An 85,748-nucleotide genomic window follows, 5' to 3' on the forward strand; every position below is an offset into this window, starting at 1 on the left:
CGCGGTGTTGCCACCCGCTACGACAAGTTAGCCGTCCGCTTCCAGGCCGTCCTGACCATCACCGTCATCGGCGAGTGGTTATGAAACACGCCCTAGCGGCGGATTGATCGCGGCGACCACGTCACGTTGCGCCTGCTCGTCCGGAATCGTCTCGCTGGACACCATGCCTTCCAGCAGCAGAGCGAACCGTCGGTCCGAGGCGTCGATTGCGCCGAGTTCGTCGAAGAGCTTCTCGGCGGTCCAGTCGTCGTTGTTGAAGACGTGCTGGTCGATGCGGCCGCCGAGGCTGCGGTCACGGCCAACGAGCGCCGCCAGAGGGGTGTCGTCGAGGACGAACAGGTGGTCGAGCAAGCCCCGGAAACGCGCGGAGTGATCAACCAGGTGGGCCAGCGGGAGCCTGCGGGCGATGTCCCGGCGGATCCGTTTGGGCACCGGGTACCCGGTGCCTGCCCAGAGCAGGTCCTGGATCCGGTTGCGGGTCGACGGGCCAAGGAACTCGTAGCCGTCGAGCAGGCGCTGCGCGATGCCGGGGAGCTGCTCGACGGTCATCATGGCGATGCTGCTCTCGGCCCGTTCGGCTTTCGACTCGCCGGCCGAAGAGGCAGGCAGGCCGAACCGGATCAGCTCGCCGTCCAGTCGTTGATGGCTGACGTTCTGGCAGATGTCGTGGAGGACGTTGCTCACAACCTCGCGCAGCTGCACCATGTTCGTCCGATCGGCCATCATCCGATGATGGCAGCCGACTTGGTCGCGCCCGCGCGCTCCCCGGCAAGCCCAGCGAAGCGCCACCATGTCATCGGTCGGGGAGCCTGCGGGTGCTGCGACCGACGTCGTCGGCAGCGGCGCGCAGTTGAGCTGCCTTTTCGCTGAGCTTCAGCGCTCTGAGGGCCGCTGCGGCGTCGGACAGTTCCGAAGCGGCGGCTTTCAAGTGCAGCGATGCATGGGTATCTGCGGCCGCGTTCAGTGCACGGGCGGAGGCGGCGAGGCGGTAGGCGTCGGTCTCGGACAGCATGGAAACGACCAGCCGCAGCTCTTGGACGGCGTTCTTGCTGATGCGCCCGGTGCTGTCGGCCTCATCGACGACCGTTTCGAGACGGTCGATCAGGGACGCGAGGCGTTCGCTGGGGTCCTCGAAGTACTTGGCCAGCGAACGTTCCATGGATTCCTGCGTGACCGTTCCCGTCAGGATGCCGAAGATGGCTACTTCTTTGTCGTTCTTCCACGTCAGCAGCGTTTCAGCGGGGTAGAGCCGCGCACCGTTGGTGGGGTCGTCGACGGCGTTATGGTGGGCCTTGCAGAGCAGGAGAAGGTGGCGCCAGTCGTCGCGTTCGCGGTCGGTGAGGTCTTCGCGGAATCGCGGGGCGTTACGTTTGACGCCGTAGATGTGGGCGACCTCGACGTTCATCCGTGGGCCGCCGGCTCCCGTGTCGAGGAACGCGGGTTGGATGCAGTCGGGCGCGTAGCAGGTGCCGTTGCTCATCGCGTACAGCGCGCGTTTGACGGTTTCGGAGATTTCGCCGCGTTTCCCGGTTCCGCGTGGCTCTTCGGCAGCCGGCTCCGCGGGACTCATGCCTGCCACTGTCTCACGCACTGCGCGATCTGCGGCGCCGTGATGCTTTCCTGTCGAGCCTCGTCTCGGGAGAGGGGCTGACGGCGACGGTCGGGACCCGAGTTGGGTGGCTGCGGACGAACATTCACTCACTTCCACGAAGAGCACTTGTCTGGCTACTGTGAGCTACGTGCCGCATCGACGTTCGAGAATCATCCCCACCACACCTGGCGTGGACATCGAGCGGGTACTGCAGCGGCTACGCACCACTTCCAAGCTGCCAGTGGAGTCGCGGGAGGATCTGGCCTCTGAGGTGCAGGTCATTGCTGAGAAGAAGCCGAGGACGAGGGGCAGCATCAGCTATCTCAAGGCCCCAAGCCCGGTGGTCGTAAGCTCTCCGCTGACGACAAGCCCCGCCGATATCCTGCGGGAGCTGGGCGTGGCGACCACGTTCGTCAGCCGGTCGCGGCTTCTTCCTGTGGCTCAGCTTTGGGCGCATGTCCGCTACTGCGCGACCATGCGCGCCCGTGGTGGCATGTTGGCGCTGACCCCGGATGCGGCGCAGTCGGTCGTGCATCACCACAAGGTGGCGCAGTCGGAGCAGTTGGGTATCGGCCTGGCGCTGGTGGTCGCACGAGCCGTGCTCCGACAGCTGCACCCACTATTGGATTACCACGTCGTTGACGCCGACGTCGCGTTGAGAGCTGGGTACATCAAGGGGATGCCGGGTGAGGTCCGCAACCGGCCTGCGACGAAGAAGCGGCCGGATTACTTCCTGGTCGGCTACGAGCGTGGCGCGCCCGGTGTAGCGGTGCATGTGACGGTGCTGGAGTGCAAGGGGACTCACCTGCGGATGCGGGAGGTCAAGAAGCAGCTCGCGGATGCGACGTTGCAGGTTCGTACGGTGGTTGTCGGCACTGAGCCGCTGTACGGGTTGATGGTTGCGTCACGGCTCAAGGAGACCGGTATTCAGTCGTACGTCTTCGATCCCCCCGGGGATGACGAGTTGTGGTCCGGGGACGTGGAAGATCTCCAGGCCATGTTGTCTCAGATGCCGGAGGAGAAGCAGTGGCTGCCGGGCCGGTGGCTCGATCCCCCCGTCCCGTCACCGGGTGACGGCTCCACGGAATCCGATGAAACGCCGACCCCCGATGGTGGCGGCCAACAGCTACTGGGAACGCCACCTCCCTACCAGATTCCGGCATCGGAGCGGCGCTGGTTCACTCAGGTGCTTAGCTCGACGACAGCCGCGGGGATGCTGGCGTATGCCGGGAACAACGCCTCTGCCTCTGGCTACGCGACCGCCCGCCAGTTGGGCATGCAGCAGGAACCGTTGGATGACTTCGACTCGTGGCCGATGTCGACCAACGATCGAATCCGTTTCGCTCAGGGCGGCCCGACGCTGCTGGGGCACACCCAGCGGATGCAGATGGGTGATGGCCGTACCCTGGCGGTGTTCCGCGGGCTGGAAAGCCATCTTTATCGGCAGCTGGCCGACGGGAACCTCAATCGATACTTGCGTAACGCCGGTTGGCTGCACCGGTGGTGGACGCAGCGGCGCCGCCGGCCACCGGGGGATGCGTTCTCGGTCGGTGAGGACGGCAGCGCTCTGGTGATCAGGATCGAGAACGACTGATCATGCAGCGTGTTGTGATGTCGTACGGCGTCGTGCGGAGTCGTCGGTGAACGCGGCCAGCGCCCGGCCGGAACCACCGGCTGTGTTCTTCGACCGTCGAGCCGCCCGGCAAATCGTTGCCGCCGGCGAGGGCCTGTACCGCGATGCGCAGCGCCTCGATGACGTCCCGGGCGACTTGGTCGTGGAGTTGCGGCGCGAGTACGCGAAGCTGTGGGAGGCGCTGGTGCGACAACGCCTCGAGGCCATGCCGGTGGCCGAGTTACGGGGGTTCGTCGATGGGCGCTTGCCTGGGCAGAAGGCGCTGACAACGAACGGCTATCAGTCGGTCTGGGCGGTGTGGACTGCGGGCGAGCATCGCCTCCGGGCCGTTCCCGGGCTGGGAGGACCGTCGGTTGCGACGATCATGCAGGCAGCGAGCTCGGCGCGGGCTTCGGTTGCCGAGGAGACGGTGGTCCGGCTGGACGCGAGCCGTCCGACGCCGGCGCATACCGCGCTGCTGCGGGGTCTGCGGGAATTGGTGACCGCGGCGCGGATCGTTACCGCAGCTGACGAGTCCCGGCAGCGGCTGGTCCGCGGGTTACCGGCAGCGGTCGCGGACGCGAGCCGAGGACGCGGTTGGCTGCGCCGCACCTTCGCAGCGCCGGCCACCAAGGACCGCGACCAGCAGGCAATCGGCGTGCTCGCCGCGCTGGTCGACGGCCCGGACGCCGCGGCGGTGGATGCCGCTTTCGCTGATCTGCGCGCTGTCCACGACGAGGCGCGGCGGGCGCCGGAGGCGGTGGTGTGGCGCGACTTCAGCCAGGCGGCCGCCGTGTATCAGAGCTTCCTGGCGATAGTGCGTGGTGAGACAGGCACAGCAGCGGCGGAGACCGGTCACGTGCCGCAGGCGGTGGCGGACGCCGCCGAGCAAATCGACCTGGATGTCACACTGCTGACCGTCCGGTTACGCGCCTACCAGGTGTTCGGTGCCCGGTACGTGTTGTCGCGTCCCGGCGCGATCCTGGGTGACGAGATGGGCTTGGGGAAGACGATCGAGGCGATCGCGGTGATGGCGCATCTGGCTCGCCGCGGCCCTTTGACCACTCTGGTCGTCGCGCCTGCAAGCGTGCTGGTGAACTGGCTCGTCGAGATCGACACCCACAGCCGGCTGCCGGCCGTGCGGATTCACGGTCCGGGCCGGCAGGCAACGTTGCAGACGTGGGCCGCCCGCGGGGGTGTCGCCGTGACGACGTACCGGATGCTCAGCACCCTGGTCCTGCCGGCCGGGTTCCGTTTCGATCTGCTGGTCGTAGACGAGGCGCACAAGATCAAAAACCCTTCGACGGAACAATCCCGGCAGGTCGGTGCGCTCGCCCGGCGCGCGGGGCGGGTGTTGCTGCTGACCGGGACACCGATGGAGAACCGGGTGAGCGAGTTCCGCAACCTGGTCCGGTATCTCGACCCGGTGCTAGCGGACCGGCTGATTCCGAACGAGAAGCTGTTCGTCGATCCGGTGCGGTTCCGGCAACGGGTCGCGGCGGTGTATCTGCGCCGCAACCAGGAAGACGTGCTGCAAGAGCTGCCCGAGTTGGCGGAAAGCGACGACTGGGTCGAGATGGAGCCCGCGGAAGCTCGCGTGTATGCCGATGCGGTCGCCCGGCGGCATTTCCCGGACATGCGGCGGGCCGCATACGCCATGGCCGGACGAGGCGTGCCCGCGAAGATCGTCCGGCTGCGGGAGATCGTCGCCGAATCCGCCGACGACGGCTGGAAAGTCATCATCTTCTCCCAGTTCCGGCACGTGATCGACGCGATCTCGGCGGCGCTCGCCGGTTCACCGCAGATTGTGCTGACCGGCGAGGTTCCAGCGGCACGCCGGCACGTGGAGATCGAGCGGTTCACCGCTCATGACGGGCACCTCGTGCTGATCGGGCAGATCGAGGCGATCGGCCAGGGCGTCAACATTCAGGCCGCTTCGGTGGTCGTGATCGCCGAGCCGCAGCTCAAACCGTCGACGGAGGAACAGGCGATCCGGCGGGCCTACCGGATGGGGCAAGCGCGGATGGTGCGAGTCCACCGGCTGTTGGCCAAGAACTCGGTCGACGAGCGGCTCGAAGAGCTGCTGTACGACAAACGCAAGCTGTTCCGGGCGTACGCGCACGACAGCGACGCCAAACGAGCTTCCGGCGCCGCAACCGACCCGCGGCTGGTCGATTACGAGGTGGGTGCTGTCGACCAGCAACGCATCATCGACGATGAGACCGACCGTTTGCACCGCGGGTGATCTGCCATAGACCGCTTGGCGAGCAGCCTCGCCCGCGATTCCACGGGCCGGACAGTGCGTCCTATGGAATTCAGGAGACGAACACAGAGTGGATGCGGATCTTGACCGTGAACTGCGGCAGCTACGCGAGCAGGCGACGACGCACGTCGTCCGATGGTCTTTGCGGACGCCGATCAAGACGATGCTGTACCACCTGACACGCGGCCGTATTGACCGCAGGCCCCGGCCCACCCTTGGGGACCTGCCCAGGTTGAACAGCCCGTGGCAGGACACTGACTCCGGCCGGTACTTCGGGTGGCGGTGCCGGCAGGCGAACCTGCGCGGCGACGAAGCGTTCGTCGTGGAGTACATCGTGTGCCGGCGCTGCGCGATCGGCTGGGTCGACCGGCCCTATACCGATGAGCGATATCAGCGCAGCGGATTGGCTACGGCCGGCTTTCAAGCTCTTCGCGTCGATCATCCCGAGGTGACGGCCTGGTACGCCGCAAGCTCGCTCATGCCCGACTCGAAAGCTTTCTGGGCAGCCGTCGGTACCGGCGTTCCCGGCGGCTACAGCTCACAGGAACTGTGCCGGCATGTCGCTCATCAAGGTGGCGTGTTGCCGGGTTGGGCGCTGAAACGGCTAGCTCGGGCTGCAGGAGGCCGGGCAGCGTGAAGGTCGATCTTGAGCGTGAACTGCGGCGACTGCGGGAGCAAGCGGCCACCCATGTCGTTCGCTGGCCTCGCCGGGAGCCGGTCTGGACCGCGGTGTACAACCTCACCCGCGGGCGCATCGACCGGCGGCCGAGATACACCACCGGACAACTGCCGATGTTGAACAGTCCCTGGCTGGACACCGACTCCGGTCGGTACTTCGGCTGGCGATGCCGGCAAGCCAACCTCAACGGCGGTATGGCGTTCGTCGTGGAGTACGTCGTTTGCCCTCATTGCCGGATCGGATGGGTCGACAAGCCGCACACCATAGAGCGATACCAGCGCAGCGGCATCGCTGCTGCCGCTCTTCGTGCCCTGCGCATGGAGCACCCCGGGGTGCTCTGGCACACCGGCAGCGGACATGCGAATTCGTCCAAGGCGTTCTGGGCGGCGATTGGTAACGGGGTTGAAGGCGGGTACAGCAAGCGCAGGCTGTGTACGCACGTCGCTCGGCATGGCGGACTATTGCCGGTCTGGCTGTTGAAGCGGCAAGGTCGTCTCTGATGTGACTTTTCGCTGGAGTCCGCTCGGATTTCAGTTAGGTCGAGCGTCCTCCTCCTCCGAGGTTGTCGTTCGCGGAATCTCCCACAAGCAAGGTGATACAGGTTCACGCCTGAAGCTGGCATTTCTCGGTGGTCAGCTGCTGGCACGGGCAGCTTCAAGTTGGGACCGAGAGAGACGGGTTCCCGGGGGCAGGTCGGTGGAAAGGAGCCGTTCGAGGCCCTCCGGCGCCCCGCGCGTGTCGTCGGCGGCTCGTGCCGTGATGTCGTCCAGCAGCCGATGGATCAGTAACGCGAGTGCGCCGGGCCCGTTGCCGGCATACCCCCATCCGAGGCCCCACCTCGGATCTTGTGGTGCCGGGTAGACGGTGCCGTCGGCGGTCCGGATCCAGATCGGATCGCCGAGCACCAGTTCGGCCAGCGGCGATGTCGTGGGAAGCCACTGGCTGACCGCGATCCGGATGCGCTGGCCGTCCTTGCCGGCTACGCGAATGGCCGGGGCGTCGGTGGCCGGATCTACCAGGGTTTCAGCGTCCGGTGGCGCGTCGAGGAATCGGAACGCGGCCGTGCGGGCAGTGGGTTCGAGACGGTCGATGACCTCGTCGCTGATCGGGTCACCGGGAGCGAGGTCGACCGGCGCGCCGAAGGGGCAGTCTCGGCCGCCGTCCCAGCGCACCAGCTGCTCCACGCAGGCATCGGCGAGCACGTCGGCGCGTGCGAGGATTTCCAGCCATCCTGCTCTGCGTACCGTCTCCGGCAGCTCATCGGGGTGGACGCGTGGCACCGGTATCGGTAGGGCTGCGATCACTATCGTGCCGTCGAAAGTCATGCTCTCGGCCATGGCGATCATCTGGGTGGCGGCCTGGGACTCACGCCATGTCACCGTACGGAACAGCCTGGAGAGCACCTGCGCGGCCGGGTGATCGCTGTCGTAGAGCGCGGCGAGGCGCAGCAGCACGTCCAAGTCCATCTCCGGGTCGACGGCCAGTGCCTGCACGGTTGGTCGGCCGGGCTGCCAGGCGTCGATCAGCTGGCGTTGCTGCAGCGGGATCGGCCAGTACGGCAGTGGCTGACCCAATGCCTCGGCCAGTTGGTCCCAGGCCACCTCCGGCGCGTCGGCGACACCCGGGACGGACACCTGGTGCAGGGCGGGCCCGCCGACGCCGAAGTGCGGCATGGCCCGCAGGGCAGCGCTAACCCCGACCGCACCCAGCTTCTCCCCCAGCTCGGCGTCGGAGGTCGGCGGGCCGTCGTGGGTGTTCCATACCAGCGCGATGATCCCGGCTCGCGTCTTCCAGTGCTGCACGGCCAGGCCGTTGACTCGCGTCGTGCCCAGGTATTCGGCCGGCTCGTTGGTCCGTGCCCGGCCGGATCCTCGATCTGCGGGGACGTCGAAGTCAGCACTCATAGCCGTCACGCTGCCAACGTTGCCGGCAACGGTGGAGGCTGCCGGGTGACTTTGGGAACGGGCGAGAGAAACGGAACGACCTGTTGCTTGCCCGAGACCTTCGAGGCAGGGCGCACGCGGAGAGGATCGACACCAGTCCACATGTCCATCGTCGTGTGCGACCTCATGCTGCAGCTCGCATCGCCTAAACCATCCTAGGATAATGGGTGTCGAAGTCATGCCACTCGTGAGGAGGAGCCTCCCCGTTCGGCTTACACCGCCCCTGCCTGGTGCGCGTCAAGGTCGACTAATGGCTTCTATCCATGCACGAGGAAATTCGTTCTGCGTCCGATGGCGGGCAGCGGGACGACGGCAGCAATGCTGCACGTTTTCCGGCCCCTCCACCGTCAAAGCCGTCGCCGCCAAGCAGTACGTCGAGGCGCACGGCGCCCACGTGAGCAGAGCTCAGGTGTATGCGGCGATCGACCCGAGTTCGTCGCGAACGCTGGCGCGACCGCCCACAGTGCTACTGCGCGAGTGGATCGACCGGTGGCTGGCCCTGAAGGTCGACGTCGCCGCCACCACCCACGCCGAGTACGCGCGGATCCTGCGCGGACGCGTCGCCACGCACCTCGGCGATCTGCCGGTCGGCGAGATCACCCGGCACGAGCATCTGGACCCGTGGAAGGCCGCCTTGTCGCGGGAGCTGATGCCAGCCGGGGTGCGTAAGCACTGGGTGGTGCTGAGCCAGGTGATGGGTGACGCGGTGCCGTACCTGCGCCTCGACAACCCGATGCGCTGTCCGCCCGGTCGGCGCAGTAACGGCCTGCCCCGCGTCACCCCGCGTCCCGCTTGCGTCCTCGACGCCGATCAGGCCGGCATTCTCCTGCGGCACTGTCCCGGGGCAATCCATCACTTGGTGATCGCGTTGCTGGGAACAGGGTTGCGGCTGGGCGAACTGCTCGCCCTTCGCGCGCAAGACGTCCGCCTCGGTCACACTCCGATGCTGCATGTCGTGCGGACGCTGCGTCGCGACGGCGCCTTCACGGAGCCGAAGTCGCAGCGTTCGCGGCGCACGGTGACGCTGACGCCGACCGTGGCAGCGATGTTCGGCCGTTTGATCGCGGGCAAGCTGCCGGACGGCCTGGTGTTCACTGCGCCCGGTGGCGGAGCGTGGCGGGCCGGCACCTTGCGGCAGCGGTACTGGCAGCCTGCTGTCACCGCCGCTCAACGCTGTCCGCAACACCCACCAGCCGCCGCGGCGTCCGGGTGGGGCGGTCCGCGAGCCGTGTCGACCTGCCATTGTCCGAGTCGGCTCCGGGGGCGGCCGCGGTTGCAGGATCTACGGCACACCCATGTCGCCTATTTGATCGCTGCCGGCTGGGACTTCCTCGCCATCCAGCTTCGGCTCGGCCACGCCTCGATCAGGACCACCTTCGATGTATACGGCCACCTCCTGCCTCACGGCGAACGAGCACGGCTCGTCGGCCTGGATGTCCGTATGCCGTTTCTGGGAGCCGGCGTCGGACCGCGGGTTACCGGCCGTCCTACCCGTCGGCTGGTTCGTCGGCTTGCTGGTCGTCGTCGGCCGCCCGGCCACTGCGAAGGCTCTGACGGCGCGACCCGTCGCGGTCGTGCGGACTTCGGGGTCACCACGGCTCCGCCGCGGTAAGGCAAGGGTTCGCCGATGGTGAGACGAAGCTCGGTCGCGTCGGCGGCAGGGCACACCAGTCACAGCCATTGCCCTTCGGTACGCCGCGGGCATCGCTCGAGCCGGCCAACGCCGCTACCGTTCTGGAATGCCTTCCGACGCGTCAGCCAAGCGGGCCGCGATGCTGGCCGACCTGAGCTCGCCCCGGCAGCGCATCAGCGACGAGCACATGTTCCGGCTTCCGCCTGGCACCGGCCGGCGGGCGACGTTCCGGTTGCAGCTGTTCACCGCATCGCGTGCCCGTCCCGTCGCCGTCGCGACGCAGATGACCGGCGCCGGTGACGGGGCGTCCCTGACGAATGTGGCGGAGCACTGCGCTGCCGAGGTATGGCGCCGTCACTTCCCCGACGACTCCCGGCCGCCCATCTGGGTCCAGCACATGATCATGGGTGAGCGGCGCCACCTGAGATTGGTGAATTTCACCCCGGGAGCGGCCGAGTACGCCCTGCACAACCCCCGATGGACGCCCGTCACCCCGGCCGACGTCGACATGCTGGTGGGCCGGCCGGTCGACTTAAGCGAGGCGAAGGCTTCGTCCCGGCCCTGCCGGAAACCGAGGCGGAGCCGGTGTACGCGTCGGCGCTGGTGGTCCTGCTCCCCTGGCCTCAGCCGTTCCGGGAGCAGGGTTGCATGGCGAGCGGGGTGCCGTGGTGGCGTCGCCTCGGCCGGCAGCTCGTGCCGCGGCGCGGCGGCCGTGGCTGCTGCTGGTATCACGGCGGAGACTGGCACTCGGTGTCGCGCCTCGCGGTGCGCCTGGCCAGACAAGCCCGCGCGGCCGGTGTGACTTTCGACGACACCGCCACCTGGGTCACGAGTCATCCGGACGTGCAGGCCCTCAGCATGTGGGAACGCGACGCCTTGCTGTCGCTGTTTGTCGACACGATCCGCCCGGACGCCCGGTGGCCGTCATCCGAGGGCTACAACAATGGCCAGCACCGCGCGCAGGCGCTGCTCGAGGCTGGCGTGCGGCGGACAGTCATTGAGCTGACTCCCGGGTAGTCCGCAGGATCGGCGACCCACCCAGATGGCGTTTCTGATTGCCGCCGGTCGATCAAGCTGCGAATGGATGATGCGTCGATCAACGAGAACGAGGTGATCGGCGCTGCATACGGCGGGCCTGAGTCAGTCGGAGCCGCCATGCGACGCGTTCGATGAGCCCGGCAAGGCGGTTGAGTCGCCGCCCGGCCGGGCTGGTGGCGGGTGTCAAGGAGGTGAGCAACGCCATCAGCTCATCGCGGTCGCGGCGCAGGCTGGTGTCCTGCCGGATGGTAGTTACCGGGCCGGCGACGATGGCCAGCACAGACACGGCACGCAGGACCAGGGCGGCGTGGGCAGCAGTCATCGGCGCGGGCAGACCGTGGGAGACGTCGTTGCGCAAGTTCGCACCCCACGGCCCGGCAAGCAGCCAGTTGAAGAAGAACGCCCAGGACTCGTCGAGGGCGAGGGCTTCAAGATTGGTCAGCAGAGCGTAAAGGCCGGGATAGCCACCGACGCTCTTGGCGGATTCGGCGCGGTAGATGCCTTCGTCGAGTTCGATGAGTAGAGCGCGGGCCGCGGTCTCCACCTTGGGCACGGCGAGGTGGATCGCCGACTCGAAGTCCTGGTGCCAGAAGTGGCGCAGGGCCTTGGCCAGGCTGCGCACCAGGGCGGCGTCGCGGGCGCCGCGGGTCAGCAGGTAATCGACCAGGTCGTCCTCGGCGGGGATGCCGTAGCGGTCGGCCAGGCGCCGCAGTCCGGTGGCGAGCAGACGTCCGTGGTTCTCGGCCAGGACATCGGCGTAGAAGCTCATCTCCTGCTTCTCGAGGTCGGCGTCGGTGTCGGCGGCGGCGCGAGGCAGGCCGCCGGTGAAGCGGACGGGTCGCAGGATCCGGCTCAAGGGGCTGTGGTTGGCTGCGGCTTCGGCGCGCAGGTTGGCGATGTCGCCGGTCGGGCAGTCGCTGTGCAGGAAGACATCCATCGCTTGCTGCCAGCGGTCGGGGCGGGTGAAACCGTGCAGCAGCGGCTCGACCACGTACGCGGGCACGGTGCTGGAGGCGGTGAAAGTGCGCATGCCCAGCGACGCCGGGTCGATGTTCTGCATCTGCCGGGCAGCGTCGCGTTCGAGGTCGCCGAGGCCGCGCTCGTGGGCGATCTGTGCGGCGGCCGTCAGCCGGGCCATCCGTACGGCCGGGTGCGGGGCGTCGTCGGCGTCGCGGAAGTAGGCGGCAGCCTCCTCACGGGCAATTGCCTCCAGCACCGCGGAGTCCTGCACACCAGTACGGCGGTAGCGGGCGACGGCAGTAGCGTCGCGGCCGCGCCGGCATGTGTCGGCGGCTCGCGACAGAAGGTCGTCGACGTCGATCGGGTCAGCCGGTGGCGGGCCCTTCTTCGGCCGCAGCGGGCCACGGGCCAGCGCCGCCAAGGCGGGCAGCAGGATGCCCGGGCGTTCACCGGGCCGGTCGGTGAGGGTGTCGCGGGCGATCTGCGCGAGCCGGTCGCGGGTCTGCCCATCGAGGTCGGTGTCGCTGATGCGGCGCGCGAGGGTCCAGGCGCGCAGCAGGTTCTCCATGGTGTCCATGTCGATGTCGGCGGTGTCGGCGAGCTGGAGGTAGGCACGTGCGGCGCGGCCGGCGTGCAGGCCGGCTCGTTGGTCACGGCGGCACCAGAGCAGATCCGCGAAGCGGGCGATCGCCGCCGGTTGCGTGACGCCGTCAGCGACGGCGCGCCACAGCAGGATGACCGGGTCGGGCAGGTCCCGGACCGCGGGGAGCAGGTCGTTGCCGTCGGTGTTAAGTTCGCAGCCGGGTTCCTCGTCGCCGAGCCCGAGGTGCAGCGAGTACGTCAAGGCGCGGCACAGTTCGCGCCGTAGCGCAGTGAGATCACCGAGCTCGTCGCCGGCGGGTGCCGCACTGACCGCCGCAGCGGCAGTCCAGCTGTCGGCGCTGGCGCTGAGAGCCCGGTCGATGATGTCGACCGCGAAGCTCGCGTGGGTGGGCGAGAACTCGTACGGCATGAAGCCTTCGGCCGCGTCGCCGTGCTGCTGCATTAGTGTGGTGTCCCGTCCCTGATCGTCGGTCTGCCCGCTGACGATCGACATTCACATGGGCAGGGGCGGTCTGTCACCTCGGTTACCCGGCGCGCTGCGTTCGTCGCGGGCCTGGGCCGAGGACTGTTGATCAGCGCATTCGGGTGCCGGCCGTTCGCCTGCTCAACCGTTGTCGACCGGCCTCGGTCGCCCGATCGGGGGACCTGGGCGCAGCGAAGTCGTCGATCCTGGCTGCCCTCTGGCCGCCTGAGATTTCGCAAGGTGCCTGGTATGAGCTCCAAAGGCAGCACGGGAGCGGCGGAGACCATGCCGCAATCGCTGCTGCATCGTGAGTTGCTCGTGATGGGTACGGGAGCCTCGAAAGCCGAGGTGACGTAGTTTCCGGCGAGTCGCGAGCACGGCCGGGTTGGGGCCGACGATGAGGCCGTGAGCGAACTCGCCCGGGGTCACCTCCGGTGCCAGCTGTCAGCGGTTAAAACGGCCGCCAAGGATGGTGCTGTTCAGTCGGCCGGGGCTGCGCCGGTGATAGAGGACGTCACTCCACCAGGTCGTGGTCGGACAAGCGCAGATCCTCGATGTCGAGCCGGGCCTGTACACGCCGCAGGACCGTGTCGTCGATCTCGCCCTCGTCGCGCAGTCGCAGGACCGTCGGCTCCCCCGGCGCCAGCGAAACCGTCGTGTTCCGTGGCCGCGACGCAACCGGGGCATGGCGATGGGTGGAGAACGTGGTCACCAACTGCCTCGACGACCCGGACATCGCCGGCATCGCCTGCACCGGCCGCGACGTCACCGCCCGGGTCGAGGCGCAGGAGGAACTGCGCCGGCAGGCGCTGCGCGACGAGCTCACCGGTCTGGCCAACCGGACCCTGCTCAGCGACCGGATCGACCAGGCGCTCACTCGCGCAGCCCGCACCGGCAACAGCCCGGTCGCGGTCATCTTCGCTGACCTCGATCAGTTCAAGCTCATCAACGACTCTTGGGGACACGCGGCCGGCGACCGGCTCCTCATGCAGGTCGCCAGACGGTTGACCGAGGCGGCGCGGGATGCGGATACAGTCGCCCGATTCGGTGGCGACGAGTTCGTCGTCGTCTGCGAGGACACCGACCAGCCCTCCGCGCAGGGCGTCGCAGAACAGCTGCAGAAGGCACTCGCCGACCCGTTCGACCTCGACGGCCGGCGAGCCTACGTCCGGGCCAGCATGGGCATCGCAGTCTCACCGCCACACTCCGCACCGGACCTGCTCCGCTTCGCCGACGCTGCCATGTACGCGGCCAAGGCCGGTGGCCCCGGCCGGCTGCAGCTCTTCGACATGACGCTCGCAGAGGACGCTGCCGACCGGCTGACGCTGGGTAACGATCTGCGCGACGCGCTTGCCCGCGACGAGTTGGCACTGCATTTCCAACCGGTGGTGGAGCTTGCGACCGGGGTGCCGGTCGGCCTGGAGGCCATTGCACGGTGGTCACACCCCATTCGCGGACAGATGTCCCCGCAGCGGTTCGTCGAGGTTGCCGAGACCGGCGGATTAGCCTCCGCCCTCAACCGGTGGGCGCTGCACCGTGCCCGCCGCGATGCCGGCCTGCTGCGCAGTCTCATGCCCGCCCTGCCCCGGATCGCCGTGAACATCTCCGTCCGGCACCTCGTGGACGCCGATCTCGAAGCCGACGTCCTGTCCGCGGTTTCCGGCGATGAACTCGCGCCCCACGAACTGGTACTCGAGATCACCGAGAGCGCCCTGATGGAAAACGCCGACCAGACCCGCGAACTACTCGAACGGCTGCGAACACGCGGCATCAAAACCGCGATCGACGACTTCGGCACCGGATACAGCTCACTCGCACACCTCAATCGTCTACCGGTTGCGACGTTGAAAATCGACCGCAGCTTCATTCGCCACATCACCGTCGACGCCGACTCGCTGGCGATCACCGCCTCGATCATCGAACTGGCCCGCTCGATGGGGCTGTCCACGGTCGCCGAAGGTGTGGAAACCATCGAACAACTCACGCTGCTGCAGACCCTCGGTTGCTGGGCGGCCCAGGGCTTCCTGTGGAGCCCAGCACTCGCACCCGAAGCGCTCGCCCAATTGATCAACCGCCTGCCGGACCGGCGCTTCGACGTCAGGTTGGCCGAAACCAGCGGTTGATGTCGGACAACGCCTGGATGACCACCCGTGCTACCGCCGTGACCCCAGACTTCGACCAGGGGTCTCGCTGCTACTCACCGGTCCTCGTGAGGAGGCGCAGGTCGTGACGGAATTGCTTGCGGCCGCGTTGGATCTCGCGGAGGAGATCAACCGGGTGACGCCGGGCAGTCGCGAGCGGTCGGCAGCGAGCCAGGCCGCCAGGCCCGTCCGTGCAGCGTCGCAGCCATGTCACGCGCCCGCCATCGCCGGGTGCAGGACGACCTTCGTCCACCCGTCGTCGCGCTTGTCGAAATGCTCGTAGGCCTCCGGCGCCCGGTCCAAGGGCAGCTCGTGGCTGACGATGAACGACGGCTCGGCCTTGCCGCCGGCGATCAGGTCGCGCAGCTGCCGGTTGTACCTCTTGACCGGCGCCTGGCCGCTGCCGATGTGCTGGCCCTTGAACCAGAACATCCCGTAGTCGAAGGCGAGCTTGCCCTGCTTCGCCAGCTCGTCGCTCGCCCCGGGGTCCTGGGGCACGAAGACGCCGACGTTGCCGATCTTCCCGGTGAAGCGGACCGAGGCGACCAGCCGGTTCATCGTCAGGTTGGCCTTCTCCTGACCGTCGGGCTCGTGCGCCTGATAGCCGACGCACTCGCAGCCGTTGTCCGCGCCCAGCCCCATCGTCTCGTCCAGCACCGCCTGCACCGGGTCGACCTTCGAGTCGTCGATGGCGATCGCGCCGATGGACTCGGCCAACCGCAGCCGGTCGGGATGCCGGTCGACGACCATCACCTTGCTCGCCCCTCGGATGGTCGCCGAGAGGGCGGCCATCAGCCCGACCGGGCCGGCGCCGTAGATGACCGTCTGGTCCCCGGGTTGCACGCCGGCCATCTCGGTGGCGTGGTAGCCGGTCGGGAAGATGTCGGCGAGCATCACGTAGTCGGTCTGGCGTTGCTCGGCGTCCTCCCCCAGCCGCAGGCAGTTGAAGTCACCCCACGGCACGCGCAGCAGCTCGGCCTGTCCCCCGCCGTACGGGCCCATGTCGGCGAAGCCGTACGCGGCGCCCGCCATCTTCGGGTCCGGCTGGGCGGTCAGGCAGTAGTTCGTCAGCTGACGCTCGCAGTTCTTGCAATGCCCGCACGCGATGTTGAACGGCAGGACGACGTACTCCCCCACCTTGACCTTGTCGACCCCATCGCCCACCTCGACCACCTGGCCCAGGTTCTCGTGCCCGAACCAGCGACCCGGCTCGAAATCGGTCCGGCCCTCGTACATGTGCAGGTCCGAGCCGCAGATGTTCGCCGACGTGATCCGCACGAGCACATCGGTCGGCCGCTCGATCCGCGCGTCCGGCACCTCCTTGACGCTGACCTGTCGCGGACCCTCATAAACCACAGCCTTCATTACTCCCCCTCATCGTGGACTCCTGCGCTCCCCGCCCCCATTACACGCGGCGGTTCCCCCGGGTCGGTATTGGCAGAAATGCCCACCCGGACCCGAGGGCTCCGGACCCGCGCGGCGAAGCTGACACGGCGTCTCAGCGGCCTGATCGGTAGTCCTGCCAATCGACACCCCATCGGCCGAGTTGGTGAGATCAGGAGGGACGTACCGCCGCGACGTGGGTGAGGGCCGCTCGGATGCCGATGATCGAGGAAGCACCGATCGACGAGTGGAGCCCATGCCCACTGACGGACTCCCCGGCACTCGACGCCGGTCCGGCCGGCGCCCCCGCACTCGGCCGGCAGCTGCACCACGTCGCCCGGCCGCGCCTGCTGTCCCGTCTCGACGCCCGGCACGCCCGCCTCACCGTCGTGTCCGCGCCGGCCGGCTGGGGAAAGACAACTCTGCTGGCGTCGTGGGCACAGCGGCAACGAGGCCGTGCTGTGTGGGTGGCCGGTGGCGGCACCGCCGGATTCTGGCACCGGGTGACGACCGCAGTCGGCACCAGTGCCACAACCCTGGCCGGGACGGCGAACGCAGCGAAACCCTCGGACGGCCCGGCCGCGCTCGCCAGAATACTCGGATCCACGTCGTCACCGCTGGCGATCGTGGTTGACGACTGCAACGACGGTGCCGGCCCGGGCGCGCTGGCGGACCTGGCGCAGGTCGTGCGGACCAGCCCCAGGCCGGTGCGGCTGGTGCTGGCATGCCGCGGCACTCCGGCGCTGCCCCTGCACCGGTGGCGGATGGACCGGGAGCTCCTCACGCTCGAGGAGGACGAACTCGCCTTCTCCATCGACGAGGCGGCCGACCTGTTCGCGGGCCACCAGGTGGCGCTGCCTCGCCTGGCCCTCGCGGACCTGCACGCCCGGCTGGAAGGCTGGGCCACCGGTCTCCGGCTCGCCGCCGGCGCTCTGACACACCATGCCGACCGGGCGCAAGCGCCGTTGGACACCCCGGCGATCGACCTCATCGCCGACTATCTCGGCGCCGAGGTGCTGGCCCGGCTTGATCCCCAGGTGCGTCGCATGCTTGTGGAGGCCTCGGTCGCCGAGCGGCTCACCGCCGGTCTGCTCGACATGCTCTCCGACGGCGTCAACGGCGCCGCCGTCCTGGCCGACCTGCAGCGGCAGGGCGCGTTCATTCGCCGGATTCCCAGCCCGAGCGATTCGTATCGGCTGCATCCGATGCTCAGCCGGGTTCTGTACCGGGAACTCACCCGGCACGACCGCGACCGAGCCGGCCGGGCGCACCGCCGGGCGGCCGCCTGGCATCTGATTCAGGGACCCCCGGTGGAGGCGTTGCGGCATCTGCTCGCGGCCGGCGAATGGGAGCCGGCCGCCGACATGCTGCGTAGCCACTGGCCCGACATCGCGGTCGGCAGCCGCCGGCTCGACGTGGACCCCATCGTCACCTCCGTGCCCGGGCCCGACGCGCCGGCACACGTGGTCCTCGCGATGGCGGCGGAACGGCTCGACGCCCGCGACACCACCTCTGCCCGGCATCTGCTGCACCTGGCCGAGACCGGCGCGCACGAGGGCGAGCCCGCAGCGTCCATCATGACGGCCTTCCGGCTGGCCACCGCGAGACTCGACGGTCACCTGCACCGCGTGTGCGCGACGGCCGCCGAGGTCTTGGCCGAACCGGTTCCGCAGTCCTCCGCGGCGCATCGGCTGCGGCCGCTCGCCCTGCTGGCTCTGGGCACTGCCAGGCTGCACCTCGGCCAGCTGACCGAGGCGGGCCGGTGTCTCGGCGAGGCACTGATCCTTGCCCGCCGGCGCGACCTCGATCACGTCCAGGTCAGCGCCACCAGTCATCTCGCGGCCTGGTACGCGGAGCTCGGCCACCTGCACGACGCGGTCCGGACCGCCCGGGAGGCGCTCGAACTGGGCGGACGGCTGGGTCTCGAGCAGCTGACCGACCTGAGCTGGAGCAGGCTGGCGCTGGCCGAGGCGTACTTCCAGTGGGACCGGCTCGACGACGCCTGGTGCTGCGCCGCCGCGGCCCTGGACGGCGCCTGCGGCGACCGGCTGATCCACCTCGCCGGGACCATCCTGCAGACCCGCATCCAGGTGGCTACCGGCCGGCTGTCCGAGGCACACGACGCGCTGCGGGCCGCCTACCAGGAGTCCGCCGTCGCGGACCTACCGGCGCCGGCCCGGCGCGCCCTCGCCCTCGCGGAGGCGGAACTGCGGCTCGCGTGCGGCGACCCCGCCGCCGCCCATCGGCGCCTGACGTCCTGGCCGGACGCGGAGCCGTTACCGGCCCAGGCCGCGGTCGTCGAGGGATCCGTCCTGCTGGCCGAGGGCCGGGCGGCCGCGGCGGGCACCGTCGTCGCGCCGTACCTGACCCGCGCCGATCCCGGCACGTCTCTGACCAGCCGGGCCCGCGCGGGTCTCGTCGCCGCGCTGGCCGGGAAGGCGACCGGACACCGGGACCAGGTCATGCACGGTCTCGGGGTCGCGCTGAAGGTGGCCGACGAGGAAGGGCACCGGCGCTGCTTCATCGCCGGCGGGCACGCGGTGCAGGCGCTGATCGAGTCGGTGGGGCCCGCGATGTCAGCGTATCCGCCGGTGGTCGCTGCGCTCGCGGCCACCATGGACCCGCTGGTCGCGGACGCCTCCGGAACGCACCTGCGGTTGCATCAGGGCGCTGGCGCCGCCATTGCCGGCCCTCCGGTGGAACCGTTGACCAGCCGGGAACGGACCGTGCTGCGGTATCTGCAGGGCACACTGTCGCATGTCGAGATCGCGGCGGTGCTGTCCATCTCGGTCAACACGGTCAAGACCCACGTGAAGAACATCTACCGCAAGCTGGGCGCCGGCCGGCGCAAAGAGGCGGTCCGGCTGGCCCGTGAACTGGGTCTGTTATGAGACGTTCTCGCAATGGGATTGGGGATCACCGAACCTTCCTTCGCGCGGTGCAGGCCCGCACAGGCCCGTTCGGCTTCCCGCCTACGCCGTCGCCACGAGCCGGCCGAATTCCCTCGGCAGTTGGGCCATCGCGTCGGTGAACTCCTTGTGCCCGACCGTCTCGTGCAGAGCCGAGAGCACTGCCGCCACGCCCCGCTCAGCGGTCGCCCGGTCCACCCCGGCGTGTTCGGCGACCCGGCGCATGAACTCGTCGTACGAGAACGGCTCGGCCGGCTCGGTCGGCTTGATCAGATAGGGCCGGAGCTGGTCCGGTACGTGTTCGACCAGATCGTCGGCCTCGCCGCCGCTGATCCGGGCCGCGAGGGTGAGCAGAGTGCCCTCGGTGAGCAGCCGGGCAGTGTCCTCGGGCACACCGGCCCGCTCGGCCACCTTGTCGATGAATGCCAGTTCCGCCATCGCGGTTACCTCTCTCTTCTGCATCACCGCGGACGCTACGAAGTCCCGAGGTGATGTCAGCTCACCTGGCGGAGGTGAATCCGCCGACGACGAGTGACCGCCGCGGCGGCCCGAGCCCTGGTGCGTCAGGACTGCGTGTGCGGCAGGAGGAACCGCTGGGGGGTCGTCACCTCCTGAAAGGTGGTGGCGAGCCGATGGCGTCCCTCAGCAGCCACGGGGAAGCGTCCCTCATCGGCCGGAACCACCCACTCCAGGTGACCCGTTCTCGCCCGCACCGACGCGACGATGTCGGCGGCAGACCCACCGGAAGCGGCACGGGTCCGGCTACATCCGCGACGCGGAGGAGATCTCGTGTTTGATCCGCTGGACCACCCCGGAATCCCGGTCGACCACCATGGCCGGCATTGGCACGAATTCGACGTCGAACCGGTCGACGCGCGCGCGACCGACCCGTTCACCCTTCGCCGGATCAGCGTGATGGCGGCGGTCGAAGCGAATGCCGAGCATTTCGACCGGCGGTTCGCGAACCACGTCCAGGACGCCGACGCACGCCGGTCGGTGAACAGCCTGGGCGACGCGACCGCCGCACGGCGACGGCACATAGCGGCGGTACGGGCACCCGTCCACGGCGCGGCGGAGCACGCGATCGACCGTGAACGGGCGGCTTTCGACATGACTGGCTGGGCGGCCCGCAACGAGCTCGAGCCGGACCGGTCGTCGGCGTACCAGCAGCACGCGTGGCAGCACCTGGCACGGCTGCGCCGCTACGCCGAGTCCGGCGACCGCGCACAGGTCCCCTGGGTCGCTCAGATGGCTGACGAGATGTACGGCTCAAGGCCGCCCGAGGCCACCGCGCCGGTCGGCGGCCGGACACCCGCCGTCCCGGTGACGCGGCCGCTGTCGCTGCTGCACGACTGGATGGTGCACGCGGCCGACCGATGGGCAGGCGCGCAACAGCTCGACATCCGCGGGGATGGCTGGGAAGCATTGGTCGTGCACGAGTCGGCGAGCTGTTACCTCTACTACGCGTTCGCGGCCGAAGAGGACGACCGGCGGCTACGGCCGATGTGGGAACTGCATCTGCAGATGCAGCTGGCGCATCTGCACGTGGCGTCGGATCTGCTACGGCGCCATCGCGGTCGTGACCCCCAGGAGGTGATCGGCGAGGGCCTGCCCGAGCCCGTGACCCTGCGAACCGACCGGCCGCTGGTCTGGGCTCACGCGCCGGACCGGCCGGGAGACAGCCGCCCCGCGCGCCGTCGCGACCGGGACCGGATGCGCCCGGACCCTGCACAGGACGTGCTGGACCTGCTGACCGCGCACCATACTCGGATGAACCGGCTGTTCGGCCGTGCGGCCGGGTCCGCCGGAGAAGAGGCCCGCATGGCGCTCGGTGAGCTGGCGCAGTTGATCGCGGCGCACGAGATCGCCGAGGAGCAGATGATCCACCCGCTCGTCCGGCGACTGCACCCGGACGACCATGTGGCCGACCGTCTCCTCGAGGAGGAGAGCGAGATCAGCGACGCGCTGTCCTACGTTGTGCGCGCCGCCACCCACGGCCACCTCGACGACACGATCGGCGGCCTGCGCGACATGGTGACCGCCCACTCCCGCCGCGAGGAACATGACGAGTTCCCGCACATCCGCAGGAGCCTGCCGGTGCAGGAGCGCAGGGAGATGGGCCGGGCGGTCCGCGCGGCCGAGGCGGCGGCCGCCGCCGACGCCGGCCCGCGGCACGCCGCGGCGGCCGAGCCGCGGGCCGTGGCACAGACCGCGGACCGCGTCCGCGACGCGCTCGCCGGCTTCTCCTGAGGCTCGGCGCGCATCTCTCCGGACGGCAGGCGCCGTGCCAGATCGGCGTTGCCGTCGGGAACGGGTGACGGCGCTGACCGGCTGGGTGGAGGTCAGCAAGCGCTCTGCGGAACGGGCGGCCTTCCGTCGTTCACGTCACACCATCGCCTCGTCCACGAAGCACCAGCGCCAGTCCTCCCCCGGCTCGAAGGACTGGACGATCGGATGACCCACGGTATGCGCGTGCGCCCGCGCGTGCCGCATCGGTGACGAGTCGCAGCAGCCGACATGCCCGCAGGTCAGACACAGCCGCAGGTGCACCCACGGACTACCCAGCCGCAGGCATTCGGCGCAGCCTTCCGGGGTCTGCGGGACGACCGGCCGGATCATGACGACGTGCGGGTCGGAGGAGACGGTCACGGCTCAGCCGTCGGCTTTCGTCAGCATGTCCTTGTCGGTGACCGTCAGGTGGACGGCACCGTCCTGCACACGGTCGATCTCATCCGCGGCGACGTACCCGTCGGGTTTGAGGAAGCCCTTGCGGTCGACCTTGATGAAGCCGAGACGGAGAAGCCGCGCCCGTATCTCGCCCGCCACCCGCGGCTCACCGTTGTCCGTCTCCTCGCCCGCCGTGGTGATCGCCTCCGGATCGCCGAGCTTGACGAGCTCCACCTTGCCGACCTCCGTGCCGGCGGCGTCGAGAACGCGCATCCCCTCCACGACCTGGGAGATCGGCGCGCTCGCGCTGCCGGGATTCAGGGTATCCGTCATGATCCGCCTCGAGCTCTTGTCGTTTCCTCTGTTGCGGTACTGGCAACCCGACACCGGCATCGCGTCTCTTCAGAGTTACCGTCTCCAGCGGTCGCCGTCGATTGGCAGCATTGCCCATGCCACCGCCGCTGCGACCGGGCAGATCATCGATCCGGCGACAGTCGCAGCGCGTACGCCCAGATCAGGTGCCGGACCACCGGCTCGGCGCCGTCCATGGTCAGCGACCGGGCCGCCGCCTCCAGTTCCCAGTCCCATGCCGTGCCGCGTTCCAGGTGCTGGCGCACATGCTCGTGCCACGTCGCCACGGTGAACGTCTCCACGTACACGGAGGGGTCGGCCACGTCCCGGAACAGGCCCCACAGCGTGGCCCCGGTCCTTTTCCGGGAGCGGCTCACGTGGTGCATGGCCTCGACGAAGGCCTCCGCGTCCGGCTCCGCGACCCGCCACCGCACCTCGACCAGCACCGGACCGACGCTGGAGTCCGACTCCGGACCGACAGCCGGCTCCGGCCAGAACGGCTTACGGCTCAGGTCCAGCGACTTCCGGGGCAGGCGAAGCCTGCGGACGGTCACCGCGGACACCGCCAGCAGTGCAACGCCTGGCACGACGAAGGCGGCGCGCAACCCGGCCAAGCTCGCCAGCACGCCCCAGCCGAGCGCCCCGAATGCCTGCCCGCCCATGAAGACGAGCTGGAAGTAGGCCAGGGCGCGAGCGCGGGTCCAGGCCGGCAGCAATGTCTGGGCGGTGGCGTTGAGAGTGGACTGCGCCCCGATCCAGGACGCACCGGCGATCGTCAGCGCCGGCAGCACCGGCCCCGGCCGCTGCTGGGTGCCGATCACCACCATGGACATCCCGTAGACCGCCGTGGACACGGTCACCAGCGTGTTCGCGCCGAACATCTCGCGAAGGCGGCCGACCACGAAGGCCCCGGCCACCGCCCCGATGCCGATGCCGGCCAGCAGGACGCCGTACCCATCGGGGCCGAGCCCCAGCGGCCCCCGGGCGACGGCCGGCAACAACGCCCACAGACCGCTGGCGAAAATCATGAACAGCGCCGACCGCACGAGAACGGTGGCGAATCGGGGAGCGTTCAGGATGTAGCGCACGCCGGCCCGGGTCGCCGCGAGGACGTGTTCGGCGCCCAGTGGGCGGTGGTCCGGCGGCCGCTTCCACCGGTACAGCACCACCAGGACGCCGACGAAGGACATCGTGTTGAAGGCGAAGGTGGCAGCCGGGCCGGCGGCGGCAATCAGCAGGCCACCCACCGCGGGACCGACCGCCCGCGCCACGTTGAAGTTGGCGCCGTTCAGCACCGCGGCCTGCGGCACCTCGGGGCGGCTGACCAGTTCCGGCTGGATGGCCTGGAACGACGGCACCGACAACGCCTGACCCACGCCCATGACGGCGATCAGCCCGAGCAGCAGCGGCGGGGTGGTCCGGCCGAAGGCGGTGGCAGCGGTGAGCCCGGCGGCTCCCCCGCACATCAGCGCCTGTCCGGTCAGCAACAGCCGCCGCCGGTCCAGGATGTCGCCCAGCGCGCCGAAGGGCACGACGAGCACGAACACCGGCAGCGTGGAGGCGGCCTGGACGAGCGCCGTCGCCAGCGCACCGCCACCGAGGTCGCCCATCAGCCACTGCGCACCGATGGTCTGCATCCAGGTGCCCGTGTTGGCCACGAACTGCGCAAGCCACAGGGCACGAAAGACCGGCCGCCGCAGCGGCGCCCACCCTGAGACCGGCACCGCCGCTTCGGTCACGGCTCGAGACATGTGCGCGCCGAACCGGCCCACGGTACGGCCACGACGGGACGCAGAGAAGGTCCGTTCGAGGTGTCGCTCACGGTTCACCGTCTCGAAGAAGGCGCTGGCACGCTTGCCCGCAACGGCGGCACGCCTCGCCGCAGATCTGACAGGCCTCCATGTCCAAGGCGTGCTTCCGGCACTCCTCGTAGCACGCCCGGCATGCCTCGTCGAGAGCCCGCAGAGCCGCTGCGGCCACGGACGGTTCGTACGGAGTGGATCTGGACAACACCCGCGCCACCGCCGTCGCCATGTCGGCGCAATTGAGTGCGGCGCCGCCGCACCGGGCCAGGTGCGCCGCGGACGGGTCCGCCGAACAGGCGTCGGCGCAGGAGGTACACGCCTGGGCGCAGTTGAGAGCCTCCTGGATGCAGATGACCAGCATGTTCTCGTCCACTTGCGGCCGCTTCGCCGGGTAGGCGCTGAGCATGGCTGCCACGTCGGTCATCGGCTCGCCTTCCGTCAGATCAACATGTCGAAGATGTGGAAGACCCGCTCCCAGTGCTGGGACTGCGGGTTCTTCACGCCGGGATCGATCTCCCGGAAGGTCCGGGCGAGTGCGATGCTGAGCCCGCCGACAACAGCCGGCAGGCGCGCCTCGGTCTCCTGGCTCAGCGCACGGTCGAGCGGCGGGTACGCCGTCAACCGGCCGAGGATCGGCTCCAGCTCGATCTCCTCGTCGAGCTTGCGGAATGCGTGCATGCTCTCCTGCAGCCCCTTGGTGACGGGCAGATCCGAGGGCTCGACGATGTCCCTGGCGTTCGCCCCCGCCGTGGCCTGCGCGATCAGCAACAGCCCGTACAGCTTGCGTTCGACGAATTCGCTGTATCGTTTGAGATCGTCCTTGTCGACGTCGAGTTCCGCTGCGGCCCGGAAGAAGCGCTCGAACTTCGCGACACCGAATACCGGCATGGTCGTCCCCTCTCATGAACCCACGGCTGGTACGACCGGCGGCCGGGCGGTCGCCCACGCCAGGCGAACCGGTCGCGGCGTCCTGCGCCACAGGACCAGCAGCCAGGCGACCCCGATGATCGAGACGAGGGCGAGGCCGCCCCACTCCATGGCGGTGAAGATGTTGACCTGGTCGGTGCTCGGCTCGACGAGCCACCCGTGCGGCGTGGCAACGAACTGCTCTCCCTCGGTCAGCACCAGGGTCAGGTAGAGGGCGATGCTGTGCATCGAATCCCACAGACCGTGCAGAATCGACACGCCGAGGTACGCGACAAGCACCTTCGCGGTGATCCTGAAGCGCTCGCGCTCGGACGCAGCGAACAGCACACCGCCCAGGATCGCGGTCCACAGGCCATGCCCGACCGGCGCCAGCAGCCCGCGCAACAACTCGGTCTGCACCAGTTGGACCAGCGACAGTCCGTCGACCGAGAAGAGCGCGGTGAAGGCGTAACCTGCGGACTCGAAGGCGGCGAACCCGAAGCCGACGGTGGCGCCGAGGATCATCCCGTCCCGGAGTGACCTGGTGCGCAGGTGGCGGGTCAGCATCATCAGCGCGCCGAGCTTGACCGCCTCCTCGATCAACCCGACGCCGAAGAACAACCACGGCGACGGGTGCAACAGGAAGGACTCGAGCACGGAGGCGCCCAGGACGCCGAGAACGCCGCCGGTGACGAACGTCGAGAAGATCAGTCCGGCGGTCATCTCTCCGGTCTCGCGGCGTTCGAAGGCCCACGCGACGAAGGTCACCGGCACCAGGAAACTGCCGAGCAGCACCACGGTCGGGATCAGGTTGGGATTGCCGGTCACGAAAATGATCACAACGGCGGCCACCCAGAAGGCGAGCCCGGTCAGGAAGATGCGGAGCCACACGCGGCGTACCCGCGTCACGCCGTGGTGGGTGAACCCGGCCTCGACCACGATCGGCCTCCTTTCGTCGGACGGGGGCCGACGACATGCGGCGTGCCGCCGTCCGGCTCCACCGTCGCCGGCCCTGTACGGACCCGGTACTTCAGAAGTACCGCCACCGGCCGCCGCCGTCGATTGGCATCGTTGCCAATCCGCAAGGCCGCCGCGGGTCATCCCGACTCATGGCGGTCCTCAGAGGGTTTCCAAGGGCCGGGCCGTGATCGGCGGCGGGAACGCGGCGTCCAATTCGGCCAGGTCCGGAGGGCTGAGCCTGATCGCGGCCGCTGCCGCGTTGTCCTGCACGCGGGCGATCGACCCCGACTTGGGGATCGCGCAGACCAGCGGCTGCCGGAGCACCCAGGCCAGCGCGAGCTGAGCCGCAGTGATCTCGTTGCGCTCCGCCACGGCGCGTACCACCGGATGCGACAGCAGATCACCCTGATCGATCGGTGAATACGCCATCACCGGCAGGCCCTGCTCACGACACCACGGCAGGAGGTTGAACTCGGGGCCACGGCGCGCGAGGTTGTAGAGCACCTGGTCGGTCTGGACGTCTATCCCACGCGGAATCTGCATCAGGTCGTCGAGGTCCATCGCGTCGAAGTTGCTGACCCCCCAGTAGCGGATCCAACCCCGCTTCTGCAGTTCCACAAAGGCCTCGATCGTCTCCCAGAGCGGCACGGAACCCCGCCAGTGCAGCAGGTACATGTCCAGGCGATCGGTCTTGAGCCGGCGCAGGCTCGCCGCGCAGGCGTCGATGGCGCCCCGGTGGGTCGCGTGCGACGGCAGCACCTTGCTGATCAGGAAGACCTCGTCACGGCGACCGCTGATCGCGTCGCCGACAAGCCGCTCGGTCTCACCCTCGGCGTACATCTCGGCGGTGTCGATCAGGGTCATACCGAGGTCGAGACCGAGCCGGAGCGCGCCGATCTCGGCATTCCGCTGCTCGCGGATCTCGGCCATATGCCAGGTGCCCTGTCCCAGCACGGGAATCGTCTCCCCGGCCGGGAGGGCGATGCGCCGGATCACGGGTCCGTACATCCTTCCTCCTTGCTCTCTGACCATCGATCTCGAAGCTGTGGCCGTACGGCTCCGGCGGCTGCCTTGCGCAAGCGCACGGCCAGTACGCCGTCGTGCAGGAACGCCTCCACCTGCTCCTGATCGATGTCCTCGGGAAGGGCGACCACGTACTGGAACCGCCCGGCCTGTCGCAGCATCCCCATGCGCTCCTCCTGCTTGATCTCTCCGGCGACCCGGACCTCGTTGTCCCGCACCTCGATGATGAGGTCGTCCCGGTGGACACCCGGCGCCTCCAGCTCCAGGACGTAGGTGTCGTCCGTTTCCTCGAGGTCCGCCGCCGGCACCCAGAACGGCGCTCGGGAGGCGCCACCGAAGCTCCGCTCCCCCCGCAGGAAGCTGTTGATGATCTCGCCGATCCGCTCCGGGAGGTGCTCGAGATCGGCACGCGGGTCACCGCGGCGGGCAGGCACGGTGAACAATCGGCGATAACGGACAGGAGTAGTGATGGTCACGCTGTTCAGCTCCTTCCGGAGCGGCGACCGGATACGGACCCACGTCCGCACCAGGACGCAGCGCGGTGCTGCGCTGCCGTGATCGTCGTCAGCGCCGGGGTGAGCGCGGCTCACCTTCGGCGGGGCGATGTCGCGAGCCGCTTCCGGACGGCCGATGCTGCCGGGCTCGGGTCAGGCCTGGATGACGATCCGGTTCTCGACCTCGGTCACACCCGGGGCCGACCACGCCACCCGTTCGGCCTCCCGCCGCTCCGCCCAGGACCGCACGGCTCCGGTAAGAATCACCTTGTTGCCCTCAGTGGTCACGGTGATCCGCTCGGCATCCGTCTCCGCGGTACGGACCAGGGCTTGTTCGATGTTCTTCTTGAGCTCTTCGGGCGAAGGACCGGTCCGCGGCCGTACGCTGACGAAGTTCGTGACGCCCTTGACCCCGACGAGGTTCCGGACCACCCGTTCCGCCTCGGTCCGCTCGTACTCCCACTCGACCTCGCCGCGCAGCGTGAGCCAGCCGCCGGACACCGAGACCTTGACCGCCTCTGCCGGTACGAGGGAATCCAGTTCGAGGGCGCGGGCGGCGGCCTCGGCGATGGCGACATCGCTCAGCTCGTTGTCGCCCTCCAGGCGTACCTCGATGTCGTTCACGACGGCCTTGACCCCACGCACGCGCAGCGCCGCGCGTTCGGCGGCCCATCTCTTGCTGTAGCTGTCCACCCACCCGCTGAGGGTCACCACACCGTTCGTGACGGCGACACCGACCTCGCTCGGCGCCACCTTGGCGTCCCACTTCAGCTCGAGCAGCACCTCGCGCTGAATGTCCTCGTCGGTGGGGGTGGTAATTGTGCTCGCCATACCGAATCCTCCTTCTGCCTCTGGACCTCGAGCCGTGCCGCCGGAGCTCGACTACCGCAGAGGCCGTCGCGCAGCGGCGCTCGAGGTGTCCGGTGCGCGCGCCGCCGCGTCGGCCGCGTCGACCGCCGCTACCAACTCCGGCATGGAATCCCCACCCTTGTAGCGCATCCCGTTGATGAAGAACGTGGGGGTGCCGCTGACGCCGCTGCGGACGCCACTGACGAAGTCCCACCGGACCTTGTCCAGGAACCTGTGGTCCCGGAGCTCTCCCGCGATCGCCTCGCCGTCGAGACCCATGTCAGTCAGCGCGGCGATGAGGGTCACCGGACTGAGCCGGCCCTGATGGGCGAACAGCCAGTCGTGGACCGTCCAGAACCGGCCCCTGGCCCCCGCCGCCTCGGCCGCCTCGGCGGCCGTCTCCGCGTACGGGTGAACGTTGATCAGCGGGAAATGACGGTACGCGAACCGCACCAGCTTCGTCCGTCTGTGCAGCAGTTGCCGCACGACGGTGTGCGCGCGGGCACAATACGGGCACTGGTAGTCGCCGTACTCGACGACGGTGACCGGCGCGTCCTCGGGACCGAGTACATGGTCCCGATCGTCGACGGGAACGGCGAGCCGGTCACCGGTTGGTGCCAACGGGGAAGTCACCTCCTCATCCTCACGCGCGCCAGGGTGAGAGCAGGTCACCCGCCCTGGGTGGCTTGTGCGCCCGGGCGACATACTCTCCACCGACCGCCCCCCTCGCTGCGGCGTCAGGCGCCATCCAGGTCACCTCGCTGATGCAGGAGGAAAAGCCATCCCAGGGCGGGCAGCACGAGCATGAGGGCCGCTGCGGCGACGATCGTGAGTGCCCACAACGTGGGGTCGGGAGCAGCCGCTTCCGCGATACGCAGGCGGGTGCCCAGCAGGTACGGGTATTGCGCCACGCCCCACCCCAGCACCACGGTCCCGGCGGCAGTCACCGCGAGGGCCTGCACCGTACGCGGCGCTGCCCAGCGAAGCAGCCCGAGGCACGCCAGGCCGCATGCCCCCGACACCAGCACCAGCGGCAGACCACGGGTGAGCAGCCCGTGGAAGAGGTGGCCGGCGTCCGCCCGCAGGATCCACACCCCGGCCAGCGCTACCGTGCCGGTCACGACGGCGCACCCTCGGGCCCGGCGGCGGAACCACGACTCCAGGTCCGGCCGGGCGTGCCGGCGCGCTTCCGCGGTGAGGAACACCGCGGCGACGAAGGCGCACACCCCCACGGCGAGAACCCCGCCCAGCAGCGAGGTCGGGTTGACCCAGCTCGTCAGGGGATCGCCGTTCCCGCCCGGAGGAACGCGGCCCGAGGCGATCCCCCCGGCGACCGTACCCAGGAAGAACGGCGTGATGACCGACGACGAGGCGAAAGCCGCACCGGTCGCCCGCTGCTGATCCGTCCGGACGAGAGCCTTGCGGAACGCGAAACCGCTCCCCCGAGCGACGATTCCCAGCGCGGCCAGCCCCAGCGGGATGTACAGGGTGGTCATGATGGCGGCGAACGCCGCGGGGAAAGCGGTCCACAGCATGACGAGGCAGAAGATCAGCCACACGTGGTTGGCTTCCCACACCGGCGCCAGCGTCTGGTCCAGCAGGTGCCGCGGCGCGCGGCCGCGGTCGGCGCCGCCCGCGGTCAGATCCCAGAAGCCCGCGCCGTAGTCGGCGCCACCCAGGACCGCGTACGCGACGACGCCGGTGAACAGCACGACGGCTGCGAAGGTGCTCACGCCTGCCCCCTTCCGGTCGCCGTTGCGCGGGCCGGGGACGGGCCGTACGGGACGTCGGAGCCGGTAGCGCCGCCCCCGGCCTGCCATCGGCGTCGTAAGGTTCGCAGGACGTACAGGGTCGCGGCGCCGACCGCCGCGTACAGGGCGACGGTCGCGCCGAAGAACAGCCACAGGTTGCCGGATGTCGTGACGGCATCGCGGGTGAGCAGATGACCGACGACCGTCCACGGCTGCCGGCCCACCTCGGTGACCACCCAGCCCGCTTCCAGGGCGACGACGGACAGAGCGCCGCTCACCGTGGTGGCCCTCAGGAACCATCGGCTGCGCGGGAGATCCCGTCGCCGCCACCAGGCGAGGGCGTACCACAGCGACAACGCCAGCAGCGCGAAGCCGATCCCCACCATGGCGTCGAACCCCAGGTGCACGATCGTCACCAGCCGGTCGTCCGGCCGTAGAGGCGCGGGGACCTCGGACAGGCCCTGGATCCGGGTGGAGGGCGAGGAGCCGGAGAGGATGGACGCCCCTGACGGGATGCTGAGTCCCCCGTGCACCTGGCCGTCGGCGTAGGAGCCGCCGAGCACCTCAGGAACGTGCGTACCCGTGGTGCCCAGCGCTTCGATCGCGGCGAACTTCACCGGCTCGTTGTGGTACACCTCCCGCGCCGCGACGTCACCGACGACGATCTGCAACGGCGTGGCCAGTGCCGCCACGGTCAACGGGATGACCAGGCCCAGTCGGTGGTAACGGTCCTTGCGCCCCCGCAGCATCCCGGCCGCGTACACGCCGGCGACGACGAACCCCGCCACCATGTACGCGGCAAGCACCATGTGAACCGCCTCGTACCAGAAAGCGCCGTTGAAGATGACCTGCAGGGGCCGGACGTGGACGATCTCGCCGTCGCGCAGGGCGAACCCGGCGGGCTGGTTCATCCAGGCGTTCGCCGCCACCACGGACGAGGCGCCGCCGATCCCGGACAGCACGACCGGCACCCCGGACCAGAAGTGCGGCCACGGGCGCATCCGCCGCCACCCGTAGATGTAGATCGAGACGAAGATCGCCTCGAGGAAGAAGAACAGGCCCTCCACGGCGAACGGGATCCCGAACGCGGCGCCGTAGGCGCCCATGAGCCGCGGCCAGAGAAGCCCCAGCTCGAACGACAGCACGGTGCCCGACACGGCGCCGACGGCGAAGAGCACGGCTGCCACCTGGGACCAGCGGCGCGCCAGAAGCATCGCCTCGGCATCACCGCGCCGGATGCCGCGGGCGTTGGCGATCAGCATCAGGAAGGTGAAGGCCACGCCGAAGGGCACGAGGATGATGTGGAAACCGAGCGTGAAAGCCATCTGCTCACGAGCCGGCAACAGCTGCGCCGGATCCTGCGCGAGCACGGTCGTCGTTGACACGGAGGACAGAAACGCGCCACCCATGGGGCGCGCCTACCCCACCCGTTGGGGCGGGAAACACCCGTGCGCGGGTCAGTCCGGCTGCGGACGTGCGCCGCCGATTTCCGGCTGCCGCCACACTTCCCATGCCACGAACGCGACGCTGACCGCGGTGACGGCGACCAGGATGGTCAGGGCGGGCACGGTCGGCGCCATCGGGATGAGCCCGATCAGAACGACCGAGGTGACCAGCCGGTCGGTCGCGAGCTGATGATGGTCACGCCACCGGTACAGCACCTCGCCGGCGTAGAACAGCGCGGCGCCGCCGCACAGCGCCAACCCGGACAGCGGTTGCAGCGGCTCGCCGGGGTGGGCGATCGCCTCGCCCACCCCGAGGCTGTACCAGATGATGCCGGCGACCAGCGGCAGGTGCAGGTAGCTGTACGCGTCCCGGGCGAGCCGGGCCCGCTCGGGTGCCGGGGCCCGGCGCAGCCGCGCCGCCGCACCGTGCTTCAGCCCGAAGTACGCCCACCACATCGCCGCCGAGGCGAGAACACCGAGCACCACGGCCACCAGGACGTCGGCCCTGGACAGGTCGCCGGTGGCCGCCCGGCCCATCTGGAAGATGGATTCGCCGAGCGCGATGATGACGATCGATCCGTGGCGTTCGACGAAGTGGCCGGGCCGCACGTGGAAGCCACCCATGCCGAACAGGGCCGGACCGCCGAAGTCCACAAGCACCGCACAGAGCCACAGCACCTCGCGACGCGGCGATTCCTGCGTCGCGGCCAGCACCACGAGTCCTGGGCCGATGAGCAGGATCGGCAGCAAACGCACGAAGGTGCGACGCCGCCCCGTGTTCCTGCGCGCCGAGTAGATCAGCAACACGACGTGCAGCAGGCGCACCGTGAGGAGCGCCAGCGCGAACATCATCGCCTCGCCGCCGAACGCCCCCGCCAGGGAACTCGACGTGACCAGCATCGCGGACATGGCGAGGAAGATCAGCGTCCGTGCCGGATGGCTCGCCTCCGCCGAGGTGTTGGTCAGCCAGGTGTAGCAGACCCACGCCCACCAGATCGCCACCAGCGCCAAGATTCCGTGACCGAACCCGGCCCAGGAGGGCTGTTCCTCGATCAGGTGCGTCACCTGCGACATCGAGTAGACGAAGACCAGATCGAAGAACAGCTCCAGGGCGCCGACGGCGCGGTCGTCCGGCGGACGCTGCGGTGGGTCCATGGCGCGTCCGGCGGCGTCCGACCGCCCGTCCGGACCCTCGGCCGTACGCAATCAAGCGGTGGCGGGTCGATGGTAGTGCCCGGCTGCTGCCGGATCGTGCCGCCGCTCCCGGCGCAGACGCAGGCCCAGCATCAGCAGCGTGATGCCGAACGCGATGGCAGCGACACCGATCAGCACGATGAGGGTCAGGACTCCGGCGGCCGGCCAGACCACCAGCAGAATGCCGAACAGCACGGACAACGCGCCGCTCAGGGCAAGCAGCCATTCGCGCCGCATCTCCTTGCGGAGGTGGACCGCGGCGACGATCTCCAGCACACCGGTCACCATGGCCCAGACGGCGATCACCCAGAGCAGGGCCAGCGCGGTGATACCGGGCCAGACGGCCGCGATGATGCCGGTCAGGATGCCCGCGGCGCCGCGGGCGAAGAGCCAGCCGCGACTCCCGCGCGTGTGGGCGCCGTCCCGGTTGCCGAACGCCGCGGCCAGGGTGAACGCGCCGTCCACCAGCGCGTAGGCGCCGAAGGTGATGACCAGCGCGAAGACGGTGATCCCGGGCCAGACGAGGGCGAGCACGCCGAACAGGATGGCGGCGACGCCGCGGAGAGCCACCGCCCACCAGTGACGGCTGAGGGTCTCCAACATGATGGTTTCCTTTCCGAACGTCACGTACCGGACCGCTGATCGGCAGCGTGTCCGAATCTGGCCAGGTGGTCATGGATCAGGCGGACGGCCATGGAGCCCTCACCGACCGCGGACGCGACCCGTTTGATCGAGCCGCTGCGGACGTCTCCCACGGCGAGCACGCCGGGGCGGCTGGTCTCGAGCATCGCCGGCTGCGGTGCGCCGGTGCGCACCTGCGCTCCGGTCAGGACGTAGCCGCGCTCGTCCAGGGCGACGCTGGACGCGAGCCAGCCGGTGCAGGGCTGCGCCCCGATGAAGGTGAACAACACCGTCGTCGGGATCTGCTGCCGCTCACCGGTCCTGGTGTCGCGCACACCGAGCGCCTGCAGCCGGCCGTCGTCGCCGATCAGCTCGGTGACCTCCGTGTGGCGCAGCACCTCGACGTTGGGCAGTCGCTCGATCTGGTCGACCAGGTACCGCGACATGTCGCGGTTGAGGTCGTCGTGCAGGATGATCAGCCGTACCTGCGCGGCGTGCCGGGCGAGGAAGACGGTGGCCTGGCCGGCCGAGTTGCCGCCGCCGACGACCGACACCGGTTGCCGCTCGCAGAAGACCGCCTCCATGAAGGTGGCGGCGTAGTACACGCTGGTGCCCTCGAACTCCGCGAGGCGCGGCACGTCGAGTTTCCGGTACCGCGCGCCGGTGGCGATCACCACCGTCCGGGTCCGCAACTGTGTCCCGTCGTCGAGGTGCACGATCTTGTCGCTGTCGTGCCATGCAAGCCGTACCGCCTCGGCCGGGACGTTGAGGTCGGCGCCGAACTTCTTCGCCTGCACCACGGCGCGGTCGGCCAGTTCGGCGCCCGAGATGCCGGCCGGGAAACCCAGGTAGTTCTCGATCCGGGAGGACGTACCGGCCTGCCCGCCGGTGGCCACCGCGTCGAGGACGACCGTCGCGAGCCCCTCGGAAGCGCCGTACACGGCCGCGGCCAGGCCGGCCGGCCCCGCGCCGACCACGACGACGTCGCACATCACCTCGTCCTGGCGGGAGCGCCGCAGGCCGGCGACCCGGGCCAGTTCCGCGTTCGAGGGGTTGCGCAGCACCTGGTCGCGCCAGATGACCACCGGTGTGTCCTTCGCGCTGATGGACAGCCGCCGCAACAGCTCCTCGGCGTCCGGGTCCTCCTCCAGGTCGATCCAGGTGTGCGGCACCCGGTTGCGGGCGGCGAGTTCGCGCAGCCGACGGGTGTCCGGGCTGAACCGCGAACCGATGATCTTGATGCCGGTGATGCTGCCGACCAGCAGTTCCCGGCGGGCCAGGAAGCTGCGCAGGATCAGGTTCCCGAGGTCGGGGTCCTCGCGGACCAGTTCGTGCAGCGCGGGCAGGGGCACCGCGAGAACCTCGCCCGGTTCCTGCGCGACCATCGAGACGAAGGAGGGCTGCCCGGTGAGCAGGCCGAGCTCGTCGAGGAACCGGCGCGGGCCGTGTACCCGGACCGTCCGGGCTTTCGGCGTGCCGTATCCCTCGATCACCGCAACCGTGCCGGACAGCACGACGAGGAAGTCGCGCTCCCGTTGACCCTCGGCGACAAGCACATCACCCTGCCGGATCGGCCGCTTCTCGCCGCGCCGGCGCAGCACGTCGATCTGCTCGTCGGACAGGCGGGGGTAGGCCCCGGCCACATCCGGCGTCTCGGAGAGCCGCTCCTCGTGCGGGTTCACGGTGCGCTCCCCAGGACCTCGTCCACCCAGCTGCGCAGGGCCGAAGCGGGTGCGGCGCCGGCCCGGCGCGCCACCACCTTGCCGTCGCGCATCAGGATCAGCGTGGGTACCGCCTGGATCGTGAACCGCTCGGACACCTTGGGCGCCTTGTCCACGTCGATCTTGACCAGCTTGATCTTGCCGGCCAGGTCACGGGCCACCTGTTCCAGGGCGGGGCTGACCTGCCGGCACGGGCCGCACCAGGTCGCCCACATGTCGACCAGGACCAGGATGTTCGCCCGCTCGACCACGTCGCCGAAGTCGTCGTCGCCGGCCTCCGCGATCCAGGGCAGCGGCTTGTGGCAGTTGCCGCAATGCGGGCTGCCCTCGGCGACCGCGGGGATCCGGTTCTTGCGCCCGCAGTTCGGGCACTGGATCACCTTGCTGTCCACGTCACTCCTCCGGCGGGTTCTCGTAGGCGACGGTCAGCTCACCGTCGAGCACATCCACCCGGATCACCGCGCCGTCCCGGGCGTCCCCGGACAGCAGCGCCCGGCCGATGCGGGTCTCCACCTCGCGGGCGATGAAACGGCGCAGCGGACGGGCGCCGTACACCGGATCGAAGCCCTGCCGGGCGATGAACCGCTGCGCCTCGTCGGTGACCGCCAGCGTCATCCGCCGCTCGGCCAGCCGCTCGCGCAGCTCGCCGAACATCAGGTCGACGATGCGCTCGATCTCCGGCTGGGTGAGCGGCTTGAACAGCACGATGTCGTCGACCCGGTTGAGGAACTCGGGCCGGAAGTGCCGACGCAGCTCGCCCATGACCAGCTCCCGGCCCTCGGGCTTGATCTCCCCGGCGTCGGAGATGCCCTCGAGCAGGTACTGGGAGCCGATGTTCGAGGTCATGATGATCACGGTGTTGCGGAAGTCGACGGTGCGGCCCTGCGCGTCGGTGAGCCGCCCGTCGTCGAGCACCTGCAGCAGGGTGTTGAACACGTCCGCGTGTGCCTTCTCGATCTCGTCGAAGAGCACCACCGAGTACGGCTTGCGCCGGACCGCCTCGGTGAGCTGACCGCCCTCCTCGTATCCGACGTACCCGGGCGGCGCGCCGACCAGCCGGCTCACGGTGTGCCGCTCCTGATATTCGCTCATGTCGATGCGGACCATGTTGTCCTCGGTGTCGAACAACGCCGCGGCCAGTGTGCGCGCCAGCTCGGTCTTTCCCACCCCGGTGGGACCGAGGAAGATGAACGACCCGATCGGACGGCGCGGGTTCTTGATGCCGGACCGGGCGCGGATGATCGCGTCGCTGACCAGCCGCACCGCCTCGTCCTGACCGATCACCCGCTCATGCAGGATCTCGTCCAGGCGCAGCAGCTTCTGCCGCTCGCCCTCGGTCAGCCGGCTGACCGGGATGCCGGTCCACCGGGAGACGATGCCGGCGATCTCGGCCTCGGTGACGACCTCGCGCAGCAGCCGCTGGCCGCCCTGCTTCGCGGCCAGCCGCTGCTCCTCGGAATCCAACCGGCGTTCCAGCTCCGGTAGCCTGCCGTGCCGCAGCTCGGCGGCCCGGTTCAGGTCGTAGTCGCGTTCCGCCTGTTCGGCCTCGTGCCGGATCTGCTCGATCTCCCGGCGCAGGTCCTGAACCCGTCTCAGGGCCTGCCGTTCGGCGTCCCACTGGGCGCGGAGCGCGTCGACTTCCGCGCGCAGATCGGCGAGTTCCTTGCGGAGCTGGTCGAGCCGGGCCAGGCTCGCGGAGTCCTGCTCCTGGGACAGCGCCGCTTCCTCGATCTCCAGCCGGGTCAGGCGCCGGGTCAGCTCGTCGAGTTCGGCCGGCATCGAGTCGATCTCCGTACGCAGCATCGCGCACGCTTCGTCCACCAGGTCGATGGCCTTGTCGGGCAGGAACCGGTCGGAGATGTACCGGCGGCTGAGGACCACGGCGGCGACCAGCGCCGCATCCTGAATCTTCACGCCGTGGAAGACCTCCAGCCGTTCCCGCAACCCGCGCAGGATCGAGATCGCGTCCTCCTCGGACGGCTCCTCCACGAGCACCGGCTGGAACCGGCGCTCCAGCGCGGCGTCCTTCTCGATGTGCTTGCGGTACTCGTCCAGCGTCGTCGCACCGATCATGTGCAGCTCGCCCCGGGCCAGCATCGGCTTGAGCATGTTGCCGGCGTCCATGGCGCCCTCGGAGCCACCCCCGGCGCCGACGATCGTGTGCAGCTCGTCGATGAACAACAGGATGCGTCCCTCGGCGGCCTTCACCTCGGACAGCACCGCCTTGAGCCGTTCCTCGAACTCACCGCGATACTTCGCACCCGCCACCAGGGAACTCATGTCCAGGGCGAACACCACCTTGTCCCGCAGCCCCTCGGGCACGTCGCCATTGGTGATCCGCTGGGCCAGACCCTCCACGATGGCGGTCTTGCCGACGCCCGGTTCACCGATGAGCACGGGGTTGTTCTTCGACTTGCGGGACAGGATCTGGACCACCCGGCGGATCTCGGAGTCTCGTCCGATCACCGGGTCCATGGTGCCGGCGGCGGCGTCGGCGACCAGGTCACGGCCGTACTTGGCCAGCGCCTCGTAGGCGACCTCCGGCATCGCCGAGGTCACCCGCTGGTTGCCCCGGACCTTCGTCAGCTCCTGGAGGAAGCCGTCCCGGGTGAGCCCCGCGTCGCTGAGCAGCCGGCCGGCCGTGGAGCCGCGCCCCTCCTGGAGCATGGCGATCACGAGGTGCTCCACGGAGACGTACTCGTCCTTGAGCCGTTTGGCCTCACGCTCGGCGACATCGAACAGCCGGGACAGGCGCTGGGTGACGAAGACCTGGCCGGGTGCGGCGCCAGGACCACTGACCCGGGGCCGGCGGCTCAGTTCCGCCTCCACCTGTTCCCGCAGTTTGTCCGGGTCCACTCCGGTCGCTGAGAGCAGCCTGGGCACCAGTCCTTCGGGCTGCTCGATGAGGGCAAGCAGCAGGTGCTCGACGTCGATCTCTACGTGGCCGAACCGCAACGCCTTGGTCTGGGCGTCGTGCAGCGCCTCCTGCGATTTCTGGGTCAGACGGTTCAGGTCCACGATGTGCCTCCGGTGCGCCGAGAGCTGGTGTCACGAAGTTCACGCTCGAGGGCGGTCACGCGGTCGAGGAGGTCGATCACGAGGCCCAGGGCGGCGTAGTTGACGCCCAAGCCGGCGCGCAAACGCCGGATGCGGGCAAGAGCGAGCAGCTGGTCGCGCCCGAACCACAGGTCTCCGGCGGCGTCGCGTTCGGGGTCGAGGATGCCCAGCGCGACGAGCCGCCGGACCATCTCCGGGTGCACGCCGCCGGCATGACAGAACGTGGTCAGGCTGAGCCGGCCGCGCGCAGGCCCTGGCGTCCGGATGAGGGGGTAGGTCATGACTGCCTCCGCGGGTCGAAGGTGGAGACCGCGGCGAGTTGCTCGAACAACCGCCGTTCCTCGCCCGACGGCTTGGGCGGGACCATGATGCGGGCCTCGGCGTACAGGTCACCCGGCCGGCCGCGTGGGTTGGGCAGTCCCCGGCCCTTGAGCCGCAGCCGCCGGCCGCTGGACGTACCCGGGGGGACCCGGACCTTCGCCTCGCCGCCTGGGGTGTCGACCGCGACCGACGCGCCGAGCGCGGCCTCCCACGGCGCCAGCGGCAGGGTGACGGTGATGTCCCGTCCGTTGACCCGGTACCGCGGGTGCGGCGCCAGCCGCACCACGAGATAGAGGTCGCCGTCCGCGGCGCCGTCGCCGCCGCGGCCGCCCTGGCCGCTCAGCCGGATCCGCTGGCCGTCGGTCACCCCGGGCGGAATCGTCACGTCCAGCGTGCGGCTGCCGTCTGCGCCGGACAGCGCGACGGTCCGGTGCCCGCCGGTGTACGCCTCCTCCACCGACAGTTCGATCTCGGCCTCTTGGTCCGCGCCCGGGATCGGGCCGAAGCCACCGCCGCCCCGGCGGCCGAACATCCCGCCGAACATGGTCTCCAGGTCGATGTCCTGGAAGCCTCCGGACCCGGTGAAGACGCCCTCCGCCGGGCCGCCGCCACGACGCGTGCTTCCACCGCCGCCGCCTCGGGCGCGACCGCCGCCCACCCCCGCGCCGGCCCGCGCGCGTGCCCAGGTCTGTGGATCCACGTCCGGCGGCACCTGACGGAAGTCCGGCCCGAACGCATCGTATCGGCGCCGCTGCTCCGGATCGGAGAGCACGTCGTACGCCTCCGAGATGTCCTTGAACCGTTCCTCCGCACCCGGATCCTTGTTGACGTCGGGGTGATAGGTGCGGGCGAGCTTGCGGTACGCCCGTTGCATGTCCTCCGCGCTGACGTCCCTGGAGACGCCCAGCGTGTCGTAGAAATCGCGGGACGGCGCCATCAGACATCCTTCGCCATGACCACCGCGGCGGACCGCAGCGGGCGCTCGGCAGTGCCGTGACCGGGTCGGACGTCCTGCAGGATCGCCTCCGCGGCCGGTTCCGGCGAGCCGACCGGTACGGCCGCACCGGTCGCCGCCGGCTCCCTCTCTTGATCGGTCATGGTGTCTATCCGATCGCCAGTCGCTCGCCCTGCTCGGTGAGGGCCTCCCACGACGGCGTGGTCCGGGAACGCTCCGCTTGGGCGACGACCGTCGGCCGCCCGCCTTCCACGGTCGCGATCACCGGGGTCGTGGCGCCCGGATCGATGCCGGCTGCCTCGGGCATGGCGTTGTCCTCTCCCATCGCGGGTGGGGTTGAGGTATCCGCGGGTTGCGCCGCCCGAAATACACGCGGCATCGCGGGCTGCGTTGCTCTGCCTCCAGAGCACCAGCAGCCGCCGACGTTGTCGATTGGCAGATATGCCCATCCGGCGGCCCGGATCCGCCGGACACCCGGCACCCTGCACATCAACCAGGGCTGCTCAACTGATCGGCCGGACCGGACGTCGCCTTGCAGGTGGTCCGCGGTGCGGCATCGGTCGCGGCCGGCGGATGGGTGCCATCGCCTGCCCGCGGCGGCTACCAGGTCCGCGCTTCCCGGATGAGCGTTTCCCGGACCAACGTGAGGTGGGGGTGCCGGCGGGCCCCGGCGCGCTGGGCGAGGAAGCCGGTGTTGATCGGTGGATCCGCGGGGTCGAGCAGGAGCGCCAGCCGCCCCGAGGCGAGTTCGGACTCGCAGAGGTATCGGGGCAGGACGGTGATACCGGCCCCGGCGGTCACGGCGGCGAGCACGCCACGAAGGTCCGGGATCACCACCGCTGCGCTGGCGTTCAGACGCCGGTGAAACACATGCCGCCAATACCGTCGGGCGATCGGCAGGTCCTCGGCGTAGGTGACCAGAGGAGCATCCTCGAGCGATCGTGGGTCCTGAGGGTCGACAGGCCCGACTCGCTCGGCCCAGACCGGAGCGGCGACCAGCACGAATTCCTCGTCCATCAGGGGAACGGCAACGAGCGTGCGCCCGCGTGGGCGGACGGCCGAAAGCACCAGGTCGAACCGGCCGACGCGCAAGCCGTCGAGCAGGTCGTCGGCCAACCCCGTGGCGACTCGCAGCCGAACCCCTCGGGCGACCAGCGGCGCCAGAGCGGGCAACACCCGCGCTGACAGGATCTCGGCCGGGCCTGCGACGTGCACCGGTTCGGCCAGGGCTTCCGGTCTGGAGGCCGGCGAATGTGCGGTGACAGCGGCAAGCTCGTCCAGTGGTCCAGCGACCCGGCCGGCGAGCTCGTCGGCGACGCTGGTCGCCACCACGCCACGCGGCACTCTGTCGAACAGGCGCCGCCCCAACTGGTGCTCCAGTGCGCGCACCTGGCCGGTCACCGTGGGCTGGGAGAGGCCGAGCAGTCGCGCTCCGGCAGTCACCGAACCGGCCCGGTAGACGGCGAGGAAGGTACGCAACAACATCAGATCGAGTCGGGAATCCCCGGCAGCTTCATCGGATTTCTGATCGCTCATATCGCTCATCCTATTGGCATGTCGATGGCTTCTGCCCATAGCGTCCTTCTGTCGACGCCGCCATGAGGCGGCGCCGAAGAGCCTCGCCATCAGGCGAGAAAGTGAAGGGAAGCTGAGAAGTGGCACGAATTCTGTTCGTCATGACCGGAGCGGACCACTGGACGCTGGCGGACGGCACGAAGCACCCCACCGGCTACTGGGCCGAAGAATTTCTGGCGCCCTATCGAGCACTGAAGGAGGCGGGCCACGAGGTCGTCGTGGCCACCCCCGGCGGCGTCGTCCCGACCGTCGACCGCTACAGCCTGCGGCCGGAATTCAACGGCGGCGTCGAGGGCGCGGCGATTGCCACCGCTGCGGTGGAGAAGGCCGCGGAACTGCGCTCGCCGATCCGGCTGGAGGACGTCGCGGTCAGTGACTTCGCAGCAGTTTTCTATCCCGGCGGCCACGGTCCGATGCAGGACCTCTCCGACGACGCCCGTTCCGCCGAGATCCTGACCGAGGCGCTGCGCTCGGAGAAGCCGCTGGCCGCCGTCTGCCACGGGGTGGCCGCCCTCGTGGCCACCGAGCGGTCCCCGGGTGGAAGCCCGTTCGCTCGCTACCGCGTCACCGGATTCACCAAGGCCGAAGAGGTGCAGACCGGTCTGGCGGACAAAGCCTCATGGCTGCTCCAGGATCGCTTGGTGGCCATGGGGGTCGACTTCTCGGAAGGAGAGCCGTGGGCTCCGCACGTGGTCGTCGATCGTAACCTCATCACCGGGCAGAACCCGGCATCCTCCAGCCAGGTGGCCGTCGAGCTGACCAAGGCCCTGGGCTGACGATGTCGGCGCTCGGGGGTCAGAGAATGACCGGCACCGACGCGAGAGTGCCCGCCCGCCGGACCGGCGGGCGGGCACTCGTCCTGACCCTGGGCCTGGGGGCGGTGCTTGTCTCGTTCATGCAGACCGTGCTGGTGCCGGTGCTCGGCGTCGTCCAGCACGAGCTGAACATCAGCGCCGGGCACGCGAGCTGGCTCAGCACAGCGACACTGCTGGCGGCGGCGGCCACGACGCCGGCGATGAGCCGGCTGGGCGATCAATACGGAGCTCGGCCCGCCCTGGTCGCGGTGCTGGGACTGACCTTGGCCGGTTCGGTGATCGGCGCCTGCGCCGGCTCGTTCCCGGCTCTGGTGGTGGCCCGGGCATTGCAGGGCACCTCCACCGCCGTTTTCCCGCTGGCGCAGTCGGTGCTGCGGGAAGAGGCCCCCGCCGAACGGCTCCCGGCGGCGATGGGACTGGTGAGTGGCATGCTGGCCTTCGGCAACGGGATCGCCCTGGTGGGCGCCGGCCTGCTGACTCGGGGCAGCAACCCCGGTCACCAGGCGGTCTTCTGGCTCGCGACGGCCTTGACGGCGCTCACGCTGGTCGCGGTGCTCGTCACCGTTCCGCGACCACGCAGCGTCCCCGGTGGACGAGCAGACTGGCTCGGATCGCTCACCTTGGCCGCTGGGCTCGTGTTGCTGCTGCTCCCGCTGTCTCGTGGTCCCGTCTGGGGCTGGGGCTCGTCGACCACACTCGGCTGCCTGGCGGGTGCGCTCGTTCTGGGCGCGCTCTGGACGGGGGTGGAGCGCCGCGTCCCCCAGCCGATGGTGGATCTCGGAATGCTGCTGCGCCGGCCGGTACTGCTCGCCAACATTGCCGGGCTGCTTCTGGGGTACGCGATGTTCTCCCAGTTCATCGGTGTCTCGGCGCTGGCACAGGTGGCACCGCGGGTCGCCGGATACGGCTTCGGCGCCTCGGTGCTGCAGACCTGCATCCTGTTCCTGCTGCCGGCCGCGATGGTTTCCCTCTTCGCCGGCCAGCTGACCGGCCTCGTCGTCCGGGCGCTCGGGGCTGGGGGCACCCTGGCCGTCGGCGGGGCTTCGGGTCTGGCCGGGTTCACGGTGCTGGCCCTCGCACACGAACGAATGTGGTCGGTCATCGCGGGGACCTTGTTCGTCGGTGTGGCGATCGGCTTCGGATTCGCCGGGCTGCCGGCCGCCTTGCTCCGGGCCGTCGCACCCGAACGCACGGGCATCGCCAACGGGATGAACTCGATCGCCCGATCCATCGGCAGCTCGATCGCCAGCGCCTCGGTCGTCGTCCTGCTGACGTCCGAGCCGGCGTCGGCCGGTACCACCGGCGCACCAGCCGAGAGCCGCTTCGTTCTGGCCTTCGTCCTGGCCGCGGTGGCATTCGGGCTGATCTCGATGATCGGGCTGACCGGGCTGCGCGCCGGGCAGGACCGTCGCGCACGGATCAGCCCCCGGAACGGGGCTTCCCGGCGGTCGCAACGTCCTGCGCCGGGATCCGATCAACGTCCCGCCGGACACCAGTCCTGCCCCCTCCTGCCTTGCGCGAAGGAGCTTCCGTGCGTGCCATCGAGATGATTGCTTACGGCGGGCCTGAGGTTCTCCGGCCGGCCACCCGTCGCACCCCCACCCCCACCGACGGCGTCCGGGTCCTGGTCGAGGCCCGCCCGGTCAACCCCATCGACCTCCACATCCGCCGGGGATCCCTGGCCGCAGTGCTGCCGGAGCTGCCCTTCCCGGTGGTGCCGGGCTGGGACTTCGCCGGTGTGCTCCTCGACGACGCCGGGACGCTGCCCGCCGGACAGCGCGTCGCGGGCTATGTGCCCTGGCTGACCCAGGGTGGCGATCGCGGCACCTATGCCGACATCGTCGTAGCCGATCCGGCATGGTTCGCGGCCGTGCCCGACGGGGTGGGCATCCAGGAGGCCTCCACCCTGCCGATGAACGGCCTCACCGCCGCGCAGTGCCTGGACATTCTCCAGCTCGGCCCGGGGGACAGCGTGCTGGTGACCGGGGCCAGCGGCGCGGTCGGCGGGTTCACCGCACAGCTCGCCGTCCGCCGCGGCGCCCGGGTCGCCGCGCTGGCCTCCCACGGCGACGAGGAGCACGTCGCCGCGCTCGGAGTCCACGAGGTGATCCCGCGAAGCGAGCCGGCTCAGGTCGTCGCCGCGGCGCGCCGCCTGGCGCCGGGCGGAATCGACGCGCTGCTGGACGCCGCCCTGCTCGGTACCGAGGTCCTTCCGGCGGTACGCGACCACGGCCGCTACCTCGGGCTTGTCGAGTCCGCCGCGCCACCCACCGAACGCGGCATAGAGGTGCTCACCATGTGGACGCGTCCGGACGCCGGAACACTCGGCACGCTGCTGGCGGCGATGGGCCATGGCGAACTCACCACCCGGATCGCCCGCCGGATGCCGCTCACACGCGCAGCGACTGCCCACCGTCTCGCAGAAGCCGGGGGCACCCGGGGCGCGATCGTGCTGACCAGCTGAGCACCCGGCGCCGTATCCGGCCTCCGCCGCGGCAGCGGCCGGACACGGTCGGCCGTCAGGGTTTGAGGACGATCTTCTCGCAGTTGTCCTCTTTGTTCTTGAAGATGTCGTAGCCGTGCGGGGCCTCGTCGAGCGGCAGCCGATGGGTGATGATGCGGGTGGGGTCGATCTCGCCGCGTTCGATGCGCTCCAGCAGCGGCTTCATGTACCGCTGGACGTGGCACTGGCCGGTGCGCAGGGTCAGCGCCCGGTTCATCCAGGCGCCGGCCGGGAACTTGTCGAGGAAACCGCCGTACACGCCGATGACCGAGACCACGCCGCCGCTGCGGCACGACATGATCGCTTGGCGCAGCGCGTGCGGGCGTTCGGTCTCCGACCGCACGGCTTGCTTGACCCGGTCGTACGCGTGGATGTGCGCGGCACCGTGGGTGGCCTCCATGCCGACCGCGTCGATGCACTTGTCCGGGCCGCGGCCACCGGTGAGCTCCAGCAGCTGCGAGCGCACGTCGACCTCATCGAAGTTGATCGTCGTGTGGCCGGCCTGCTCGGCCATGGCAAGCCGGTACGGCTCCTTGTCGATGGCGATCACCTTCGCGGCGCCGAGCACCCGGGCGCTGTCCATGGCGAACTGGCCGACCGGGCCGGCACCCCAGACCGCCACCACGTCGCTGGGCTGGATGTCGCACATCTCCGCGCCCATGTAGCCGGTGGGCAGGATGTCGGACAGGAACAGCACCTGCTCGTCGGTCAGCTCCGACTCGATCTTCAGCGGGCCGACGTCGGCGAACGGCACCCGCGCATACTGCGCCTGACCACCCGCGAAACCACCGGTCAGATGCGAGTAGCCGAAGATCCCGGCGACCGGGTGACCGAACATCTTCTCCGCGATCCCGGCGTTGGGGTTGGTGTTCTCGCAGCACGAGTACAGCTCGGCGGCGCAGGCGGCGCACGCACCGCAGGCGATCGGGAACGGCACGACGACCCGGTCACCGACCTGGAGCTTGTCCGCGGGCACCCCCGAGCCGACCTCGATCACCTCGCCCATGAACTCGTGGCCCATGACGTCGCCGTCCTGCATCGTGGGAACGTACCCGTCGAGCAGGTGCAGGTCCGAGCCGCAGATCGCGGTGGAGGTGATCCGTACGATGGCGTCGCGGCTGTTCAGGATCTTCGGGTCCGGCACGTCACGGACCTCGACCTTGTTGCGGCCCGCCCAGGTGGTCGCCCTCATGCGTCCGCTCCCTTCTCGAGCTCGGCGTCCGACAGCGGTTGCGCCGGTCGCTGCGGGAACTCCTTGCGAGCCCGCTTGCCCCACGGGGCGCCGTCGGAACGGACCACCTCGCCGGTCTCCAGCACCTGCTTGAGCCGGCGCAGGTCGTCGTCGAGCTGCTGATGCGGCTCCTCACCGAAGTACTTCGCGACCGCCTTGCCGATCACGCCGCCCGGAACCTCGTACACCAGGACGACGTGCACCTCGGTGCTCACCCCGTCCGGAGCCGGCACGAACCGGACAGTGCCGGCGTTCGGCACGTCGGCGTTCGCCGTCGAACGCCACGCGATCTTCTCCCCCGGAGCCTCCTCAGTGATCTCCGCGTCCCACTCGACGTCCTTGCCGAACGGCGCGGCAGCGGACCAGTGGCTCGTCCGGTCACCGGTGGCGCGGACCTGTTCCAGATGCGCCATGAACGTCGGCAGGTTCTCCAGATCGCGCCAGAAGGCGTACACCTCGGACGCGGGCTTGCGGATGGTTGTCGTGGCCGTCAGATCCATCGATCCTCCTTTGCGTGCGCCCCGCACCGCCGGCACGGAGCCATTCCGTGCCGCCCGGGTGGCTCGCATGGCGGTCAGCAGGTCGAGCGCGGTGATTCCGGCGATGGCACCGGTGACAGCGATCAGCCGCCGGCGGCGGCGACCGCCACGATGGGCGATGGCCACGCCGAGCGACGTCAGATCCATCGCGTCGCCCGCGACGCGCGTCCACGCCCAGACGCCTTTCCGCCGACTGGTGAGAAGCCCGGCCGCGTGGACCAGTTCCCGCACCCCGACCAGCGGCACCACCGTCCGGGATGTCGCGGAGTCGTCCACGCCGCTGATCCGGCGCACCGTGTCGGGTGCCGCCAGCTGCGCCACCCCCAGACCGAGACTCATCCACCCGAGCTCACGGCCTCGCCGCTGCACTTCGTCCTGCCGTGCTTGCCCTGCCTCTCGAGATGCCAGTTGCGTCATGGGGACCTCCGCATGCGATCGCACTGCGACGTCCCGATGAACCGGCCCGGGGCGCGCCTGAAGGCGGCCGACTACCCGCCGGAATATCGCCTAAACCCGGCAGTCGACCGGGATAGTGCTCGGCCTCCCGCCGTGGCATGGTCACCCGTCGGCCGGAACCGCTCGGCGGCCGGTGCCCGGTTGCCAGCGGGACCGCCCGGCTGTCCGTCAAGCTGTCTTCATGCTGTTCCTGACGGAAAGTACGGGTGACCTCGACGAGGCGCGGTCCATCATCGCCCGGCACTTCTACACCAACGTCGTCGACACCCTCTCCGGCAGGCGTGGCTGGCGAGCACGGTTCGGCATCGCACCGGCAGGCCCGGTCACACTGGGAGATCTGAGCTTCGGCACCGACATCCGCATGCAATTCGGCGAGCTGGGCGCGTATCACGTCGATGTGCCGATGGCCGGTGCCATGATCTGGCACCAGGGCGACGGCGGGCCGTCCCACACCGCCACCACCAGCAGCGCGGCCGTGTTCCAACCAGTCGGTGACACGTCCCTGGAACGGTGGAGCGGGGACTGCCGGCTGCTGGCGGTCAAGATCGACCGGCAGGCGCTGGAGAGCCACCTGGCTGACCTGCTGGACGCTCCGGTCCCCGGTCCGGTCCGGTTCGCGCCGACCCTGGACCTGTCCGGCGCGGCCGGTGCGAGCTGGCTGAACCTGCTGCGGCTGGTCGCCGCCGAGTCGGCGCGCAGCGGCGGCCTGCTCCATCACCCCGTGCTGGGCGCCCGGCTCCGCGAGGACCTGATCACCGGGCTGCTGCTGGCCGCTGATCATCCGTACCGGGACGCGTTGCACCGGCCCCGGCCGGTTCTCGCGGCGCCCCGCGCGGTCCGCAGGGTGGTCGAACTCATGCGCGCCGAGCCGTCGCGGCCCTACCCGATCGCCGAACTGGCCCGTATCGCCGGCGTCAGCCCTCGGTCGCTACAGCTCAGCTTCCGCCGCTACATCGGCATGCCGCCGCTCTCGTATCTCCGGGAACTACGCCTGGCCCTCGTACATGAGCAGCTCGTCCAGGCCGACCCGGCGAACTCCACCGTGGCCGAGATCGCCTATCAGGCCGGGTTCACCCATCCGAGCCGGTTCGCCGCCGCCTATCGCCAACGGTACGGCGTCCTTCCCAGCGAGACGTTGCGACGCTGAACTCTTCGTCCCCGCCGCACCCGCATGCTAAGGGATCGCAGGTGAAGAGACGTCGGTCGCGTCGGTCACCGCGCGGGCCGCGGCCGGTTGGTAGCGGCGTACCACGCCTTTGCCGGCTGCCTTGGCCGCGTACAACGCGACGTCGGCTTCGTACAGGAGACGGCCGAGATCATGGCCCGGCCCGGCGGCGTAGGTGACGCCCACGCTGCCGCGCGCCCGTACCCGGCGGCCGGCGATGCTGATCGGCTCGGTCAGCCGATCGAGGATGCGGTTGCCGGCGGCCACGGCATCCTCGGGTCCGCGAATGCCGGGCACGACGATGGCGAATTCGTCGCCGCCGAGCCGGGCCGCGGTGTCGCCCTCGCGCACGGCGGCGGTGAGCCGTTCGGCGACGCCGATGAGCAGCGCGTCGCCGGCCGCATGGCCCAGCGTGTCGTTGACCTGCTTGAACCCGTCCAGGTCGAGCAGGAGCACCGCGGTGTTGCTGCTCGGCTGCGCACGATGGAGCGCTTCGCGCGCACGGTCGTAGAAGGCCCCGCGGTTGGGCAGGCCGGTCAGCGTGTCGTGGTGGGCCAGCCGGTCCAGTCGGCGCCGCTGTTCATGCAGGTCGGCCAGCAGGCCACGGACCACGAGGAGGTTGAGGAACTGCCGGAACATGGCCAGCGCGACCGTTGCCAGCAGGGTCCAGACGAGGACGGGGCTCAGCGTGCCGCTGTGTGCGTACGCGACGCCCACCGAGGCCACGGCGACGGCGACCGGGAGATAGGGCAGCGTGCTCCAGGAACCAGCGGGCGACTCGTCGGCGACGGTCTCGCCGGGCAGAACGGCGGTCCGGCTGCCCAGCGCGATGGTGAGGCCGGCGATCAGGTAGACCGCCCCCAGGCCGCCGGTGTACCAGGGAACGTCCTCGATGTGGTTGCGGACGCTGATGAGCGCGGCGAGCGCGAACGCGCCCATCCCGGCGGCCAGCACCCGCATGGACCGGTACTGGTGGGCGCCCGGGCGCGACATGAGCATGAGGGCGAGGGCGGCCGCGACGATCTCGGGCAGCATGGTGACCAGGAATCTCGCGCGGTCGTCGGGCGCGAGGTGGACGAGTGTGGGAGCCAGCACGAACTGCCAGGCGGTGGCGAAGATGGCGCCCGCGACGGTGAGGACGTCGATGGCGTAGGTGGCACGGGCCAGCCGGTGGCCGAACGGGGGCACAGCCACCAGGATCGCCGGCACCGTCACCGCGGCGGCCAGGAGGCCGAGGCCGTCGGCCGCACCGTTGAGCAGAGTGCCGGCGCGGACGACAGCGCCGACGGTGTAGAGCACGTACGCTGCGCCGAGCAGGGCGGCCGCCAACGCGCCGAACAGCAACCCCACCCGCTGCCGGCTTCGCTGACTCCGCGCCTGCTGCCGAAACCCGGCACAGGCCCACAGCCCGGCGACCGCGATGGGGGCGCTGGAGACGACCAGGCCGACGCGCACCGGCAAGTGCGGCAGCGCGAGTTGGAGCACGAGACCGGCAACCCCCACCAGCGCGTAGCGCGATGCCGTCCCCATTCTCACGCCAATTCCATCGGCAGCGTGCCCGGCGACTGAAGCCCGTGATGCGGGCGGGTCGCGGTTTGTTACGTCAATTCTTGACCAGGCATCCCGGTATCCGGATACCGAAAACCGATCCCGAATGCGAAGAGATCCTCTTCCCACACCCCGGACATTCGTGTTGGGACTCACGTGTCGTCGCGGCTGAGCCGATGGCTGATTTGTGGGGCCCGATCCAAAGGGTGCCAAGCGCATGAGCAGCCGGAGGCGACAGTGAGGAACTGGTCAGTACGGTGGAAGATCAGCAGCCTGGTGCTGCTGAGCGTTCTCCTGGCCGGTGTGTTGGGCGCGACGGCGCTCATCAGCATGCGGAAACTCACGGACAGCGCCACCACGCAGGACGGCTATCGGCAGATCAACGTTCTGCTGGAGAAACTGAACACCAACGCCGCGAACGTCGACAGCTTCGTCAACGCGAACCTCGCCTTCCCCAGCCAGACCAAGACCTTCATCGACGGCGCAGCCGGATACATGTCGGCCGGCGACGGCATCGTGGCCGAGCTGCGCACGCATTCCCTCGACCAGGCGGACGCCGCTACGGTGGACGCGCTGGCCGGTTTGTGGTCGTCATTCACGAGTACGGCCAGATCGATGCAGCAGAAGCTGCTCCAGCCCGTCCCGGCCGCCGAGATCTACAAGATCGGTAACGACCTCTACACCACGTACGCGACGTTCTCGGAGGATCTCACCAAGGCGGCCAGGACCATGGAGGCCAAAGCCGCGGCGGCCGTGAAGTATCGCGCAAGCCTGACGAAGCGGGTCCAGTGGATCTTCGGGAGCACCGTCGCCGGGGGCGTGCTGCTCATCGCGATGTTCGGTTTCGCGGTCGGCCGCAGCATCCTCCGGCCGCTGACGGGAGCGGTCGAGGCGCTCCGCCGAGTCGCCCAGCGTGACTACACGGTCAACGTCGAGGTGCGGGGCCGCGATGAGATCGGGCAGATGTCGGAAGCGCTGCACGCTGCCGTCAGCGACATCCGATCGGCGATCCGCACCATTGCCGACGGCGCCCGGTCGCTGAGCTCCGCGTCCGAGCGGCTCACGGCGATCAGCTCGGACGTGGGCTCGTCCTCCGAGCAGACCTCCGGCCAGGCCTACACCGTCAGCGATTCCAGCAACCTGGTCACCGCGCGAGTCCGGGAGGCCGCTGAGGGAGCCGAGCAGATGACCGCCGCGATCCGCGAGATCTCGGGCAACACGACGATGGTCGCCCAGATCGCGCAGAGCGCGGTGTCCACCGCTCAGGAGACCACGACAGCCATGTCGAAGCTGTCCACCTCCACGGACGAGATCGGCAATGTCATCAAGCTGATCACATCGATCGCCGAGCAGACCAACCTGCTGGCACTGAACGCGACGATCGAGGCGGCCCGGGCCGGCGAGTCCGGCAAGGGCTTCGCGGTCGTGGCCAGCGAGGTCAAGGACCTGGCGCAGAGCACGGCCCGCGCCACCGAGGACATCGGCAACCGTATCCAGGCCATTCAGTCGGACACCGGCAGCGCCATCGAGGCCATCGGCAAGATCGCCGGTGTGATCGACGACATCAACCAGTACCAGGCAACCATCGCCGGCGCGGTCGAGGAACAGACCGCCACGACGAACCAGCTGAGCCGCCTCTTCGGCGATGCCTCGGAGGCCGCCGAGGCGATCAACCAGTCCATCGAGCGAGTGGCAGCGACCGCGGCCCGGACCGCGGGCGGCGCGACCGCGACCCGCGAGGCGGCGGTGGAGCTGCGCCAGCTCGCCATGGACCTCGACGATGTGGTGGGGCGCTTCCGCGTCGACGCCACCGCTGCGACGGCGGCCGGCGGGTAGGGCCGACGCCGGCCGGTCAGCGGTCCTCCTCCTGATAGCCGTCTGGTTCGGGATGGTACCCGTAAGCCGCGGCCCGCACGGTTTCCTCGTCTTCCAGACCGGAGCCGATCGCTCCGCCCACGGTGGCCATCGAGCTGATGATCCAGCCGAGCATCAGGTAGTCGGTGACATGGGCCGGCCGCTTCAACGCCTGTTCCAGCAAGGACGTGTCGATCAGCAGCGCCGCGCCGAGCACCGTTCCTGCGAACAGCACCAGGTAGGACACCGCCGTGGCCAGGCCGAGGGTGAGGATGGTACCCACATTGAACAGCCGGGCCAGCTCGGGCGGCGTCTGCCCGTCCGGCTTCTCCCACAGGTCGTGCGCGACGATCAGCCAGGCCACCAGCGCGATCAGGCTGAGAACCATGATGACTGTGAGACGGAGTCCGCCGAGCGTGTCGCCCATCTGCCATATGGTCTGCGTGGTGAGCGCGAGCGCGGCCGTGCCGAACGCACCGACCAGAAGCTTGGACAGGCCCAGCAGAGCGCGCCCCGGACGGTTGGCACGCACCATTCCGGTCAGCAGCCGCACCCGGCCGTGCAGCCGCGAGGCGATGTAGCGTAGCTCTCCGCCGTCACCGACCACTCGATGAATGGCTGCGACCCGCTCCACCGGCTCGACCGGCCGGTCGGAGGTGTCGGCGAGCAGACGGCCCACCAGCTCCGGCACGACCGCACGGGCGGCTTGCAGCTGGCGCAGACCCAGCGCGGGAAGGGACACCATCGCGACTCGGCGCCGAGCCGACGCCTGCGCGACCAAAGGCACATTGTCACTGTGCAGGGGCAGGTCGGTCAGGCAGATCGCGACGTCCCACCCGTCGTCAGTACGCCGACGGGCGAGATCGTCCAGCAGTCCCTCCGCGCCCCCGTCACGCCGCGGCGCCACCTCCCCCAGCCGTCCCGGACAGTCCATCGCACGCCGGCGTCCACCCGCTCGGCGAGCCGGTCGCCCAGCTCGGCGGCGAGCCGCGCGACGACCTGGGCCGGGTGGTCGGGCGGGGTGGCGACCAGTCCGACGACGATCTCCGGGGACTGCCGGTGGCTGAGAGTCATGAGCCGCTCCTTGACGAGGTTGTCGGGTTCGGGCGGCTTTCCCGGCTCGGGGAGACCTACGCTTCCGTTTCCCGGGCCGCGGGTCGGTTGTGCCGGCGAGCGGGCCGCGCAGGTTTCCACCATCAGAGGCGAACACGGCAGTTTGCCGCTGTTGGCCGAGGGTATGCACTGCTACTTGCCCCGTCCCTCGCAAGGAGGTGTAACCGGTGACGGAGTTGCTAGCGGTCGCTTTGGATCTCGCGGCGGAGGTCGACAGGGTCCCGCCGGGCGGCGACCCGGCGGAAGATCTGGCTTTCCTGTGGGATCCGATGAGGCAGCTGGTTCCGTTCGCCGCGATGTGGATCGGCACGCTCGACGCGGATCACCGCCACTACACCACAGTCGCATCCGCGGGTCACGATGCGGACAGCCGGGCATACATGGGATCCGAGGAGCTGACAGAGCTCAGAAAGGCCACCGGTCTGCTGCAGCGACGCCGGCCCCTGCGCTTGTGCGACGCGCCGGCGGGCATAGCCGAGCTGTCGTGCTGGTCCGCGCACTGGTTGCCGGCCGGTTTCCGGGGAGGCCTCGGAGCTCCGCTCATCACTCCGGACGGCCGTCACCTGGGCTTGCTCACCCTGCACACAGAAGCGGCCGACCAGCCGACCGCGGACGCCCGGGACGCGATGCAGGTGATCGCGCAAGCCATCACCGCTGTTCTCGACCCGATGAACTCCTTGGCCGGGCTGGCGCGGCTGGTCCGTGGCGCCACGGCCGCCGTCACCGTGGACCGCCGAGGCGCGGTAACACCACTGCCGGGGATGACCGCCGATCCCGCACTCACCGAATGTCCCGACCTGGTGACGACAACGGTCGACAGTCTGACCGACCAGGTCCGGCACACGGCATTCCTCTGCCCGGTTCCGGCGGCCGCGGGCCGGCAGCGCTACGTCCGGGTCACCGGACTCGCCTGCCCGCAGGGCACGCCCGACGACCTCGTCGGGCTCGTCGTGATCTCACCTCCGGGAGACCTCTACGGTCTGACGCTGCGGGAACTGGTCGTTCTCGGCTTGGTGATCGAGGGGTACGCCAACCAAGGCATCGCGGCCCGGCTGTCCATCACCGCGCGGACCGCCGCGGCTCACCTCGAGCACATCCGGACGAAGCTGTGCGCGCCGACCCGTACGGCCGCCGCCGTGCTCGCGATGCGCGGTGGCCTGTTCATCCCGTATCGCCTCGTCCAGGAATCATGAAGCCGCAGGAGGCATCGCCTTCATTGCCCCCTCGTCGTGGATTCCTGTGCTCCGGCGACTCCATTACACATGGCAGTTCCTTCGGGTCGATAGTGGCAGAAATGCCGACTCCACCCCCTTTCTTCAAACGTTCGTCGGCGCTATCGGCAGTGCTGCCAATGGACCTCGCCCGCAGAAACGGCAATCCTGAGTGAGTGTTTGACAGGAGTTCCATCCCGGCACGTTCAGTCGGCGGTCGGGGCCGGCATTCGACGGACCACCGACCGACACCGAGCCTGGCGCGCACGTGGGACGGGGCCGGACGGCTGGAGAATGTCGAGGGGTGAGGGTGGCCGAGCGCTGGTACCGCAACGGTGTCATCTACAACCTGGATGTGCGGGCTTTCCAGGACTCCAACGGCGACGGCATCGGCGACCTGCGCGGCCTGATCAGCCGGATCGACTACCTCGGCCGACTCGGGGTGACGACGCTGTGGTTGAGTCCCATCCACCCCAGCCCATGGCGCGACGGCGGGTACGACGTCATCGACCACTACAACATCGACCCGACCCTCGGCAGTCTGGGTGACTTCGCCGAGCTGATGAACGTCGCCGACGAGCGTGGCCTGCGCATCATGCTGGATCTGGTGCTGAACCACACCAGCGCCGGGCATCCATGGTTCACGTCAGCCTGCTCCGACCCCCGCTCGGCACACCGCGACTGGTACGTCTGGTCCGAGCAGGAACCGCCCGACCGCCGCGAGGGCATGATCTTCCCCGGTGTTCAGGAGACGACGTGGACCTACAGCGACCAGGCCGGTGCCTGGTACCACCACCGCTTCCACGACTTCCAGCCCGATCTCAACATCACCAACCCGGACGTACGCGAGGAGCTCGCCAAGATCGTGTCGTTCTGGGAGCGGCTCGGGGTGAGCGGGTTTCGCATCGACGCCGCCCCCTTCATGATCGAATGCACTGAACCGGGCGGAGACCCGGAGAACCGCGACTACTCGGTACTCACCGAGCTGCGCGAGCGGACGTCCTGGCGCCGCGGCGACGCGGTTTTTCTCGCCGAGGCCAACGTGCCCGATGACGACCTGATCCGGTTCTTCGGCAGTGCGGACGGAGCGGCGAACCGGCTGCAGATGCTCTTCGCTTTCCGGCTCAACGAGGCACTCATGTTGTCTCTGGCGCGGCAGGATTCCACAGCGGTCGCAGATGCGCTCGCCGCGCTGCCCCGGTTGCCGCGCCACGGGCAATGGGCCACGTTTCTGCGCAACCACGACGAAGTCGACCTGTCGAATCTGCGGGAATCCGAGCGGGAGACGGTCTTCGCCGCGTTCGGCCCGGAACGCCGCCATCAACTCTACGGCCGCGGCATTCGCCGCCGGCTGGCCACGATGCTCGACGGCGGCCAGCGCCGGCTGCGGATGGCGCACAGCCTTCAGTTCACCATGCCTGGCACCCCGGTGCTGCGCTACGGCGATGAGATCGGCATGGGCGAGGACCTGCGGCTGCCGGAGCGTGACGCGATCCGTACGCCCATGCAGTGGTCGGCCACCACCAACGCCGGCTTCAGCACCGCGGGGGCGCAGGACCTGGTCCGTCCCATGATCAGCGAGGGCCCGTACTCCTACGAACAGGTCAACGTGACCGACCAGCGCCGGGACCCGGACTCGCTGTTGGTGTGGTTCGAACGGATGCTGCACACCAGGCTCGAGTGCGGCGAGATCGGCGTCGGCGACCACCGCGTGATACGGGTGGAGCCGGCACACGTGTTCGCGCACCGCGCCGATGTCCCCAGCGGGTCGATCGTGTTCCTGCACAACCTGAGCGACCGTCCGGCCCGGATCAGCCTGCCGGTGCACATCGAGGACGGCAGCCAGCCGGTGGAGGTGTTCAGCGACCGCGAGTACCCGGATCTCGACCTGGGCGATCTCGAGCTCGATGGTCTCGGCTACCGCTGGATCCGGCTACGACGCTCGCACCTGCGCCACTGACCCTGGCGGGTGCCGGGATGCCATCGGTGAGGGCAGCTCGCTGCGGCCGGTAGCAGTCGTGCACCTTGAGGCTGCACCCCTCGCTGGAGCCGCCGCGGACGATCAGGTGGTTGCACTCGGCCACAGCCGCGGCGCCACGTCGCCGAGTCGACCCTCACCGAGCACCTGCTCCCCACATTCGGCGGCGCTCAAGGGCTTGGCGAAGTAGTAACCTTGCGCGAATTCGCATCCACTGCTCAGCAGGGGACCGCACTGGTCGGCGCTTTCGACGCCCTCGGCGACCGTGGCCAGGCCCATGCTGTGGGCCAGATGAACGATACCTTCGGCGAGGGCCGCGCTGACGGCGGAGGTGGCCACGTCGTCCACGAACGACTTGTCGATTTTGAGAATGTCGATCGGAAATCGGCGCAGGTAAGCCAGCGACGAGTAGCCGGTGCCGAAGTCGTCCACGGCCAGGCGCACGCCCAGATCCGTCAGCCTGCGCAGCTGCTCCGAAGTGGCGGGAGAGTCCTCCACCAATACGGACTCGGTCAGTTCGAGAACCAGCCGGTCGCTTTCGAGGCCGCTGTCGCGTAATACCCGGGCGACATCGCCGGACAGCGAGGGTTGCTCAAGCTGTCGTCCGGACAGGTTCACCGCCACGTACAGGGGCGCGTGCGGACGTCCGCGGTTCCACAGCGCGGTCTGTCGGCACGCCTGCTGCAGCACCCATCTGCCGATGGACCCGATGGCGCCGTTTTGTTCGGCGAGTGAGATGAAGTCGGCCGGGGATACCAGCCCTCGTTTCGGGTGGCGCCACCGCACCAGCGCCTCACAGCCGGCGACAGTCGCGTCGCGGAGGTTGACGATCGGCTGGTAGAGGACCTCCATCTCGCCCCGTTCGACCGCGTACCGCAGGTCGGCATCCATCTCGGTTCGTACGCGAAGGGCCGCCTGCATCGCCGGCCGGAAGACCTCGTAGTTGTTCACACTTCGCTGCTTGGCGGCGATCAATGCCAAGTCCGCACCCTGCAGCAATGTTTCGGCCGTGTCTGCGCCGGGTCCGCTGAACGCAATTCCGACGTGACAGCCGATTGTCACCTCGCCGTCGTGGCCGTGGGTGAACGGCTTGGCGAGGCCGGCAATCACTCGGCGGGCGAATGCGGTGACGTGCTCAGCCTGCTCCGCTCCCTGCAGCAGCACCGCGAATTCGTCGCCACCGAAGCGCGCGACAGTATCGGTCTCCCGGGCGAGGTTGCGCAGACGTGCACCGGCCCCGAGCAAGATCGCGTCTCCCGCAGAGTGACCTGCCGCGTCATTGACGGCCCGGAACCGATGCAGGTCGACCAGCAGCACCGCAACACATTCGCCGTCACGGTGGGCGTGGGCGAGGCTGTGGGCCAGCCGGTTGAGGAGCAGCGCCCGGCTCGCCAAACCGGTCAATGGGTCGCGGAAGGCATGGTGAAGGCCGTCCACGGCTCGCGCCGACTGGATGGCCACGCCGATGTGGCCGGCGAAAGCGGCCAAGATGTCCCGGTCGGCGGCGCCGTATACCCGCTCCGGGCGCAGGGACGCCACGAACAGACTGCCCAGTACTCGTCCCTCGTGCACCACGGGCGCCGCCATCGCGGTCTGCACGCCGGCATCGACGCCGTCTCGAAGCGCGTGCGAGGACTCGGCGTACCGGTCGAACACCACGAGCTCCCGGCGCTGCACCGCCTGCCCTGAGACACCGCCCGCTGCCACAGGGGTGGACCACAGTCGATGCAGCACATCATCCGGGAAACCCTGGGCAGCGACCAACTGAAGCAGATCGGGGTCGTCGCCGTCGCGCAACGCGAGTGCAACGATGTCATCGCCCAGCAGTGCCTGCGTCTGTGCCGTCACCGTGCGGAAGATCTCGTCCAAGGGTGCCTGGCGGGCGATGGCCCGCTGCACCACGGACACCCGCTCCAGCAACCGGACCGCATCCGACCCGGTAACGCAGGCAGAAGCCGTTCCTGCGGGCGTGGAACGCGCATGCGATCTGCGCAGATCGGACAAGCGCATGCCCAAAGCCGCAGCGACGGCCTCGACGGACGCCATGACAGCCGGACCGAGATGGAGGCTGATCAGCACGAGTTCCATCTCGCGATCCCCGGGCGAGGCATGTGGCATGAACGTCGGCACCGGTACCACCGCCCGATGGCTGTGATCCTGGCGGCCGGAGGCGGTCGACAGCACCTGATCGGGCGCTGCCGGCCCACGCATAGCGACAATCGCGCCATGCTCGATCACCGCTACCGCGTCGGCCTCCATCGCCTCCGCGAGCCGCTCCACGACGAGGCGTACCACCTCCGCGGGGTTCGCGGCCGCCGCCATGGTCGAGATCGTCTGCGCCAGCCACCGCGCCGTCATGGCAGTGTCGTCGAGGCGCGCCGCGTCCTCGGGCAACCGCTCGACCGGCGCAGGACCCGGCCGCGAAAAGGTTGCGCCCTCCATGCCAACCCAGTCGGCACTTCGGAGGAAATGCTGAGGATTATCGAGAAATGATCGGCTCCGGGGCGCGGGCAAAGACGCGGAGATCCTGCCCCGACAACAGATATCGTCTTCCCGCCGACCGCGCGTTACTCCCCCGCGCCGCTGCCCTCATCTACTGCACGACGCGGTCCGTAGCGTCCCGCTGCGGGCCCGTCCGGGGACCGTGCTGCGCCGGCACCACGACCTGATCAGCTACCGGCACGCGGTGCTTTCTCAACCGAACGAGCTCGGCGGCCACCCACAGCCGTCGGCGATATCCAAATAACGAGGCACCAGCCGATCTGCGAGCCGCCCGAGAAGCAGTCGGCACGGGGTTCGCCTTGCGCACAATCGGCGAAGTGCATCTTCGCCGATTGTGCGGCGTTGATGCGTATCCGGCCCCGGCTCCGGCCGAGACTCAGGCCCGCGGACTGCGCTTCGTGATCCCGAGCGAATCGCGGATGTCTGGGTTCAGTTCCGCACGATGCGAAGGATGCGACTTCCTTGCCGGACGGTCAGCCACCAGCGACTTCCAGAACAGCTGCTGTCCCCATGGCCCCGAAAAGCCAACGGATGTGTTCTCGTGGGTTCACGATCGAGCATGTAACGCCACAGGCGGCAGCATGACGATGCGCGGCGACCAGCACCCGCACCCCTGCGACGTCGCAGAAGTCGACACCTGCCACGTCGAGGACGATCCGCTCGGCAGCATGGTCCGCCAGGGCTCCGAGAAACGTCTCGCTGACAATCGCGCATGATTGCCGGTCGATACTCCCGCACAGCTTGATGGTCACCTCACCACCGTCTGGTGCGGCCACGACAATAGCGGTCAAGCCGTCATCCATACCTTGGGAGACCGTTGACCAGAAGACGCTCACTGGTCCTCTCCTGACCTGACGCGCCCACGCATCCGAGCCCCTCTTCCGCCGACTGCCACTCGTCGAGCACAGCGCCGACACAACCACTGACGTCGTCCCTGTCGCTGCAAAGCCCACGGTGGCACGGCGCAGTCGACCTCCCACCGATGCGTTGCAGGTGTGAACGATAGGCCGCTGCGCACGGACGCGCGCGCTGGTAAGCGAATCGATTATCCGGATTCCGCCAAAGATTCGGTTCGTGAGGACGGATCCGGCTTAATCCTGACTCGCCGGACGGCATTCACGGATGGCGAGCAGTCAGGCATGCTGAAGCGCCCGGTGAACGGCCGCTCGGACCTCGACGCTCTCGGCGTCATGCTCTTCGAGAGCCTGACCGGCCGCCGTTCGATGCCTCGGACGTCGGCTGGCTGCCGCCTCCCCACACCACCGCGCCCGGGCCGGGCCTCCGGGCGCTGCTGCCGGACATCGACCGGCTGCCGGCCGAGGCGGTCACGCGGCTGCTCGCCAAGGACCGGGCCGGCCGCTACCGGAGCCCGGCCGATCTCGCGCCGACGACTGCGACGGCTGTGCGGCTACAGCGGCAGCATGACCGGCAAGCTGCGGGGACCGGCCGGGTATGCCGGCGACTCTGCCCACCGCGACCGCCTGCCTTCAACGCCCCGGCGCCGAGTGGCCGTCCGCTATCCGTTCGGCGACTCGCCAGGCGTTGGCCATGATGGTCAGGGTCGGGTTGGCCCCGGTCGCGGTGGGAAACGGCCCGCCGTCGACCACGAACAGGTTGTCCACCTCGTGTGCCCGGCAGTCGCGGTCCAGCACGGACGTCTCCGGATCGTCACCCATCCGGGTGGTGCCGTGCTGGTGGGAGCAGTTGCCCGTGATGCGGTCGATGTAGACGCGGTAGGTCTTGTGGGCGCCGGCGGCGTCGAGGATCTCCGCGTTGCGGTCGATGAGCCACCGTCCCATCGCCAGGTCGTTGGGGTGCGGTGTGAGGGTGATCCGGGCGGCCGGCAGGCCCCAGGCGTCGGTGACCTTCTCGTCGAGGTCGACCCGGTTGTCGTGCTGCGGCATGTCGTGCACGACCATGGCCACGGCCATGCTGTGGTTGAAGTACTCCCGGTCCATGCGCTTGGCCTCGGGGCCCCACAGCGGACGGTCCGGCAGGCTCCAGTTGATCGGCAGGGGGATGCCGACGCCGGCGCAGGCGATGTGGCCGCCGCTGGCGAAGCCACGGGAGTCGTCATGCTCGTAGAACTGGAAGCTGCTGGCGCTGACGTACCCGCCGCCGGCCCAGGCGTAGATCGGATCGTCGAACAGGCCGACCGCGGCGCTGTACTCGTGGAAGGTGACATTGCGCCCGACCAGGTCGCTGCCGTTGGCCAGGCCGTTCGGATACCGGCCGGAGCGCGACAGCAACAGCAGCCGAGCCGACTCGACGGCGCCACAGGCGAGGACGAACACGTCCGCCTCCTGCTCGACGAGGTCACCGTCGGCGTCGGCGTACACGGCCGATGCGACCCGGCCGAGCGCGTCGACAGTCAGCTCGCGGACGTACGAGTCGGGGCGCAGGTCGTAGCGGCCGGTCGCCACGGCATCGGGGATGAACACGTTGAGCGCGCTGGACCGGGTGCCGGTGGGGTCGCCGTGCTGCTGGGCGAAGGCGCTGACCACCGTTGCCGGGCGCCCGTTGAACGGGCGGGACAGTGCCGCCTGCGGCGTGGGGAACGAGTTGTACCCGAGGGCGGCGCAGCCGGCGTGGAACTTCTTCGCGTACCGCGACATGGGCATCGGGGGGCACGGGTAGCCGCGGGTGCGCGGCGACTCGTACACGTTGGCCCCTGCGGCACCCGAGACCCCGAATGCCCACTCCACCTTGTCGTAGTACGGCTCCAGGTCGGCGTACGTGATGGACCAGTCGGCGAGCGTCGCGCCCGGCAGGTCACCGATGACGGTCCGGGGCCGGAAGTCGTTCTCGGTGAACCGGGGCAGCCAGCCCTGCCAGTGCACCGTGCCGCCGCCCACCATCTGCGGCACCGGGCAGAACAGCTCGATGCGCGCCTCCTCGTCGGCCGAGGTGCGTACCGTGCGCGGGTTCAGCAGCGGGTCCGGCCACAGGTTGTAGCGGTTGACGTTGGCGAGTTCGTCCCCGCCGAAGGTCTCCTTGGTGCGCCACGGGCCGCGTTCCAGTCCGACGACGCCCAGCCCGCGCTCGGTGAGCACCTTGGCGGCGGCAGCGCCGGAGGCCCCGGCCCCGATGATGCACACGTCGGCCCGCTCGGGCTTCGCCTTACGCGCCATGGTGTTCCTCCGTACCGGGCTCCGCGAAATAGGACAGGACGGTGTACCGCCCGGTGTGCACCTCGGCGAGCGACGCGGGCCCGGGGAAGCCGATGACCTCCCAGCCGATCCGGTCGCGGTTGCCGCCGTAGATCGGGTCGGCGTAGAAGCCCTGCCGGGTGTGCAGGGCGAGCAGCGGCAGGAAGTCGAGGTCGATCTCGACGCTGGTCTGTTGCAGCGGGGTCTCCACGGGCGACCACGCGGCGACCGTCTCGGCGGTCTCCAGCTCGCCGCCACCCGTTTCCATTCCGGCCAGGAGGTCGTCCTGCTGGGACCCGGTGAGGTCGGCGAAGGCGGCGCCGAAGCCGGCCCGGCCGCGCCGGTCCAGCTCGTCGATCCCGTGCCGATACTTGTCCCGGACGATGTCCAGCCGCTGCTGCCAGGCGTCGGCGCGGCGGCCCTGGAGGGTTTCGAAGCCGCTGCCGTCCGGCTTGGCGTAGATGTGATCGAGCCCCGACAGGTACCGGTCAAGGAAGTCGATGGTGCCCGCCTCACGGGCGCCGGGGGTTTCGTCGGTGGGGATGATGCGTGCCATCGCCGCCTCGACGGTGGCACGCTGGTGTGGATCGAAGAACACGGGCTTCATCGGGGTACCTCCACCCACCTCGACTGTGCGGCGGATTCGACGACGGCGGCGGTGAGCACCGCGGCCCGCAGGCCGTCGGTGAAGGTGGGCAGCCCGTCGGGCTTCTGGCCGCCGATGGCGCCGTACACGTCGGCCACGAACGCGGTGAAGCAGTCCTGGTAACCCTGCGGGTGCCCCGCCGGCAGCCCGGAGTAGGCCGCCGCGGACTCCGAAAGGGTGTCCGGACCGCGCGGAACCACCTGGCTGGTGCGCTGCCCGCCGACCCAGAGGGCATCGGGAAGCTCCTGGTCGAAGGCGTACGACGCGTCGGGTCCGTCGAAGGAGAACCAGAGCCGGTTCTTGCGGCCGGGCGTGGCCTGGCTGACCACGACGGAACCGGAGGCGCCGCGGTCGGTGTCGAACAGCACGGCGGCGCCGTCCTCGGTGGGGCGGTCCGGGTACGCGGCGGCCAGGCGGGCGACGAGCCGGCTGATGCGATGCCCGGTGGCGAACTCCATCAGGTCGCACCAGTGCACGCCGATGTCGCCGAACGTCCGGGACGCCCCGCCGAGGGCCGGGTCGACCCGCCAGTTCGTCGCGTCCCCGCCGGCCAGCCAGTCCTGTAGGTAGGAGCCGTGCAGCAGCCACAGCCGGCCGGCCTCTCCGGCGCCGATGCGGGCGCGTGCCTCCCGTACGGTCGCATAGAAGCGGTAGACGAAAGGCACAGCCGTGACCACCCGGGCCTCGGCCGCGGCGTCGACCAGACGCCGGGCGTCGGCGACGCCGGTGGCCAGCGGCTTCTCACAGATCACGTGCTTGCCCGCCTGGAGTGCGGCCAGCGCCAGCGGCACGTGCAGCGCGTTCGGGGTGCAGATGTGGACGACGTCCACATCGGCGGCGGAGATCAGCTCCTCGGCCGAGGCGGCAGCAGACAGCGCGTGCAGTCGCTCGGCCGCCACCGCCGCCTCCCGCGGGCTGCCGGCGGCGACCCGGCTGAGCACACCGCCCGCGGCGTGCACGGCCCGGGCGTGCACTCCGCCGATGAACCCGGTGCCGATGATGCCGGAACGCATGGCGGTCACTTCTTCCGGGCCAGCGCGACGGCCAGGATGATGATGGCGCCGCGGACGACCTGCTGCTGGCTGCTCTCCAGACCGGCCAGGATGAGACCGTTGTTGATCAGACCGATCAGCAGCGCGCCGAACAGCGTGCCGATCACCGACCCGGAGCCGCCGAAGAGGCTGGTGCCGCCGAGGATGACGGCGGCTATCGCGGACAGTTCGTCGCCGGTGCCCCACTGGAAGCGGCCGGACTGCAGGCGGCCCGCGTACAGCATGCCGACGATGCCGGCGACCACCCCCGAGAGCAGAAGCACCTGGAACTTGATCCGCTTGGTGTTGACGCCGGTGAACTCGGCCGCCATCCGGTTGCCGCCGGTGGCCAGGACCTGTCGCCCGAAGCGGGTCTTGTTGAGCACGATCGCGCCGACGATGACGAACACGGCCGTCCAGATCAGCAGTCCCGGGATCGGGCCGAGGTTCCCCGATCCGAAGAACAGGTTGAACGCGTCGTTGAGGATCGGCTGCGGTGCGGAGTCGGTGATCCACTGCGCCACGCCCACCGCGATGCCCAGCATGCCCAGGGTGACCAGGAAGGAGGGGATGCCCAGCATGCTCACGAGGCCGCCGTTGACGGCGCCGACCACTGCGCCGACGAGCAGGCCGGCGATGATCCCGGCGATCATGCCGTAGTGCGAGACCGCCATCGCGGCGCAGACGCTGGACAGGCCGGCGACGGACCCGACGCTGAGGTCGATCTCGGCGGAGGCGATGACGAAGGTCATCGCCACAGCGAGGATGGTCACGGTGGCGGTCTGCCGGAAGATGTTGAGCAGGTTGTTCGGGCTGAGGAAGCCTTGATCCCCGAGCAGGATCGCGAAGAACAGGAACACCACGGCGAAGCCGATGTAGATGATGTATCGGTGCCAGTCGATGCGGCGCAGGGTGTCGCGCAGTGACCCGCGGCCCGGCTCCGTCTGCTGGCCCGACGGCGTGGTGGTGGTCGTGGCCATGGCTCACACTCCCTGTACCGCGAGCTGAAGGGCTTCTTCGTCCGGGATGTCGCGCCGGGCGAGTTCCTGTCGGACGCTGCCGTCGCGCAGGACGAGCACGCGGTCGCTGACGGCGAGCAGCTCCGGCAGCTCCGACGAGATGACGATGACGCCCTTGCCGGCGTCGGCCAGGCCGCGGATCATGTCGAGGATCTCGCTCTTCGTGCCGATGTCGACGCCGGCGGTGGGCTCGTCCATGATCAGGACATCGGGTTCGGTGCCGAGCCACTTGGCGATGACGACCTTTTGCTGGTTGCCGCCGGACAGCAGCCGCACCGGACGCTCCGGATGGGCCACCTTGACCGCGAACCGGTCGATGAGGTGGCGCGCCAGCGTGCGACCGCCGCGGTCGTCGAGCAGCGGCCCTCGCCGTACCCGGTCGAGCAGCGGCAGCAGCAGATTGTCGATGACCGAGTGGTCGAGTACGAGGCCCTGCTCCCGGCGGTCCTCCGGAATGAGGGCGAGTTTGGCGGCCATCGCCGCGCGCGGGTTCGACACGTCGACGGGCCGGCCGTGCACGAGCAGCTCGCCGCCGTCCAGCTTGTCGATGCCGAACAGGCACCGGGCCAGCTCGGTGCGGCCGCTGCCCATCAGCCCGGCGAGGCCGATGATCTCGCCGGCGTACAGCTCGAAGGTCACCCCGCGGACCCGGCGCCCGGAGCACAGGCCGCGGGCCTGCAGCAGCGGGCGGGCGTCCGCCCGGCCCTGGCGTTCCTGGTACTCGAGTTCGCCCTCCATCTTCTTGCCGACGATGCCCTCGACGATCTCCGCGGGCGTGATCTCGGCCAGCTTCCTGGTGAACAGGCGGCGCCCGTCGCGCAGGATCGTGATCCGGTCCGCGATCCGGTACACCTCGTCCATCCGGTGCGAGATGTAGATGACCGCGATGTCGCGCGCCTTCAGCCGCTCCACCAGTTCGAAGAGAGCCTCGGTCTCGTGCTTGGCCAGGCTCGCCGTGGGCTCGTCCATGATCAGCACCCGGGCGTCCTGGGCGAGCGCCTTGGCGATCTCGGTGAGCTGCCAGTACGCCGTGCTCAGGCTGCCCACCCGCGCGCCGGGGTCGACATCGACGGCCATGTCCCGGAAGACCGACCTGGCGCGGCGACCGGCTTCCCGGTCGTCGATCAAGCCGGCTGCGCCCCGCGGCTCGGTGGTCAGGTAGATGTTCTGCGCCACCGTCAAGGTAGGGACCAGGCTGAACTCCTGGAAGACCATGCCGATACCGGCCGCCCGGGCGTCGTGGATGGAGGAGAAATGCACGGGCCTGCCGTCGACGACGATCTCCCCCTGGTCCAGCGGGTAGACGCCCTGGAGCATCTTCATCAGGGTCGACTTGCCCGCCCCGTTGCCGCCGGCGAGCGCGTGCACCTCCCCGCGCCGCACCTCGAAGTCGACGTCGGTCAGCACCGGCACGCCGTAGAAGCCCTTGTGGATACCGCGCATCTGCACGGCGAGTGGCCGGTCGTCCATGTCGCGTCACCTCTGGTACGAGTCGCGCAGGTACTCGGGCGGATCGGAGTGGTAGACCTGCTTCCACGCCTCCAGCACGTTCGTGTGGTCGACCGGCAGGGCACTCAGCGCCACGTACGGGGGTTCGCTCTTGCCGAGCAGTGCGCCGGCCCCCAGCCGGGCCTCCGTGACGCCCTGGTCGAACGGCATCTGCGCGCCGAGACCCACCACGATCTGGTTCTTGGCGAGGGCGATGGCGACGTTCCTGCCGAGGTCCTCGGTGGCGACAGCCAGGTCGTAGCGGCCGTATGACCGGGCCGCGGCCATCACCCCTTCGGCGGGTACGTCCCACACCGCCCAGATCCCGTCGAGTTTCGGGTGCCGGCTGAGGTACGCGTTCGCGACGTTCTGCGCGTCGCCGGCGAAGTCCGGCCCGGCGATGCCTTTCTCCTCGACGATCCGGATGCCGGGGTAGTCCTGCTTGATCGTGGCGGTGAAGCCCTGCCAGCGCTGCTTGGTGACGAAGAAGTCGGCCTCGTGGTAGATCACGCCGATCTCCCCCTCGCCGCCCAGCGACTTCGCCAGCAGATGGGCCGAGACGACGCCGTTGCCGTAGTTGTCGGCGGAGACCATCGAGACGTAATCCCTGCCGGGGGCCATGCCGTTCGGCACGTTGTCCATGAACACCAGACGGGCGCCGGTGGCCGCCGCCCTCTTGTAGGCGTCGGCGGTGGCGACGGGGTCGGTGGGGATCGAGACGATGATGTCCGGCTTCTGGCTGAGCACCGTCTCGAGATTGGAGACCTGCTGGTCCGGCTTGAAGTTGGCGTCGGTCACGGCGAGCACCCGGATACCGAGATTGGTGAACTCGTGCTTGAGGCCGGCGATCTGGGCGATGGCCCAGTCGTTGCCGGCGTAGTGCATGACGATCGCGGCGGTGGCGTGTTTCGCCTTCACCTGCGCGATCTCGTTCGGCGTCAGGTCGGCCGCGGACGCCGGCGCCGGCTTCTCGCCGTGCGGGCCGTCGCTGAGCACCTGACCCTTCAGCTGGAGCAGGCGAGTCTCGGCGACCCGGGACACGCCTGGGGCCTCCTTCTTGGCGCCGGCGCCGGGATACGTGCACCCCGCGGTGACCAGAACGAGCGCGGTGGCGGCCGCGACGCATCGCTTCATGCCTGCCCCTCGGTGTCGAGCAGTTTGTCGAGGTAGGCCTTGCTGGTCTCGGCGGCCTCGCGCGGATCACCCGCGTACGCGTCCAGCTCGACGATCAGCCAGCTGTCGTACCGCGCTTCCCGCACCGCGCGCAGGATGTCGGCGAAGTCGAGGACACCCGCGCCGAGCGGCAGGAACTCCACCGGATCCGGCCGCAGGTCCTTGAGGTGGACATGGGTGATGCGGTCCGGGTAGCGACGGATCAGCGCGGCGGGGTCGCCACCGCCCGCGGCCAGGTGCGCGGTGTCGGGACAGAAGCCGATCCGGGTACGCGACATCAGCCGGTCCAGCTCGTCGGGGCTCTCCACGATCGTGGTCAGGTGGGGGTGGTAGCCGGCGCTCAGGCCGTTGCTCTCCGCGATCGCAGTGACCCGGTCCAGCGCCTCGCCGAGCCGGTTGTAGTCCTCAGGTTCGACCCCCGCCGCCCGCCGTGCTCCCCCACCGACCACGAGGCGCTGCGCGCCGAACGTGGCGGCCAGCTCCGCCGCCCGCTCGATGCGGTACAGCTCGTCGCGCAGCGCGTCGGCGTAGATGAAGTTCGCGCCGGTGTACACGCTGACCAGCTCGATTCCGGCCGTGCCGAGCAGCTCCCGCAGGTCGTCCGGCCGGTCGGCGTACGAGGCCACGTTGCCGTCGAACATCTCGATGCCCGCGTAGCCGCAGCCGGCGATGTCCCGCACGGCCTGGTCCATGGCGCCGTTGGCGCGGTAGTACAGGTCCTTGACGCTGGTCACGCCGGTGGCGTCCCCGACGACTCCGCCCCAGGTGATCGAGTGGTATCCCAGTCGCATGCGCGCGGCCACCTCCTGACGCGCCACCGCTCAGCGGGTCGGCGCTCCGGCTGAGATCGACATTCGTCTCTGGATGCCGCCGGTTTCCACCCCGATCCTCACTGAGTGGAAGATTGACTTGGGCGCAGCGTCACGGACGTCACAGACCAGGCACCGCGGCGTCGGCCGATGTCCCCAGTTCGCGGGAGATGCGGGCCGCCGCCCGGCGGACCATTCGGATCAGCACGAGCGAGTCGCCGGTGGTGCGCACCGCCACGGACACGGCCGCCATCACCGCGCCGTGCGGGCCGACGAGCGGAGCGGCCACCGAGAACGACCGGCTCCCGACGCCGGTCACCGCCACTCCGCTCCGGCGGATCTCGACCAGCTCCTGCCTGATCCGGTACGTCGACCGGCCGCCGCCCTCCAGCACCTCGGCAAGCACGTCGGGCGAGGCATAGGCCAGCAGGACGCGTCCGATACCCGGCGACTCCAACGGCACGCGGGCACCCGCCGGGAGCACCGGCTGGACAGTTTGCAGCCCGCTGATCGCTACGACGCACAGCGCCTCGGCGCCCAGGGGCACGGCGAGATGCGACGCTCCGTGTGTTGCCTCGTAGAGGGCTGCCAGGTATGGGACGGCCACCTCGTCGAGGCGGGACACCGCGGGGGCCAGCCTGCCGATCTCCCACAGCCGCAGGCCGACGGCGTACCGGCCGGTGGAGGTGCGCTGGATCGCTCCGTGGTCGGTCAGCTCACGCAGCAAACGGTACAGAGTGGCCGACGGCAGGCCCGTGGTCCGGCTGATGTCGGCGAGGCTGAGTTCGGGGCGGGCGGCGCTGAACGCGTCGAGCACCCGCAGCAGCCGACTCGCCACAGACTGACCCCGCTCCCGGCTGTTGCCCGCCACAGGGCCTCCTTCTGCTCGAAGGGTGACCAAGTGCAGGCCGCGGAGCAACCGAACGGTCGCGCCCTGCCGCGCAGGACGACGTGGACACCCGGGCGACCGTGCCCCACCTGATACGGACGGCGGATACCCCTCCCGCCGGGAGTTAGGCATGGGATCACCCCAACTCGCACGGTCTTCATGCCGGCCCCCGCGGCATTGCCGCCCACCCCGGCGGAACCGCTTTGGCTTCGGTAGCAGACGGGGTCTTTCAGGTGTCATGCTGAGGTGGTGCCAGTCGTGACCCATGCCTCTGGTGACGTGGACGAGGCCCGCGCATTCCTAGGCAGATATTACTATTCGAGCTTTGTCGATGTGCTGTCATGGCGGCGGAACTGGCAGAGCCGTTTCGATGTTTCTCCGTCGGACGCCCTCACCGTCGGCGATCTTCAATTCGGCACGGACGTGAAGATCCGATTCGGAGAGCTCGGCGCATACCACGTCAATCTGCCGATGGCGGGTTCGCTGACCTGGCGGCAAGGTCGGAACGTGCCCCTGCAGGCCACGACGAGGACCGCGGCGGTCTTCCAGCCGATCGGTGACACGCACCTCGAGAAGTGGGACGGCGACTGCCGGCTGCTGGCCGTGAAGATCGACCGTGCAGCGCTGGAGGACGAACTCGCCCGCCTGCTCGACGCTCCAGTCCGCTCGCCGGTGACGCTCGCACCGACCATCGACATCACCGGTGGACCGGGCGCCAGTTGGCTGCGCCTCCTCCGGCTGACGGCCGCCGACGCCGATCAGCCTCAAGGCCTCATCAACCACCCGATCATCGGGGCTCGCCTGCGGGAAGCCGTGGTCGCGGGGCTGCTGGGCGCCGCGGACCACCCGTACCGCGACCGGCTGGAGGGTCCGAGGCCGGCGGTGGCTCCGAGCGCGATCCGCCGTGTCGTCGAGGCCGTACAGGCGGAGCCGGGCAAGCCGTTCACTGTCGCCGACCTCGCCGCCATCGCCGGCGTCAGCATCCGAAGCCTGCAGCAGGGTTTCCAGCGGCATGTCGGGATGTCGCCGATGACCCACCTGCGGCGCGTACGCCTCGCCCGGGTGCATGAGCACCTGCGTCAATCCGATCCCTCGGTGCACACCGTCACCGACATCGCCTACCGCTACGGCTTCACCCACATGGGTCGTTTCGCCGCGGAATACCGAGCCCGGTACGGAGTCGTCCCCCGCGAAACCCTGCGGGGATAGCCCGCGTGCTCGAGTATGTGGATCGAACCGGGGTAGCCGGCCGCCCGCCACGTGTCGCGAACCGGTGAGGAGCTCCGATGAGGCCCAGCGAGCAACCCCGGCCGGAGATCGTCGTCGGTCTGGTGGCAACCCCGCCGGATTACCCGGCACGGGTCGCCGCGCGGCTCGCGCCCGAGCTGGCCGGCCGGCTCGCCGAGCGGGTGGACGCGGAGGCGCGGTGGGTCGTCCGGGAAGGCTGGGGCGAGGTGGCGCCGCGACGCGACGGCGGCGTTGAGGCGCTGCTCGACGACCTTGCCCGCCGGCGCGCCGACGCCGGGTGGGACGTGGCGATCTGTCTGACCGATCTGCCGCTACACAGCGAACGGGTGCCACTGGTCGCGCAGAGCTCGGCCCGGCGCCGAGTCGCCGTGGTGTCCCTGCCCGCGCTGGGGTTGCGCCAGCTGCGAGGAGTGCACGCGGCCGTTCCGGATCTCGTGGGCCGGCTGCTCACCGACGCCTCCGACGAGCGGGTGCCGCCGGCCGACTGGGCTCCGGCCCAGCTGGCAAGGCGGGTCGCCGCCATCCGCCGGGTGATCGGCGAGGCCGACGCCGGGGATCTGCGCTACGTGGCCTCCCGGCTTGTCGGCGGGGTGCGGCTGCTGACCGGGATGGTCCGCGCCAATCGCCCAGGACGGGCCCTGCTGGGCCTGTCCAAGTTGCTGGTCGGCGCGTTCGGCACAGCGGCGTTCGCGCTCACCACGGACACCATCTGGCAGATGGGCGATGCGCTCGGCGGCCTCCGGCTCACCGTGATCATGCTGCTCGGGCTGACCGCGCTGGTGGTGTGGCTGATCGCCGCACACGACCTCTGGGAGAAAGCAGACGCGGAGACACCGGTTGAGCTGGCCCGGCTGTTCAACCTGGGCACGATCCTCACCCTCACCCTGGCCACGGCGGTGTCCTACCTGGTGCTTTTCACCGGGACGGCGCTCGCCGCGGCGCTGCTGATCGACACGTCCGTGCTGGAACAGAGCCTGCAGCGACCCGTCGGCCTGCCGGACTACCTGACACTCGCCTGGATCATCAGCTCGCTGGCCACCGTCGGCGGCGCGATCGGCTCCGGTCTGGAGGACGAGGACACGGTTCGCGCCGCCGCCTACGGCTACCATCCCGAACCCGGCGGCTGGCTGGACGAGAAGGAGGCGCAGCAGAACAGGTGAACCGGCACGGCTGCGCGTGCCGGCTCCCCGGTGCGCTGCCGCAGTTCGCGCCCCGCGCCGGCATCTGGCCGGAGATCACGGCCGATGCAGCGGTTGCCACATAGTCAGATCATCTCTATATTCGTCCGGCATGGCGACTGCGATGCGAGAACCAACATTCTGGATACTCACTGCGTTGGTGGACCACCCTCGACACGGGTACGGCGTCATGCGGCAGGCTGAGACGCTGTCCGCCGGCCAGATCCGGCTCCAGGCCGGCACCCTGTACGCCGCCCTCGACCGCCTCACCGCCGAGGGCCTCATCGACATCGACCGGCAGGAGGTTGTCGACGGCCGCCCGCGGCGGTACTACCGGCTCACCGACGACGGTGCTGCCGCCCTGGCCGCGGAGAGCAAGCGCCTGGCCCGCAACGCGAGCACAGCCTCACGACGGCTTCGGGCACACCGGCCTGCAACCGGCCTCGGCACCGTGGCGGTGGCTGTCGGATGAGGACCCGTCTGATCCTGGCCGCGTACCCGAAAGGCGCGCGCCGCGCGGAGATCGAAGACCTCCTGCTGATGGCCGCGGCCGACGGCCACGCCGAACCCGGCGCCCGGGGTGTGACCAACCTGCTGCGGCATGGCCTGCGGGCCCGCCTCGGGCGCGCCGGCAGCAACGGCGTTGTGGCCCTGGCCATGATCGTCTCCGTCATCGCCGGCTTCCTGCTCGCCTCGGCGACCAGCCGGCTCGCCTGGGAGGCGGCCCCCGACCTGCCGGACGGCGCCCGCCGTGCCGCACTCGGCGAGGTGCTGGCTCCCGGCCGGCCGGTGCAATGGAGCCAGGACAGCTCGGGCGACCCCTTTCCTGTCGTCGACGGGCAGGTCCGTCCCCGGCGGCTCAGCGGTGTCGTCGCCGACACCGCTGAAACCGGCGACGGGAGCGGATATCTGACGGGCGTGGCACAACGGCTGCAGGCACAGGGCTGGCGCGTCTCGGACACCTCCTTGACCGGTCCCACCGCCGGCAAGACCGGGGCCGGACCGAACGATGCACAAGTCCTGCTCGCCCGGAACGCTCATCTGGTGCTGTGGATCGAGGACGTCCGCGACCTGACCGAGCGGCAGGGCCGCCTGAACATTCACGTCCACCGCGCCGAGCCGCCGTGGATCTCCGTCCTGACGTTCGTTGCCGGCCTGTTCGGCGCGCTGCTCGGCTGGCTGCTCTTCGGCTGGGGAAGCCGCCGCACCGAGCACCACCGGGCGGCCACGACCGCCGCCGGCTTCGCCGTCGTCCTGGCGATGGTCCTCCTGGCCCCGGCTCTGTCCCTGGGCTTGATCTTCCTGAACGTGTTCACCGGCGATTACCTGTCGAAGGTGCCGTTCTGGGCCGCCTTGGTGCCCACCAGCACGTTCGGGGGCCTGGCCGTCGCGGCCGGCGTCGCGGCCGGCACCGCGCTGGTGATCGCCGCGCTTCGCCGGCCCGGCCGAAGCCGGCAGCGCCCGGCCTCGGCCTGACCGGGTAGGTATTTCTCGCTCGAGGGCGGTACGACTCGCGACCACGGGCACGTGACCGGCAGATTCTCCGGGCATCGTGCATGGACACGAAAAGCCTGGGAAGGCCGTGGCATGGCTAAGGAAATGGAAGGCGACAACCGCAAGCGGCGTGCTCTGGCCAGAGCGGCCCGGGAGGAAGGGCACCGTGCCAGCGAGGCCGGCGTCAGCTTGGGCTCGTCGAAACAGCGGCACCATGCCGAGCATGCGGAACGGACGGATCAGGACGGGCAGCCCCCGGAGGGCGCGAACAAGCCAGGACCCCGAGCGCCTCGGCCACACAAACCACCGGAGCCTGCTCCGGCCTGGCCGCGCCGCCCTCCGCCGACAGGCGACACCGCACCGGACACGGGAGCGCTACGGCTGCGCTATCGCGAACTGGTGACGTCCGCGGCGGCGCAGATCAGGGTGGACTTCGACACCGCACGGCAGGCGGGCCGGGCCACGGTGTCGGTTCTGGCCCGCATGGTGGACGAGGCGGATCGCGAGCGGCTGCTCGACGCGGTGCCGGCCGAGCTGACCGAAGGCCAGGACCTCAGCGCCCCGGTCGGGCGAAGGGACGCGATCGGTTTCATCACGGAGGTGGCCGGACTGCTGCATTGCCCGCCGGAACAGGGTCGCATGCGGGCGCAGGCCTTCCTCGGCGCCATCGCCGCGCAGGATCGAGATGTCCTCGACACATTGCACCTGCCGGACGAAGTGGCGGAGCTGGTCCAGCGGCCACAGCCGGGCGGTGGCCTGGTCGGGCCGGATGGACACACCGCCGGGCTCGACGAGGAGGAACTGCGGACCGCGCTGCAGCGGCTGCCGGACTGGACCGGCGACCCCCGGGCGCTGACACGCACCCTGGTGTTGCCACCGGATCAGCTCGAACGGGTGCTGCTCCGGCTGGACCGGCTCAAGCAGGAGCTGGGCCGGGGGCCGCGGATCAGTCGTACCGACGAACAGACCGCGGAGTTCGTCGTCAGAACCACCAACGCGGGCGCGGTCACCGCGCTCGATGTGGATCTCGCATTTCGGGTTGACGAAGCGATCACGCAGGCAGACGCCGGTATGGCGTGACCGCATCTCGTGGCGAGGCGGCCCAGGTCGGGTGAACGGCGCTTCCGACGTGAGGACGGACTGATGGCGGGCGACCCGGCCGACCGGGCGCCCGCCCGGTCCGGCTGTCCATCACTGCCAGGACCGCCGCGGCGCACCTCGAACACATCCGGGCTGAGCTGCGCGCGCCGACCCGTGCGGCCGCCGCCGTGCCCGCGGCGCGCGGTGGCCTGCACATCCCGTACCGGCTCGCCGACATACGATCGGGTTCCCCCGCGGGACGCCGCGGTCGAGCACGCCGGCACGAAACGGATGCCGGCGACACCGTCACCGGTGCTCCCCGACGATCGGCTCGAGGATGCCGAGCAGGTGCATGGTGCGTAAACTCGTCATAAAACGAGCCGCCGCGAATGGGACTGAGATGCTCGACCTTCCGCCACACGCCGCCAAGATCGTCAAGGAGGTGGCTGCGCTGGCGGACCAGCCGGCGAGCCCCGCGGAGCGTGCGGCGGCGATCCTGGAGCCGCTGCGCCGGGTGATTCCGTTCCGGGCTGCCCGCATAGCCTTGCTGGATCCTGAACTGCGTCAGCACGACCTGTTGAGCTGCCACGGGTACAACGACCGCATCCGCGCCTACATGACCACCCGGCAGGACTACGACGAGATCGAGTCGCTGGGCCTGCACGGGACGACGCCGCTTCGTGTCCGGGATTTTCCGGTGGCCGCCGAGGACCTCCGCAGCTGGACGGAACTGTTCCGACCGGCCGGATTCCTGGAAGGGCTCGGTGTCGGCCTGGTCACCCGTGACGGCCGCCAGGTCGGCTTGCTGGGACTCAACACCGACAGTCCCGCACACCCCGACCCAGCCGCATGCAACCTCGTGCAACTGCTGGCCCCCACCATCGCGTACGCGCTCGATCCGCTCCGCTCACTCGCGGTGCTCGCCCGGATCGTCCAAGGGATGACCGCGGCGGCGGTGTTCACCACGTTCGGCGCGACGCAGCCCCTTCCCGGGCTGGCGACGCATCCGTTGCTGGAGGCGGACTCGGCGCTCCTCCCGGCGGCGGTCGCTCACCTCAGCGGCACACCGGACTTCACCACGTTCCTGGCACCGTACGACGGAACGCCGGCTCAAGCCGGACATGTCCGGATCACTGTGTTCGGGTGCGGCCGCCTGCCACCGCGTCATCTGCAGGCGGTGGTCGCCGTGAGCGCACCGGGCGACCTGTTCGGGCTGACCGGAACCGAACTGGAGATCCTGGGCGCGCTCACCGCCGGTGCGACAGCGGCGTCCATAGCCGTCGCCCGTGGCATCCCGTTGCGGGCCGTCGAGGGTCACATGGAACACATTCAAATCAAGCTTGCCGTTCCGGACCGGATGACGGCTGCCCTGCGTGCCGCCCGCGAGGGACTCTACGTCCCGACCGAAGTGGCCGCCCTCACTCGTCCATAGCTGCCATTGCGGTAGTCAAACGGCAGCGAGGGGAAGCGGGACATAAAGGCCGAGGCGCAATGCCCGGACGGCGGCCAGCGTTCGAGTCGATACGTCGAGTTTCGGAAGAATGTGCTCGACGTGGGCGGCGACGGTGCGTGGGGCGATGAAAAGGACGGCCGCGATCCGCCGGTTGGGCCAGCCCTCGACCATCAGGCCGAGAATCTCCAGTTCCCGTCCGGTCAGACCGTGCAGGTCGCCGGCCCGGGACAGCAGCACGACCGCATTGACATGCTGCGGCGTATCGGGAGGGCAGGGCAGCACAGTGATCCGAACGTGGCTGTCCACGGTGTCGTCCGCCGCGTCCGGGCACAGGAAGGATCCGTAGCCGCCGCTGACGGGCACTTGCCGGGCCACCACGGCCAGGACGCTCGAACCGACGCCGAGCAGCCGGTGGCCCGGCAGGCCGATCAGCGGCAGCGTGTTTCCGCCCCGGGTCAACAGGATTCCGGCCCGGGCGGCATTGACGATGCGCGCCATCCCGGCAAGCGACCGCGTGGGATCGACCGCCTTCGCAATCGTCGGGGCGAGTGCGCCGATCAGCTCGCGGGCGGACTCGGTCGGATGCCGCTCGGTGTCGGTGTTCAGACCTAGGATTCCCAGATGGCGGCCCTCGGGAGTGAACAGCCCGACCGCCAAACCCTCCCGGAAACCGGCCGGCCGCAGGTACTCCACCCAGCCCCGGACACGTTCGGCGGGCACGGGCAGGTCGCGCACCCGCATGGCAGCGCGATGCCGGGTAAGTCCGAGCAGCTCGATCTCCGCGATGTTGGCCGAACTGCTCATGTACTCGGATACCGCTCTGTCATAGCCTCGGCTCGATATCGGCATCGCTTCACGACGGTCCGGATCGAGGAGAAAGATCACGGCGGCCCGGAACGGAACCAGGCGGTGCAACGTATCCAGTATCGCCCCGGCCCGCTGCTCGACGCCGCCTTGTCCGGAGGCGATCTGACCGACCTCCGACGCCGTCTCGAGGTCGCGATCCGGGAATTCACGCATCCGCGGTGTCCCCTGCCCCGCCGATACGGCGATAGTTGATCACCATTTGGTGCCCCAGGGGAAGACCGTGAGGATCGGGCACCCCGGGGCCTGTCGGCCGGCCGCCTCGGATGAGTGGCTCCCCGGCGATCAGAAAAACGTCCGGATCCTCGAGTCGACCCGCGAATTCGGACCACGCTGCAGGCAGCGAGCGCTCAGGAACGGGCGCCAACAAAACCCGGCAGCGGCATATCCACCGGTCGATTCACCGTCCCGGTACCGCTATAGGGTCACCCTACAGTCATGGCCCACCGGCTGGGAACATCCGGTTCACTCCGCTGATGGGTGACGCCCCGGATGTGGCGACCGCATGACGGCGCATCGTCGGCAGATCTGCCAATCGACAGTGACGCAAAGGGACTGTAGGTCTGAAGTAACGACCGCACCCGCGTCCCGAATGAGGCTGAAGATGATCCGTGCTGCCGCCCCGATGAAGACATTTTCCGAGGCCGACGACTTGGACGGCGCGGCATCCGAGTACGCCTTTTCATCGATGGCCGCGGATTTCAAGCGGCGACAACTGTTACGGGAGGACCTGATTCGCCGCCTGATTCCGTTCGCCGATCGGCTGGCGTCGCGATACCGGGGATGCAGCGAGCCGCTCGAGGACATCCGTCAGGCGGCCCGGCTGGGTCTGGTCAATGCGGTCGACCGGTACGACCCCGAGCGCGGCTCTTTCACCGCCTTCGCGGTCGTAACCATCATCGGTGAAGTGAAGCGCCACTTCCGGGACCGTACCTGGGCGGTGCACGTGAACCGGCGGCTGCACGACCTCTCCATGGAGATGGGGCACGCCATCGCAGACCTGACCCAGACCCTGTCCCGGACACCCACGGCCTCCGAGATCGCCCAGCATCTTCAGGTGGACGAGCACGACGTACGCATGGCGCAGTTGTGCCGGGCGGTGCGCACCCCGATGTCGCTGAACATGGAGGTGCGCGACAATGGCAGCCAAGAGGTCGGCGACCTGCTCGGGAGCCGGGACGGCGCCCTGGAGGGCATTGCGGACCGGCTCGCCCTGGACGAGCTGGTCCGCCAACTGCCGCCGCAGATCCAAGGCCTGCTCATCATGCGGTTCTACGGCAACCTGACCCAGTCGCAGATCGCCGCCGAGTGCGGCATCTCGCAGATGCACGTCTCGCGCCTGCTCCACCGCGGACTAGCGTGGCTGCGGGCCGCCCTACTCAGCGACGCACCGCCGCCGTGGGACCGCGTGCACGAGTACGTCTGAACGGCAATCGTGCAGGTGCAGAGCCGGGAGACCGACACATTGATCGACGTCCAGGTGGACGAAGAGATCCACGCGCACATCCGGGACCAGCTGTCCCGGCAGCTGCGCCCGGCCGTCCTGCTCACTGTCGGAGATGGCGGCTCACCGTCGGCCTGACCCGGATTCCGGTCATCGACGCCACCGCGATTGTCTCCGGGCTCCCCGACGTGTCATCGCCGGCGACGGCCGGGCGGCCGGGCGGCCCAGTCCTCGTCCCAGGCCGGCGACGCGATTTCAGGCCGCAATCCGGTCCGGTAGATCCCGCGACAACAGCCGGCCGCGGTACGCCCGGCATCGGCGTCATGTACGTTCCGCGACGACCACAGAGGCCGGGCGTAGCGGCCGTTCCACACCGCCGTACCCCGGCCGTACCACGTGGATGACCGTGCCCGGCACGGCATCCGCGTCCGGCTGGGTGGCGACCGCCTCGTGCAGAGCCGGGTCGAACGGCACGTTGAGGTCCGCCCGCCGGGGGAACCCCAGGTCAGCCAGCACAGACAGGGCCTGCTCATGAACCGCCTGCACACCGGGCACGATCCGTCCCGGATCCGCGGCGGCGTGCTGCAGGGCCAGTTCCAGGTTGTCCAGGACGGGCAGCCACCGCGCCGCCACCGCCGCACGCTCGTCGGACCGCTGGCGGGCGGACTCCCCCGCCACCCGCTTGCGCAGGTTGTCGAAGTCCGCCACCGCCCGCCGCCAGCGGTTCTCCAGATCGGCCACCTGGCGTCGCAACGCCTCGATCTGTTCGTCGTGCCCGGTGCCGCCGCCCTGTGGCGTGTCCGCTCCGGTGCCGTTGCCCTGCTGCTCGGTCATCGCCGGTCACCCCGTCGTGAACTCGGCGTCGATCACGTCGTCGTCCTGCCCGCCCCGGCCCTCATGGTCACTGTGACCGGTCGGGCCCTGACCGCCCTGGGCATCCGACGAGGCGGCCGCCGCCAGGCTCTGGTACACCTGTTGCAGTTCCGAGGTCAGTGAGCGCAGCCGATCGAGCGGCGCGTCGTCCTTGATCGCCTGGCGCGCTTCGCTGACGAGCATTTCGGCGCGGCCCTTCTCGTGTACGGCGACTGCGTCGCCCAGTTCTTCCAGCCGACGTTCGACCTGGTACGCCGCCGAGTCGAGCTCGTTACGGGCGTCGACCATCTCGCGCAGCCGGGCGTCCTCACCACGATGGCGTTCAGCGTCCTGCACCATCCGGTCGATCTCCGAGGTATCCAGGTTGGAGCTTTCGCTGATCGTGATCTTCTGCTCGGCGCCGGTGTCCTTGTCCCGGGCCGACACGTTCAGAATCCCGTTCGCGTCGATGTCGTAGGTGACCTCGATCTGCGGCTCTCCACGGCGGGCCGGCCGGATGTTCTCCAGCCGGAACCGGCCGAGCACCCGGTTGTCCTCGGCCCGCTCCCGCTCGCCCTGCAGCACCACCACGTCGACGGCAGGCTGGTTGTCGGCTGCGGTGCTGAAGGTTTCCGAGCGCCGGGCCGGGATGGTGGTGTTGCGCTCGATCACCTTGGTCATCACCCCGCCCTGGGTTTCGATGCCCAGCGACAGCGGTGTGACGTCGAGCAGCAGGACGTCCTTCACCTCACCCTTGATGATCGCCGCCTGCAATGCGGCACCGAGCGCCACGACCTCGTCGGGGTTGACCGTCATGTTCGGGTCCTTGCCGCCCGTGAGCCGGCGGACCAGCTTCTGCACGGCCGGTATCCGGGTGGAGCCGCCGACGAGGATGACCTCGTCGATATCGTTCGCGGTCACCTTCGCGTCGGCCATGGCCCGCTCCACCGGCCCCAGGCACCGATTCACGAGATCGCTGGTGAGGTCCTCGAACTTCGCACGGGTGATCGTCATGTTGAGGTGCTTGGGACCGTTCGCGTCCGCCGTGATGAACGGCAGGTTGACTGTCGTCTGAGTGACCGACGACAGTTCCACCTTGGCGCGCTCGGCGGCCTCGAAGAGTCGCTGCAGAGCCTGCGGGTCGCGGCGAAGGTCGATGCCGTCGGTCTTCTGGAACTCGTCGGCCAGGTGGTCGACGAGCCGGCGGTCGAAGTCGTCGCCGCCCAGATGGGTGTCGCCGGCGGTGGAGCGGACCTCCACCACGCCGTCGCCGACGTCCAGAAGGCTGACGTCGAACGTGCCACCACCGAGGTCGAAGACCAGGACGGTCTCGTGCTCCTTCTTGTCGAGGCCGTACGCCAGCGCCGCCGCCGTGGGCTCGTTGATGATCCGCAGTACCTCGATCCCCGCGATGCGGCCCGCGTCTTTCGTCGCCTGGCGCTGGGCGTCGTTGAAGTAGGCGGGCACGGTGATGACGGCCTCTGTGACACGCTCACCCAGGAACTTCGACGCGTCCTCGACCAGCTTGCGCAGCACCAGGGCGGAGATCTCCTCAGGCGCGTAGAGCTTGTCCCGGACCTTGAACCGAACCGCACCATCGGGGCCGGGAACCACGTCGAACGTCACCGTGTTCAGCTCGCTGGACACCTCGTCGAAGCGGCGTCCGATGAATCGCTTGGCCGAATAGATGGTCCCCTTGGGGTTGAGAATCGCCTGACGGCGGGCCAATTGACCGACCAGTCGCTCGCCCTGCTCGGTGAAGGCCACCACCGACGGGGTGGTCCGGGAGCCCTCCGTATTGGGGATGACCGTCGGCTGCCCGCCCTCCACGGTCGCGATCACCGAGTTGGTGGTGCCGAGATCGATACCGACTGCCTTGGGCATGGCGTTTCCTCTCCCGTCGCCGAATGGATGGATGTCTGTGGGCGCCCCCGGCTCGGTGGAACGCGCACGCGCCTGAGTCAATCGGATCAGCCGCCGCACGCGGGTGTCGATTGGCACTTCTGCCAATCCGTTCGCCGGCACCGGCCCGTCCCCGCCTGACTACCCAGCCGTAGCCGAGCCTCCTCGTGCCGTGAGTGGCGATGGCCAACCTGTCTCGGTGTCTCGCGCGCTGCCGTGGGCAGAACCGGTCGGCCGGTCCCAGCCGAGGCTTCTCGGCCTGCTCGGAAGACCGATCCGCATGACCGCACAGGGATCTACGCACGACTTGGCTTGGAGATGACATTCGGTCCAGGCACCAGCCCGGTGCTCCCGGAATCACGGGCAGCGTCGCCGCGGTCTGGACTAGCGCCACGGCGAGCCCGTCGCCCCCGAGGTCGCCCATCAGCCACTGCGCGCCACGGGCTGCGCCCACGTACCGATGTTGGCCCCGAACTGTTCGAGCCACAGCGCGCGGAAGGTGCGCCTGCGCAACGGGGCCCAGCTGCGCACCGTGACGGCCGGCTGCATCAGGACATGGCGCGCCAGCCGCGCTGCACACCCGTCTCGCCGGCCGTCAGCAAACCCTGCGGTTCCGGGAGGAGGCGGCCGCCCTCGCCGAGCATGTCCCGCCAGCTCCGCCGGGGCTTCCAGCCGAAGAGCCGGGCCGCCTTGGCGGTCGAGATTCCCGAGGCGTCCGGACGGTCCACCGGCCGCAGCTCCACGCCGTCGCCGAAGTGCCGGCGCACCATGTCGTGCAGCGGGAGGCCGGCGGCGTTGTCGGCCGCCGCACAGTAGACGACCTCGTGGCCGGGCACGTCAGCGGTCAGGGCGGCCACGATGAGGTCGGCGAGGTCGTACACCGAGACGTACGATCAGAACGACGCGCTCTTGTCCGTGCCCCGGGCGCGCGCGATCGGGCCGACGTTGCGCTCGACATTGCCCTCCCACTGCAGCCACGTCGGGCGGACGGACACGCCCGTGAGGTCGCTGCGCCGCTCGCCGAAGCCGTTAAGAAGCTGCTCAAGGCCACAGTCGTCCAACCCGCCGAGCTGGCCAACAAGTTCGTCGCCACGCTGGGCGACAGCCGGGACCTGCTGGCACGGCGCAACGACCACGGAGCCTTCGAGAACGGGAAGTGGCCGCAAGCCGTCTACCGCTGACCCGCCCCGCGACCGCTCACCGCAGGGCGGCCACGACCTGGTCGGCGAGCACGCCGGCGTCCGGCGCCACGCGATCGAGCAGATAACGCGACAGGCCGTCAAGATCGTCGGCCGCGCCGGTGGGCGGGCGCACGACGACCGTCACGACCGCATTGTCGGCCAGCACCGTGCGCGACAGCGAGCCGGTCGGCGCGTACGCGGTGGCGAAACCCTGGCTCTGATCGGCGACCGCGACGTGCGCGGATGGCCGCGCGGCGTCCCGGTCTACCTCGGCTCGCAGCCCGTCATAGAAATGACGCGCGTTGCCGATCCCGGTTCCGGCTGGGGCGAAACCGTTGGGATAGAGCGACCCGCTGACGCTGACCGACGGACGCGCATCCGCAGACGCCCACGGGCAATCGATCGTCGTCACGCCCGGCACCGGAGCCTCCGCTGAAGCGGATACGTCGGGCTTGCCTTTCCCTGCGGCGTTGTACCGGCTCGCCTCGGCACCCTCGAAGGTGGGACAGCCACCGTCCACAGCGTTGTACCGCGCCGCAGGGGTTTCTCGCGACGTGGAGGGTGTTGGCTCCGGGGCCGGATGGGCGCTGTCACAGCTTGACGCGCCCAAGACTGCGCCGAAGAGGACGGCGCCGTACAGCGTCCACCGGGCTCGCCACATAAGCCGAGATTAACTCAGGCTGCGGTCGTACGCGGCGAATGTCATCGGTGTCTCGTACGTGCGGTCGGCGCTGCGGATCGACCCGGCGACCGCGCCACGGGAGTTGATAAACGCTTGCAGCCGGCGGCGACCCGGTTGGCGCTGGCGGTTCCGAAGTCGTTGACTGTCATATAGATCTCGCCGGTCCACGCGGTGCCCACCCGGGCCGGTCGGCCGCCGACGCCTCGCAGCACCCGGGCGGTGACTTCTGGACAGGACGCATTGTGGTTAGCGCAAAAACCGACGACGAGCCAACTTGCGCTGACTCGCGCCGACCGTTCGGCATGGCACTACACCTAAAGCGTCCTAGGACAAAGGGCAACCATTGCGGCCTCGCTCCGAGCGGTCAGAATTCCCGGCCTACCAGCCTTTGGCCCCTCTTAGAATTTACCAAGCAAGAGAACGCGACTTGAACGACAGAACCCTTGACTCAACCAAGATATGTTCAACGGATGCCGGCACCAAAACGTGCAACGAGGACTAGCTCGGCATTCCTCGGGCGGGATGCACCACTCCCTCTGACCCCCACACTGCCAGTGTGTCGGCGAGGTTGCGGTGGCAGCACCTGGAGGCGCCATATCCCTCGCTTAAGGATACGCGAACGAGATGCATGACGCTCCGCCGAGCTCCGCGATCACATCAGACGGATGTAGTGCTTCCTGGCTTGCTCCCGCACCGCCTCACAGAATTGCGTATCGGTGGCTACGGTATTACCCGCGTGGGCGTACTCCTCGTACACCAGGCGGCAGCCGTGGATGCCAGTGAGCAGATCCCGCAGTAGATCGAGAGCAGGCCGCTGCGGATTCAGCAGGGTAAGCCGCACGGGCGTTGGCTCCGCATCCGGATCGTCGTTGTCGTCTCCGGTGTCGTACTCGGCCAGCAAGGCTCCGAGATCCGCAACGGCGCCTTCACCGACCTGTATCGCCCCGCGAACCATCTCCACCACGACGCCGTACGCGGTGTCGCTGAAGTTGAACAGCCGCAGCACCTCACTCGGTGTCTCCGCCGGCAACGCCTCGATGTCGTCGGCGGCCTGCACCACCTCGTCCGCCGGCATGCCGGACACTTCGGCGACGACGTCCGCAGCAGCCTTGAGCCAGTGCGCGGCCGCCACCGACGCGGCCGTCGGGTCGACGTCCGCGAACAGCTGCTCACCGTTCAGCGGATCCCGCGCCAGGAGGCCGTCGGCGGCGGCGACCTGGACCGGGTTCACGTCGGTGCGGCTCAACACCACCGCCTGCTGGGCTCGGCCGCTCAGATCACCGCGTTCGGCGGACTCGACCGCTTCGATCTCCGCGGCGACGTCCGCGCTGACCGCCTCGAGCAGCTTTGCGTCGTCGAGAGCGCGCAGCGCTCGGCCGACACGATGAGCCCATTCTTCGACCGGGTCGTAGCTCTCGATGATGGCGCCTCCCTCGCTCGGCAGGTTCGGCTCCTTGATGAGGCTGACCAGCTGCGAGAAGACCTCGCGGCTCTGCTCGCGCCGCCAGCCCTCACCGTTGCCGTCCCGGTCGTCGGTCGCGAGGCCGGGATGGGTGTAGCAGCGCCACAGCGCTTCGGACAATGACGTCAGAGCCGCGGCGAGCCGTAACCGGTCCTCCGCAACGGCCGTGGCGGGCAGTGCCCCTACCACCGCCGCTCGTTGCCCTCGCCCGGTCGGCCAGATCCTCAGCACCGTTCCGGTGTCCTCGTCGACGGCGTAGTTGGTCACGATGGTCTCCTTCTCAAGTAGACGCCAGTCATGTCGCCTTGCCGATCTCGAACCACGGTGCCGCTTCGATCGTCGCGCGCCGCGCGTACCGCAGCCGAGTTGGGACCTCGAACGGGGACATCAGCCGTCACCACCCGCCGCCCGGGCTCGCGCCTTCGCCGAACGCTCCGCCAGTTGCAGCATGTAAGCCCGTCGGGCATGCAGCGCCATCGTCTTCCGGACCTCCGGCTCCAGCACACCGAACGGATCGACCTGCTTCTCGAACCGGGCCAGGAACGACGCCGTCGCCGATGCTGTTCGGCCTTGCCGATCTGCCGTGTTCGCCCACGAGGCGTGCGCGGCGATCCGCGCCCGCCTCGACCGCTGCTTCGCCGTCAACGCCATGAGTTGTTCCCCCCGTTCAGACTCGTTCGCCTATGCGTAGCCGCGCGTGAGTCGCTTGGGCCCGCTCGGCTGCCGCTGACGCGCCGTAGCGGCGGGGCATGTCGTCCGACGACCAGCCCAACACCAGCATCAGATCGCCGGTGTCACCGCCAGCGAGCTTCCACTCATGGGCGAAGTTGTGCCGCCACCGATGCGCATGCACGTTGCCCACCCCGGCCAGGACTCCGCGCCGTCGGAGCATGAGCTTGATGCCGTTGCTCGACAGCGGCACCGCGCCTCGAGCCGGCAACCACATCGCCGTCGCCGAGGCCGCCTTGCGCCGGCTGCGCGCTCGAAGGAACTTGGTCAGCGCGTGGCCGGTCTTCGGGCCGAACCGCACCCGTCGGTCCTTCATGCCCTTGCCGTGGAACAGCAGCGAGTCGCTGTTGAGGTCCACGTCGTCCAGCTGCAGCCCGGCGACTTCCGACAGCCGGGCGCCGGTGTTGTAGAACAGCCGGATAATGGCCTCGTCACGCAGCGACAGATAGTCCTTGCCCTTACAAGTGGCCAGGATCTTCGCGGTGTCGTCGTCGCCCAGGATCGGGATCAGCGTCTGGGCGGTCTTCGGCTGCCGAACCCGGTCCAGCGGCGAACGCTCCAGGTCTTCCTCCTCGGTCAGCCACCGGAAGAACTGCTGCAACCCCTTGTGCTTGTTCAACGCCGTCGACGCCGAACGAGTCCGGACCATCCACGCCTGGAACTCCTCGATGTGGCCCCGCTCGACCTCGGTCGGATCCTCCGCCGCGTCCTCGGCACCCAGCGGCTCGGCGTTGTCGACGAGGAACCGGCTCAGCTGGGCACCAGCGAGAAGGTAGCTGTAGCGGGTGGTCTCGGGATAGTTCCCGGAGCGCAGCATCCGATCCCAGTCCCGGAGGTAGTCGAACCAGGCGGGCGGCAGATCGCGGCAGACCTTCTGCAGATCGAGCACATCCACCTCGCAGACATTCGCCGGGCCGGCGCCGTGCATCCCTTGACTACGTACAAGGGCACGTATCGCACCACGAGCCCGTACGCGCGGCGCTCGTTCGATCATCCGAGCTGCGGCGCGTCAGGCGAAAGCTGTCTGCGGCTGTATCCCCCTATCTCCTTCCCCACCCACTCCACCGGGCTGATCCCGGCTGCGACGGCGACCCTACGCGCCGCCGCAGCCGGTGAGCCGGTCAGACCCGCTCGCCGATGCCCATCTGCACCTGGAGCTCCTGCGCACGCTCGGCGGCTGCGCTCGCGCCGTAGCGGCGCGGCATGTCCTCCGACGCCCACCCCAGCAACAGCATCAGGTCGCCGGTGTTGCCGCCGGCCCGGTGCCATTCGTGGGCGAAGTTGTGGCGCCACCGGTGCGCGTGCGTGTTCGTTACGCCGGCGGCGGCGCCGCGGCGTTTGAGCATCAGCTTGATGCCGTTGGGTGACAGCGGCTTGCCGCCCTTCTCGGCCATCCACAGATGCGGAACGTCCTCGGCGCCTTTGCGCTTCGCGCGGGCGCGTAGATACCGTGCGATCGCCCGGGATGTCTTCGGGCCGAACCGCACCCGCCGATCTTTGGCGCCTTTGCCGTGCAGGTGGACCGACTCGGTGTTCATGTCCAGATCGCTCAACAGCAGGTTGCCAATCTCGGACAGCCGGGCGCCGGTGTTGTAGTACAGCCGGATCAGCGCCTCGTCTCGCAACGACATGAACGTCTTGCCCTTGGTGCCGTCGAGGAGTTTCTTGGTGTCGTCGTCGCCCATGATCGGTACGAGTTTCTGAGGGGTCTGCGGCTGCTTGACCCGTTCCATCGGTGAACGGTCGATTTCCTCCTCTTCGACGAGGTACTTGAAGAACTGCTGCAGACTCTTGTGCTTGTTCAGCGCAGTCGACGGCGACCGGGTTTCGATCATCCACGCCTGGAACGACTCGACATGCGCCTTCGTCACCAGGGTCGGATCCTGCGCGGCGTCATCCGCGTCCGGATCCGGCGACTGGTCAGCCAGATACTTGGCCATTTGCGCGGCGGCCAGGAGGTAGTTGTAGCGTGTCGTCTCCGGGTGATTCCCGGCTCGCAAGGCGCGGTCCCAGTCGCGCAGGAAGCCGGCCCAGTCGCCCTTCTCCAGGCCTTCGCACAGTCGGTCGAGCTTCAGTAGGGGCATCTCTCGTCACCTGCCGAGTCAAGGGGTCTACAAGCGGCGTGCTCGACCCGGCTGACGTCGCCA

78 protein-coding genes are annotated in these 85,748 nt (G+C 69.4%); 24 read left to right on the forward strand and 54 right to left on the reverse strand.

Annotated features, from left to right (window positions below; translation table 11 throughout):
- Positions 1–78: 78 nt before the first annotated feature.
- Together AB0K03_RS35940 and AB0K03_RS35945 are read right to left on the reverse strand one after the other, a co-directional pair.
- Positions 79–723 carry a hypothetical protein gene (locus AB0K03_RS35940; protein WP_364694810.1) on the reverse strand — a complete coding sequence of 215 codons (645 nt, stop codon included), beginning with the start codon at positions 721–723 and terminating at the stop codon, positions 79–81.
- Between the two features lie 70 nt (positions 724–793).
- The gene (locus AB0K03_RS35945) at positions 794–1,570 is read right to left on the reverse strand and encodes a hypothetical protein (RefSeq protein WP_364694813.1); all 777 of its coding nucleotides are present in this window, start codon (positions 1,568–1,570) and stop codon (positions 794–796) included.
- A 211-nt stretch (positions 1,571–1,781) separates the two neighbouring features.
- On the opposite strand from AB0K03_RS35945, the gene AB0K03_RS35950 reads away from it, so the two are divergent.
- From AB0K03_RS35950 to AB0K03_RS35965, 4 genes are all read left to right on the forward strand, one after another.
- Complete coding sequence (locus tag AB0K03_RS35950; RefSeq protein WP_364694816.1) at positions 1,782–3,185, forward strand: hypothetical protein; 1,404 nt, start codon at positions 1,782–1,784, stop codon at positions 3,183–3,185.
- 46 nt (positions 3,186–3,231) lie between these two features.
- Positions 3,232–5,448 (forward strand): DEAD/DEAH box helicase, encoded by a 2,217-nt coding sequence (locus AB0K03_RS35955; protein ID WP_364694819.1) that lies wholly within the window; start codon positions 3,232–3,234, stop codon positions 5,446–5,448.
- A gap of 88 nt (positions 5,449–5,536) precedes the next feature.
- Entirely contained in the window at positions 5,537–6,103 is a 567-nt protein-coding gene (locus AB0K03_RS35960; protein ID WP_364694821.1) for a hypothetical protein, read from the forward strand.
- Positions 6,100–6,645 carry a hypothetical protein gene (locus AB0K03_RS35965; protein ID WP_364694824.1) on the forward strand — a complete coding sequence of 182 codons (546 nt, stop codon included), beginning with the start codon at positions 6,100–6,102 and terminating at the stop codon, positions 6,643–6,645. The genes AB0K03_RS35960 and AB0K03_RS35965 overlap by 4 nt, the downstream gene beginning before the upstream one ends.
- A 132-nt stretch (positions 6,646–6,777) precedes the next feature.
- Here the strand turns inward: AB0K03_RS35965 and AB0K03_RS35970 are convergent, their stop codons facing one another.
- A complete protein-coding gene (locus AB0K03_RS35970; protein WP_364694827.1) occupies positions 6,778–8,190 on the reverse strand; it encodes a hypothetical protein in 1,413 nt (470 codons plus the stop codon).
- Between the two features lie 148 nt (positions 8,191–8,338).
- Between AB0K03_RS35970 and AB0K03_RS35975 the strand changes: the two genes are divergently transcribed.
- Positions 8,339–9,700, forward strand: a complete 1,362-nt coding sequence (locus tag AB0K03_RS35975) for a site-specific integrase (RefSeq protein WP_364694830.1) — start codon at positions 8,339–8,341, stop codon at positions 9,698–9,700.
- 669 nt (positions 9,701–10,369) lie between these two features.
- Entirely contained in the window at positions 10,370–10,738 is a 369-nt protein-coding gene (locus AB0K03_RS35980) for a hypothetical protein (RefSeq protein ID WP_364694833.1), read from the forward strand.
- A 79-nt stretch (positions 10,739–10,817) separates the two neighbouring features.
- Here AB0K03_RS35980 and AB0K03_RS35985 read toward each other — a convergent pair whose 3' ends face one another.
- Together AB0K03_RS35985 and AB0K03_RS35990 are read right to left on the reverse strand one after the other, a co-directional pair.
- Complete coding sequence (locus AB0K03_RS35985; protein WP_364694836.1) at positions 10,818–12,815, reverse strand: DUF7380 domain-containing protein; 1,998 nt, start codon at positions 12,813–12,815, stop codon at positions 10,818–10,820.
- Between the two features lie 484 nt (positions 12,816–13,299).
- Positions 13,300–13,497, reverse strand: coding sequence for a hypothetical protein (locus tag AB0K03_RS35990; RefSeq protein WP_364694839.1), 198 nt, complete (start codon positions 13,495–13,497; stop codon positions 13,300–13,302).
- Here AB0K03_RS35990 and AB0K03_RS35995 point away from each other — a divergent pair.
- Positions 13,481–14,908, forward strand: coding sequence for an EAL domain-containing protein (locus AB0K03_RS35995; protein ID WP_364694841.1), 1,428 nt, complete (start codon positions 13,481–13,483; stop codon positions 14,906–14,908). The two genes, AB0K03_RS35990 and AB0K03_RS35995, sit on opposite strands and share 17 nt — an antisense overlap.
- Positions 14,909–15,136: 228 nt before the next feature.
- On the opposite strand, the gene AB0K03_RS36000 is transcribed toward AB0K03_RS35995, so the two are convergent.
- A complete protein-coding gene (locus tag AB0K03_RS36000) occupies positions 15,137–16,291 on the reverse strand; it encodes a glutathione-independent formaldehyde dehydrogenase (RefSeq protein WP_364694844.1) in 1,155 nt (384 codons plus the stop codon).
- Between the two features lie 239 nt (positions 16,292–16,530).
- Here AB0K03_RS36000 and AB0K03_RS36005 point away from each other — a divergent pair, with 239 nt between their 5' ends.
- Entirely contained in the window at positions 16,531–19,200 is a 2,670-nt protein-coding gene (locus tag AB0K03_RS36005) for a LuxR C-terminal-related transcriptional regulator (protein ID WP_364694847.1), read from the forward strand.
- Between the two features lie 81 nt (positions 19,201–19,281).
- Here the strand turns inward: AB0K03_RS36005 and AB0K03_RS36010 are convergent, their stop codons facing one another.
- Positions 19,282–19,656, reverse strand: a complete 375-nt coding sequence (locus tag AB0K03_RS36010; protein WP_364694850.1) for a DUF2267 domain-containing protein — start codon at positions 19,654–19,656, stop codon at positions 19,282–19,284.
- 351 nt (positions 19,657–20,007) lie between these two features.
- On the opposite strand from AB0K03_RS36010, the gene AB0K03_RS36015 reads away from it, so the two are divergent.
- Positions 20,008–21,468, forward strand: a complete 1,461-nt coding sequence (locus tag AB0K03_RS36015) for a hemerythrin domain-containing protein (RefSeq protein ID WP_364694853.1) — start codon at positions 20,008–20,010, stop codon at positions 21,466–21,468.
- A gap of 135 nt (positions 21,469–21,603) precedes the next feature.
- On the opposite strand, the gene AB0K03_RS36020 is transcribed toward AB0K03_RS36015, so the two are convergent.
- From AB0K03_RS36020 to AB0K03_RS36125, 22 genes are all read right to left on the reverse strand, one after another.
- Positions 21,604–21,867 carry a UBP-type zinc finger domain-containing protein gene (locus tag AB0K03_RS36020; RefSeq protein ID WP_364694856.1) on the reverse strand — a complete coding sequence of 88 codons (264 nt, stop codon included), beginning with the start codon at positions 21,865–21,867 and terminating at the stop codon, positions 21,604–21,606.
- A 3-nt stretch (positions 21,868–21,870) separates the two neighbouring features.
- Positions 21,871–22,278 carry a hypothetical protein gene (locus AB0K03_RS36025; protein ID WP_364694859.1) on the reverse strand — a complete coding sequence of 136 codons (408 nt, stop codon included), beginning with the start codon at positions 22,276–22,278 and terminating at the stop codon, positions 21,871–21,873.
- Between the two features lie 83 nt (positions 22,279–22,361).
- On the reverse strand, positions 22,362–23,987 hold the full coding sequence (locus AB0K03_RS36030) for an MFS transporter (protein WP_364694862.1): 1,626 nt from the start codon (positions 23,985–23,987) through the stop codon (positions 22,362–22,364).
- A 67-nt stretch (positions 23,988–24,054) separates the two neighbouring features.
- Positions 24,055–24,465: a four-helix bundle copper-binding protein gene (locus AB0K03_RS36035; protein ID WP_364694865.1), complete on the reverse strand. Its 411-nt coding sequence runs from the start codon at positions 24,463–24,465 to the stop codon at positions 24,055–24,057.
- Between the two features lie 14 nt (positions 24,466–24,479).
- Positions 24,480–24,929 (reverse strand): DUF1931 family protein, encoded by a 450-nt coding sequence (locus AB0K03_RS36040; RefSeq protein ID WP_364694868.1) that lies wholly within the window; start codon positions 24,927–24,929, stop codon positions 24,480–24,482.
- Between the two features lie 12 nt (positions 24,930–24,941).
- Positions 24,942–25,886: a PrsW family glutamic-type intramembrane protease gene (locus AB0K03_RS36045; protein WP_364694871.1), complete on the reverse strand. Its 945-nt coding sequence runs from the start codon at positions 25,884–25,886 to the stop codon at positions 24,942–24,944.
- 180 nt (positions 25,887–26,066) lie between these two features.
- Positions 26,067–26,903 (reverse strand): aldo/keto reductase, encoded by an 837-nt coding sequence (locus AB0K03_RS36050; RefSeq protein WP_364694874.1) that lies wholly within the window; start codon positions 26,901–26,903, stop codon positions 26,067–26,069.
- Positions 26,900–27,406, reverse strand: a complete 507-nt coding sequence (locus tag AB0K03_RS36055; protein ID WP_364694876.1) for an Hsp20/alpha crystallin family protein — start codon at positions 27,404–27,406, stop codon at positions 26,900–26,902. Before AB0K03_RS36055 ends, AB0K03_RS36050 begins: the two co-directional genes overlap by 4 nt.
- Positions 27,407–27,577: 171 nt before the next feature.
- Positions 27,578–28,255 (reverse strand): BON domain-containing protein, encoded by a 678-nt coding sequence (locus AB0K03_RS36060; protein ID WP_364694879.1) that lies wholly within the window; start codon positions 28,253–28,255, stop codon positions 27,578–27,580.
- Between the two features lie 51 nt (positions 28,256–28,306).
- Entirely contained in the window at positions 28,307–28,906 is a 600-nt protein-coding gene (locus tag AB0K03_RS36065; RefSeq protein ID WP_364694882.1) for a DsbA family protein, read from the reverse strand.
- 104 nt (positions 28,907–29,010) lie between these two features.
- The gene (locus tag AB0K03_RS36070; RefSeq protein WP_364694885.1) at positions 29,011–30,006 is read right to left on the reverse strand and encodes a cytochrome d ubiquinol oxidase subunit II; all 996 of its coding nucleotides are present in this window, start codon (positions 30,004–30,006) and stop codon (positions 29,011–29,013) included.
- Positions 30,003–31,409 (reverse strand): cytochrome ubiquinol oxidase subunit I, encoded by a 1,407-nt coding sequence (locus AB0K03_RS36075; protein WP_364694887.1) that lies wholly within the window; start codon positions 31,407–31,409, stop codon positions 30,003–30,005. The genes AB0K03_RS36070 and AB0K03_RS36075 overlap by 4 nt, the downstream gene beginning before the upstream one ends.
- Before the next feature lie 72 nt (positions 31,410–31,481).
- Positions 31,482–32,624, reverse strand: coding sequence for a low temperature requirement protein A (locus AB0K03_RS36080; protein ID WP_364694890.1), 1,143 nt, complete (start codon positions 32,622–32,624; stop codon positions 31,482–31,484).
- A 51-nt stretch (positions 32,625–32,675) separates the two neighbouring features.
- Positions 32,676–33,266: an HdeD family acid-resistance protein gene (locus AB0K03_RS36085; RefSeq protein WP_364694893.1), complete on the reverse strand. Its 591-nt coding sequence runs from the start codon at positions 33,264–33,266 to the stop codon at positions 32,676–32,678.
- Positions 33,267–33,286: 20 nt separating this feature from the next.
- Positions 33,287–34,966, reverse strand: coding sequence for an FAD-dependent oxidoreductase (locus AB0K03_RS36090; RefSeq protein WP_364694895.1), 1,680 nt, complete (start codon positions 34,964–34,966; stop codon positions 33,287–33,289).
- A complete protein-coding gene (gene trxA / locus AB0K03_RS36095) occupies positions 34,963–35,397 on the reverse strand; it encodes a thioredoxin (protein WP_364694898.1) in 435 nt (144 codons plus the stop codon). The genes AB0K03_RS36090 and trxA overlap by 4 nt, the downstream gene beginning before the upstream one ends.
- 1 nt (position 35,398) lies before the next feature.
- On the reverse strand, positions 35,399–38,023 hold the full coding sequence (gene clpB, locus AB0K03_RS36100; protein WP_364694901.1) for an ATP-dependent chaperone ClpB: 2,625 nt from the start codon (positions 38,021–38,023) through the stop codon (positions 35,399–35,401).
- Positions 38,014–38,343, reverse strand: coding sequence for a chaperone modulator CbpM (locus AB0K03_RS36105; protein ID WP_364694904.1), 330 nt, complete (start codon positions 38,341–38,343; stop codon positions 38,014–38,016). The genes clpB and AB0K03_RS36105 overlap by 10 nt, the downstream gene beginning before the upstream one ends.
- Entirely contained in the window at positions 38,340–39,320 is a 981-nt protein-coding gene (locus AB0K03_RS36110) for a DnaJ C-terminal domain-containing protein (RefSeq protein WP_364694907.1), read from the reverse strand. The genes AB0K03_RS36105 and AB0K03_RS36110 overlap by 4 nt, the downstream gene beginning before the upstream one ends.
- Positions 39,320–39,481 carry a hypothetical protein gene (locus tag AB0K03_RS36115; protein WP_364694910.1) on the reverse strand — a complete coding sequence of 54 codons (162 nt, stop codon included), beginning with the start codon at positions 39,479–39,481 and terminating at the stop codon, positions 39,320–39,322. The genes AB0K03_RS36110 and AB0K03_RS36115 overlap by 1 nt, the downstream gene beginning before the upstream one ends.
- Positions 39,482–39,486: 5 nt before the next feature.
- The gene (locus tag AB0K03_RS36120; protein ID WP_364694912.1) at positions 39,487–39,645 is read right to left on the reverse strand and encodes an Hsp70 family protein; all 159 of its coding nucleotides are present in this window, start codon (positions 39,643–39,645) and stop codon (positions 39,487–39,489) included.
- A 293-nt stretch (positions 39,646–39,938) separates the two neighbouring features.
- Entirely contained in the window at positions 39,939–40,874 is a 936-nt protein-coding gene (locus AB0K03_RS36125) for a LysR family transcriptional regulator (RefSeq protein ID WP_364694915.1), read from the reverse strand.
- Between the two features lie 119 nt (positions 40,875–40,993).
- Between AB0K03_RS36125 and AB0K03_RS36130 the strand changes: the two genes are divergently transcribed.
- Genes AB0K03_RS36130 through AB0K03_RS36140 form a run of 3 tightly spaced genes read left to right on the forward strand, consistent with a single transcriptional unit; the run spans position 40,994 to position 44,192 of the window.
- Entirely contained in the window at positions 40,994–41,689 is a 696-nt protein-coding gene (locus tag AB0K03_RS36130) for a type 1 glutamine amidotransferase domain-containing protein (RefSeq protein ID WP_364694918.1), read from the forward strand.
- A gap of 26 nt (positions 41,690–41,715) precedes the next feature.
- The gene (locus AB0K03_RS36135) at positions 41,716–43,278 is read left to right on the forward strand and encodes an MFS transporter (protein ID WP_364694921.1); all 1,563 of its coding nucleotides are present in this window, start codon (positions 41,716–41,718) and stop codon (positions 43,276–43,278) included.
- Entirely contained in the window at positions 43,260–44,192 is a 933-nt protein-coding gene (locus tag AB0K03_RS36140; RefSeq protein ID WP_364694924.1) for an NADP-dependent oxidoreductase, read from the forward strand. The genes AB0K03_RS36135 and AB0K03_RS36140 overlap by 19 nt, the downstream gene beginning before the upstream one ends.
- A gap of 55 nt (positions 44,193–44,247) precedes the next feature.
- On the opposite strand, the gene AB0K03_RS36145 is transcribed toward AB0K03_RS36140, so the two are convergent.
- Both AB0K03_RS36145 and AB0K03_RS36150 read right to left on the reverse strand, forming a co-directional pair.
- Positions 44,248–45,423 (reverse strand): zinc-dependent alcohol dehydrogenase, encoded by a 1,176-nt coding sequence (locus AB0K03_RS36145; protein ID WP_364694927.1) that lies wholly within the window; start codon positions 45,421–45,423, stop codon positions 44,248–44,250.
- Complete coding sequence (locus AB0K03_RS36150; RefSeq protein ID WP_364694930.1) at positions 45,420–46,340, reverse strand: SRPBCC family protein; 921 nt, start codon at positions 46,338–46,340, stop codon at positions 45,420–45,422. Before AB0K03_RS36150 ends, AB0K03_RS36145 begins: the two co-directional genes overlap by 4 nt.
- Before the next feature lie 298 nt (positions 46,341–46,638).
- Here AB0K03_RS36150 and AB0K03_RS36155 point away from each other — a divergent pair, with 298 nt between their 5' ends.
- Entirely contained in the window at positions 46,639–47,604 is a 966-nt protein-coding gene (locus AB0K03_RS36155; protein WP_364694933.1) for an AraC family transcriptional regulator, read from the forward strand.
- A 27-nt stretch (positions 47,605–47,631) separates the two neighbouring features.
- On the opposite strand, the gene AB0K03_RS36160 is transcribed toward AB0K03_RS36155, so the two are convergent.
- Entirely contained in the window at positions 47,632–49,152 is a 1,521-nt protein-coding gene (locus AB0K03_RS36160; protein WP_364695025.1) for a GGDEF domain-containing protein, read from the reverse strand.
- A gap of 255 nt (positions 49,153–49,407) precedes the next feature.
- Between AB0K03_RS36160 and AB0K03_RS36165 the strand changes: the two genes are divergently transcribed.
- Positions 49,408–51,006: a methyl-accepting chemotaxis protein gene (locus AB0K03_RS36165; RefSeq protein WP_364694936.1), complete on the forward strand. Its 1,599-nt coding sequence runs from the start codon at positions 49,408–49,410 to the stop codon at positions 51,004–51,006.
- Between the two features lie 16 nt (positions 51,007–51,022).
- On the opposite strand, the gene AB0K03_RS36170 is transcribed toward AB0K03_RS36165, so the two are convergent.
- Both AB0K03_RS36170 and AB0K03_RS36175 read right to left on the reverse strand, forming a co-directional pair.
- A complete protein-coding gene (locus AB0K03_RS36170; RefSeq protein WP_364694939.1) occupies positions 51,023–51,811 on the reverse strand; it encodes a hypothetical protein in 789 nt (262 codons plus the stop codon).
- A 26-nt stretch (positions 51,812–51,837) separates the two neighbouring features.
- Positions 51,838–52,098 carry a hypothetical protein gene (locus AB0K03_RS36175; RefSeq protein WP_364694942.1) on the reverse strand — a complete coding sequence of 87 codons (261 nt, stop codon included), beginning with the start codon at positions 52,096–52,098 and terminating at the stop codon, positions 51,838–51,840.
- A 206-nt stretch (positions 52,099–52,304) separates the two neighbouring features.
- Here AB0K03_RS36175 and AB0K03_RS36180 point away from each other — a divergent pair, with 206 nt between their 5' ends.
- Both AB0K03_RS36180 and AB0K03_RS36185 read left to right on the forward strand, forming a co-directional pair.
- The gene (locus AB0K03_RS36180) at positions 52,305–53,330 is read left to right on the forward strand and encodes a helix-turn-helix transcriptional regulator (RefSeq protein ID WP_364694945.1); all 1,026 of its coding nucleotides are present in this window, start codon (positions 52,305–52,307) and stop codon (positions 53,328–53,330) included.
- A 328-nt stretch (positions 53,331–53,658) separates the two neighbouring features.
- Positions 53,659–55,308, forward strand: coding sequence for an alpha-amylase family protein (locus tag AB0K03_RS36185; protein WP_364694948.1), 1,650 nt, complete (start codon positions 53,659–53,661; stop codon positions 55,306–55,308).
- A 102-nt stretch (positions 55,309–55,410) separates the two neighbouring features.
- Here the strand turns inward: AB0K03_RS36185 and AB0K03_RS36190 are convergent, their stop codons facing one another.
- The 10 genes from AB0K03_RS36190 to AB0K03_RS36235 all read right to left on the reverse strand — a co-directional run bounded on the left by AB0K03_RS36190 (position 55,411) and on the right by AB0K03_RS36235 (position 67,981).
- Positions 55,411–57,768 (reverse strand): bifunctional diguanylate cyclase/phosphodiesterase, encoded by a 2,358-nt coding sequence (locus tag AB0K03_RS36190; RefSeq protein ID WP_364694951.1) that lies wholly within the window; start codon positions 57,766–57,768, stop codon positions 55,411–55,413.
- A gap of 533 nt (positions 57,769–58,301) precedes the next feature.
- Positions 58,302–58,664 carry an STAS domain-containing protein gene (locus tag AB0K03_RS36195; RefSeq protein ID WP_364694954.1) on the reverse strand — a complete coding sequence of 121 codons (363 nt, stop codon included), beginning with the start codon at positions 58,662–58,664 and terminating at the stop codon, positions 58,302–58,304.
- Between the two features lie 651 nt (positions 58,665–59,315).
- Complete coding sequence (locus AB0K03_RS36200) at positions 59,316–60,959, reverse strand: GMC family oxidoreductase (protein ID WP_364694957.1); 1,644 nt, start codon at positions 60,957–60,959, stop codon at positions 59,316–59,318.
- Entirely contained in the window at positions 60,949–61,584 is a 636-nt protein-coding gene (locus AB0K03_RS36205; protein WP_364694960.1) for a gluconate 2-dehydrogenase subunit 3 family protein, read from the reverse strand. Before AB0K03_RS36205 ends, AB0K03_RS36200 begins: the two co-directional genes overlap by 11 nt.
- Positions 61,581–62,636 (reverse strand): Gfo/Idh/MocA family oxidoreductase, encoded by a 1,056-nt coding sequence (locus AB0K03_RS36210; RefSeq protein ID WP_364694963.1) that lies wholly within the window; start codon positions 62,634–62,636, stop codon positions 61,581–61,583. Before AB0K03_RS36210 ends, AB0K03_RS36205 begins: the two co-directional genes overlap by 4 nt.
- 5 nt (positions 62,637–62,641) lie before the next feature.
- A complete protein-coding gene (locus tag AB0K03_RS36215; RefSeq protein WP_364694966.1) occupies positions 62,642–63,634 on the reverse strand; it encodes an ABC transporter permease in 993 nt (330 codons plus the stop codon).
- Positions 63,635–63,637: 3 nt separating this feature from the next.
- On the reverse strand, positions 63,638–65,143 hold the full coding sequence (locus AB0K03_RS36220) for a sugar ABC transporter ATP-binding protein (RefSeq protein WP_364694969.1): 1,506 nt from the start codon (positions 65,141–65,143) through the stop codon (positions 63,638–63,640).
- 6 nt (positions 65,144–65,149) lie between these two features.
- Positions 65,150–66,295, reverse strand: a complete 1,146-nt coding sequence (locus AB0K03_RS36225; protein ID WP_364694972.1) for a substrate-binding domain-containing protein — start codon at positions 66,293–66,295, stop codon at positions 65,150–65,152.
- Complete coding sequence (locus AB0K03_RS36230) at positions 66,292–67,125, reverse strand: sugar phosphate isomerase/epimerase (protein ID WP_364694974.1); 834 nt, start codon at positions 67,123–67,125, stop codon at positions 66,292–66,294. The genes AB0K03_RS36225 and AB0K03_RS36230 overlap by 4 nt, the downstream gene beginning before the upstream one ends.
- Before the next feature lie 139 nt (positions 67,126–67,264).
- A complete protein-coding gene (locus AB0K03_RS36235; RefSeq protein ID WP_364694976.1) occupies positions 67,265–67,981 on the reverse strand; it encodes a helix-turn-helix domain-containing protein in 717 nt (238 codons plus the stop codon).
- 330 nt (positions 67,982–68,311) lie between these two features.
- Here AB0K03_RS36235 and AB0K03_RS36240 point away from each other — a divergent pair, with 330 nt between their 5' ends.
- From AB0K03_RS36240 to AB0K03_RS36265, 6 genes are all read left to right on the forward strand, one after another.
- Entirely contained in the window at positions 68,312–69,241 is a 930-nt protein-coding gene (locus AB0K03_RS36240; RefSeq protein ID WP_364694978.1) for an AraC family transcriptional regulator, read from the forward strand.
- A gap of 77 nt (positions 69,242–69,318) precedes the next feature.
- The gene (locus AB0K03_RS36245) at positions 69,319–70,440 is read left to right on the forward strand and encodes a hypothetical protein (RefSeq protein WP_364694981.1); all 1,122 of its coding nucleotides are present in this window, start codon (positions 69,319–69,321) and stop codon (positions 70,438–70,440) included.
- A 142-nt stretch (positions 70,441–70,582) separates the two neighbouring features.
- Entirely contained in the window at positions 70,583–70,930 is a 348-nt protein-coding gene (locus tag AB0K03_RS36250) for a PadR family transcriptional regulator (protein WP_364695028.1), read from the forward strand.
- Entirely contained in the window at positions 70,927–71,934 is a 1,008-nt protein-coding gene (locus tag AB0K03_RS36255; RefSeq protein WP_364694983.1) for a hypothetical protein, read from the forward strand. The genes AB0K03_RS36250 and AB0K03_RS36255 overlap by 4 nt, the downstream gene beginning before the upstream one ends.
- 417 nt (positions 71,935–72,351) lie before the next feature.
- On the forward strand, positions 72,352–73,032 hold the full coding sequence (locus AB0K03_RS36260) for a 4a-hydroxytetrahydrobiopterin dehydratase (RefSeq protein ID WP_364694986.1): 681 nt from the start codon (positions 72,352–72,354) through the stop codon (positions 73,030–73,032).
- Positions 73,033–73,384: 352 nt separating this feature from the next.
- Entirely contained in the window at positions 73,385–74,464 is a 1,080-nt protein-coding gene (locus tag AB0K03_RS36265) for a LuxR C-terminal-related transcriptional regulator (protein WP_364694989.1), read from the forward strand.
- A 15-nt stretch (positions 74,465–74,479) separates the two neighbouring features.
- On the opposite strand, the gene AB0K03_RS36270 is transcribed toward AB0K03_RS36265, so the two are convergent.
- A complete protein-coding gene (locus AB0K03_RS36270) occupies positions 74,480–75,505 on the reverse strand; it encodes a LuxR C-terminal-related transcriptional regulator (protein WP_364694992.1) in 1,026 nt (341 codons plus the stop codon).
- A gap of 448 nt (positions 75,506–75,953) precedes the next feature.
- Here AB0K03_RS36270 and AB0K03_RS36275 point away from each other — a divergent pair, with 448 nt between their 5' ends.
- Together AB0K03_RS36275 and AB0K03_RS36280 are read left to right on the forward strand one after the other, a co-directional pair.
- A complete protein-coding gene (locus AB0K03_RS36275) occupies positions 75,954–76,775 on the forward strand; it encodes a sigma-70 family RNA polymerase sigma factor (protein ID WP_364694995.1) in 822 nt (273 codons plus the stop codon).
- A gap of 9 nt (positions 76,776–76,784) precedes the next feature.
- The gene (locus tag AB0K03_RS36280) at positions 76,785–76,931 is read left to right on the forward strand and encodes a hypothetical protein (RefSeq protein WP_364694997.1); all 147 of its coding nucleotides are present in this window, start codon (positions 76,785–76,787) and stop codon (positions 76,929–76,931) included.
- 183 nt (positions 76,932–77,114) lie between these two features.
- Here AB0K03_RS36280 and AB0K03_RS36285 read toward each other — a convergent pair whose 3' ends face one another.
- The 9 genes from AB0K03_RS36285 to AB0K03_RS36325 form a co-directional block, all read right to left on the reverse strand.
- Complete coding sequence (locus AB0K03_RS36285) at positions 77,115–77,627, reverse strand: nucleotide exchange factor GrpE (protein ID WP_364695000.1); 513 nt, start codon at positions 77,625–77,627, stop codon at positions 77,115–77,117.
- Positions 77,628–77,633: 6 nt separating this feature from the next.
- Complete coding sequence (gene dnaK, locus AB0K03_RS36290) at positions 77,634–79,529, reverse strand: molecular chaperone DnaK (protein ID WP_364695003.1); 1,896 nt, start codon at positions 79,527–79,529, stop codon at positions 77,634–77,636.
- A gap of 566 nt (positions 79,530–80,095) precedes the next feature.
- Positions 80,096–80,428: a hypothetical protein gene (locus tag AB0K03_RS36295; protein ID WP_364695006.1), complete on the reverse strand. Its 333-nt coding sequence runs from the start codon at positions 80,426–80,428 to the stop codon at positions 80,096–80,098.
- 12 nt (positions 80,429–80,440) lie between these two features.
- Positions 80,441–80,683 (reverse strand): hypothetical protein, encoded by a 243-nt coding sequence (locus tag AB0K03_RS36300; RefSeq protein ID WP_364695009.1) that lies wholly within the window; start codon positions 80,681–80,683, stop codon positions 80,441–80,443.
- A 61-nt stretch (positions 80,684–80,744) separates the two neighbouring features.
- On the reverse strand, positions 80,745–81,140 hold the full coding sequence (locus AB0K03_RS36305) for a hypothetical protein (protein WP_364695012.1): 396 nt from the start codon (positions 81,138–81,140) through the stop codon (positions 80,745–80,747).
- Between the two features lie 922 nt (positions 81,141–82,062).
- Positions 82,063–83,139 (reverse strand): hypothetical protein, encoded by a 1,077-nt coding sequence (locus AB0K03_RS36310; protein WP_364695014.1) that lies wholly within the window; start codon positions 83,137–83,139, stop codon positions 82,063–82,065.
- Between the two features lie 120 nt (positions 83,140–83,259).
- Positions 83,260–83,523, reverse strand: coding sequence for a hypothetical protein (locus tag AB0K03_RS36315; protein WP_364695017.1), 264 nt, complete (start codon positions 83,521–83,523; stop codon positions 83,260–83,262).
- A 16-nt stretch (positions 83,524–83,539) separates the two neighbouring features.
- Positions 83,540–84,595 carry a tyrosine-type recombinase/integrase gene (locus tag AB0K03_RS36320; protein WP_364695019.1) on the reverse strand — a complete coding sequence of 352 codons (1,056 nt, stop codon included), beginning with the start codon at positions 84,593–84,595 and terminating at the stop codon, positions 83,540–83,542.
- A gap of 127 nt (positions 84,596–84,722) precedes the next feature.
- On the reverse strand, positions 84,723–85,685 hold the full coding sequence (locus tag AB0K03_RS36325) for a tyrosine-type recombinase/integrase (protein WP_364695022.1): 963 nt from the start codon (positions 85,683–85,685) through the stop codon (positions 84,723–84,725).
- Between the last annotated feature and the right edge of the window lie 63 nt (positions 85,686–85,748).

It is taken from the genome of Actinoplanes sp. NPDC049316 (assembly GCF_040677315.1).
Taxonomy (GTDB): Bacteria; Actinomycetota; Actinomycetes; order Mycobacteriales; family Micromonosporaceae; genus Actinoplanes.

Excerpts from the sequence above, each read along its gene's own strand:
- AB0K03_RS36025 (WP_364694859.1), bottom strand. The coding sequence starts at position 22,278 with ATGCCGGTGTCGGGTTGCCAGTACCGCAACAGAGGAAACGACAAGAGC.
- AB0K03_RS36000 (WP_364694844.1), bottom strand. The coding sequence starts at position 16,291 with ATGAAGGCTGTGGTTTATGAGGGTCCGCGACAGGTCAGCGTCAAGGAG.
- AB0K03_RS36080 (WP_364694890.1), bottom strand. The coding sequence starts at position 32,624 with ATGGACCCACCGCAGCGTCCGCCGGACGACCGCGCCGTCGGCGCCCTG.
- AB0K03_RS36245 (WP_364694981.1), top strand. The coding sequence starts at position 69,319 with ATGAGGCCCAGCGAGCAACCCCGGCCGGAGATCGTCGTCGGTCTGGTG.
- AB0K03_RS36285 (WP_364695000.1), bottom strand. The coding sequence starts at position 77,627 with ATGACCGAGCAGCAGGGCAACGGCACCGGAGCGGACACGCCACAGGGC.
- AB0K03_RS36160 (WP_364695025.1), bottom strand. The coding sequence starts at position 49,152 with ATGGGGACGGCATCGCGCTACGCGCTGGTGGGGGTTGCCGGTCTCGTG.
- AB0K03_RS36110 (WP_364694907.1), bottom strand. The coding sequence starts at position 39,320 with ATGGCGCCGTCCCGCGATTTCTACGACACGCTGGGCGTCTCCAGGGAC.
- AB0K03_RS36220 (WP_364694969.1), bottom strand. The coding sequence starts at position 65,143 with ATGGACGACCGGCCACTCGCCGTGCAGATGCGCGGTATCCACAAGGGC.
- AB0K03_RS36175 (WP_364694942.1), bottom strand. The coding sequence starts at position 52,098 with ATGACTCTCAGCCACCGGCAGTCCCCGGAGATCGTCGTCGGACTGGTC.
- AB0K03_RS36150 (WP_364694930.1), bottom strand. The coding sequence starts at position 46,340 with ATGAGTCTCGGTCTGGGGGTGGCGCAGCTGGCGGCACCCGACACGGTG.
- AB0K03_RS36255 (WP_364694983.1), top strand. The coding sequence starts at position 70,927 with ATGAGGACCCGTCTGATCCTGGCCGCGTACCCGAAAGGCGCGCGCCGC.
- AB0K03_RS36115 (WP_364694910.1), bottom strand. The coding sequence starts at position 39,481 with ATGACCGATCAAGAGAGGGAGCCGGCGGCGACCGGTGCGGCCGTACCG.
- AB0K03_RS36315 (WP_364695017.1), bottom strand. The coding sequence starts at position 83,523 with ATGGCGTTGACGGCGAAGCAGCGGTCGAGGCGGGCGCGGATCGCCGCG.
- AB0K03_RS35975 (WP_364694830.1), top strand. The coding sequence starts at position 8,339 with ATGGCTTCTATCCATGCACGAGGAAATTCGTTCTGCGTCCGATGGCGG.
- AB0K03_RS36270 (WP_364694992.1), bottom strand. The coding sequence starts at position 75,505 with ATGCGTGAATTCCCGGATCGCGACCTCGAGACGGCGTCGGAGGTCGGT.
- AB0K03_RS35980 (WP_364694833.1), top strand. The coding sequence starts at position 10,370 with ATGGCGAGCGGGGTGCCGTGGTGGCGTCGCCTCGGCCGGCAGCTCGTG.
- AB0K03_RS36030 (WP_364694862.1), bottom strand. The coding sequence starts at position 23,987 with ATGTCTCGAGCCGTGACCGAAGCGGCGGTGCCGGTCTCAGGGTGGGCG.
- AB0K03_RS36275 (WP_364694995.1), top strand. The coding sequence starts at position 75,954 with ATGATCCGTGCTGCCGCCCCGATGAAGACATTTTCCGAGGCCGACGAC.
- AB0K03_RS36040 (WP_364694868.1), bottom strand. The coding sequence starts at position 24,929 with ATGCCGGTATTCGGTGTCGCGAAGTTCGAGCGCTTCTTCCGGGCCGCA.
- AB0K03_RS36145 (WP_364694927.1), bottom strand. The coding sequence starts at position 45,423 with ATGAGGGCGACCACCTGGGCGGGCCGCAACAAGGTCGAGGTCCGTGAC.
- AB0K03_RS36200 (WP_364694957.1), bottom strand. The coding sequence starts at position 60,959 with ATGGCGCGTAAGGCGAAGCCCGAGCGGGCCGACGTGTGCATCATCGGG.
- AB0K03_RS36035 (WP_364694865.1), bottom strand. The coding sequence starts at position 24,465 with ATGACCGACGTGGCAGCCATGCTCAGCGCCTACCCGGCGAAGCGGCCG.
- AB0K03_RS36215 (WP_364694966.1), bottom strand. The coding sequence starts at position 63,634 with ATGGCCACGACCACCACCACGCCGTCGGGCCAGCAGACGGAGCCGGGC.
- AB0K03_RS35945 (WP_364694813.1), bottom strand. The coding sequence starts at position 1,570 with ATGAGTCCCGCGGAGCCGGCTGCCGAAGAGCCACGCGGAACCGGGAAA.
- AB0K03_RS36210 (WP_364694963.1), bottom strand. The coding sequence starts at position 62,636 with ATGCGTTCCGGCATCATCGGCACCGGGTTCATCGGCGGAGTGCACGCC.
- AB0K03_RS36125 (WP_364694915.1), bottom strand. The coding sequence starts at position 40,874 with ATGAGCGATCAGAAATCCGATGAAGCTGCCGGGGATTCCCGACTCGAT.
- AB0K03_RS36265 (WP_364694989.1), top strand. The coding sequence starts at position 73,385 with ATGGTGCGTAAACTCGTCATAAAACGAGCCGCCGCGAATGGGACTGAG.
- AB0K03_RS36230 (WP_364694974.1), bottom strand. The coding sequence starts at position 67,125 with ATGCGACTGGGATACCACTCGATCACCTGGGGCGGAGTCGTCGGGGAC.
- AB0K03_RS36135 (WP_364694921.1), top strand. The coding sequence starts at position 41,716 with ATGACCGGCACCGACGCGAGAGTGCCCGCCCGCCGGACCGGCGGGCGG.
- AB0K03_RS36105 (WP_364694904.1), bottom strand. The coding sequence starts at position 38,343 with ATGACCTACCCCCTCATCCGGACGCCAGGGCCTGCGCGCGGCCGGCTC.
- AB0K03_RS36085 (WP_364694893.1), bottom strand. The coding sequence starts at position 33,266 with ATGTTGGAGACCCTCAGCCGTCACTGGTGGGCGGTGGCTCTCCGCGGC.
- AB0K03_RS36060 (WP_364694879.1), bottom strand. The coding sequence starts at position 28,255 with ATGGCGAGCACAATTACCACCCCCACCGACGAGGACATTCAGCGCGAG.
- AB0K03_RS36010 (WP_364694850.1), bottom strand. The coding sequence starts at position 19,656 with ATGGCGGAACTGGCATTCATCGACAAGGTGGCCGAGCGGGCCGGTGTG.
- AB0K03_RS36320 (WP_364695019.1), bottom strand. The coding sequence starts at position 84,595 with ATGATCGAACGAGCGCCGCGCGTACGGGCTCGTGGTGCGATACGTGCC.
- AB0K03_RS35940 (WP_364694810.1), bottom strand. The coding sequence starts at position 723 with ATGGCCGATCGGACGAACATGGTGCAGCTGCGCGAGGTTGTGAGCAAC.
- AB0K03_RS36155 (WP_364694933.1), top strand. The coding sequence starts at position 46,639 with ATGCTGTTCCTGACGGAAAGTACGGGTGACCTCGACGAGGCGCGGTCC.
- AB0K03_RS36225 (WP_364694972.1), bottom strand. The coding sequence starts at position 66,295 with ATGAAGCGATGCGTCGCGGCCGCCACCGCGCTCGTTCTGGTCACCGCG.
- AB0K03_RS36250 (WP_364695028.1), top strand. The coding sequence starts at position 70,583 with ATGCGAGAACCAACATTCTGGATACTCACTGCGTTGGTGGACCACCCT.
- AB0K03_RS36205 (WP_364694960.1), bottom strand. The coding sequence starts at position 61,584 with ATGAAGCCCGTGTTCTTCGATCCACACCAGCGTGCCACCGTCGAGGCG.
- AB0K03_RS36005 (WP_364694847.1), top strand. The coding sequence starts at position 16,531 with ATGATCGAGGAAGCACCGATCGACGAGTGGAGCCCATGCCCACTGACG.
- AB0K03_RS36120 (WP_364694912.1), bottom strand. The coding sequence starts at position 39,645 with ATGCCCGAGGCAGCCGGCATCGATCCGGGCGCCACGACCCCGGTGATC.
- AB0K03_RS36190 (WP_364694951.1), bottom strand. The coding sequence starts at position 57,768 with ATGGAGGGCGCAACCTTTTCGCGGCCGGGTCCTGCGCCGGTCGAGCGG.
- dnaK (WP_364695003.1), bottom strand. The coding sequence starts at position 79,529 with ATGCCCAAGGCAGTCGGTATCGATCTCGGCACCACCAACTCGGTGATC.
- AB0K03_RS35985 (WP_364694836.1), bottom strand. The coding sequence starts at position 12,815 with ATGTCGATCGTCAGCGGGCAGACCGACGATCAGGGACGGGACACCACA.
- AB0K03_RS36325 (WP_364695022.1), bottom strand. The coding sequence starts at position 85,685 with ATGCCCCTACTGAAGCTCGACCGACTGTGCGAAGGCCTGGAGAAGGGC.